96 protein-coding genes (2 of these 96 running past the window's edge) are annotated in these 115343 nt (G+C 59.6%); 34 read left to right on the top strand and 62 right to left on the bottom strand.

The window, feature by feature from the left end:
* A protein-coding gene (locus ACIOTL_RS07255; RefSeq protein ID WP_400342232.1) for a benzoate/H(+) symporter BenE family transporter crosses the window boundary here: on the top strand, nt 1–175 show its final stretch. 1013 nt of this gene lie to the left of the window's left edge; 175 of the gene's 1188 nt are visible here — the last part of the coding sequence; its start codon lies off the left edge, out of view; its stop codon occupies nt 173–175.
* 24 nt (nt 176–199) lie between these two features.
* Here ACIOTL_RS07255 and zapE read toward each other — a convergent pair whose 3' ends face one another.
* Nucleotides 200–1240 (bottom strand): cell division protein ZapE, encoded by a 1041-nt coding sequence (gene zapE / locus ACIOTL_RS07250; RefSeq protein WP_400342231.1) that lies wholly within the window; start codon nt 1238–1240, stop codon nt 200–202.
* Between the two features lie 214 nt (nt 1241–1454).
* On the opposite strand from zapE, the gene ACIOTL_RS07245 reads away from it, so the two are divergent.
* Genes ACIOTL_RS07245 through ybaK form a run of 3 tightly spaced genes read left to right on the top strand, consistent with a single transcriptional unit; the run spans nt 1455 to nt 3367 of the window.
* On the top strand, nt 1455–2369 hold the full coding sequence (locus tag ACIOTL_RS07245) for a sulfurtransferase (RefSeq protein WP_400342230.1): 915 nt from the start codon (nt 1455–1457) through the stop codon (nt 2367–2369).
* Complete coding sequence (locus tag ACIOTL_RS07240) at nt 2366–2806, top strand: SufE family protein (RefSeq protein WP_400342229.1); 441 nt, start codon at nt 2366–2368, stop codon at nt 2804–2806. The genes ACIOTL_RS07245 and ACIOTL_RS07240 overlap by 4 nt, the downstream gene beginning before the upstream one ends.
* 57 nt (nt 2807–2863) lie before the next feature.
* A complete protein-coding gene (gene ybaK / locus ACIOTL_RS07235) occupies nt 2864–3367 on the top strand; it encodes a Cys-tRNA(Pro) deacylase (protein WP_105656730.1) in 504 nt (167 codons plus the stop codon).
* An 85-nt stretch (nt 3368–3452) separates the two neighbouring features.
* Here the strand turns inward: ybaK and ACIOTL_RS07230 are convergent, their stop codons facing one another.
* Nucleotides 3453–4676 carry an alpha/beta hydrolase family protein gene (locus tag ACIOTL_RS07230; protein ID WP_400342228.1) on the bottom strand — a complete coding sequence of 408 codons (1224 nt, stop codon included), beginning with the start codon at nt 4674–4676 and terminating at the stop codon, nt 3453–3455.
* A gap of 62 nt (nt 4677–4738) precedes the next feature.
* Here ACIOTL_RS07230 and msrB point away from each other — a divergent pair, with 62 nt between their 5' ends.
* The 8 genes from msrB (at nt 4739) to ACIOTL_RS07190 (ending at nt 14128) form a co-directional block, all read left to right on the top strand.
* Complete coding sequence (gene msrB, locus ACIOTL_RS07225; RefSeq protein ID WP_332498793.1) at nt 4739–5182, top strand: peptide-methionine (R)-S-oxide reductase MsrB; 444 nt, start codon at nt 4739–4741, stop codon at nt 5180–5182.
* A gap of 149 nt (nt 5183–5331) precedes the next feature.
* Nucleotides 5332–6717 (top strand): DUF6421 family protein, encoded by a 1386-nt coding sequence (locus ACIOTL_RS07220; RefSeq protein ID WP_332486054.1) that lies wholly within the window; start codon nt 5332–5334, stop codon nt 6715–6717.
* Between the two features lie 22 nt (nt 6718–6739).
* A complete protein-coding gene (locus ACIOTL_RS07215) occupies nt 6740–7444 on the top strand; it encodes an SDR family oxidoreductase (RefSeq protein ID WP_286134570.1) in 705 nt (234 codons plus the stop codon).
* An 82-nt stretch (nt 7445–7526) separates the two neighbouring features.
* Nucleotides 7527–8588, top strand: coding sequence for a threonine aldolase family protein (locus ACIOTL_RS07210; protein ID WP_400342226.1), 1062 nt, complete (start codon nt 7527–7529; stop codon nt 8586–8588).
* Between the two features lie 61 nt (nt 8589–8649).
* Nucleotides 8650–9288 (top strand): DUF3000 domain-containing protein, encoded by a 639-nt coding sequence (locus ACIOTL_RS07205; RefSeq protein WP_105656736.1) that lies wholly within the window; start codon nt 8650–8652, stop codon nt 9286–9288.
* A gap of 46 nt (nt 9289–9334) precedes the next feature.
* Nucleotides 9335–10585, top strand: coding sequence for an HRDC domain-containing protein (locus ACIOTL_RS07200; protein ID WP_105656737.1), 1251 nt, complete (start codon nt 9335–9337; stop codon nt 10583–10585).
* Nucleotides 10586–10743: 158 nt separating this feature from the next.
* Nucleotides 10744–11994: an acetyl-CoA C-acyltransferase gene (locus tag ACIOTL_RS07195; protein ID WP_181148799.1), complete on the top strand. Its 1251-nt coding sequence runs from the start codon at nt 10744–10746 to the stop codon at nt 11992–11994.
* A gap of 10 nt (nt 11995–12004) precedes the next feature.
* Entirely contained in the window at nt 12005–14128 is a 2124-nt protein-coding gene (locus ACIOTL_RS07190) for a 3-hydroxyacyl-CoA dehydrogenase NAD-binding domain-containing protein (RefSeq protein WP_332486044.1), read from the top strand.
* Nucleotides 14129–14328: 200 nt separating this feature from the next.
* Here the strand turns inward: ACIOTL_RS07190 and ACIOTL_RS07185 are convergent, their stop codons facing one another.
* Together ACIOTL_RS07185 and ACIOTL_RS07180 are read right to left on the bottom strand one after the other, a co-directional pair.
* On the bottom strand, nt 14329–14460 hold the full coding sequence (locus ACIOTL_RS07185) for a putative transporter small subunit (protein ID WP_219844114.1): 132 nt from the start codon (nt 14458–14460) through the stop codon (nt 14329–14331).
* The gene (locus ACIOTL_RS07180; RefSeq protein WP_400288210.1) at nt 14460–16151 is read right to left on the bottom strand and encodes a sodium:solute symporter family protein; all 1692 of its coding nucleotides are present in this window, start codon (nt 16149–16151) and stop codon (nt 14460–14462) included. Before ACIOTL_RS07180 ends, ACIOTL_RS07185 begins: the two co-directional genes overlap by 1 nt.
* Before the next feature lie 998 nt (nt 16152–17149).
* Here ACIOTL_RS07180 and ACIOTL_RS07175 point away from each other — a divergent pair.
* On the top strand, nt 17150–17623 hold the full coding sequence (locus tag ACIOTL_RS07175) for a Rieske (2Fe-2S) protein (RefSeq protein ID WP_133834257.1): 474 nt from the start codon (nt 17150–17152) through the stop codon (nt 17621–17623).
* A 74-nt stretch (nt 17624–17697) separates the two neighbouring features.
* On the opposite strand, the gene ACIOTL_RS07170 is transcribed toward ACIOTL_RS07175, so the two are convergent.
* Complete coding sequence (locus ACIOTL_RS07170; RefSeq protein WP_400342265.1) at nt 17698–18672, bottom strand: aldo/keto reductase; 975 nt, start codon at nt 18670–18672, stop codon at nt 17698–17700.
* Between the two features lie 135 nt (nt 18673–18807).
* Here ACIOTL_RS07170 and argG point away from each other — a divergent pair, with 135 nt between their 5' ends.
* Entirely contained in the window at nt 18808–20235 is a 1428-nt protein-coding gene (argG, locus tag ACIOTL_RS07165; RefSeq protein ID WP_105661468.1) for an argininosuccinate synthase, read from the top strand.
* 145 nt (nt 20236–20380) lie between these two features.
* On the opposite strand, the gene ACIOTL_RS07160 is transcribed toward argG, so the two are convergent.
* From ACIOTL_RS07160 to ACIOTL_RS07135, 6 genes are all read right to left on the bottom strand, one after another.
* A complete protein-coding gene (locus ACIOTL_RS07160; RefSeq protein ID WP_105656743.1) occupies nt 20381–20716 on the bottom strand; it encodes a hypothetical protein in 336 nt (111 codons plus the stop codon).
* Between the two features lie 21 nt (nt 20717–20737).
* Nucleotides 20738–21199, bottom strand: coding sequence for a GNAT family N-acetyltransferase (locus tag ACIOTL_RS07155; RefSeq protein ID WP_400342224.1), 462 nt, complete (start codon nt 21197–21199; stop codon nt 20738–20740).
* Nucleotides 21200–21235: 36 nt separating this feature from the next.
* A complete protein-coding gene (locus ACIOTL_RS07150) occupies nt 21236–21805 on the bottom strand; it encodes a hypothetical protein (RefSeq protein WP_133834259.1) in 570 nt (189 codons plus the stop codon).
* Nucleotides 21806–21833: 28 nt separating this feature from the next.
* Nucleotides 21834–22385, bottom strand: a complete 552-nt coding sequence (locus ACIOTL_RS07145) for a DUF402 domain-containing protein (protein WP_286134572.1) — start codon at nt 22383–22385, stop codon at nt 21834–21836.
* A gap of 65 nt (nt 22386–22450) precedes the next feature.
* The gene (dxs, locus tag ACIOTL_RS07140; RefSeq protein ID WP_105656856.1) at nt 22451–24418 is read right to left on the bottom strand and encodes a 1-deoxy-D-xylulose-5-phosphate synthase; all 1968 of its coding nucleotides are present in this window, start codon (nt 24416–24418) and stop codon (nt 22451–22453) included.
* 168 nt (nt 24419–24586) lie between these two features.
* Nucleotides 24587–25441: a phosphotransferase gene (locus tag ACIOTL_RS07135; protein ID WP_400342223.1), complete on the bottom strand. Its 855-nt coding sequence runs from the start codon at nt 25439–25441 to the stop codon at nt 24587–24589.
* A gap of 94 nt (nt 25442–25535) precedes the next feature.
* Here ACIOTL_RS07135 and ACIOTL_RS07130 point away from each other — a divergent pair, with 94 nt between their 5' ends.
* Nucleotides 25536–26150, top strand: a complete 615-nt coding sequence (locus tag ACIOTL_RS07130; RefSeq protein WP_400342222.1) for a class I SAM-dependent methyltransferase — start codon at nt 25536–25538, stop codon at nt 26148–26150.
* 351 nt (nt 26151–26501) lie between these two features.
* Here ACIOTL_RS07130 and ACIOTL_RS07125 read toward each other — a convergent pair whose 3' ends face one another.
* The 3 genes from ACIOTL_RS07125 to ACIOTL_RS07115 form a co-directional block, all read right to left on the bottom strand.
* Nucleotides 26502–27566 carry a UvrD-helicase domain-containing protein gene (locus ACIOTL_RS07125; protein ID WP_400342220.1) on the bottom strand — a complete coding sequence of 355 codons (1065 nt, stop codon included), beginning with the start codon at nt 27564–27566 and terminating at the stop codon, nt 26502–26504.
* The gene (locus tag ACIOTL_RS07120; RefSeq protein ID WP_400342219.1) at nt 27563–29161 is read right to left on the bottom strand and encodes an ATP-dependent nuclease; all 1599 of its coding nucleotides are present in this window, start codon (nt 29159–29161) and stop codon (nt 27563–27565) included. The genes ACIOTL_RS07125 and ACIOTL_RS07120 overlap by 4 nt, the downstream gene beginning before the upstream one ends.
* Nucleotides 29162–29551: 390 nt before the next feature.
* Complete coding sequence (locus tag ACIOTL_RS07115) at nt 29552–30040, bottom strand: toll/interleukin-1 receptor domain-containing protein (protein ID WP_400342218.1); 489 nt, start codon at nt 30038–30040, stop codon at nt 29552–29554.
* A 604-nt stretch (nt 30041–30644) separates the two neighbouring features.
* On the opposite strand from ACIOTL_RS07115, the gene ACIOTL_RS07110 reads away from it, so the two are divergent.
* The gene (locus ACIOTL_RS07110; RefSeq protein ID WP_400342217.1) at nt 30645–31001 is read left to right on the top strand and encodes a 4-fold beta flower protein; all 357 of its coding nucleotides are present in this window, start codon (nt 30645–30647) and stop codon (nt 30999–31001) included.
* A gap of 234 nt (nt 31002–31235) precedes the next feature.
* Here the strand turns inward: ACIOTL_RS07110 and ACIOTL_RS07105 are convergent, their stop codons facing one another.
* From ACIOTL_RS07105 to ACIOTL_RS07075, 7 genes are all read right to left on the bottom strand, one after another.
* The gene (locus ACIOTL_RS07105; RefSeq protein ID WP_400342216.1) at nt 31236–33413 is read right to left on the bottom strand and encodes a hypothetical protein; all 2178 of its coding nucleotides are present in this window, start codon (nt 33411–33413) and stop codon (nt 31236–31238) included.
* A 69-nt stretch (nt 33414–33482) separates the two neighbouring features.
* Nucleotides 33483–36557, bottom strand: a complete 3075-nt coding sequence (locus ACIOTL_RS07100) for a type I restriction endonuclease subunit R (protein ID WP_400342215.1) — start codon at nt 36555–36557, stop codon at nt 33483–33485.
* 1 nt (nt 36558) lies between these two features.
* Nucleotides 36559–37734, bottom strand: a complete 1176-nt coding sequence (locus tag ACIOTL_RS07095; protein WP_400342213.1) for a hypothetical protein — start codon at nt 37732–37734, stop codon at nt 36559–36561.
* On the bottom strand, nt 37727–39241 hold the full coding sequence (locus ACIOTL_RS07090; protein WP_400342212.1) for an N-6 DNA methylase: 1515 nt from the start codon (nt 39239–39241) through the stop codon (nt 37727–37729). The genes ACIOTL_RS07095 and ACIOTL_RS07090 overlap by 8 nt, the downstream gene beginning before the upstream one ends.
* Before the next feature lie 224 nt (nt 39242–39465).
* Entirely contained in the window at nt 39466–42201 is a 2736-nt protein-coding gene (gene acnA, locus ACIOTL_RS07085; RefSeq protein WP_400342211.1) for an aconitate hydratase AcnA, read from the bottom strand.
* Nucleotides 42202–42365: 164 nt separating this feature from the next.
* Nucleotides 42366–43688: a class I SAM-dependent RNA methyltransferase gene (locus ACIOTL_RS07080; RefSeq protein ID WP_388022412.1), complete on the bottom strand. Its 1323-nt coding sequence runs from the start codon at nt 43686–43688 to the stop codon at nt 42366–42368.
* A gap of 30 nt (nt 43689–43718) precedes the next feature.
* Nucleotides 43719–45713, bottom strand: coding sequence for an APC family permease (locus tag ACIOTL_RS07075; protein WP_400342210.1), 1995 nt, complete (start codon nt 45711–45713; stop codon nt 43719–43721).
* Between the two features lie 145 nt (nt 45714–45858).
* Between ACIOTL_RS07075 and ACIOTL_RS07070 the strand changes: the two genes are divergently transcribed.
* Nucleotides 45859–46536, top strand: coding sequence for a TrkA family potassium uptake protein (locus ACIOTL_RS07070; RefSeq protein ID WP_133834263.1), 678 nt, complete (start codon nt 45859–45861; stop codon nt 46534–46536).
* Between the two features lie 16 nt (nt 46537–46552).
* Complete coding sequence (locus tag ACIOTL_RS07065; protein WP_105656752.1) at nt 46553–47218, top strand: TrkA family potassium uptake protein; 666 nt, start codon at nt 46553–46555, stop codon at nt 47216–47218.
* Here the strand turns inward: ACIOTL_RS07065 and ACIOTL_RS07060 are convergent.
* The 4 genes from ACIOTL_RS07060 to dut all read right to left on the bottom strand — a co-directional run bounded on the left by ACIOTL_RS07060 (nt 47215) and on the right by dut (nt 49584).
* The gene (locus ACIOTL_RS07060) at nt 47215–47946 is read right to left on the bottom strand and encodes a DUF3159 domain-containing protein (RefSeq protein WP_400342209.1); all 732 of its coding nucleotides are present in this window, start codon (nt 47944–47946) and stop codon (nt 47215–47217) included. The two genes, ACIOTL_RS07065 and ACIOTL_RS07060, sit on opposite strands and share 4 nt — an antisense overlap.
* Before the next feature lie 61 nt (nt 47947–48007).
* Nucleotides 48008–48382 carry a hypothetical protein gene (locus ACIOTL_RS07055; RefSeq protein ID WP_105656753.1) on the bottom strand — a complete coding sequence of 125 codons (375 nt, stop codon included), beginning with the start codon at nt 48380–48382 and terminating at the stop codon, nt 48008–48010.
* 3 nt (nt 48383–48385) lie between these two features.
* A complete protein-coding gene (locus ACIOTL_RS07050) occupies nt 48386–49087 on the bottom strand; it encodes a DUF3710 domain-containing protein (protein WP_105656754.1) in 702 nt (233 codons plus the stop codon).
* Between the two features lie 38 nt (nt 49088–49125).
* Nucleotides 49126–49584, bottom strand: a complete 459-nt coding sequence (gene dut, locus ACIOTL_RS07045; RefSeq protein WP_400342208.1) for a dUTP diphosphatase — start codon at nt 49582–49584, stop codon at nt 49126–49128.
* 140 nt (nt 49585–49724) lie between these two features.
* On the opposite strand from dut, the gene ACIOTL_RS07040 reads away from it, so the two are divergent.
* Entirely contained in the window at nt 49725–50258 is a 534-nt protein-coding gene (locus ACIOTL_RS07040; protein WP_133834266.1) for a DUF3093 domain-containing protein, read from the top strand.
* A gap of 87 nt (nt 50259–50345) precedes the next feature.
* On the opposite strand, the gene ACIOTL_RS07035 is transcribed toward ACIOTL_RS07040, so the two are convergent.
* The gene (locus tag ACIOTL_RS07035) at nt 50346–50645 is read right to left on the bottom strand and encodes a DUF4193 family protein (RefSeq protein ID WP_105656757.1); all 300 of its coding nucleotides are present in this window, start codon (nt 50643–50645) and stop codon (nt 50346–50348) included.
* A 260-nt stretch (nt 50646–50905) separates the two neighbouring features.
* On the opposite strand from ACIOTL_RS07035, the gene sepH reads away from it, so the two are divergent.
* Complete coding sequence (gene sepH, locus ACIOTL_RS07030) at nt 50906–51973, top strand: septation protein SepH (protein WP_400342207.1); 1068 nt, start codon at nt 50906–50908, stop codon at nt 51971–51973.
* Between the two features lie 89 nt (nt 51974–52062).
* Here the strand turns inward: sepH and ACIOTL_RS07025 are convergent, their stop codons facing one another.
* Genes ACIOTL_RS07025 through ACIOTL_RS07015 form a run of 3 tightly spaced genes read right to left on the bottom strand, consistent with a single transcriptional unit; the run spans nt 52063 to nt 56549 of the window.
* On the bottom strand, nt 52063–53247 hold the full coding sequence (locus tag ACIOTL_RS07025; protein WP_400342206.1) for an alkaline phosphatase family protein: 1185 nt from the start codon (nt 53245–53247) through the stop codon (nt 52063–52065).
* Between the two features lie 2 nt (nt 53248–53249).
* Nucleotides 53250–53837, bottom strand: a complete 588-nt coding sequence (locus tag ACIOTL_RS07020; protein WP_105656760.1) for a DUF5998 family protein — start codon at nt 53835–53837, stop codon at nt 53250–53252.
* Nucleotides 53838–53888: 51 nt separating this feature from the next.
* Nucleotides 53889–56549, bottom strand: a complete 2661-nt coding sequence (locus ACIOTL_RS07015) for a GNAT family N-acetyltransferase (protein ID WP_332486008.1) — start codon at nt 56547–56549, stop codon at nt 53889–53891.
* A 98-nt stretch (nt 56550–56647) separates the two neighbouring features.
* Between ACIOTL_RS07015 and ACIOTL_RS07010 the strand changes: the two genes are divergently transcribed.
* A complete protein-coding gene (locus tag ACIOTL_RS07010; RefSeq protein ID WP_105656762.1) occupies nt 56648–59281 on the top strand; it encodes a DNA topoisomerase (ATP-hydrolyzing) subunit A in 2634 nt (877 codons plus the stop codon).
* A gap of 71 nt (nt 59282–59352) precedes the next feature.
* Here the strand turns inward: ACIOTL_RS07010 and cydC are convergent, their stop codons facing one another.
* The 3 genes from cydC to ACIOTL_RS06995 are packed head-to-tail and all read right to left on the bottom strand — an operon-like array spanning nt 59353 to nt 65358.
* Nucleotides 59353–62682, bottom strand: a complete 3330-nt coding sequence (cydC, locus tag ACIOTL_RS07005) for a thiol reductant ABC exporter subunit CydC (RefSeq protein WP_400342205.1) — start codon at nt 62680–62682, stop codon at nt 59353–59355.
* Between the two features lie 27 nt (nt 62683–62709).
* Nucleotides 62710–63735, bottom strand: a complete 1026-nt coding sequence (gene cydB / locus ACIOTL_RS07000) for a cytochrome d ubiquinol oxidase subunit II (protein WP_400342203.1) — start codon at nt 63733–63735, stop codon at nt 62710–62712.
* Nucleotides 63736–63759: 24 nt separating this feature from the next.
* The gene (locus ACIOTL_RS06995; protein ID WP_105656765.1) at nt 63760–65358 is read right to left on the bottom strand and encodes a cytochrome ubiquinol oxidase subunit I; all 1599 of its coding nucleotides are present in this window, start codon (nt 65356–65358) and stop codon (nt 63760–63762) included.
* Nucleotides 65359–65755: 397 nt separating this feature from the next.
* Between ACIOTL_RS06995 and ACIOTL_RS06990 the strand changes: the two genes are divergently transcribed.
* Complete coding sequence (locus ACIOTL_RS06990; protein WP_066144398.1) at nt 65756–66127, top strand: BlaI/MecI/CopY family transcriptional regulator; 372 nt, start codon at nt 65756–65758, stop codon at nt 66125–66127.
* A gap of 23 nt (nt 66128–66150) precedes the next feature.
* Nucleotides 66151–67113, top strand: coding sequence for a M56 family metallopeptidase (locus tag ACIOTL_RS06985; protein WP_105656766.1), 963 nt, complete (start codon nt 66151–66153; stop codon nt 67111–67113).
* Between the two features lie 70 nt (nt 67114–67183).
* Here the strand turns inward: ACIOTL_RS06985 and ACIOTL_RS06980 are convergent, their stop codons facing one another.
* A complete protein-coding gene (locus ACIOTL_RS06980; protein ID WP_105656859.1) occupies nt 67184–69292 on the bottom strand; it encodes a type IIA DNA topoisomerase subunit B in 2109 nt (702 codons plus the stop codon).
* 221 nt (nt 69293–69513) lie between these two features.
* Between ACIOTL_RS06980 and ACIOTL_RS06975 the strand changes: the two genes are divergently transcribed.
* On the top strand, nt 69514–69738 hold the full coding sequence (locus tag ACIOTL_RS06975; RefSeq protein ID WP_105656767.1) for a hypothetical protein: 225 nt from the start codon (nt 69514–69516) through the stop codon (nt 69736–69738).
* Between the two features lie 126 nt (nt 69739–69864).
* Here the strand turns inward: ACIOTL_RS06975 and ACIOTL_RS06970 are convergent, their stop codons facing one another.
* The 4 genes from ACIOTL_RS06970 to ACIOTL_RS06955 form a co-directional block, all read right to left on the bottom strand.
* On the bottom strand, nt 69865–71076 hold the full coding sequence (locus ACIOTL_RS06970; protein WP_332485997.1) for an RNA polymerase sigma factor: 1212 nt from the start codon (nt 71074–71076) through the stop codon (nt 69865–69867).
* 254 nt (nt 71077–71330) lie between these two features.
* A complete protein-coding gene (locus ACIOTL_RS06965; protein ID WP_388022434.1) occupies nt 71331–72434 on the bottom strand; it encodes a DUF4192 family protein in 1104 nt (367 codons plus the stop codon).
* A gap of 85 nt (nt 72435–72519) precedes the next feature.
* Entirely contained in the window at nt 72520–73782 is a 1263-nt protein-coding gene (locus tag ACIOTL_RS06960; RefSeq protein ID WP_105656770.1) for a nitrate/nitrite transporter, read from the bottom strand.
* The gene (locus tag ACIOTL_RS06955; protein WP_332485992.1) at nt 73779–74741 is read right to left on the bottom strand and encodes a PAC2 family protein; all 963 of its coding nucleotides are present in this window, start codon (nt 74739–74741) and stop codon (nt 73779–73781) included. Before ACIOTL_RS06955 ends, ACIOTL_RS06960 begins: the two co-directional genes overlap by 4 nt.
* A 254-nt stretch (nt 74742–74995) precedes the next feature.
* Between ACIOTL_RS06955 and ACIOTL_RS06950 the strand changes: the two genes are divergently transcribed.
* The 4 genes from ACIOTL_RS06950 to ACIOTL_RS06935 all read left to right on the top strand — a co-directional run bounded on the left by ACIOTL_RS06950 (nt 74996) and on the right by ACIOTL_RS06935 (nt 80459).
* Nucleotides 74996–76510 carry a leucyl aminopeptidase gene (locus ACIOTL_RS06950; RefSeq protein ID WP_105661473.1) on the top strand — a complete coding sequence of 505 codons (1515 nt, stop codon included), beginning with the start codon at nt 74996–74998 and terminating at the stop codon, nt 76508–76510.
* 283 nt (nt 76511–76793) lie between these two features.
* On the top strand, nt 76794–78173 hold the full coding sequence (gene lpdA, locus ACIOTL_RS06945) for a dihydrolipoyl dehydrogenase (protein WP_105656773.1): 1380 nt from the start codon (nt 76794–76796) through the stop codon (nt 78171–78173).
* A 117-nt stretch (nt 78174–78290) separates the two neighbouring features.
* Nucleotides 78291–79997 (top strand): 2-oxoglutarate dehydrogenase, E2 component, dihydrolipoamide succinyltransferase, encoded by a 1707-nt coding sequence (gene sucB, locus ACIOTL_RS06940; protein WP_400342202.1) that lies wholly within the window; start codon nt 78291–78293, stop codon nt 79995–79997.
* Nucleotides 79998–80108: 111 nt separating this feature from the next.
* Nucleotides 80109–80459 (top strand): hypothetical protein, encoded by a 351-nt coding sequence (locus ACIOTL_RS06935; RefSeq protein WP_105656775.1) that lies wholly within the window; start codon nt 80109–80111, stop codon nt 80457–80459.
* A gap of 79 nt (nt 80460–80538) precedes the next feature.
* On the opposite strand, the gene ACIOTL_RS06930 is transcribed toward ACIOTL_RS06935, so the two are convergent.
* Nucleotides 80539–82137 carry a serine/threonine-protein kinase gene (locus tag ACIOTL_RS06930; RefSeq protein WP_388022442.1) on the bottom strand — a complete coding sequence of 533 codons (1599 nt, stop codon included), beginning with the start codon at nt 82135–82137 and terminating at the stop codon, nt 80539–80541.
* Here ACIOTL_RS06930 and lipB point away from each other — a divergent pair.
* The 3 genes from lipB to ACIOTL_RS06915 all read left to right on the top strand — a co-directional run bounded on the left by lipB (nt 82129) and on the right by ACIOTL_RS06915 (nt 84752).
* Nucleotides 82129–82803 (top strand): lipoyl(octanoyl) transferase LipB, encoded by a 675-nt coding sequence (gene lipB, locus ACIOTL_RS06925; RefSeq protein ID WP_400342264.1) that lies wholly within the window; start codon nt 82129–82131, stop codon nt 82801–82803. The two genes, ACIOTL_RS06930 and lipB, sit on opposite strands and share 9 nt — an antisense overlap.
* A 34-nt stretch (nt 82804–82837) precedes the next feature.
* Entirely contained in the window at nt 82838–83836 is a 999-nt protein-coding gene (gene lipA, locus ACIOTL_RS06920; protein ID WP_105656778.1) for a lipoyl synthase, read from the top strand.
* A gap of 166 nt (nt 83837–84002) precedes the next feature.
* Nucleotides 84003–84752: a DUF4191 domain-containing protein gene (locus ACIOTL_RS06915; protein WP_105656779.1), complete on the top strand. Its 750-nt coding sequence runs from the start codon at nt 84003–84005 to the stop codon at nt 84750–84752.
* 70 nt (nt 84753–84822) lie between these two features.
* Here the strand turns inward: ACIOTL_RS06915 and ACIOTL_RS06910 are convergent, their stop codons facing one another.
* Nucleotides 84823–85260 carry an RDD family protein gene (locus ACIOTL_RS06910; RefSeq protein ID WP_105656860.1) on the bottom strand — a complete coding sequence of 146 codons (438 nt, stop codon included), beginning with the start codon at nt 85258–85260 and terminating at the stop codon, nt 84823–84825.
* Between the two features lie 274 nt (nt 85261–85534).
* On the opposite strand from ACIOTL_RS06910, the gene glnA (ACIOTL_RS06905) reads away from it, so the two are divergent.
* Nucleotides 85535–86959, top strand: coding sequence for a type I glutamate--ammonia ligase (glnA, locus tag ACIOTL_RS06905; protein ID WP_105656780.1), 1425 nt, complete (start codon nt 85535–85537; stop codon nt 86957–86959).
* Between the two features lie 162 nt (nt 86960–87121).
* Here glnA (ACIOTL_RS06905) and ACIOTL_RS06900 read toward each other — a convergent pair whose 3' ends face one another.
* From ACIOTL_RS06900 to glnA (ACIOTL_RS06885), 4 genes are all read right to left on the bottom strand, one after another.
* A complete protein-coding gene (locus ACIOTL_RS06900; protein ID WP_105656781.1) occupies nt 87122–87592 on the bottom strand; it encodes a nucleoside deaminase in 471 nt (156 codons plus the stop codon).
* Between the two features lie 105 nt (nt 87593–87697).
* The gene (locus tag ACIOTL_RS06895; protein ID WP_388022446.1) at nt 87698–88180 is read right to left on the bottom strand and encodes a DUF1990 family protein; all 483 of its coding nucleotides are present in this window, start codon (nt 88178–88180) and stop codon (nt 87698–87700) included.
* Nucleotides 88181–88188: 8 nt separating this feature from the next.
* Nucleotides 88189–91215, bottom strand: a complete 3027-nt coding sequence (locus tag ACIOTL_RS06890; protein ID WP_400342201.1) for a bifunctional [glutamine synthetase] adenylyltransferase/[glutamine synthetase]-adenylyl-L-tyrosine phosphorylase — start codon at nt 91213–91215, stop codon at nt 88189–88191.
* A gap of 52 nt (nt 91216–91267) precedes the next feature.
* Nucleotides 91268–92608: a type I glutamate--ammonia ligase gene (glnA, locus tag ACIOTL_RS06885; RefSeq protein WP_105656784.1), complete on the bottom strand. Its 1341-nt coding sequence runs from the start codon at nt 92606–92608 to the stop codon at nt 91268–91270.
* Nucleotides 92609–92744: 136 nt separating this feature from the next.
* Between glnA (ACIOTL_RS06885) and panB the strand changes: the two genes are divergently transcribed.
* Nucleotides 92745–93581 (top strand): 3-methyl-2-oxobutanoate hydroxymethyltransferase, encoded by an 837-nt coding sequence (gene panB, locus ACIOTL_RS06880; RefSeq protein WP_133834276.1) that lies wholly within the window; start codon nt 92745–92747, stop codon nt 93579–93581.
* A 110-nt stretch (nt 93582–93691) separates the two neighbouring features.
* On the opposite strand, the gene ACIOTL_RS06875 is transcribed toward panB, so the two are convergent.
* Entirely contained in the window at nt 93692–93886 is a 195-nt protein-coding gene (locus tag ACIOTL_RS06875; protein WP_105656786.1) for a hypothetical protein, read from the bottom strand.
* A gap of 133 nt (nt 93887–94019) precedes the next feature.
* Here ACIOTL_RS06875 and map point away from each other — a divergent pair, with 133 nt between their 5' ends.
* Entirely contained in the window at nt 94020–94895 is an 876-nt protein-coding gene (map, locus tag ACIOTL_RS06870; protein WP_105656787.1) for a type I methionyl aminopeptidase, read from the top strand.
* An 82-nt stretch (nt 94896–94977) separates the two neighbouring features.
* Here the strand turns inward: map and nrdR are convergent, their stop codons facing one another.
* From nrdR to ACIOTL_RS06780, 18 genes are all read right to left on the bottom strand, one after another.
* Nucleotides 94978–95466 (bottom strand): transcriptional regulator NrdR, encoded by a 489-nt coding sequence (nrdR, locus tag ACIOTL_RS06865; protein WP_105656788.1) that lies wholly within the window; start codon nt 95464–95466, stop codon nt 94978–94980.
* Nucleotides 95467–95550: 84 nt separating this feature from the next.
* Nucleotides 95551–96903: a histidinol dehydrogenase gene (gene hisD, locus ACIOTL_RS06860; RefSeq protein WP_105656789.1), complete on the bottom strand. Its 1353-nt coding sequence runs from the start codon at nt 96901–96903 to the stop codon at nt 95551–95553.
* A 77-nt stretch (nt 96904–96980) separates the two neighbouring features.
* Nucleotides 96981–100544, bottom strand: a complete 3564-nt coding sequence (dnaE, locus tag ACIOTL_RS06855) for a DNA polymerase III subunit alpha (RefSeq protein ID WP_105656790.1) — start codon at nt 100542–100544, stop codon at nt 96981–96983.
* A gap of 106 nt (nt 100545–100650) precedes the next feature.
* Nucleotides 100651–101595, bottom strand: coding sequence for an RluA family pseudouridine synthase (locus ACIOTL_RS06850; protein ID WP_400342200.1), 945 nt, complete (start codon nt 101593–101595; stop codon nt 100651–100653).
* The gene (gene lspA / locus ACIOTL_RS06845; protein ID WP_332485981.1) at nt 101592–102173 is read right to left on the bottom strand and encodes a signal peptidase II; all 582 of its coding nucleotides are present in this window, start codon (nt 102171–102173) and stop codon (nt 101592–101594) included. The genes ACIOTL_RS06850 and lspA overlap by 4 nt, the downstream gene beginning before the upstream one ends.
* 97 nt (nt 102174–102270) lie before the next feature.
* Nucleotides 102271–103020, bottom strand: a complete 750-nt coding sequence (locus ACIOTL_RS06840) for a DivIVA domain-containing protein (protein ID WP_105656793.1) — start codon at nt 103018–103020, stop codon at nt 102271–102273.
* Between the two features lie 230 nt (nt 103021–103250).
* Nucleotides 103251–103547, bottom strand: coding sequence for a YggT family protein (locus ACIOTL_RS06835; RefSeq protein ID WP_105656794.1), 297 nt, complete (start codon nt 103545–103547; stop codon nt 103251–103253).
* 23 nt (nt 103548–103570) lie between these two features.
* Nucleotides 103571–104122 carry a cell division protein SepF gene (locus ACIOTL_RS06830; RefSeq protein WP_105656795.1) on the bottom strand — a complete coding sequence of 184 codons (552 nt, stop codon included), beginning with the start codon at nt 104120–104122 and terminating at the stop codon, nt 103571–103573.
* Between the two features lie 125 nt (nt 104123–104247).
* Nucleotides 104248–104970: a polyphenol oxidase family protein gene (locus ACIOTL_RS06825; protein WP_400342199.1), complete on the bottom strand. Its 723-nt coding sequence runs from the start codon at nt 104968–104970 to the stop codon at nt 104248–104250.
* Between the two features lie 20 nt (nt 104971–104990).
* Nucleotides 104991–106190 (bottom strand): cell division protein FtsZ, encoded by a 1200-nt coding sequence (gene ftsZ / locus ACIOTL_RS06820; RefSeq protein WP_105656797.1) that lies wholly within the window; start codon nt 106188–106190, stop codon nt 104991–104993.
* A gap of 219 nt (nt 106191–106409) precedes the next feature.
* On the bottom strand, nt 106410–107144 hold the full coding sequence (locus ACIOTL_RS06815) for a cell division protein FtsQ/DivIB (protein ID WP_133834280.1): 735 nt from the start codon (nt 107142–107144) through the stop codon (nt 106410–106412).
* A gap of 62 nt (nt 107145–107206) precedes the next feature.
* On the bottom strand, nt 107207–108604 hold the full coding sequence (gene murC / locus ACIOTL_RS06810; protein WP_400342198.1) for a UDP-N-acetylmuramate--L-alanine ligase: 1398 nt from the start codon (nt 108602–108604) through the stop codon (nt 107207–107209).
* Between the two features lie 4 nt (nt 108605–108608).
* The gene (murG, locus tag ACIOTL_RS06805) at nt 108609–109730 is read right to left on the bottom strand and encodes an undecaprenyldiphospho-muramoylpentapeptide beta-N-acetylglucosaminyltransferase (RefSeq protein WP_400342197.1); all 1122 of its coding nucleotides are present in this window, start codon (nt 109728–109730) and stop codon (nt 108609–108611) included.
* Between the two features lie 99 nt (nt 109731–109829).
* Nucleotides 109830–111083, bottom strand: a complete 1254-nt coding sequence (ftsW, locus tag ACIOTL_RS06800; protein WP_332485979.1) for a putative lipid II flippase FtsW — start codon at nt 111081–111083, stop codon at nt 109830–109832.
* 43 nt (nt 111084–111126) lie between these two features.
* Nucleotides 111127–112671, bottom strand: a complete 1545-nt coding sequence (gene murD / locus ACIOTL_RS06795) for a UDP-N-acetylmuramoyl-L-alanine--D-glutamate ligase (protein WP_400342196.1) — start codon at nt 112669–112671, stop codon at nt 111127–111129.
* Nucleotides 112653–113756 (bottom strand): phospho-N-acetylmuramoyl-pentapeptide-transferase, encoded by a 1104-nt coding sequence (gene mraY, locus ACIOTL_RS06790; protein ID WP_105656803.1) that lies wholly within the window; start codon nt 113754–113756, stop codon nt 112653–112655. The genes murD and mraY overlap by 19 nt, the downstream gene beginning before the upstream one ends.
* Nucleotides 113753–115210, bottom strand: coding sequence for a UDP-N-acetylmuramoyl-tripeptide--D-alanyl-D-alanine ligase (gene murF, locus ACIOTL_RS06785; RefSeq protein ID WP_400342195.1), 1458 nt, complete (start codon nt 115208–115210; stop codon nt 113753–113755). The genes mraY and murF overlap by 4 nt, the downstream gene beginning before the upstream one ends.
* Before the next feature lie 50 nt (nt 115211–115260).
* Nucleotides 115261–115343, bottom strand: partial view of a UDP-N-acetylmuramoyl-L-alanyl-D-glutamate--2,6-diaminopimelate ligase gene (locus tag ACIOTL_RS06780; RefSeq protein WP_400342193.1) — the 3' end only. It continues 1510 nt past the right edge of the window; 83 of the gene's 1593 nt are visible here — the last part of the coding sequence; the start codon falls outside the window, past its right edge; the stop codon is at nt 115261–115263.

The following is a 115343-nucleotide window of genomic DNA, read 5'->3' as shown; positions in this document are numbered from 1 at the left end:
ACTCGCCAATGCGCTGCTCGGAGCGATGGCCGATTCCTCCTGGCGGTTGAGCGCATTGGCCACGGTCCTGGTCGCTGCCGGCAATCTCACGCTCTTCGGGATCGGCGGTGCCTTCTGGGCCTTGGTGGCAGGGCTCTTAACGCACTTCATCGTCGAGCGCAGGGCTCGACGATGAAGTGGCGGGACCGGTGTTTCCGGCTTAGAGCGCTGGTTCTCCAACTTGGCCTTCACGAGCCAAAGCGGTCAGGCGCGAGACGGCACGGAAGTACTTTTTCTGGTAGCCGCCGGACATCATTTCCGGGGTGAACAGTTCGCTGAATGGCTTGCCTGAGGCAACGATTGGCACGTCCTTGTCGTACAGGCGGTCAGCAAGAACCACGAAACGCAGGGCGATGGCCTGATCGGTGATGGTATCCACGTTGTGCAGAACCAGCACATCAGTCTCGGAAAGCAACTGGCGGTAACGCGACGGGTGAACCTTCGAAAGGTGAGCCACCAGATCCTCGAAGTTGTCATCGGCCAAGGTCTTGTCCGGGTAGCGATCCAGGGCGAATGCCTTGATGCCCGCATCGTCCAAGGGCTCGGGGGCATCGGGCAGGCCACGGTGGCGGAAGTCTTCGCCTTCGACGCGGTGCACGTCGAACTGCTCGGACAGGGTCTTGATTTCACGCTGGAAATCCACTGCCGCGAAGCGCCCCTCGCCCAGCGCACCAGGCAGGGTGTTGGAGGTTGCCGCCAGCTTCACGCCAGCATCGGACAGCTCGCGCATCAACCGGGACATCAGCACGGTGTCCCCCGGATCATCCAGTTCGAACTCGTCGATGCAGACCAGCGAGTATTGGCTGAGCACTTCTACGGTCTGGCGGAAAGACAGCGCGCCAACCAGGTTGGTGTACTCAACGAAGGTGCCGAAGGCCTTGCGGCCCGGGGCTGCATGCCATAGGGAGGCGAGCAGGTGGGTCTTGCCTACGCCGAAGCCGCCATCGAGGTAGATGCCGTTCTTGGTTTCCTTCTTCTTGCCGAAAAGCTTGGAGAAGAACGAACCGGAGTTGTTCTTGCCCACGGTTTCTGCGAAAGCCTTGAGCTTATTGACGGCTTCGGTCTGCGAAGGCTGGTTAGGATCCGGGCGATAGGTATTGAAGGACACTTCACCAAAGCGGTAGGACGGGTGGAATCCGGCCAGCAGTTCTTCGATTGAAAGATTCGGCTTGGTCTCGCTCAGGTGGGTGATCGTCGCCATTGGCTGTGGGAGTCCTTCAGTTGATTGCTCAGGAAATGGTCGGGAAGCCGTGGCTTTCCCATCGGCCAGTTTACCTTGAACGCGGCGAATCATTGCCGAAAATGTCGTAGAGCACACTAGGTTCGCAATGGATGAGCACTAGGCTAGAAGTAATGCCCGTGCCCGCTGTTTCCAGCGTGGCAAAAACTGACACCCGCAAGGATCGTGATTAGGAATGTCGTTGCCCGTCGAGTCCAACGAGAAATATGCAGCCTACGCTCACCCAGAACGACTGGTTTCCACCCAGTGGGTGGCAGACAACCTCGGAGCCGAGAATCTCGTAGTACTGGAATCGAATGAGGACATCTTGCTGTATTCCACTGGCCACGTGCCAGGCGCACTGAAGATTGACTGGCACACGGAGCTGAACGACGAAGTCACGCGCGACTACGTTGACGGCGAAGGCTTCGCACAGCTGATGGCCGCCAAGGGCATCACCCGCGAGTCGACCGTGGTCATCTACGGCGACAAGTCCAACTGGTGGGCCGCCTACGCGCTGTGGGTCTTCACACTTTTCGGCCACGAAGATGTACGCCTGATGGACGGCGGCCGCGACAAGTGGATCGCTGAAGGCCGCGAGCTGAGCACCGAGAAGCCGGCCGTGACCGCCACCGAATACCCGGTGATCGAGCGCGTCGACTCCGAGATCCGCGCTTTCCTTCCGGAGGTCCTGAAGCACCTGGGCAACCCGCTGATCGACGTGCGTTCGGCCGAGGAATACACCGGCGAACGTACCCACATGCCGAATTACCCGGAAGAAGGCGCCCTGCGCGGCGGGCACATTCCAACCGCCGCATCGGTGCCATGGGCCAAGGCTGCGGCCGAGGACGGCACCTTCCGCTCGCGCGGAGAATTGGAAGCCATCTATCTCGACGGCGCCGGCCTGAAGCCGGGCGACGATGTGGTGGCCTACTGCCGCATCGGTGAACGTTCGAGCCATACGTGGTTCGTGCTCAAGCACCTGCTGGGCTTCGAAACCGTGCGCAACTACGACGGTTCATGGACCGAGTGGGGCAACGCGGTTGGCGTGCCCATCGTTCGCGGCGAAGCCGCCGGCGAGATGCCTGCACAGCGCGGAGCCCGCGCATGAGCCAGCTCCCCGATGCACTGAACGAAATCGTCGAGGAGTTCACCGAGGTGCCCGAGGCCGACCGCTTGGAACTGCTGCTGGAGTACTCGCGCGAGCTGCCCGAGCTTCCAGCACGCCTGGCTGATCGTCCTGAACTATTCGAGCAGGTTGTCGAATGCCAGTCGCCGCTGTTCTTGGCCGTAGAAGTCTCGGCCGAAGCGAATAACCCGGTGGGACTGTTCTTCTCCGCTCCCCCGGAGGCTCCAACCACCCGCGGCTTCGCCTCGGTGCTGGCTGCCGGCCTGGACGGCGCGGAGGCCGCAGCGATTCTCGCCGTTCCCGATGACATGCCCCAGCAGCTGGGTCTGACCCGTGCGCTGTCGCCGTTGCGCATGCGCGGCATGACCGCCATGCTCGGCCGCATTAAGCGCCAGATCTCAGAGCAGCTGCCTGCGTAGGTTTTGCATCGAACGCAGCTAGAAGCCAATAAGCAGTAGTTAAGGATCCCCAAGCACGTGGGCAAGAAGAAACAGGCCGCCTCCACCCCGGCGACCGCCGCACTGGATGCGGCAGGTATCAGCTATGTAGCGCACAGCTATGCGCATAGCGACTTGGCCGAAAGCTACGGCGCCGAAGCAGCCGAGCAATTGGGTGCCAGTGGCGACCGGGTCTTCAAGACCCTGATGGTCTCCACCGGGGCCAACGCCGCCCAGGATCTGGCCGTCGCAGTGGTGCCAGTGAATGCGAAGCTGGATCTGAAGGCGATTGGCACCGCGTTGGGCAAGAAGAAGGCGCAGATGGCTGACAAGGCTGCCGCCCAGCGACGCAGCGGCTATGTCCTGGGCGGGATTTCCCCGTTCGGGCAGCGCCAGAAAACCGCTACCGTCATTGACTCCAGTGCGCAGCAGTTCGAGACGGTATTCATTTCTGGCGGGCGCCGCGGTTTCAGCCTGGAGATCGCTCCGCGAGATGCCGCGAAGGCGACCGGAGCCATTTGGGCGCCGATCGCCTCCGGCTAGACAGCGCTTGGCCAAAAAAGGGCCCTGCCTGCGGGATCGAGATCTGTTGATCGTTCTCGCGGGCAGGGCCCTTTGCCGCCTTGGGCTATTGGACTTGAGGCAGCGGCATGCGCTTGCTCAAGAAGTCGGTGATCGCCCGGGCAAAACCCTGTGGATCCACATTCGGCTCACGCGTGTGCCCTGCCTTGGCAAAGGTCTTGAGCGTGACCAAATCCGGGCGCAGCGCCGCCAGTTTCAAGCTCGGGCCATTAGGGACGAACTCGTCATCACGGCTGTGCATTATCAGCGTCGGGAATTTCAATTCGTCCGCGCGGTCCACCCAATTCAACCGGCGCAGATTGACCGGGGCCGCTTGGCCGGTGACCCAGCGCCCTGCCTTATTGGACAGCAGCCACTGGCCGAACAGGCCCACCGATTGCGGGATCTTATTGGCCCGGGCCTGGTGCGAAAGCACATCTACCCAATTGATTACCGGGCCGACCAGCATGAGCGAGTCAATATGGTGGGCCAGCTTGCTCCGATCGGCGGCCTGCAGGCTGATGGCACCTCCCATGGACCAGCCCAGCAAGATGATCTGCTTCGCTCCGCGGTCCAGTGCGAATTGGATACCCGATTCCACGTCATGCCATTCGGTATCGCCCAGACCGTAGCGGCCATCCGGGGCGCTCGGAGCCAAACCGTCATTGCGGTAGCTCATCAGCAAGGTCGTAACCCCGAGTTCGCTCAAGGCAGGCAGCGCCCGAATGGTCTCATTACGTCGGGCGCCTCGGCCGTGCACGCCAATCACCCAGACATCTTCGTTCGTGGAGCCACGCACCAGCCAGGCTGGACCGTCGCCGCCATCCAGGGGCACGACTACGTCTTCTGCGTCAAAGCCCAGGTCCGCGGGGTGCTCGTAAATTGCCCCGGATAGGTTGCCGCGGCGTACTCCCTGGAGGGTGCCGCGATAGATCTTCTCGATTTTGCGCGCAACCAGGCGGGATTTGCCCGGAACGGCTTCCGGCGCGGAAAGCCGCAGCGCGCAGGAGTCGAATTCGGTGAGGAAGCTGCACGGACCAGGTTCGCTGGTATCGGCGTCCTTGTTGAAATGCAACCAGAGTTTGCCCTCGGCATCGGTGACGACCTCCCGGATGATGCTGTTGCCGGTGCGGCGTTCTTCCGGGGTCACTACACGTCGGGCGAAGTAACCGGCGAGCGCTGATACGCTGGCGGCCACCAGGGAACCGGCGCCCAGTCCCAGCCCAACCCCAATCAGGGTTGCAGGCACTGCGCTGCGGGGTTGCATGGTATCTACGATGTTCCGAGCCATGTTTTCATCTTTCCATGACCTGGCCCGGGAATCATCTAGCCTGCTCAAGCGTTTTATATTGCATGAATGATGAATCGGTAAACCAATCAGCACAGCCAGCAGACGAAGCAGCCGCGCGCAGCGATGTGCAGTGGCAGCAGATCCTCTCTTCCGAGGAATTCCGAGTATTGCGCCAAGCAGGGACCGAGCGTCCATTTACCGGCGAATACTGGGATACCACTACCGAGGGCGTGTACTCCTGCCGAGCCTGCGGTTCGGAACTGTTCGCCAGCACTACGAAGTTCGATGCCGGTTGCGGCTGGCCTTCCTTCTTCGCGCCGTTGGCCGAAGATCGGGTGCGCTATATCAGCGACGAGTCCATGGGCATGAAGCGTGTTGAGGTGCGTTGCGCCAATTGCGATTCGCATATGGGCCACGTTTTCGAGGGTGAAGGTTTCCAAACCCCAACCGATCTGCGTTACTGCATGAACTCTTTGAGCTTGACCCTGCGTCCTGCTCAGGGCTAATGCCTTTGTCGGTGGCAAGGCATGGATCACATTTAGAGCAAGAGTTGCTTATTCACTGAAGACTTAGCATCACCTTTTCTGTTGTTTGAGCGTAGCGTTCAAGGTAAGCACTTGAGCGCTGCCCCAAACATGAAAAGAAGGTGTATGAAATGACTCAGATTTCCTCCAAGCCAGTACCGGCCACCGACGCAGAAGTACTGCAGATCGCAAACTCGGAAGCTTGGCTGACGCTGAAGTCTGCCGCCACCGAGTTCCAGGGCCTCCAGGCACAGGACGGTTCCTTGGCCGACAGCGCATCTGCACCACAGGCTGCCAAGCTCGTTGATTCCATCATCGAGTCGGTGCAGTCCTTGCGCGTGCACTTCGAGCACGACGCAGAGTATCTTGAGCAGCTGGTCACGGACCTGCGCCAGTGGGCAGATGCAGGCTTCGGCGTTCCCGACTTCCTCGATTCGCTGATGCAGTTCCAGCCCCAGGCCCAGCGCATTGACGGCCTGCTGCATCTGGTGCTTTTCCCGATGTACACCCAGAACGGTTCAACCAACCGCCACCTCGAAGCCGTGCTGGTGCAGGTCATGTGGCCTGAGTTCATTGCCGACCTGGAGAGCAAGGACTACGCCAACGCCCTGTTCGTGCCGCTGCGCTTCATCGACTTCACCGAAGGCTACAACACCAATTCCGCGGTGCTCTTCCCGGAGTCGGTCGCCATTCGGCAGACTCCGTCATTCACTTGGGGCGCGATCTTCCAGGATCGTGAGGCTGTACGCTTCCGCAAGGTCCTGCAGGAAGCTACACGCATCACCAACCTCGAACTGCCCGATGACGCCGCAGAGCTGCTCAAGGACCAGCACCTGACCGAAGAAACCTTCATCATGTGGGACCTGATTCACGACCGCACCCACATGCGTGGCGATCTGCCATTCGACCCGTTCATGATCAAGCAGCGCATGCCGTTCTTCCTTTACTCGCTCGAAGAACTGCGTTGCGATTTGACCGCGTTCCGCGAATGCATGAAGATCGCCGCCAACCCGGCTTCGGATCAGAAGAGCGCCAAGATGGCCAAGCTGGTGCAATACGCGGTGATCTTCGACCGCATCTTCCGCTTCGCCATCACCGGCTCGCGCGTACGCAACTACGACGGTCTCGGTGGCCAGTTGCTGTTCGCATGGATGCACCAGCACCATGTACTGCACTGGACCGACACCAAGTTGAGCATCGATTGGGATCAGGTACCCGAGGTGGTTGCAGCCTTGGGGGATGCGATCGACGAACTGTATTGGAAGTCCATCGACCGTCCGAAGCTGGCTCACTGGCTTGCTGCCTACGAACTGGTTTCGGCCACCGTCACCCCGAACCCCGCGTCGGTCTGGGCCAAGGGTCCGGATGCCCTGCCGCTGACCGCACCACTACGTGAAATCACCGACCAGGTCATGGACGATGAATTCCCGCTGTCGATGTTCTACGAAGCTCTGAATAAGAAAATGGCCACCGTCATCGAATCGACCAAGGGCATGACCGGGGCAACGAAAATCTAGCCTTTCCTCTAGGCTAGAAAATGTGAGCAAAGAAAGAATCTCCTTGAACGAGACATCCAGACTAGTGCTCCTTGCCGGTGCTACTTCCGCCTCCGGCATTGCCAGCGCCACCGCGCTGGTTGATGCCGGAGCGCGTGTGCTTGCAGTGGGAAGCAACCAAGAGCGCCTCGACGAACGCCTCCCGTTCGTTCATGCCCGCTATGAATGCGATCTGGGCGACTTCGCAGCGGTCAAGCAATTGGCGCTGCGGATTCATGAAGAGCACGGCAGCATCGATGCGCTGATCCACCTGGTAGGTGGCTGGCGTGGCGGTAAGTCGATCACCGGCCAAACCGACGAGGACTGGGATTTCTTGCACAGCAGCGTGCTGACCACCCTGCGCAACACCTCCCGCGCCTTCGTCGATGATCTGGTCGCCTCCCCCGCAGGCCGCTTGGCGATAGTCAGTGCCGAGGCAGTGCTGAATCCGACCCCGTCCAATGCCAACTACGGTGCGGTCAAGGCCGCAGCGGAACACTGGGTCAATGCCATCGCCCGCCTGTTCGCCAAGCAGGCAGAAAATGCCGCCGCGGTGAGTTGGGTCGTCAAGGCATTGAGCGACAAGTCTCCCGAAGAAACGCCTTCCGGGCAGACCCCGGTGCAGTTTCTTGCCCAGGCCGCAGTGGCTTTGCTTGGCCAGGATGCCCGCGAGCTCAACGGCACCCGGGTTGCATTGCCCAAGGCCTGATTACTGGCCGGTGCACACCTCTGGGCGCTGCACTGGCATAGCTTTCGACTTCACCCCTTGAACTACTAAGGACCTCCACAGCATGACTTTTACCCACGACGCTTCGATTCGCGGATTCGCTTCGGATAACTATTCTGGCGTGCACCCGCGCATCATGGATGCGATTGCCCGCGCCAACGGCGGCCACCAGATCTCCTACGGTGAGGACCAGTACACCGAGGAACTAGGCAACGTCGCCCGCCATGCCTTTGGCCCGGAAGCCCAGATCTTCCCGGTTTTCAACGGCACCGGCGCCAACGTCATCGCCTTGCAGTCCTTGCTTCCACGCTGGGGCGCTGTCATCTGCGCATCTTCTGCACATATCAATGTGGATGAGAACGGTGCTCCGGAGCGTATCGGCGGCTTCAAGCTGCTGCAGGTTGACACTCCCGACGGCAAACTGACTCCAGAGCTAATCGACCAGGAAGCATGGGGCTGGGGCGACGAGCACCGCGCGCAGCCGCTGGCCGTGTCGATCACCCAGGCCACCGAGCTGGGCACCCTGTACACCCCTGGGGAAATCAAGGCCATCACCGACCACGCGCACAAGCTGGGCATGAAAGTGCATCTGGATGGCTCGCGCCTGTCCAACGCCGCGGCCTCCCTGGGCGTGCCGTTGCGCGCGCTGACCACTGACGTCGGCGTGGACATTGTTTCCCTCGGCGGTACCAAGAACGGCATCCTGCTCGGTGAGGGCATTTTGACCCTGCGCAGCGAACTGGCCCAGGACCTGAAGTACCTGCGCAAGATGAACATGCAGCTGGGTTCGAAAATGCGCTTCATCTCCGCACAGCTGATCGAGCTCTACGGCACCGATCTGTGGCGCGAATTGGCAAGCCACTCCAACGCCATGGCCGCCAAGCTCTCGCAGGCAGTTGAGGAAATTGACGGAGTCCAGCTGGTCTACCCGACTCAGGCCAACGGCGTCTTCGCCCAGCTGCCTACCGAGGTCAGCGACCAGCTGCGCGAGCACTTCCGCTTCTACGACTGGGATCGTGCGGCCGGCCAAGTGCGCTGGATGTGCTCGTTCGACACCACCGAGGAAGATGTTGCAGCGTTCATTGCCAAGCTGCACGAGCTGCTTGGCGCCTACGCCGCCGCTTAGCATGAACCCGCGGTCGGCGCGCCGTACCCATGCTCGGGTACGGCGCGCTTAGACTCAAATTGTGACCAATGATCGCCCTGCTTCCGCCATTCCGAAGGCCTTTGCCACGGCCCTTGAAGAGTTGTCGCATGCCAAGGTGCGCAAGGAACTGAAATTCACCGAAATTCCGGCCCCTGGTAGGCTGGCGCCGTTCGCGCTGGCACTCAGTGGCGACGTGATGGATGTGGTTGCTCCCGGACACGGCCCCCAGGGCCAGGAGATTGGCCGCACCCCGTTCCTCCAACCAGCCGAGCAGCTGGCCACCGGACGCTTCATCCTCCTTTTCGACCCCGCAGGCCAAGAACTGTGGAATGGCCAGTTCCGCATCGTCACCTACATTCGGGCCCGTCTGGATCATGAAATGGGCCAGGATTCCATGCTGGCTTCCGTCGCGTGGTCATGGCTCGAAGAAGCCCTGCGCGATCGCGACGCCGCATACCATTCCGCTGGCGGTACTGCGACTCGGGTAATTTCCGAATCCTTCGGCAATCTCGCCGGGGAACAAGACCATATCGATATCGAGCTGCGTGCTTCCTGGTCCCCGGACTCTGACCATCTGGGAACGCATCTGAGCGCGTGGGCCGATATGGTTTGCACTTTCGCCGGCCTGCCTCCCCTGCCCGAAGGCGTGCAGCAGCTGCCTCATCGCCGCCTGAGCTAGCGATTATCAATGCGATGGAGCCGAATAGTCCTAGAATGGAAGCACCATGCCGAATTCTGACTCTTCCGCTCCCGCATCATCCACCACTGCCAACGAGGCCGCCGCACCCGTTCTGACGCCACTAAGTGCGCCACGCGACGGGATCCCCGAAGTCATCGACACCGCACCTGCCTTGCGCCGTGCAGTGCGGGCGCTGGAAGCCGGCATCGGCGATCTGGCCGTGGATACCGAAAGAGCCAGCGGGTTCCGCTACGGCCAGCGCGCCTTCTTGCTGCAGATTCGCCGAGAAGGTGCGGGTACTTGGCTGATCGACCCTGAAACCCTGGACGATCTGTCCCCGCTGCGCGAGTTCGTCAACGAGCAGCCCTGGATCCTGCATGCGGCCACCCAGGATTTGCCGTGCCTGCACGAATTGGGCATGTCCCCTACCTCGCTGTTCGATACCGAGATGGCTGGCCGTCTTGCGGGATTCCCCCGCGTCTCGCTGGGTACCATGGTGGGCGAATTGCTCGAGCTGCAGTTGGCCAAAGAACATTCGGCAGTGGACTGGTCCACCCGCCCGTTGCCTGAATCATGGCTGAACTACGCCGCACTGGATGTGGAAGTTCTCGAAGAGCTGCGCCAGGCCATCACCGCGGTGCTGGAAGAGCAGGGCAAGCTGGATTTCGCCTTCCAGGAATTCGAGTACGAACGCAATCTGCCTGACCCTTCCCCGGCACAGGTGCCGTGGCGCAAATTGTCCGGCATCCATAAGCTCAAGAGCCGACGCAATCTGGCGGTAGCTCGCGAACTGTGGCTTTCCCGCGAAGCCCTGGCGCAGAGCCGCGACGTTGCCCCGGGTCGGCTCATTCCCGACCGCGCCATCATGGCCGCCGTGGATCAGCGCGCCACCAGCGTTCCAGCGCTCTTGCAGATCCCCGGGTTCCACACGCGCAATGCCAAACGCGATGCCGCACGCTGGGTCGACGCGATCAAGCGCGGCAATAGCACCAGGGACCTGCCCGACCTGCGCGCCCCCAAGCCGGACTTGCCGCACCCCCGCTCATGGGCCGAAAAGAACCCGGCCGCGGCGAACCGGCTGGACGCGGCCAAGCTGGTCGTCAATGAGGTGAGCGAGCACTGGAATATTCCCGGCGAGAATCTCTTGACCCCGAAGTACCTGCGTGAATTGTGCTGGAATGCGCCGGCTCGCATCAGCGAGGCAAGCGTAGCGGACATGCTGGAAAATCTCGGTGCCCGCCAGTGGCAGCGTGGGCTTCTTGCGGACAAGCTGGCCATCGCGTTGAAGCAGGCCTAGGCGGTTTCCAAGAAGGATTCACCGCGGGTTCCCGGATTTGCGAGGTGCTGCACTTGCACTTCAAGTTACTACTGAGTAACGTATGGTTCAGGTCACAGTGATGCTGGCCACTGCCCGGTCTTCACGGGCAGCATGAACTAACCCCAAGGAGCCCGACGGTGAGTGCCAACGCTTCGACCGTGCGCAACAATGCGCGCCCTTCGCTCGACGACCGCGATGTCGTCTTCATCGACGGGGTACGCACCCCATTTGGCAAAGCCGGCGAGAAGGGGATCTACCACGGTACCCGCGCCGATGACCTTGCCGTCAAAGCCGTACGCGGCCTGCTGGAACGCAACCCGGAAGTTCCTGCCGAGAAGATCGACGAGATCTCCATTGCCGCAACTACGCAGTCCGGCGACCAGGGCTTGACCTTGGGCCGCACCGTGGGCCTGCTCTCCGGTATCCCCAAGTCCGTTCCGGGCTTCGCCATCGACCGCATGTGCGCCGGAGCGATGACCGCCGTCACCGCGACCGCCGGCGGCATCGCTTTCGGCGCCTACGATGTAGTGGTCGCCGGCGGCGTGGAGCACATGGGCAACCACCCCATGGGCGCCGGAGCGGACCCGAACCCGCGCTTCCTCTCCGAGCGCATCGTCGACCCGCAAGCATTGAACATGGGCAATACCGCGGAGAACCTGCACGACCGCTTCCCTGCGATCACCAAGGAACGCGCCGACCGCTATGCTGTCGCATCGCAGGCCAAGCTGGCCAAGGCCTACGAGAACCAGCAGATCCAGGCCGATCTGATCCCCGTGGCAGCCAAGCGGCCGGGCGAAGGCTGGGCCGTGAACTCGGTTGACGAGCCGCCACGGCCAGGCACCACCATGGAATCGCTGGCCGAACTGCGCACCCCCTTCCGCGCCCACGGACGCGTGACCGCAGGCAACGCAGCAGGCTTGAACGACGGAGCCACCGCCGCCCTGCTGGCCAGCGGCGAGGCAGTGCGCGAACTGGGCCTGGAACCGAAGATGCGCATGGTCTCCTTCGCCTTCGCCGGCGTGGACCCGGACGTGATGGGCTACGGGCCGGTGCCGGCCACCGAAAAGGCCCTGGCCAAGGCCGGCCTTGGCATCAACGACATCGGCCTGTTCGAAATCAACGAGGCTTTCGCCGTGCAAGTGCTGTCCTTCCTCGACTACTACGGAATCGACCAGGACGATGAGCGCGTGAACCGGTACGGCGGTGCCATCGCCGTGGGCCACCCGCTGGCCTCTTCCGGCGTGCGCCTGATGTCCCAGCTGGCCCGCCAGTTCTCCGAAGACCATTCGGTGCGCTATGGCATCACCACCATGTGCATCGGCTTGGGCATGGGCGGCACAGTGATCTGGGAGAACCCAAACCACGCGGACTTCGGCAGCAAGGCATAAGGAAGAGACAATGACTGCAATGAGCAAAGATTTCCAGGCTGTCGCGCAGCTGATGCACGATGAGACCGTCACCCACACCTTCGTGAAGGACGTGGCCTTGCCAAGCGGCAAGACACTGGCACTGCTGACCCTGGATAACGGCCTGGACCACAAGAAGCCGACCACCCTCGGGCCCAATGGCCTGCTGGAACTGCGCGCCGCGCTGGAAGTCCAAGCAGAACGCGCCAAGAATGGCGAGATCGATGCCCTGGCGATCACCGGCAAGCCGTACTTCCTGATTGCCGGTGCCGACCTGTCGGCCGTCACCCGCCTGAGCGCACCGGATCAAGCAACCGCCATGGCTTCGCTGGGCCACTACACCTATGAGCTGCTTGCCGATTTGGGCGTTCCGACCTTCGCTTTCATCAACGGCCTGGCGCTCGGCGGCGGCTTGGAAATCGCGCTGGCTTGCAACTACCGCACGGTCAGCACCGCCGCGGGCGCTTTGGGCCTGCCAGAAGGTTTCCTCGGCCTGATCCCGGGTTGGGCCGGCGTATACCGCCTGCCCCGCCTAGTCGGCCCCGAGAACGCGCTGAAGGTCATGATCGAGAACCCGCTGAACAGCAACCGCACCCTCTCCGGTCCGGCAGCTGCCAAGATGGGGGTGGCCGACGCCCTGTTCGAACCAGCTGACTTCATCGAGCACTCCATTGCCTTCGCTGACGGTGTCATCTCCGGAACCACAGAGGTCAAGCGCCCCAATGCGGTCGATCCAACCGATCCCGAGGTTGCTCGCCGCTGGCTGGATGCGGCCGACGCTGCCGAAAAGTTCGTCGATGCGAAGCTGTCCGGCGCGGCCCCGGCACCGTACAAGGTGCTTGAGGTCTTCCGCAAGGGCCTGGCCATCTCGCAGCAGGAATCAGCAGTCCTTGAAGTCGAAGCGCTGACTGGCCTGATGAGCACCCCGCAGTTCCAGAACACCGTGTACGCCTTCCTGGACCTGGTCCAGAAGCGCGGCAAGCGCCCCGCCGGCGCACCGGATCCAAAGCTCGCGCGCCCCGTCACCAAAGTGGGTGTCGTTGGCGCAGGGTTGATGGCTGGCCAGCTGGCCCTGCTGTTCGCCCGCCGCCTGAACGTTCCGGTGGTTATCACCGATCTGGATCAATCGCGCGTGGACAAGGGCCTTGCCTACATCCATGGCGAGATCGACAAGCTGCACGCCAAGGGCCGCATGAGCCAGGATGCGGTCAACCGCACCAAGGCTCTGGTTACCGGATCGGTCACCAAGAAGGCGTTCGCGGATGCCGACTTCGTCATCGAGGCCGTCTTCGAAGAGCTGAATGTGAAGAAGCAGGTTTTCGCAGAGGTTGAAGCGGTGGTCTCCCCCGAGTGCATCCTGGCCACCAACACTTCCTCGCTCTCTGTCACCGAGATGGGCCGCGACTTGTCGTATCCAGAGCGCCTGGTCGGTTTCCACTTCTTCAACCCGGTAGCCGTGATGCCGCTGCTGGAAATTGCTGCTACGGAGTGGACCAACGATTCCTCGCTGTCCACTGCATTCGTGCTGGGCAAGAAGCTGAAGAAGACCACGGTGAAAACCAAGGATTCTGCCGCATTCGTGGTCAACCGCGTACTGCTTCGCCTGATGAGTGAAGTCCAGGCCGCTTTCGACGAGGGCACCGACGCGAAGACAGCTGACTCGGCACTGACCCCCATGGGCCTGCCAATGAGCCCGTTGACCTTGTTGGCGATGGTAGGTCTGCCGGTCGCGCAGCATGTCAACGAGTCGCTGAACGCCGCTTTCGGCGAACGATTTGCCGTCTCGGAGAATCTGCAGAAACTGATCGATGCCAAGATCACTGCCCTCTGGGTCAAGGATGAGGCAGGCAACCAGGTGCTGAATCCCGAGGCTGAAAAGCTGATGGCCTTCGGCGATCAGCACTCGAGCAAGGAACAGATCCTGGCTCGTGTTCAAGATGCTCTGGCCGAGGAAATCGGGCTGCTGCTGGATGAGGGCGTCGTTGCCGAAGCAGCCGACGTCGATCTATGCATGATCACCGGTGCCGGCTGGCCAATGCACCTCGGTGGCATCACCCCGTACCTGGACCAGGTTGGCGCCTCCGAACGTGTCAACGGGAAGAGGTTCAACGGCTAGTACCTTCCGGGCCGTTCTTGGTTCCGGTGCTTCTCCCTGAGTGCTGGAACCATGCGAAATGCCGGGACCGCTTCCCTCATGAGGAAAGCTGGTCCCGGCTTCTTGCTGCCCCGTTAAGATGCAGGAACCCCGTACAGCTGGTAAATGCTGCTGTACGGGGTTCCTGCGCTCCATGGAGCGCCGCTTCGCGTGCCCGGTTACTAGATGATGTCTTCACCATTGCGGCGGGCTTCCAGCCATTCCTGGATAAAGCCCCTGCTGATGAAGAACAGTACTCCGGCCACTATAACTGGCCATACCAGTACGTACAGGCTCAAGAAAAACGTCGTCATTATTTGCCTCCCAGGCTCTTGGCATCGTGTCCGGCATCTGCAGCGTCAGGCTTTCCAGGTACTGCGTCGAAGTCGCCGGTGCGTACAGCGATGACATCGAAGTCGAATTCCATCTTGGATCTGAACGACAGCAGGTAGCAGACGATGGTACTGACCGAGTAGGCAACCAGCGAGGCGCTCAAGGTCGTGTAGTCGCGCAGGAAACCGAAGACGAACGGCGCGCTGGCCAGCATCGCGACGACACCGACAATCTTGGCAACGCGCAGGCCGAAGAACCCGAAGCTCATCAACGCCACGACCACGCCGATGCCAATCACCGACAGCAGCTCGATCAGCAAGCCGGTGACGCCATTGACTGGGATCAGTTCGAAGCGAACAGGGATGAAGATCGCCAGTGCAACGAGTACCGAAACGGTGAAGGCCTTGTTGGTGACCTTTTTCCAGTAGAAGCTGGCCAGAACCGGGAAGACCAGAGCACCCCAAAGAGCTCCGACGAAGACCAGCAGGTCCAGGATGTTCAGCTGCATGCTCGCGAAAGCGACTGCCAATGCGGTGGCAACGACCATGGTCGCACGGCCAATGAGCAGCATCTTCTTCGGATCGGCCTTGTCCTTGCCGGCAACGTTCTGGCCGTACACGTCAGCCATCACAATCGAAGACAGGGCCGCCAAGTCCGAGTCAGCAGTTGACGACAGCGCACCAATGATCATGATGAAGAACAATGCCAGCAGAACACCTGGCAGGTAGCTGGCAGCCATCTCGGGGATGAGGTTGTTCATGTCTCCACCCGACGGCTCGAACCCAAGGTACAGGGCGAGCACGCCGAGCATGCCCACGCCGATGACCATCGCTCCGTAGCCGATGGTTGCAGTGATGAAGGTTGGCTTGATCAAGTCCTCGCGTACTGCGAAGAGTCGCTGGGCAATAGTCTGGTTGCCAATTGCGTAGGCCAGAACGGCTGCAATGTAGGGTGCCCCCTGGCCCAGGAATGCTTCAGAGGAGAAGAAATTGGACTGTTGCGGGGTCAAGTTGCTCGCACCGGTTTCGAATGCGGCCGGGAACCCTGCGGCAAAGAAGATCGCCGGGACAATGATTGCTACAGCGCCCAGCATGCCTACGACCTGGACAAAGTCGGTCAGTACCGAGGCACGGAACCCGGACCACAGGGTGTAGAGCAGAACGCCACCGGCAACGGCCAGCACGCCCTGGATGAAGTTGAAGGGCGAGAGCATCGAGATCAATACGCCACCGGCGATGAAGTTGGACATCAAGGAGATGACCGAACCGACAATATTCGACCCGGCCAGCATCAGCTGGCTGGAGCGGCCGTGGCGTGCATGCATGACCTCGGCGAGGGTGTGCGCGCGGGGCGCGACCTTGCGAATCCGCTTGCCGAATGGGTAGATGAACAGAATCATCAACGCGCCCCAGAGCCCATAGTGGATCGGACCGGAGATTCCATAGGTGTACCCGGAGGTGGCTGAGGCGTACATCGACGAAGCCCAGATCCAGGTAGCCGTCATACTTGCAGCGGAAATGCCGAATCCAATTTTATTTCCCGCCGTCATGTAGTCGTCGGCGTTCTCTTTTTTCTTTCCGATTCGGGTGGAAATAAAGAAGGTGCCTCCGTAGAAGAGCACCAATAGCAAGACAACAGTTAGGGCGCTGAACTGCACTATTTCGTTATTCACGCGCCACCTCCCTCTAATAGACAGTGATGAGATTCGCGCCGGGAGCTAAATGCTCAACCGGCGACTTATCCTGCACGTCTTCCTGCGAGATTTCATCGCAAGGGGTAAATTTCAGCCGACGCGCACAAGCCCCTGGGCCCATGAACCACTTCCCTACACTCAAGTTTCGTTCGTTTCTCATTCGTATCGTTCATCCCTAGTCACGGGGAGCACCAGCTCGTGGATTCGTTCCAGACCTAGCGCTTTTGGCTTCACAACGTGAATCCGGACCCATGGTTTGCCTGCATCGCACTTGCGGCTATCCATATTGGCGCGCAATGGCGCTTCGGGTCAGTTCAGGCGCGGTACTCGCGTTGGCGAATACCGCCGGTTTTCCATCGGAGGGCTGCTACCCGGAACTCAACACGCGATTACTGCGCGGAGTAACTCAGTCGGCGATAAAACGCCGGACAGGAAAACAGCGAAAGCTCTCTCCGAAATTAGTAGCTTCAACTAACTACATACAAATATTAGCATGAATGCAAAGATATTCGAATCTTCCGCCGCAAGGCAGCGGGGCAACCCACTCACCGATCGGCCGGCAGGGACACGATGTTGAATCAGCCCATCGCCTGTATCAATCACGGGACTACCTTGCAGATGCGTGTAACGGTGCGCACATAAGTGCGGAAAACCGGGAAAAAAATATCTAGTTCTGGCCGTTCTATTCCCCACTGGGAGACGGGCGGGCATGCCCCAATTACACCACCCGAAATGCCCCACCTGGATTACTAACCTCTCCAAAGTGCGGGATTCAGAGCCATGCCGAGGGAGCACCCGGCGCTATGGATACTCTCGGGACTTCGAAAACACTGCATAAATATTCATAGTATTCGATACCGCCTGGCGAACGCATGCAGACCGCTCCCCCGCCGATCAAACTCACCGCATGCCGCATCCTCCTGACGCGGACGCTTTGCTCTTAGCGCCGGCACAGAGATCTCTGCCAGAATGGGTGCATGACTGACATCGCCCGACCAGCCCGTCGTACGTTCATGTGCGCCTCGGCAGCACTTGGTTCCGCCGCACTGCTCACCGCCTGCGGTGATGGACATTCTGAAGCCGACACCCCCGAGGCATTGCCGATCCCTGAACCAACCGGAGAAGGACAGGCGCTCATGAAGGCCAAGGACCTTGCCATCGGATCGCGTGCACTCGCTCCAGCCAAGGATCCTTCCGGAAAAGAAGTAGGCGTTTTGCTCTTCCGCAAGGATGAGAAGACAGTTTTGGCCTACTCGAACGTCTGCACCCACCAGGGTTGTGCCGTGAGCCCGAAGTCCAGCAAGGAAGATTTCTACTGCGCCTGCCATGGCTCACGATTCGCACCCGCTGACGGTACCGTGGACGAAGGTCCAGCTATCGCGGCTCTGCCACGCTACGCGGCGGCAATTGAAGGTGACGACATCGTCGCCTATATCACCGCCGCAGAGTAGTTTCCCAGCTCTTTTAAAGCACGAAAGGCTGAACCCGGATGGGTTCAGCCTTTCGTGCTTTCTAATTGGTTCGTTTAGAACAATGCAACCTTCTGCGGGGGCGGGAAGAGCTCATCCATCTGGACCCGTTCCGCAGCGCTCGGAACCCAACGCACCGCTGCAGCGTTGGCTCGAATCTGCTCGGGACGGGTGGCACCGGCAATCACTGAGGCCACCGGCGACTGCGCTGCCAGCCACGAAAACGCCAATTCGATCGGCGTCAGATCCCGTTCGGCGGCAAACGCATCGAATTGATCCAACTGCTCGAAATCGCTGGTTTCCACGAGATGCTGACGAGCGTGAGTCAGGCGACTGCCTTCTGGGGCATGCCCCTTGGAGTATTTCCCGGTCAGCAGGCCGTTTGCCAGCGGGAAGTAGGGCAAGACGCCCAGATCGAATTCACGAGCCGCTGGAAGCACTTCCAGTTCTGCACGCCGGTCAATCAGGTTGTAGTGATTCTGTGCCGAGACGAATCGCTCGGTTCCCAATTCACGGGCCACGTACTCCGCCTGGGCGATTTGCCAGCCGGCCCGGTTGGAATGACCGATGTAGCGAACCTTGCCGCTGGTGACTAGCTCATCCATAGCCCGCAAGGTTTCTTCGATGGGAGTGTTCGCATCTGGGGTATGGAACTGATACAGGTCGATGTAGTCGGTACCGAGCCGCTTGAGCGACGCTTCGACGGCTTTGACGATATAACGGCGCGAACCACGTGCATTGAAGTCCGGACCATTTGCGCCCTGCATATCCATGCCGAATTTGGTGGCCAGCACGATGTCATTGCGTGCTTGCCCTAGCGCTTTGCCCAGACGGATTTCGGAAAGCCCTGGTTCCTTTCCATAGACATCCGCGACATCGAAGAGCGTAATACCCGCATCAAGCGCCGCATGGATAACCGCGTCGGTTCCTTCTTGGGATTCGGTCGCAGTACCTGCGCGGCCAAGATTGTTGCAGCCTAGCCCGACGACGGAAACACTCAGGCCGCTGCGGCCTAGCTGACGGAATTCCATGGACACCTCATCTGTTGGTTTGTTCATCCGCTTCACTGAGCGACGTTATACCCATAGGCTATCCGGTAGGTAGTTGTGCTCAACATTTCACAGCACAATTCACTGCATTGCATATTTATCCATTAGGATGGAAACATGTCTAAAGTTCTTACCAATCTCCCTGTAGGCGAGCGCGTAGGTATCGCGTTCTCCGGTGGCCTCGACACCTCGGTGGCAGTAGCCTGGATGCGCGACAAGGGCGCCATCCCTTACACCTACACTGGCGACCTCGGCCAGTACGACGAGCCAGATATCGACGCTGTACCTGGCCGTGCACTGGAGTACGGTGCAGAGAACTCCCGCCTGGTTGATTGCAAGCCTGCTCTGGTTGAAGAAGGCTTCGCAGCACTCGCCTGCGGCGCTTTCCACATCCGCACTGGCGGCAAGACCTACTTCAACACCACCCCGCTGGGCCGCGCCGTCACCGGCACCCTGCTGGTCCGCGCAATGCGCGAAGATGGCGTGGATGTCTGGGGCGACGGTTCGACCTACAAGGGCAACGACATCGAGCGCTTCTACCGCTACGGCTTGATGGCCAACCCTAAGCTGCGCATCTACAAGCCATGGCTCGACCCCAACTTCGTTGCAGAGCTTGGTGGCCGCCAGGAAATGTCCGAATGGCTGCAGGAGCACGGTTTCCCTTACCGCGATTCGGCCGAAAAGGCCTACTCAACCGATGCCAACATCTGGGGCGCAACCCACGAGGCGAAGACCCTGGAACTGCTGAACAGCTCCATCGAGTCTGTTGAGCCGATCATGGGCGTGAAGTACTGGGACGAGAACGTAGAGATCAAGACCGAAGATGTCTCGGTTTCCTTCGTCGCTGGCCGCCCGGTAGCCATCAATGGCAAGGAGTTCACCGATCCGGTGGCTCTGGTCAACGAAGCTAATATCATCGGCGGACGCCATGGTCTGGGCATGAGCGACCAGATCGAGAACCGCATCATCGAGGCCAAGTCCCGTGGCATCTACGAAGCACCAGCAATGGCGCTGCTGTACATCGCCTACGAACGCCTCGTGAACGCGATCCACAACGAAGACACCGTGGCCAGCTACCACAACGAAGGCCGCCGCTTGGGCCGTCTGATGTACGAAGGCCGCTGGCTGGACCCGCAGGCCCTGATGCTGCGCGAATCGCTGCAGCGCTGGGTCGGCTCGGCCATCACCGGTACCGTCACCATCCGCTTGCGCCGTGGCGACGACTACACGATCGTGAACACCGAGGGCGAGAACCTGAGCTACCACCCGGACAAGCTTTCGATGGAGCGCGTAGGCGACGCCGCTTTCGGCCCAGTGGACCGCATCGGCCAGCTGACCATGCGCAACCTGGATATCGCGGACTCCCGCGGCCGCCTGGAGCAGTACGCCAACATGGGCCTGGTCGGCGGCACCACCGCTGAACTCGTCGGCTCGCTGGAAGCTGGCGGAGCTGATGACATCGTGAACGCAACCCAGGTTGATAGCGATGACCTGGCGACCGACCGCGCTATCGAGTCTGCTGCATTCGACGCAGGCACCGACTAGACGCCAAGGCACAGCTAGAGGATCGGCCAGGTTCTCCCTTCACGGGGAGAACCTGGCCGATCTTTTATTCTGCCCGGAAACCGGTCAGCGCAAAAAAATAGTCCCAGACGTGTGAACGTCCGGGACTAGCCTGGGTTGCAGGCTGTCAGCCCTCGATCAAGGACAGCAGCGGGCTCACCGCGATGGTGAAACCAATCAAGGAAATCAGTCGAAGTACCATGCGGACACGTGCTCCCTGCTTGGTATTCGGTTCTGGCAGGCGGAAGCCCTGTTCAACGATCCACACCAATATGGCAATGACAACTCCGGTCAAGGCAACCTGCGCTGGGGCGAGGCCAGAAAGCAGGGACACCACTCCAATGCCGATGATGACACCGACGCAAGCCTGGAAAACCAGGTGCAACGGCGTGCGGGTTGCTCCCATCCGCGGGACTTTACGCTGGGCACCGGGGGTCTCGTCCCGGTCTTCTTGTGGAATCATTTCTCCTTGTTTCCTGCTCGTTTAAACCTGTGCTTTCGCGGGGCCGCACGAAGACACCACTTCCTTGGACAACAGCAGGCCACTGCCGCCGTTAAAAACCACAGTACCGAACCGTGGAGCCCGGGCTACTTCTTCGAATCCCAGGGCACGATGAAGCGCCAAAGACGCAGTATTCTGCGCGTTGACCACGCACCATGCGGTCGAAGCGCGCTGCGCAATCCATGACAGCCTGGCCTCGGTTAGGCTTCGTGCCACGCCCCGTTGCCGGTATCCGCAGGCAACCTCGATCCCGGCAAGGTAATAGCCAGCTGGCGCCAACGGATCAGCAGGCTCCCACCAATGGGCTCGAGCCCAGCCAAGCAGCTCTCCGGCCGGGTTCTTGACGACTACCTGGCATTCACCAGCGCCCCAATTTCCAGGTTCAGCCTGACGCCCCAAACTCTCCGACAGCCGACGGATGGCCGGGTGGTCCGCTGCCTGCATTGGCTGCGTCGCAACTATGGGGCTTATCATTCGTGATCAGTCGATGGACATCGGCTTTGGTGGCATCGGGTGCGCCATCTTCAGCTTGTTCAATTCCGCATAGGGCGCAACACCGATACTCATCTTGGTGAAGTCCAGCTTGGCTTCGCGGATGCACGTCTTGATCGCAGCGACTGCAAGCTTTGGAGCTGGTGATAGGACTCGGATGTTCAGCTTTCGGTTACCGAAATCGCTGGACTCCACCGTGCCAAGTCCGCGCCATGCCAAGTGGCCGGTCAGCGCTTCCTTGGCCTTCTTGTCCAGGTACTGGTCGCGCTCGGTGCCATTTGCGGATTTCAGCGCGTACTGCACGATAACCCACGACTGATCTTCTTCCTTGATCTCTGCATAGCCTTCGGCAGCACAGGCTTCAGCGAAACCAGCGAACAATTCGTCGGCGCGGTCGGTGTTTACGTCCTGGACTTCATTGGTCTTGGACATATGTCCCACGGTGCCGTGATTGATCACGAACTGACCCAATTCATCGTCCTCGAACTGCTGGAACCATGCTTCGCGGAATTCCAGTTCGTTCTTTTCGTTCATCCGGTAGGTGCGAATGATCGCCATGTGATTACCCCTTGGGTCTACGGTGTGCTTAGTTATCTAAATTTTTGGAGGCTTCGGCAAGCTGTGCGGCTAGGCGCTCAGCCTTGGATTGCCAGGTGGCGCGGTGTTCGGCATTGAACGGTGCATCGTTGTTGATCACGGTGCCGAGCAACAGTCCAGCTTCTCTTCCAATACTACGAACTAGGGAAGCTGGATAGTTCATGCCTATTTCATGTTCGGCGAATTCATCTTCATCATCAAGGAACACGCCTTGGCTACGTGAACGAATCACGTCCAAATCCATGTCAATGGAGTTGACTTCCCAAGCGCCACGCTTCATCCGTCGCCATCCGATGTTGCTGGACAGGTCGATGTAGACATCAAAATCTTCCAGTGCATCCGCATAGAGGGTGGCAATCCACTGGCCCGAGTGTGGAATCAGGCAGAGCGCATTACTCGCTGCCAAGTGTGCGGTGCCCGGACGGGCTACCAGTGCGCCGGCCGGCTGGTGAAGCCAATGTCCGTATTTGTCCTGTCCGAGATAAAATCCGGGCACCACCCAGTGCGGGCTGGAATCATACTTCCAGGCGCGCGCTACCACCAAGGAACCCTCGGCGATAGTTTCTGGGCTACGGGGCAGGTCTACCGGGCAGCCGGACGGTGAGCTCACAGCTTCGGAATCTGACCGGTAGGCAGGTCTTGTCCAGGGAGGGGCCGGGCGAATGGAACCTTGGTTCCCAGAACCTGCGCCAGGGTATCGCGGGCTACCTGCTGTGCAGTCAGTCCAACGCGGTCCAAGACCTCAGCACGAGTTCCGTGCGCCAAGAATTCGGTAGGCAAACCTACTTCGTTCAGAGCCGTATCGACACCCGCTGCACGCATTTCGGTGCGCAAGCGCGAACCCACACCGCCGGCTCGGACGCCATCTTCGATGCAGACCACAATGCGGTGACGGGCTGCCAGTGAAATCACCGAGGTTGGCATTGGTAGAACCCAACGAGGATCCACCACGGTCACCGATACGCCCTGGCTGTTCAGTCGTTCTGCGACATCCAGCGAAAGCTCGCTCATGGCGCCCACGGAAACGATGAGAACATCCGGTGCGGAACGGTCCCCCAAGCGTGCCAGAACATCCACGCCATCTGGCAGGCGGTCCACAGCTTCGATGGGTTCACCCACCGAGCCCTTGGAGAATCGCACGACACTTGGCGCATCATTGATGTCAAGGGCTTCACGCAGTTCCTCCCGCAGGCGGTCGGCATCGCGCGGCGCAGCCAGATGCAGGTTAGGCACGATCTGGGTCAGCGCCATATCCCACATGCCGTGGTGGCTGGCGCCGTCCGGGCCGGTGACTCCAGCGCGGTCCAGCACGATGGTGACACCTGCCTTATGCAGGGCCACGTCCATCAGCAATTGGTCAAAGGCACGGTTGAGGAAGGTCGCGTAGACGCAGACCACCGGGTGCAGTCCGCCAAAGGCAAGGCCGGCGGCAGTAGTCATGGCGTGCTGTTCGGCGATGCCCACGTCAATGACGCGTTCAGGGTGTTCCTGGGACATTTTCTTCAGGCCCACTGGCTGCAGCATGGCACCGGTGATCGCCACAATGTCCTCGCGCTCGTTGGCCACCGCCGCGATCTCTTCGCCGAAGACGCTGGTCCAGCTCTGCGCGCTGGACTTGGAAACCGGCAGACCGGTGATTGGGTCGATAACGCCAACGGCGTGGAACTGGTCAGCTTCATCGGCGCGGGCCGGAGCGTAGCCGTGGCCCTTCTCAGTCAGGGCATGCACGAGCACTGGGCCCGCGTACTGCTTGGCCTGCTGCAGCGCTTCTTCTACTGCGCGCTGGTTGTGGCCATCGATCGGGCCGATGTACTTCAGGCCCAGGTCCTCGAACAGGCCTTGCGGTGCCCACCAGTCCTTGATGCCCTTCTTGGTGGCGTGAAGGGACTTGTAAGTGAAATCGCCTACTGGCCCGGATCCCTTGAGCTTGACCTTGAGCTTGTCCATGGCGTTCTCGTAGGCCGGGTGGGTACGGAACTTGTCCAGCTGCTGGCGCAGTCCCGAAAGCTGGTTGGCCAGGCCGCCGATGGTCGGGGCGTAGGAGCGGCCGTTGTCGTTGACCACGATGACTGCTTTGCGGTCCTTGTCGGCAGCGATGTTGTTGACTGCTTCCCAGGCCATGCCGCCGGTCAAGGCGCCATCGCCCACCAGGGCTACGGCGTAGCGGTCATTGTTATTCATCAGCTTGTTGGCGCGGGAAATTCCATCAACCCACGACAGCGAGGAGGAAGCATGGGAGGACTCAACCACATCGTGTTCTGATTCACCACGGTCAGGGTAGCCCGACAGGCCTCCCTGCTGGCGCAAGGTCTCGAAATTCTGGCGTCCGGTAACCAGCTTGTGCACATACGACTGGTGTCCCGTATCGAAGACTATGGAGTCAGTTGGGGAATCGAAGACACGATGGATGCCCAGGGTCAGCTCGATAACACCGAGATTGGGGCCCAAATGGCCGCCAGTACGAGCAACATTGTCGATGAGGAAGCCGCGGATTTCCTCCGCCAAGTCGTCGAGCTGCTCGAGGGTAAGCGCCCGCAGGTCACTTGGTTTCTTGATGGTCTTCAATAAAGACACGTTCATCCCCTTCACAAATTCGCCGACAATAGGCTGGAAAGCCCATGCGAAATACCTAGTTTACCGCGTTCAAGGCTTCTTTCATTATCCGTCAACGTCCGTGCTGGTGCTAATTTCCTAGCAATGACGTTCACTACCCCGAACGCAGGTGCCGGTTCGCGTGCGAGCCTAGTTGCGGTCCAGGGTATCGGCCAGCATTTGCAGCCCTTGCGCTTCGAAGGATTCATCTCCAACTTCATAAGACCAGACGGCCGTCCCCAGGCCTTCACGTAGTTGCATCATTTTCCATGATAATTCTTCGCGCGGATCATAGCCGTAGCCCTGCAAGAAGGCCTGTTCCAGCTCCGGATGCTCCACCCACTGCTGAACTGAGAGTCGCGCGAAGTCGCTGGAAGCTGGACGGAATTCAAAACGTCCGAAATCAATGACTTTCAGTTTTCCATGGTCTACGAGCCAATTACGGGGCTGCCAGTCGCCATGCGTCGGGACGACAGCCACGGATCTAGGCTCGTAGCTGGTGAACAGGTCCCTGATCTGCCGGCACCGTGAAGCACCGATACGGTGCTTGCGCTCGAGCAGCTGAAGGAATTTTGCCGTCAGCCGGGCTTCGTAGTCATGAGCAACACGCTGCTCTTGATCGTGCAGCAACCTGAGCGCGTGTCCGGCCTGTCGATGCGAATCCGGCGCGTATTCATGTTCTGTCCCTACGCACAGTTCTCCGGGCTGGTAGTCCAGCACTGCCAGGCGGTGCACATCGCTTGAAAAACGCAGCCGCGCGGCCAGCCCAGCTTCGGCAAGTACACTCGTGTACCGGCGATGTGCTTCCAGCTCCCGGATGATGTGATGGTTTCTTTCGCCCGCGGTCTTGAGCACGAAGTGCTTTCCGGCTGCGTCCAAATGGAGGACTTTAATGTCTGTCAGCCCCCAAGACATGTCCGAAACGACTGTTGCCTCTCCGAGCCAGGAACGCACTTGGTGCACTTGGCCCGCATTCAGCAGATCTTCAAGGGCAGGTGACGTCATCGGAAGTTCCTCTCCGCCAACAGTTTTCTGGAAGTGATTCCCGAGTCTAGCAATTGATCTCCAGGCTCCCTGCGGGCGGCGCTAAGCTGAGCGTATGCCACCTTCCTTCGATCCTCATCACGTCTCAGCGAGTTATTCGAGTCTCGCCAGCGCCTATATCGATCTGTTCGCTTCGCCCGAGCAGGCGGAGCTTGAAGACCGGGAGCTGATTGCGGCGTGGGCGGGGCAGCTGGAGGGGCCGGTCCTGGACGCTGGCTGCGGGCCTGGGCATTGGACACAGTTCATCGCCGATGCCCATCGGCCGGCTACAGGCGTTGACCTCGTTCCGGAGTTTCTGGACTTCGCACGGCGCAACTTCCAGAAGCCCGATTTCCTGCGTGCAGACCTGGCGCAGCTGCCGTTCGAAGACCACCATTTTTCCGGGGTGCTCGCCTGGTACTCGGTAATCCATGCTCCTCCAGCCGACCTTCCGCAGCTGTTGGGCGAGTTTGCCCGGGTGCTCAAGCCACGCGGCAAGCTGCTGCTCGGATTCTTTGCTGGGGATCAGCTAGAAGCCTTTGGCCACCAGGTCGCCCCGGCCTGGTATTGGCCGCCCGGGGAATTGGAGCTGCTGTTGGAAATGTCAGGCTTCAGCGTACTGGAGGTTGGCACCCGCACCCGGTCCACGGCCCGCACCCATGGTCAGCTGAGTGCGCAAAAGGATGGTTAAAAACCTGAGACCCAAGGCAATTGCCTTGGGTCTCAGGTGTTCCCGCGATGCGGAACTACTTAGAGATTCGCTTCGACCGGAGCCGAGGTGGATCTGCTAGTTGGCAGCGGCGATCTGGCGCAGTACGTACTGCAACATACTCCCACTACATGGTTGTTTTGGCTGTTCAACAAGAGCAAAGACGATTTGAGCGCCCAAGCTCGACCTGGAGCAACATAACGCCCAAGTTTTTCGAACATGAAGCCCATAGTGCTCGCGAGTAACTACCGTTAAGGCAAAATGTAAACCTACGAATCGGAGTCCCCACCCGCACGGTTGGAGTCCATGAACCATCAATCACCACAATGATCACTACTTCGTCCAAACCGTGAAGTTAGGGAAATGCGAGTCAGTAATAAAGGCAACACTGTGCTTAGCACGTGTAACACCGACGTAGAGAGAGCATGCGGCACTTCCCTCCAGCCAAGGTCCGTCAGCTAAAAATTTTAAGACTTTGGTAGTCGGATAGATCAATACATGGTCCACCGTACGACCCTTGGCTACCCCAAAAGTGAGAAAGGGAAGCTCCAGGTTCTTGGCCACTGATTTGCTATGGCGTAGGCACAACGCCTCGAAACTCTTGGCATACTCGGCAGCATCTGTTTCTCGGACAGTGAAGAGACCTGTATGCGAATGCGACTCAGTTGAGGCAGAAACCGTTCGTTCGTAGCCAAGGTCTGGGTCAAAAATGGAGTCCGAGAATCCCGAAATGACCTGATTTGAACGGTACGTCGTTGGCTTTTGCACGATGTGCAGAAGCTGTTTCCTCTCCATAGCTTGGAACCAATCGAAAATCCTCTCTCTGCGGTATTTCTTGTTCTTTGGATCGCGCACATTGGTTGACAGCAACGCCTGGCGCATGTCACCCACCATCGTGATCTTGGGGCTCGATCGCAATAATGATTCAAGTAGATCCAAATCCCAGCCGCCAAGGTCCTGCACTTCATCGATGTAAATTTCGTCGTAGATGTGCTCCATACGATCAATTACTCGACCTCTACTCGCCGTCATTACATCGTAGGCGAGCTTGGCAAGATGTAATTTATATGCTCGATTATCCTCGTCTAAGAAGCGGGTTACCCCATTGGCAAACCGGCCAGGGTCACCATCGAAATTCAGGCCGGTCAGCCGACGCCCCTCATATAGGAGAGGAAGATAAGGACGAACAAAGTGATTCAGAAGAAAGGAGAACCAACCCATTACCTCTACGCGATTGCTGCGTATGCCCGCCGCTCGAAGCCGAGCGGTCAGCTCTTCTTGACTTGCAGTGGTGTACCCGAGTACGAGGATACGGCGATGTTCCGGACATGACACACAGTCATCGACAATCGACTGAGTCTTGCGGCCGCCAGCTACTGCCAAAAAGGTCCGATTCACGCGAAGTGCTCAATCGCCTGCTGGATATAGAGAGGCATAACCACGTCCTGCGTTGCCTCCAATATTCGCAGCGCTCCTTCGGTCTTATGGTTGCGCATCCAAGTCTCCAAGTTATCTCGTGGCCGCAGCCCCAGAATCGTTCGCATACCTTCGACTCCATTGGCTTGAACGAGTTGTGGTTCAAGAGTCTTGCCGCACTTTGGGTCGCCGACATACATCTGTCGGCTCTCCGCTAGATACTCGCCAAGCCCTTCAAGGATTTCAGAAGGCGGGGTCCCGTCGTTGTCCTGAAGTGCTACAACTTCACGGTCAAGGATCATACAAAGCTCAAGTGCCCGCTTAAACGTAATTCCGTTCATGGAAATGACGTCAATACCGTCAGCCTCGGGATATTTCTGAAACTTATCAAAATAGCCTCGCTTGAAGATCATTTCGTCAGACGGACCTTCGACGAGTACGAGCTTCGTAGCCAGAACGAGACGCAGGGTGTCATATCCGGATAGATGTTTGAAGTACGAAACTGTTTCTTTTTCAAGATCAGTAAGGCGGCTGGTCGTGTCACCTCGCAAGAAGACCAATCTATTAAGACCCAGGCGGTTAAGGACGAAAGAACTATGCGTTGTGATGAACAGCTGCTGGTTCCCACCAGCGAGAGTCTCGATCCGCTGGATCAGCCGCTGGAGACGACTGTGCGCGAGATGGGTTTCAGGCTCCTCGATCAGCACTGATTGAGCAGACTCTGCCCGCCGTTTCATCGCCAATGCCACTTTAATTGACGCCTGTTGTCCTTGCCCTGACATGGCAAATGGAATTTCGTTGACCTGCGGTATGACGCCAGCTTCCCACGAAGCATTCGCAGATTGGTCCATCGTCAATCCCAACGGAGCCTCGTGAAGTACTTCGGACCCTTCCCGCACCTTATTGTTAAGACTGTGTAGCGTCGAAGTTGTCATCTGATGCCGCGATTTTCGGTGGGCCACTGAAATCGCTGCCCGTTCCTTTGATTCGAGGAACGAAGCTAGAATCTCTCGAGTATGGAAGTCAATACCCGCCCGGGAGCGGATTGTACGTGAATCGATCATTGACAGTCCCAAACCAGCCGGTCGGCGACGAAGGGGCATGTCATTGAAATCCGTCCAAGTTGCCTCGAAGTACTCAGTTGGCAGAACATTTGGTCGTCCCGGATCCGCCATGTAGGAATCGAACTCGTCCTCAAATTCAGAGTTGAGGGCCACCTCGAGCTTGACGCCGGGCGAGTCGACTCGCAAGAAATTATGGATTCCGCGCATTCTTTGAATGTCGGGATCGTCGGAATCGAGATAGACTTCGACGGCAATCGATGGCACTACTGCCCTTGGATTAGCGTCGTAGGCGCTGAAATACTCACTCACTAATTGAGTATTGAACCAGTAAGGATTGAGATCCTCGTTCGCCCAACGACCGTCGATCCGCCCGCTAAGGGCCATAGCAATCGCCTCTAACAAGGTCGACTTACCTGCCTCGTTATCACCGATAATGATGTTCATCTTGGGATCTGGTTCAAAGACCAACTGGCGAAATTTGCGGTATCCCTGAACAATGACCTTGCTAATCATGATCTTCCTACGGCTCCAATTGTTTCCGGACCAGTAATGTTCATTGACTCGAGGCCACTCATCTTTCATCTCCTCAGAAAACGCGACGATTTCGCTCGATTCAACCAATAAGCTTCCCTCACGACTGAAAATAAATATCGCTCAAGGCAAAACAGCATATATAAATACTCAGAATTGGAGGCGAAGCGAGATTCAGTCTCCTAATGTCCACACGGCAGTGCTCCTTGGTTCACCTGAGACCTAATAGTTCTCCCACACGTACGCGTAGGTTCGGGCGAACAGCGCCCCCTTGATTGGTAAACTGTAATTCTCCAACGCAGAACGCAGCTCGCGACGCACTTGCTCGTCCCCTGCATCATTTGATGTCCAGCCTGTATAATCCCAGTCGCGTCAGATATCGATAATCGTTTCAGCGATCTTGATGGCAACTTCTTCGAGAGTAGACCCTTCGGTGCTGAGGCCAGATCGAGCCGCAAGCAGTGGGCTTACATCGCGTAGTTCCTCGAAGTTAGTTTGATGAGTGACCGGGATGACTCGATCCGTGGCGAGCAACGCGGAGAGCTCTTTATCGGCAACACCAGCCGAATCCAAACTCTTGAACATTGCGGGAGTTACAAGCACGATGCCGATGCGTGAGTTTCGAAGACCCTCGTCGATCTTCCGGATCAGTGAGGTCCCGAGTACAACGTCTTTCTCGCTGAACCATACGGTCGCGCCCTGAGCTTCCAACAAATCGTGAAGTTCTTTCGCTGCGTCCTTACGGTCGTCCCATGCATGGCACAGAAACAGATCCCGACGGTCTGGAAATTTCTCGGCCTGTCGGATGACCTGTTCGCGAACTGGTGCAAGCGTTCGCTGCTCCGAAATAGTGTAAGACACGGTATGACCAGCAGTCGTGCGTCGCTTACTACTCTTGGTTGATTTCCGTGATATGGGTTGGCCAGTCATGCGTGGGGGCGGCGAATAGTACGACGGCGAATAGTACGACGGCGAACGGTACGAGGATTGGTAGCGGCAGGCGGGGCAGTTTGCGGCCGCGCTAGCTGTTCGGTGGCCCTGGACGGGAGCGGTACATTGCATGAAAGTAATGCTACCTATAGCAACCGACACTTTGACTTTGGATGCTTTTCCTCATGCCCCGCCCTTAAGTAGAATCTACGACTCTGCCGGCTTCGGCGAACTTTCGTTGCGGACTCGGCCCGCAACGGGCATTGTCAGCGTCATGCAATCCCTACTTGAGCAGGTTTGACAGCTCTATCTGTAAGCCCGGACAACATATCAACGCGCCCAAACGCTCCAACGGTGATGCGGCCGCGGTGGGTGCAGATCGTACGCTTCCGAAGTGCCGCCTAGACAGCGTCTCTCCTATTCATAATTTCCGGGGCTTCAGGGATACTTAGTCTGTGACCGACCGGCCGGGAATCTATTTGTTCCCGACCTGTCGCTCCGGCAATGATTCAGGAAATGTAAAGGGCTAATCAATATGACTCTCCTACCCGTATACGACAGCAGAGGATCAGTATCAGGCTGGTACGAGGAAGACCGCCTCTATTCACTCCAAGGAAACGTGATCGGGTGGCTGCGAACTGACGGGGTTTATTCGATTGGCGGCAACCACGTCGGTTGGCTCGAGCGCGGGCATTTCTGGGACTCTCACGGTTGCGTAGTCGCGTGGACACCGGAAGCAAGCGGGGGCCCGGCCAAGCCAGGTCGCGCCGGACTTCCAGGTCGACCAGGCAAGGGTGGGACACCGGGACGTCCTGGTTTTAGCGGACGCATGGGTCGACCAGGACTCTCGAGCGCTTGGAGCAACAAGAACTGGTCTACCTACCTCAGGTAGCCGGTCGCCGTGGGCTGGCAAACCTCGTGGTTCGCCAGCCCACGTTCGCGTGATTCGTGACGGCGCGATTTGAGCATACTCATGGTCCGGGGCAGCGTTAAGGGACCCACAACCAGACGCCAATAAATATCGACGGCTACGTCGCTATGGTATGGAACGTATCCCGTGATCATTGCACACGCTGCCACTCGCATCAATCTCCACTCTTTGAAACCGTTGCAAGCGCTAGCGAACCTAAAGGCTCTTCGCACGAGTGTAAAGATCGCGCAGGGCAGTGTCGGAAAGGTCGATGATTGGCTCATACATGAACGAGTTCACGTGGATGTTCTCCGGCGTCATGAGCACGACGTCATCGAGCGTCCGGAGTGACTCGTCGGTCCCGTGGCCCCGGTTCTTATACGCTTGGAAGAGCGCCTGGGTCTGGTTGCCCGTAATCCCTTCCGTGAACGTCGGGTCGGCAAGGACGACTACCATATGTTGCTCCGCGACGATCCGAGTAGCAATCGACAGCACGATCTTGTTCTCGAAGTTGATGCCTTCGTCTGCAATCAGCGCAACTTCTGCCTGATCGAGCAGCAGGTCGATAACCGGCTTAGTGCCAGCACTCCACGACTTCTTCTTATTACCTGGACGAAATGTCTCGTTAAAGATCCGGTCGAGCTCGGCATTGTCGATACTCGCTGAGTCGGCCTTCCAATGCAACAACGAGGTCAGCTTCAAGTAGTCGGGGTCGTCCTCGCCCTTAGTGTACTCAAGGATGTTACGCACGAACGGCACCGAGGCAATGCGCTGCATGCCGTCGCCAAAGAAGTTCTTCTTGAAGCCATAGATGAACGGGTTCCTCACATGGCTGGCCTGAGTCAAAGCGACCTTCGCCTCGCCCTTCTGGGCCATGAAGCACTTGTTATAGCCAACGACATTCCGGCTAAGAAGCGTGCGGAAGAAATCGAAGTTATGAGTGAGGAGGATGAGTTTGAAGTTTGCGTGATCAGCCATTTCCTTGAGGTACTGGATGATGGCGTACTTGTTCTTGTAATCGAACGAATCGGCAAGGTCATCGATGACGAAGATCGTCTCCCGACCCGTGGCCTTGCGCGTCTCCATCTCGAAGAGGACATTGAGGATGTAAAGCGCCTTCTTCTCGCCGTTGCTAAGCACTGATAACAGATCATCCCGTTCGACACTTGCAGACTCCTGGCCGTCATTAAACTCGAAGACAAGCTTGAGCATGGAGTCCTGGCCGAGGGCCACCTGATACTTGTTCTCTGCACGGAGAGTGAACGGCACGAAGAAGCGCTCGTTGAAGATTTTGATGACCTTGTCCCACTGGGTGCTCTCGGTGGCCGCTTGCTGCTCGATAGCCTTGCGACGCTTCTCCGTATCTTTGTAGCACGTCACGACGCGCAAGAATGCCTCCTCGTGAGCCTTGAAGTACGACTTCCAGACGTCCTGTTGGAATATCTGGATATTGGAGAATTCTGGGAGGAGATCTTCCCGATTTGCAATGAACTCGAAGAACTTTCGTGTGTCTTGATTGCGCTGGACCGCACGTTCGACACCATCCATCTTCTTTCGCAGTGCATCGTCATCACCGATACGCTTCTTTTCTTCAGTGATCAGTGCCTGGAGGTCGGCATTGCTCGTAATCTGGCGGGGCTCATCCTCGCCGTGAAGTAATAGCGAATGCTTCGCGGTGAAGAAGCCGTTGTCACCAAGGCTCTTCGTAATGTTCGTGGCGTTGTAATAGGTAAACGAACTCCGGTTGAAGAACGTGGACTCGTCGAGAAGCTGGTTAAGTCGAGTTACGTACGCAGCCAGCTGTGCCTGAACGTCAGCGCCTTTGAGCGCGGTGGCCACCTTGTCGTTGAAAAGTAGGTCGTGTGGTAGGTCTGCAAACCGAGCGTCCTCGAGCTGTTCAACTTCGTAGGCAACGCGGACAAGTGCGTCGTAAAACTTGTCGTCGCTCTGGGTGAAGACCTTCGAGATCGTCGTGATCACGTCCTGGTTGGTGCCCGCCTGTGCAGTCAATTCCTTGACCAAGGCGTCGCGGGCATCCAGGAGCTCCACCTGGAGCGCTTCGTACTCCTTTCGGAGCTTAGGGTTGACGAGCAGGGTCGAGGTCGACTCCGTCGGGCCGAGCTCTTCGTCGTAAGACAGGACAACTGCGATGTCGCAGGGATCTGGCGACTGGCCGCTCTCGTCAGTGATCGAGCGAGTAGACTCGCGGTCAGGGAAGACTCGGTCGGTGGTCTCCTTGTCCGTGGCGAGGTCTTTGAATGTCCGTGCGAATGACGTCTTCATCGTGCCGTTGGGCGCGTAAATTGCCACTGCATTTCGGTCACCGAATTCGAGTGTCGCATCAAGCGATCGAATGCCGTGACAATTGGTCAACTCGACCTTAAGCTTCTTCATGCCAAAAGTCTATAGTGTCCACACGCTCATTGTTGGCCGTCACTTTATCAGCGTTGGCGCAGAGCACGCCTAATAGTTCTCCCGCACGTAGTCATACGTTCGGTCGAACAACTCTCCCTTGATCGGTAGACTGTAGTCCTTCAAAGCAGAACGCAGTTCGCGACGGACGTGCTTGTCCCCTGCATCGCTGGATGTCCAACCGGTATACGCAACCTGAACAACGATCGAATCGATCCGTAGAGCGATGTCTGGAACGATTTTGTGCAGTCCAGGAGGAGTGTTTTCCTCCACAATTTGTGTGAGCGCTCCTCGTCTCGGATCCGAAATTCGTTCCAGTTCCTCTTCATCGCCCAGCTCCGCGGCGCGATCAGCTGCAACGACATCCTGTGCGATCTTCAGCGCTGCTTCCAGGAACGCCAGCGAGTCTTCGACGTTCTCGATAGCTTTGGCACGCAACTTCTCGATCCGCTCCGCCAATGATTTGTATACAGGGCTATCGCTGTCAGCGAGTCGGCGCTTCAGGCGCGTCTCGATCGAGTCAAGCACTTCCTGGTAGACGTCATCTGATTGAGTATCAGCAGAGCCGTCATCTGGTAGCCTCAGCTGCTCGGCGATCTTCTTCACCAGTGCAAGGCCAGCAGCGTCCAGGGTGACAGTCTTAGAGTGCATTGTCTTCACTGCGACGTCGCTCATATGGCCATGGATCAACGATGTGGTCTTTGCACCGAGGCGCGCCCACAGGAACGCTTTGGAGACTTCCTTGGGTCGGATCGACTCATACACCTTCGCCAGCCAGAAGTACTGGGGCTTGAATGGTTGCAGCATAGGATGCGGTTCTAGGAACTCCCACACCGTCTGCAACGCCACGTAGGTCTCGATGAACACCGTGCGCTGCGAACTACCTTCAGTGATCCTCTCGTGTGCTTCAGCAAGCGACTCGAACGATGAATCGGCGGTGTCGATACCGCTGAATATGTGTAGCAGACGCGTCAGATCAGCAACAAACTTTCCAGCCAGCTTCGAAGCGTCGATAACGTTGACCTCCTCATCCTCACCGCCCTTGACCTGCGGGCCGGCAATGGCATTGCCAATGGCCTTCGCAAGCCCGATGTAGTCAACGACGCGTCCGTAATCTTTGCGCTGGCCGGTAACCGGGTTCTTCCACGGTCGGTTCGGCCGGGTGATCGTCTGGAAGAGGTTCGCGTCCTTGGCTGGCTTATCAAGATACAGCACGCCCTCGATGGGTGCGTTGAATCCAGTCATCCATTTAGCTGTGACGACAATGAACGACATTGGATCGTCGGTCTTCTTGAAACGGCGTTTCAGCGCTTCTTCCTGCTCCGGAGAAAGCATGTACTTTTTGAACGCCTTCGGAGTCTCTTTGGAATCTTTGACGTGCATGACTACGCCGACCTCGCGCAACTGACCATCGGACATAAGAGCGCTGCGGCGCTCCAGCTCCGCTTCGATCGCACGGGCGTAAGCGATGACAAGTTTTTGGTTGTAGGCGACGACCTGCGCCTTCTGCCCCAGCGGCGCAACGAACGTCAGGAAGTGATCAACGATATCGGCACAGACGGCGGCGACGCGCTCCGGATTGGAAAGTATAGTCTCAATGTGCGATGCCTTGCCGGACAGGAAGACTTTTTGATCTTCGTCGAGGTTCTCGTCTGCAGCAAGCTCGTCAAAGGCTTCGTCCAGGGCTTCCTTATCTAGACTGAAGCCGACGGATCGACCTTCAATGATGACTGGCTTGGTAAATCCGTCGGCAATCGACTGTTCGGGCGTGTACCTGGACATGATGAAATCCGGATCGCTTGGATCGCCGAAGAGCTTGAAGGTCGAACGGTCCTTATCCTGAATTGCAGTTCCGGTCGCCCCGAAGAACTTCGCGTTGGGGACGGCCCTACGCCATGCTTTCCCCAGATCACCGTCTTGGGAACGGTGAGCCTCGTCAACGAGGACAACAATATTAGATCGATCGTTCAGGTGCCCGGCCTCGGCGAACTTGTGCACCGTAGTGATGACGACCCCGGGTTCACCGCTACGAAGCAGCGCGAACAATTCCTGACGGCCCGTGGGAACATTCATGCGCGGCATACCGGCGGTCTCGAACATCTCTGCGGTCTGTCGAACTAGATCTTTCCGGTCGGCGATCACGATCACTGTTGGTGACCCGTTGAATCTCTTCGTCACCGCAGGGTCTCGCAGCAGTCGCGCCGCGGCGAATGCCATCAGCTCGGTCTTGCCTGATCCTTGATGGTGCCAGATCAGCCCACCAGGGCGGTCATCGAGGACCTTCTGGTGAATCCCCAGCGCAGCTTCGAACTGTGGATAGCGCGGCAGGAACTTGATGTCGATCTCTGAGGCGTCCCGCGCATGTCGGTACATCACCAGGTCTTTGAGGATCGGAAGAATCGTCTCCGGCCGCAGCAGCAGCCGGGCCGCGCGTTCGACGCGCGCCGGCCCAGTGACGATCTTTGGGTCGTCCTCGGTCGATCCCCACGGTGCCCAGATCTCCGACTCCGGATCCGGGACAGCACGGATCGGGGCCATGCGGAGCTCGAGGCCCTCGGTGGCGACGTTGAAAACGTTCGTCGCGAAGAAGTTCGGGTACTCCTCCTCGTAGACGTCGTGGATGTCCTTCGCGGCGTTTACCCACGAGACTTGCTGCTTCACTGGCGTCTTCGTCTCGGCGACGACAAGCGGGAACCCGTTGACGTAGTACACGATGTCGAACCGACGAGGCTTCACCGCGCCTGCGATGGTAACTTCGTCGGCGACAGTGAGTCGGTTGTTCTCGAGGCATTCGAAATCGATCAACCGGCGGGGTACGTGCTTGCCGTTGATGGTCGGGAACGAATGATCGCCTCGCAACATTACAGTCACCAGCTCATTGGCTGCCACCAGACCGTTATGCGCATCAAGTACGGCCTGGTTAAGCTCGTGGAGCACCAGCTCCGCTGACTCGGGATCGTCGACAAGCTCGGGATTCAGCGCAAGCAGCGCCTCTCGGGCCCAGTCTTCAATGATGACATCGTGCTCATCACGCGGAAGCGCGTTACCGAGGAAGTGCTCCCAGCCAGCTTCTTCGGCCCATTCGAGCAGAGACCGCTGGATCGTGGACGATTCTGTCCATGCCATATCAAGAGATTCCTTCCAGGAGAGCGTTGTACGACTCGGGGATTTCGATCTCGTGGTTGAGGAGAGACGCCAGGAGAGTTGAGCGGAACGTGCGCAGGTGGGCCAATTCGGCTTCGAGGACCTCAGCCTCGGCACGAAGCGCGAGAAGCACCGAGTCAATTTTGGAGCGAGCCTCAACTTCCGGAATGGGAACATTAACGGAGAATAACTCTTTGCGATTGACCTTAGGCATCTTAGTCCGCCCTGACATTTTCACCACCTGCTCAACTACGGGTTCAAAGAGCAATGATTCGCGGAGAAGTGATGCGGACAGGCTACCTTTTGGACGGAGCGGGTAAGCGTCTGCGGAGCACAGTCCGCGAAAGTCTGGTGCACTCACTTTACGGAGCACAGGTCGAATCTTTGAATAGATGACGTCGCCGGGCTCAAAAAGGTACTTGCCACTTATCAGGCCATCTTCTCGCGCACTCCGTGCACCGATGATGCGCCCTGTGTTCTTCTCCATCGAGTCCACACCAACGTGAAGTAGCGACGCGTATTCTTCCAATCGTGGATCTACGAGGCCAGCGCGTATGTCACAAACCTCGTTCAGCGGGACGCGTGGCGCTGAAGACAAGAAGTCATTGCGTATGGCTGAGAGCAGGCCCCAAGTCTGTGCAGTTTCTTCCTCCAGCGCCTCGATCTGCGCGTCTGCTGCGGCCATGACATCGATGATGCGACGCTGTTCAGCTAGAGTCGGGAGGGTCACTTCGATCTGAGCAAATGCCTTGAACGGAAGGCTCCGACGCCGGTTGATGGAACCTTGGGCTCGGCGTGAGTATTCAGTCAGCATACCGGGCTGACGAACTAGGAGTTCTGCGTATTCCGGCACGCAGTCAGTCGCGACGAACCGCATCGTGGTGTACATCGGGCTGATGACACCCCGCTCGCCAAGGTTGTTTCGCGCTATCGACCCTTCATCAATGTGAATGGTTGAGAAGGCCCACTCCCCTGGCTCCACGACCTTATAGCCGTCCAACTTCGATGATGCAATTCGCTTGTCAAAGTATTCGTCGGCACGGACGAAGCCATCGTACTTCGAAAGGCTCATCACCGTGGGTTCATCAACGTGAACGCCCAGTTTGGCGTTGTCCACAGCAAAAAGCGCTCCCAGCGTAGTCTGCTCCCATTCACTCACTGGGCACCTCAAACATGCTCAAGTCGATGCCTGCCGCAGCGAGGCGCTCGAACATTACCGCTTCGGTGTCGATGCGGTGCTGGCGTGCGTCGGCGTAGGCGACGAGCACAGTACCCAGGTCTGCGATCTCCTCGGCAGCGACTTTGATGTATCGACCAATGTTGAGGTCGAAGCCGTTCGCCTCGATTTCGGCTAATGGGACGAGTCGTACGTTCGCGCCTGCCTCGCCATCAGGATCGTTGCCAGTCCGGTATGCCTCAACGAGCGTATTAACGTCGTCCGACGACATGACATTCTGGTTCTTGCCCTTAACGAAGCGGGCCGAGCCGTCGACGAAGAGGACATGGCTCTTCCGCTCCGCGGGCTTCTGGTCACGGAAGATCAGCAGGCACGCCGGGATCGAGGTCGAGTAAAACAGGTTTGGCGGCAGTCCGACCACAGCCTCCAGTAGGTCCTTCTCTATGAGCCGCTGCCGAATCTTCGCCTCGGCCCCGCCGCGGAACAGCACACCGTGCGGCATGACGACACCCACTCGGCCGGTGCCGGGGCTCATTGACGAGACCATGTGCTGCACGAACGCGAAGTCACCGTTCTGGGCCGGCGGTACTCCGAACCTGGCCCGCGGGTCCGTGGCCCATAAATCGGCTCCCCAATTCGTCAGCGAGAACGGTGGATTGGCGATCACCGCGTCAAATGTACGGACTGCGCCCGCTGTGTCCTTGAACGCCGGCTTACGAAGGGTGTCTCCCCGCTTGATATCGAAGTCTTCGATCTCATGCAGGAACAAGTTCATCCGCGCAATCGACGCGGTGGTCAGGTTGATCTCCTGGCCGTAGACCCTCAGAGTGCGGTGGTCCTTGCCGGACTCCCGCAGTTGATTAATCGTGGCGACGAGCATGCCTCCCGAACCGCAGGTCGGGTCGTACACGGATTCGCCGGGCTCCGGCTGGAGGATCCCGACAAGAAGATTGACCACCTCGCGGGGCGTGAAGAACTCCCCCGCCTTCTTGCCGGACTCGTCAGCAAAGTTCTTCAGAAGGTACTCGTACCCAGCACCGAGCAAATCGTGAGAAACAGTCGAAGGATCGAGCTTGATCCGATTAAATGCCTTGATCAGCGCGAGCAAGGCCGAGACCGGGATACGCTCCTCGTTACCCCAAACCGCGTCGCCGAACACCCCAGCCAGAGTCCTCGGGTTCGCCTTCTGGATCCGTTGGAAGTTCTTCGCGATCTCAGAGCCGAGGTTCACGACCGTTCCGGTGACTTCGCTCCACAGGGTGCCAGTGGGCATCTCGAAGCGGTGGAAGTCGGCCTCGATCTCGTCGTCGAGGTCGTCGCCGTACTCGTCGAGTGCCTCATTATGCTCGTAGACCCAGGTGTCGCTGATCCACTTCCAAAACAGCATCGGGAATACGTAAGTCTTGAAGTCGGCCGGGTCGACTGGGCCGCGGAGTGCGTTAGCCGCGTCCCATAGCCGGGATTCGAGCTCTTGCTGGGTGATCGTCACAGTGTGGAGGTCTTTCGCTAGATTTAGTACTTCTAATTATGGACGAAAGCGCCGACATTACATGGAAATTCAGCGGCCCAAAACATCGTTATCGCCCTCGGCCTAGAACCATGCACACAGAAGCGGCCCGCCAGGACAATGCCTGACGGGCCGCATCTGTGAGACTCTAGAGCGATAACCGCAGATACTTTATCAACGGTCGAATCAATTCATGTTCGAGCCGATTAGTTACTACCGGCAATTTGCCGAAGTACGTACTGCAGGATGCCACCGTTGCGGTAGTAGTCAGCTTCACCTGGGGTGTCGATGCGCAGAACTGCGTCGAACTCGGTAACCTTGCCGTCTTGTGCGGTTGCGGTAACCTTCAGGGTCTTCGGGGTGGTGCCGTTGTTCAGCTCGGTCACGCCGGAGACAGCGAAGGTCTCGGTACCGGTCAGACCCAGCGAATCAGCGGATTCGCCCTCTGGGAACTGCAGCGGCAGAACGCCCATGCCGATCAGGTTCGAGCGGTGGATACGCTCGAATGATTCGGTGATGACGGCCTTGACGCCCAGCAATGCGGTGCCCTTGGCAGCCCAGTCACGCGAGGAGCCCGAGCCGTATTCCTTGCCGCCAAGAACGACCAGCGGGGTGCCGGCAGCCTTGTAGTTCTCTGCAGCGTCGTAGACGTAAGCCTGCGGAGCATCAGCCTGGGTGAAGTCGCGGGTGAAGCCACCCTCGACGCCGTCCAGCAGCTGGTTCTTGATGCGGATGTTGGCGAAGGTACCGCGGATCATGACTTCGTGGTTGCCACGGCGCGAGCCGTAGGAGTTGAAGTCCTTGCGATCCACGCCGTTCTCGATCAGGTAGCGGCCAGCCGGGGTTTCCGACTTGAACGAACCTGCAGGCGAGATGTGGTCGGTGGTCACCGAGTCGCCCAGCTTCAGCAGCACGCGAGCGCCGCTGATGTCCTGGACTGGCTGCGGCTCGGCGGTCATGCCGTCGAAGTACGGTGCCTTGCGTGCGTAGGTCGACTTCTCGTCCCATGCGAAGGTCGAACCCTCCGGGGTGTCCAGCGCCTTCCAGCGAGCGTCCCCTTCGAAGACTCCGTCGTAGCCCTTGGCGAACATTTCCTTGTCGATCGACGAGTCAATGATTTCCTGGACCTCGACAGGCGATGGCCAGATGTCCTTCAGGAAGACATCGTTGCCCTCGGCGTCCTGGCCCAGTGCGTCGGTCTCGAAGTCGAAGTCCATGGTGCCAGCCAGTGCGTAGGCGATGACCAGTGGCGGGGAAGCCAGGTAGTTCATCTTCACGTCTGGGTTGATGCGGCCTTCGAAGTTGCGGTTACCCGAAAGAACTGCGGTAGCTGCGAGGTCGTTGGCGTTGATGGCCTCGGAGATCTCGGCATCCAGTGGACCGGAGTTGCCGATGCACGTTGCGCAACCGTAGCCCACAACGAAGAAGCCGAGCTTCTCCAGGTATGGCAGCAGGCCGGACTTCTCGTAGTACTCGGTAACGACCTTCGAGCCTGGCGCGACCGAAGTCTTGACCCATGGCTTGGAGGTCAGGCCCTTGTCAGCTGCGTTGCGAGCCAGTACGGCTGCGGCCAGCATGACCGAAGGGTTGGAGGTGTTGGTGCACGAGGTGATCGAAGCGATCGAAACCAGGCCGTGGTCCAGGGTGAACTGGGTGCCATCTTCCTTGGTGACATCGACGGCTACCGACGGGCGGCCAGCGCCCTGGGTGTCGTCGGCGTTCGATACGTAGTTGTGCAGGTCCTTGCGGAACTGTTCCTTCGAGGAAGACAGCTCGATGCGGTCCTGTGGACGCTTCGGGCCGGCGATCGATGGAACCACGGTCGACAGATCCAGCTCGAGGTATTCCGAGAAACGGATCTCGCGGCTTGGATCGTGCCACATGCCCTGTTCCTTGGCGTAAGCCTCGACCAGTGCCACGTTCTCGTCGCTGCGGCCGGTCAGGCGCAGGTAGTCGAGGGTGACATCGTCGATCGGGAACATCGCGGCAGTGGAGCCGAATTCTGGGGACATGTTGCCGATGGTTGCACGGTTGGCCAGTGGCACTGCTGCCACGCCTTCGCCGTAGAACTCAACGAACTTGCCAACAACGCCGTGCTTGCGCAGCATTTCGGTGATGGTCAGCACCACGTCGGTTGCGGTGGCGCCAGCTGGGATCGAGCCAGCCAGCTTGAAGCCGACAACGCGTGGGATCAGCATGGAGACAGGCTGGCCGAGCATTGCTGCCTCGGCTTCGATGCCGCCAACGCCCCAACCCAGCACGCCCAGGCCGTTGACCATGGTGGTGTGGGAGTCGGTGCCTACGCAGCTATCCGGGTAAGCGCGCAGTACGCCGTTGACCTCGCGGGTCATGACGGTGCGTGCCAGGTACTCGATGTTGACCTGGTGCACGATACCGGTGCCCGGTGGGACGACCTTGAAGTCATCGAATGCAGTCTGGCCCCAGCGCAGGAACTGGTAACGCTCGCCGTTGCGCTGGTACTCGATCTCCATGTTGCGCTCGACAGCGCCTTCGAAACCGAAGGTGTCGATCTGCACGGAGTGGTCGATGACCATTTCGGCTGGTGCCAGCGGGTTAACGCGGGTTGGGTCACCGCCGAGGTCCTTGACGGCCTCGCGCATGGTTGCCAAGTCAACGACACAAGGCACGCCGGTGAAGTCCTGCATCAGCACACGTGCAGGGGTGAACTGGATTTCGGTGTTCGGCTGAGCCGAAGCATCCCACTGACCCAGTGCATTGATGTGCTCGTTGGTTACGTTCGCGCCGTCTTCGGTGCGAAGCAGGTTCTCAAGAAGAACCTTAAGGCTGTAAGGAAGGCTGTCCGAGCCTTCAACCGTATTTAGTCGGTAAATTTCGTATTCGGTTCCATTGACGTCAAGTACGCCCTTGGCACCGAAGCTGTCCACATTGCTCACGTGGGACTCCTCTCGCCAGACACTCATTCTGTTGCACACGCACACTGTAATTCCAGTTAGGAGTTCCTAACTGAGATAGTCAGGCTCCTAGCGTGGCAGAGCTAAAAACAGTCTATCGCCTAAGCTCATAAAAAGACTCCTCGGAATAAATTTTCATCCGAATTCGTGTCTAATCGGACAATTTCAGGTGTTTAACGGCGCACGAAGAGCCCGATGGACTCCATATGGTGGGTATGCGGGTACAAATCGTGAATCTCCATATGCTCTAATTCGTAGCCGCGTCCCATCAAACGCGCGGTATCACGGGCGAAAGCCGCAGGGTCGCAGGACACGTAACAAATCCGGGATGCAGCAATGGAAGCCAGCTCCGCAGCCACCTGCTTATCGATCCCGGTGCGGGGCGGGTCAAGTACCACGGCGTCCAGGGAGGCATCCCCGGCGACCTGCCGTAACACTCGCTCAACACGGCCTCGGATCACCGTGGCCTGCGAATAGGAGCGCAGATTCTTCTTCGCATCGGCATGCGTGCCCGGAGCGCCTTCAATTGAGAAGACCCGGCCCTGGGAGCCAACTGCCTTAGCCAACGGGACGGAGAACAAGCCAGCACCCGCATAGAGGTCGGCGATTTGCTCGCCAGCGGCTGGCTCGGTCAGTTCAACTACGCGCTGGGAAAGCAGGCTGGCCGCCTCTCGATGCACCTGCCAGAATCCTTCACCGGTAATCCGGAACTTCTCCCCCAGTACCTTTTCGGTCAGGAACGCCGAACCGGCCAACGTCTGCAAGCTGCCTTTGCCGTCAGCCGCCGAGCCGCCCCGCTGGCTGAAAGCGGCGACATTGACACCCTCCGGGAACTGCTTTGCCACCTTTGCCGCGGCGCCGGCATTTGCTTCGGCCAGCAGGATCAGCACGGTCTGGTCATCCTGGCTGGATACCGCGGCCTCGACACGCTCGATTCCGCTGTAGTCCACAGAGTACAAGCCGGTGGCCTCGATAGCCGGATGGGCCAAGGGCATCTGCGCGATGCCGGTCAACTGGTTGCTGCGGAATGCGCTCATCGCGAGCTTGCCCTGGGCGTCCACCGAATAGGACATCCGGGTACGCCAGCCCAGGCCGTCGGCCGCGCCCTTGACCGCTTGCACCGCAGGGAAGTTGTAGTCCTCAGCCTTCAGGCCGCCCAGACGGGTCATCTGTTCGGCAGCAACCTGCGACTTCAGCTCACGCTGGTGTTCAAGGGTGATGTGGCCGAACTCTGCGCCACCCACCGGGTCACGATGCTTCAGGGCATCAGCGGCATCCCAGAAGTGGGGCACGCGGTGCTCGCTGGCTTCGAGCACCTCGGCGACGTCGGCACGCCAGAATTTGGCCTCCGGCGCACTGTCCGTCAGGCGCACATTCACCAGCTCTCCGGGAATGCCGTGGCGCACGAAGATCACGCGGCCCTCATGGCGGGCGACGGTGTGGCCGCCATGGGCAATCTTGCCCAGGAGGACGGTGAGCATTGGTATTTCAGTCATCGATCTTGTCTTTCATCAGAAGCATTGAATTCAGCGGTGTGCCGAAGATTCTTCGGTCGGCCCGCCGCCCAGGGCATGCGAAGCACTGAGCAAGCGCCATGGAACCGAGGCGATCAAGACGCCCGGTTCATAGTGCAGCCGGTTTTTCACTCGTAAAGCGGTTTGGTTGTGCACCAGCTGTTCCCACCAGTGGCCCACTACGTATTCAGGGATGTACACGACGATCAGTTCCCGCGGGGATTCACGCTTGATGGAACGAATATGCTCAATCAGCGCCCCGGGGATATCGCGGTACGGAGAAGCCAGGGCGGTGATCGGCACCGGAATCTGCAGGCGTTCCCAGTCCCGGAGGGTCTTTTCGGTTTTGCTTCGTTCCACATCCACGATGATTGCTTCGAGCTTCGAGGGACGCGAAGCTCGTGCGAAGGCCAAGGCCCGCAGCACCGGCTTGCGCACGGTGGAGACCAGCACCAGTGCATGCACCCGGGAGGGCAGAGCCGTAGCGGCAACGTCCTCATCCACCGCCAGCTCGTCGTCAACTTTCTGGTAGTGGCGCTGCAGCGAATCCATGATCACCATCAAGACCGCAATGCCCAGCACGGCCAACCACGCGCCGTGGACCAAGCGGGTGGCCAAGACGACCACCAGCACCAGTGCCGATAGGACCAGGCCCACCAGGTTCAGCAGGCGCTTGCGCTGCTTGGCCGCACGGATCCTGCGGTCGGCAATGGGAACCAGCACGCGTTTCCAGTGCTTGAGCATGGCCAGCTGGCTGAGCGTAAAGGAAACGAACACGCCCACCACGTAGAGCTGGACCAGCAAGGTGACATCGCCTTGGAACAGCAGCACCAGCGCAATCGCGGCAACGCCCAGGGACAATATGCCGTTGGAGAAGCCTAGCCGATCACCGCGGGTACGCAGCTGGCGTGGCAGGAAGCCGTCGGTAGCCAGATGGCTGGCCAGCAGGGGGAAGGAGTTGAAGGCCTGGTTTCCGGCCAGCAGCAGCACGGCAATGGTCAGCACCGAAACAATGACCAGGCCGAAGGTGAAATTGCCGAACACGGCTTGCGCCAGCTGGCCAAGGACCGGGACCTGCACAAACCCTTCAGGGATCGGCGCACCGTCGAGCAAGAATGAGGCCTGCGGGTCGGCGACGACCTTGATGCCGGTGGCACGGGCAAGCATCAGCGTGCCAAGTGTCAGCACCCCGGAGAGCAGGCCCAGCACCAGCAGGATCCGCGCCGCGTTCTTGGCCCGCGGTTTGGCCAGGGTCTGCACGTTCGAGATCGGGACCTCGATACCGGTCAGCGCCGCCGAACCCGTACTGAAAGCACGCAGGATCAGCAATGCACCGACGACACCGTGCAGCCCATTGGCAAACTCTTCTTCCGGCACAATCGTGAAATCCGCGCTCGGGGCAAGCCCGAGGGTACCGGTCAGCGCCATCACCCCGCCGATAGCGACCAGCAGCAGCATGCCGATCACGAAGAGGTAGACCGGAATGGCCAGGGTCCAGCGCCCTTGTCCCCTGCCGCGCAGATTACCGACCACGAGGAATGCGACAAGGCCAGCAGCCACCCAAGCCTTGTACTCGGCCACTGCCGGGAAAATGGCGGCGAGGTACAGGGCAGCTGATGAGCTGGACACAGCAACGGTGAGCACGAAGTCGACCAGCAGCGCAGCGGCGACCGCTGTTCCCGGGCGCGCACCCAGGTTCTTCTTCACGATCTCGTAGTCGCCACCGCCAGAGGGGTACTCCATGACCGATTGCCGGTAGGACAGCACCAGCACCACCAGCACGGCAAGGACAGCAAGTCCGACCATCGGCGAAAGCGCAGTGGCCGCGATGCCCGCAATGGCCAGCGTCAGCAAGATTTCGTCTGGCGCGTACGCCAAGGACGACAGGGCGCTGGACGAGAAAATCGGCAACGCGACGTTAGGTGGCAACGGCTTCTTTTTCAGCTGTTCAGTTCTGAAAGGCCGGCCCACCAAGATCCGCTTCAGACCGTCAAATAATGCAGGCACGACACAACGTTATCGCAGGGTGCAAGGCACATGGGTGCTGCACCACCGATAAACTGGGTGCGATCAGCGCTATTGTTGCATTCGGAGCACACAGCTTGTGTGCGCCACTGGACATGCAGCAAGCAGTAGACCCAAGGAGTTCTCGGTGGCACATTTCGTGATCATGGGGTGCGGACGCGTCGGTGTCTCGCTCGCCCACACGCTGGATTCAGCGGGGCATTCCGTGGCAGTCATTGACCAGGACCCGCATGCCTTCCGCCGGCTGAGCAAAGGCTTCTCAGGTTCCACGGTGACCGGCATGGGGTTCGACAAGGACACCCTGGAAGCTGCCAAAATCGATGAGGCCTATGCCTTCGCCGCCGTATCCAGCGGTGATAATTCCAACATTCTCGCCACTCGCGTATCGCGCGAAACCTATAACGTCCCCCATGTCGTGGCCCGCATCTACGATCCAGGGCGCGCCGAGATCTACCAGCGCCTGGGTATCCCCACCGTGGCCGCGGTCCGTTGGAGCACCGATCAGGTGCTGCGCCGGATCCTGCCCGACTATTCGATGCGCGGGGACTTCCGGGAGCCATCGGGGCGCCTGGTGCTTTCCGAAGTTGCCCTGCACCGCGACTGGTATGGACGGCTGGTCAAGGAGCTGGAAGCGGCCGCCGGGGTACGAGTGGCCTATCTGACCCGCTTCGGCGAAGGCACCATCCCCGAGAGCCGCACCCGATTGCAGGGCGGCGACCTGGTGCACGTGATGATGCGGCTCGATGAGTCGAAGGACATCGAAAAAATCCTTGCCAGCCCGCCGGCTGCGCAGGCCAACGAATAATCTGAGAGGCACCCCCATGAAGGTCATGATTGCCGGGGCCGGCTCGGTCGGTTCCTCCATTGCCCGCGAACTTGTGATCAACCATCACGAAGTCCTGCTTATCGACCTGCAGCCGGAAATGGCCGAGCGCGCCGACCTGGAAGCGGTGAAGTGGCTGATTGGCGATGCCTGCGAATTAGCTGTCTTGCAGCAGGCACAGCTGGAAGAGTACGACGTGGTCGTTTCGGCAACCGGCGATGACAAGGTGAACCTTGTGGTCTCGTTGCTGGCCAAGAGCGAATTCGGCATCCGGCGCACCGTAGGCCGCGTGAACAATCCGAAGAATGAGTGGATGTTCGATGACGCCTGGGGCGTAGATGTAGCGGTCAGCACCCCGCGGCTGATGACCGCGCTGGTGGAAGAAGCCGTGGAGGTGGGCGACCTGGTGCGGCTGCTGACGCTGAAGACCGGCGAGGTCTACATGGTCGAGTTCACCGTCCCGCACGATTCGGCGTTGATTGGCCGCAGCATCGGGCGCATCTCCTGGCCCGAAGACACCACCATGATGGCAGTGGTTCGCGATAAGACGCCGTTCCCGCCCAGTGCCGATGATGTGATTGAGGGTGGCGATGAAATCTTCTTCATCACCACCCCGCAAGCCGAAGCCTTGTTGCGCCGCACGCTGCGCGACGCCACCCGCTAGACGGCTTGTGCTGGAGGGCTGGTCCCGTTGCTGGCTTCTGCTGCAGGCTTCGAGACCAGCCAGGCAAACCAGAGCCCCGCTGCATACAGCGGCACCCCCATCAAGGCGCGGGCCAAGCCCAAGGCCACGACGTCATCTGCGATGTACATCGGGATCTGCACTGCAAGGCGCAGCGCGAAAACAGCAATGATGATCCAGGTGGCCACCTGGTAGCGGCGCAAACGCCCGGGTTTCTTGCGCCACTCGGTGCCTTCGTTGCGGATGAACGCGAAGAGCAGACCGATCAGCGGCCAGCGGGCCATCACCGAAATCAGCAATCCCGCCAAGTAGGCGGCCGATACGTAGAACCCTGGAATGTAGTAGTCCTTGGCATTGCCTGAATTGCGTGCGGCGAAGGCGCAGATCAGGATGCCGATCAGCCCGGAGCCGGCCTGGATCAGCGTCGAGCGCTTGGCTAGGCGGATGATCATGAACACCACGCCAAGACTGATCGAAGCGATCAGCCCCCAGCCCAGATTGGAGGTCAGCGCGAAGACCATGATGAACACGAAACCGGGAAGCACCGTTTCCAGGATTCCGCGCACGCCACCGACGGTGGAGAGCAGATCTATCCCGCCGTCGGCATTTTGCGCGATGTTGGCGTTCGAGCCAATCATTTCCGCGAAGCTTGGATGCTTTGCTTCCGGCGTGGATCCATCTTCCGGACGCGATTCGTCGTTGTTCATCATGTTTTCTTCCAGTTAGACGCCAGCATGCTCTCGTTCTCAAGACCTTGAGGGAACGCGCGGATCACCCGCGGGCCTCCGGCACGATTACGTAGCGCGGATTAAAGATCGTCGGAACTTGATCCACGGGAGCGACCATTCCCGAGTATTCCACCTTCACGCCCGGCTTGATTCCCGGAACGGATTTCTGGCCCATGAACGCCAAACGCACATGCGGTACAGTCCCGCGACGAGCAGACACCGCACCGAGCCGGTCGACCACCACCGCGGTCAGCGTGGGTGCGACGTGTGGCGCGGAATAGCTAACCGATTGGATGTAGCCCGTGTGCTCCACCCTGCCCTTGACAGGCAGCTGTTCCAAGCTGTCCAGTCGCTGGTAGCTGAGCTTTTGGCCCGAGGGGCCAAGCAGCGCAGTGACGGGTTTGTCCTTCAGCGACATGCATTAGCCGATCTGGGTGATCTCTGGTCCGCGTTCTGGACGCTTCAGCTCAGAGTTCTGCTCAGGGTTCTGCTCAGTGCCTGCCGGGCGGGCCTGCGCATTGGCCGGAACACTCAGGGGCAGGAGTTCGGCCGGTGGCAGTGGCTTGTCGCCGCGGTTGACCACGACAGTGCGCAGGATCCCGTCAACGATGCCAGCCGCTTCTTCGTCTCCAATGGCAGCGCCGCCAATGACCGCACGCAGGAACCAGCGGTGGCCGTCGATGCCGACAAAGCGCAGGGCGACATGCCCGGCGCGACCATCAGGCAGCTGCTGCGGCACCTTGGCGAGCAGCTCCTGGCCGTAATCGCCGTCGCGGGTGAAAATTTCGCCGTTCTGGGCACTGATATCGCTCTTGATCTTGTCGCTGATGCCAGGCCACAGCGATTCGGACTTCGAGGAAGAGAAAGCCATCAGCTGGATACGCGACTCGGCGATCTCCAGCGACACCGCGATGACACGCTTGTTGGACTCTTCAACGTCCATGCGGACCTTCAAGCCTGCTACTGGCTTGATCAGGATCGAGCCGAAGTCAAGGTATTCCTGCGTATTCTCGACCTCGCTGTAGTCGAACGGGCCGTCCTTCGGCTCGGCCTCACCCTGGCCTGCCTCAGCAGCTGGTGCGTCGACTGGCTGGTCTTGGGCTTTCTTGCGCTTGAAAATCATGGTGTCCTTAGAAAATCTCGTCTTGCACTCAAGGGTACTTACTTGGAACTGAATCCGCCGGTCGAACCGAACCCGCCAGCGCCGCGAGCACTGTCGTCCAGCGAATCGACTTGGATGAACGCTGCCTGCTCGACTTTCTGGATTACCAGCTGGGCGATTCGGTCGCCTCGGCTGACTTCGAAAGACTCAGACGTGTCGGTATTCAGCAAGGTGACCATGATCTCACCACGGTACCCCGCGTCAACAGTGCCCGGTGCATTCACAACGGTAATGCCGTGCTTAGCAGCCAAGCCGCTGCGCGGATGCACGAGACCGACATAGCCATGCGGGAGGGCCAGCGCAATGCCTGTTGGAATGAGCGCGCGGGCGCCAGGCTCCAGCACCAGCGACTCGCGAGCATGCAAGTCAGCACCGGCATCTGACGGATGCGCGTAGCTGGGAACCGGCAGTTCGGTGTCAAGCATCTTGATGGCAATGGAAATTGATGGCTCACTCATCGGTGTAGGTCTTCCCCCGGAGTTATGTGAAATAGTCACTCGATAGTTTCTCGTGGCTAACTCTATCGCGCGCGCAGGGCAATCCCCTGCCGCCAGCCCCGAGGTCATGGAACCAGGAAATATTGCCTAAACTTGGAACCATGAGTAATTCCAGCCCCGAGGGTTCGAACGTCCTGTACAGCGAAAAGCTCTGGCCATCGGCCAGCACCTGGATTTGGCCGATCATCATTTCCATCACCGCAGGTATCGCAGTAGCACCGATTAACAGCATCCTTGGATGGGTTGCCGGTGGCGTAGTTCTGATTTCACTGGTCGCGGTGTTCCTGCTGCGCGTGCCAGCCATCGAAGTCACCGATGATCTGGTCACCGTTGGCCGGGCCAGCATTGAACGCAAGTACATCGGCAACGTCGTCGGCTACCGTGGCGACGAAGCTTTCAAGCAGCGTGGACAGAAGCTTCACGGCTTGGCCTACATGCTGTTGCGTGGCTGGATCGACGGTGCCGTGCGCATGGAAGTGACCGACGAGCGAGACACCACGCCGTACTGGCTGACTTCCACCCGCCGTCCCGAAGAGCTGGCTGCCGCACTCTCGGGCGTGATGTACGAATTCACCGAGGAAGGCAAGGCCGAAGCAGCCAAGCAGGAACAGGCAGAAGACGCTTCAGGCGAATAGCATTCACGGCTCCATGGAATAAAGCGATGGCGTCCTGGACCTTCCGGTCCAGGACGCCATCGCTGTCAGAACTGTTGCGTAAGCTTCCTACCCTTCGCACTCGCTGCAGAATTTCTGCCCGTTGTCTTCACGGGCCAGCTGCGTGCGGTGACGCACCATGAAGCAAGATGCGCAGGTGAACTCGTCTGCCTGCTCCGGCAGGATCTCGATGCTCGCTTCTTCCTGCGATGCTTCGCCGCCGGGCAAAACATATTCCTCAGCCAAGGGTGTTTCGGCCTCATCGACCAGGTTGGCCATGGCTGCGGTCTTGCCTGCCTTGAGCTGAGCGATTTCCTTGGCTCGTTCCGCTTCTGACATTGCCACGGGTGCAGCAGATTCATTTGCCATAATCGTTTTTCGCTCTTTTCTGCAGGTCTTCGTCCTAGCCGGCTGCTTCACAAGGTGAAAACTTATACCGGCATAGAAGTATAGCGTTATTCCGGGTCATCCATTCCCGTTCTTGCCACGCTATGCCATGGGCGGAAGGTTCAAGGAATTACTGCGTGAGGTTGATGACTAATCTTGCGCCACACCCTGCGCGGTGGTAGGAATTCAGGCCTCGAGGTGGCAGAGTTTTACACAGGAAATAGAGCGTGTGGAGGGTAGGAATGCGTCAGCTGAGACTGGTAGGAATTCATGAAAATGGTTCCAGCCTGCAGGTCAGCAGCGACGACGGGATGAGCTTCGAGCTACCTGTTGACGATGCACTGCGCAGTGCAATGGCCGAAATTGCCCGTTCGCGGGCTCCAAGGAACCGTGAGGAGTCCTCGGTCCATTCGCCGCGCGAAATTCAAGCGCGAGTGCGCGCTGGTGCTTCCGCCTACGATCTGTCTCTCGAGTGGGATATCCCAGTCGAGGACATCGTCAAGTACGAAGGTCCGGTACTGGCTGAGCGCGAGCACATCGCCGAGCTAGCACGTCGTGTCGAGGTTTCAGGACCACAAACCGATGCCGAATACCGCGAAGTATTCGGCGAAGAGCCTGCGGATCTTGGTTCCATGGTGGTCCACCGCCTGCACCAGCTGCACATCGACGCCGACTCGGCTCGCTGGAACGCCTGGAAAGATCCAGAAGGCCAATGGATCGTTACCGTGCAGTTCGATTCCCCGCTGCCGACCGAGAATGTCGAGTCCCTGGGCTCGGATTCCACTGAGACTTCCTCGAACAGTGCGCGGTGGGCATTCACCCCGGCACGCAAGTCGTTGAAAAATCTGAACCGCTGGGCACAAACCTTGAGCGAACAGGTGGCCCCTGAGTACTTTCGCCCGGTCTCTGCGCTGAACCAGCCAGAGCCTGAGCCGGCTCCTGCAGCCAGCACCCCGGAACCGGATGAGACCGAAGAACTGGTCACGTTGCTGAACGCTCGTCGTGGGCAGCGCACGAAGGACCAGGATCCGGAGCGCGAGTCACGCTACAACGAGATCATCGAACGCAGCATGAGCAAGTACGACGCCGACAATGAGGACTCGCTGCCGCACCTTCCGCAAGGAATTTCGGCACGCACTTCGCAGCTGGTGGTCGTCACCGATCAGGATGCCGGCGGTGCGAACAGCACTGAGGACAAGCCGTCCGAGCAGAATGCCGAGGAGTCCGCTCCGCGCAAGGCCAAGCGGTCTTCGGTCCCCAGCTGGGATGACATCATGTTCGGCAAGCGCAAGAAGGACACCGATTCCTGACGCGCCGCCGAGCTAGAGCGCATACGGGTGCGGGAGCAGCATTGATTCAATGCTGCTCCCGCACCCGTATGCGCTTGTTCCGTTGAGAACTAGGTGGTGCGGTGCACCAGCAGCGGGATGAAGCGCTCCCCCGCAGTGAGCGATCCGTGCTGCCCTACCATGTCAAACGCCATCGGCGTAACGCGTCGGCCGTCGTAGAAAGCGATAGCTTCCGCTGCCAGAATCATCAGATCACCCAGCCGGGCTGCATGCTCTTCGGTAATGGCGCCGAAGTAGCCCAGTTCAATGGCTTCCTCGCGCGTCATCACCCAGGCTTTGGTGCCGTAGGCCTGCTGCCAGGCCTCGCGTACGCGTAACCGGCTAGCCGCGTCGGTCTGCGTGTCGAAGGTCAATTGGACTCCACGAGGTTCGCCGCTGGTCAGCTCCACGCCTTCGATAAGCTCCGGCTGCTGGCTGTAGTCGATGCGTTGGGATGCGGGGATGTCCACCATTCCATGGTCACCGGTAATCAGCACCGTGGTTTCTTCTGGCAGCTTGGAGACCAGGTTCTTAATGACGTAATCCAACTCTTCGAGCGTGTCCCGCCATTGGCTGGAGTCCACGCCGAATTTGTGTCCGGCCTTGTCCAATTCATTGAAGTACGTGTAGACCAGCGAATTGCGGTTCGACTCGAAAATGGTTCGGGTAGCACGCGCACGGGCCGCAGGCTGGTTCGCCGGCACGAATTTGGGGCCGCGCAACGACGCGCGAGTCAGGGCCGACTTGGCGAACATCGGAATAGACACGGTAGCCACGTGGATGCCGTGCTCGGCGACTTTCTGGAATACGGTCGGGCGAGTCTGCCACGCTTCGGGGTCCAAGTCCCGTGGCCATCCTCCGAGCTGGTTAACTACACGGCGCTTGGCCGGATCGATGACGTCATAGCCAACCATTCCATGTTCGCCGGGAGCCAGGCCCGTGGCCAGGCTGCTCAGGGAAGTCGCGGTGGTGGAAGGGAATCCCGTTCCCAGCTTCTGCCCCTTTTCGAACAGGCCGCGCAGGAAGGGTGCATGCCCGAGATGGCTTTTGAGCTGGTTCCAGCCCAGTCCGTCAACCATAATCAGTGCCACACGTTTTGTCGGGGCAAAGCCCAAAGCGTTCTCGTAGCCCGGAACGCCCATTGCAGCGGCTGCCGAAGGAAGGATCTCCGACAGCGTAGCTTGGCCGTATTTGGGCGCGTCCGGGATTTTCTGTGCCGGGACAGGCAGGTTGCTGCGTTTCTGTTCCTCGATCATGCTCAGGCGATCGTGGCCAGGCGCAGGCGGACAGCGAATTCCCGGGCCTTGTTCACGGCCTGCTGGCCGTCGGCCTCGGCGCTGACGCGGATAACCAAGTCCTCAGGCTGCGAGGTGCCGTTCAGCCCATGGTCGGCATCGCACTGCGGGTCGGCGCAGGCGGCAGGGGCCAAATCGATCCGCTTGGTTCCGTTCCAGGACAGGCCGAAGGTCAATTCCTTGACCGGGTCAGCGGCCGAGTAATGCTGCGGCTGGTGGTAGACGTAACTGGTGGCAACCGAGGCGATGCGGGCCAGGGAAATCATTTCGACGGAGACCTGCGCCATGACGTCCTTGCCGTGGTCGTCAAGCTGCTGGTCATCGACGTGCACAATGAAAAGCACCTTTTCACTCATCACCATAACGGTGATATGGCGGTGCACTTCGGTATGGTCGAAGTGAGTTTCCAGATGTACATAGTGGTCAAGCACTGGTTGGCCCATCATGGCTTCAGCCAGTACATCCTGGACCATCTGCGGATAAAAACCCGCACGGACCAGATCATGCTGAAGCTCAGCGCCAGGAGTGGTCGAATACGTTGGAGAACTCATGCCCCAATTCTACTCAGTCGCCACAGGCAATTCACGTTTCGGCGATTGCACTCAATTACGCAATGCCCGGCGGACGCTATCTGTGCGTTGCTCAGCGTTGCTGATCTGGATGTTCACCGCCAGCACGCTCAACGAATCGGTGGCAACGGTGATCGGCGCGAATTTGGCAACGGTCACTTCAGGATGGTTGTCCTTGAAGAGCGAGACGCGGGTGATGAAGTCCTTCAGGGCATCAAGATCCACCGCCGGCAATCCCTGGTAGCCGAAGAGCCGCACGCTGCTGCGCGGACGGCGGATGAGCTGTTCCAGATCATGGGTGGAGAACGGCGCCACGCCGTGGGCCCAATCATCGAGCAGGTTTACCGGATCGCCGCTGAGCCCGAAGGAAATGACTGGACCAAGCAACGGGTCTTCCACGGCCTTGACCACGCAAGCCTGGCCAGCAGGAGCCATGCTCTGCACTTCCAGGGAGTCCACGCCGTAAACCGCCATCAGCGACTTCATATGCGTGAAGTTCGCTTCCAGGCTCTGCTTGTCCGGGATGCTCAAGCGCACGCCGCCCAAGTCCAGGCGTTGGCGCAGATCAGGGTCGTTGGCTTTCAGTGCCACCGGCCAGCCGAATTCTTCGGCCGCCGCAACAGCTTCTTCTGCGGTGTGCACCACCCGATGGGACAGGAACTTGATCCCGTAGAAGTCCAGCAGCTTCTGCACCTGCGCGTCGTCCAATTCCAGCAGGTTGGTCCCCGAGATGGTCTGCACCAATTCATCAAGGTACTCCGCGGCACCGTCCACGTCGATTCCAGCTGGATCCTTCATCGGCTCGTAGGGAACGTCAACCCACTGCTGGTATCCATAGGCCTTGGCCAGGGCGCCGATGACGGTGGTTGGCGAGGTGTATACCGGAATCCCCTGCTTCAGGCCGCCAGTAATTTTCGTATCCGCCAGGCCCGGAACCAATGCCACCACTGGTTTTGGCTGGCCAATGAACTCCTTGGCGACCTTCAGAACTGCGCTGGTATCCAGCTCCGAGTAGGGCAGGTGCGCCAGCAGAATGGTGTGGATCTGCGGGTCTTCCACCAGTTCCTTGATCCGGGCGCGCAGCACCGGAATGGCCTTGGACTGGCCCATGCTGTAGTCCAGCTCTTCGCTCTGCACGACGGTGTTCAGGTTCCTGTCCTCGGCGACATCGCACACCACCTCTGCGATGGTCGAGGAGTTGGACAGGATCGCAACGTTCGGGCCCTTCGGCGCAGGGAAGACCGAAAGCAGGGCCGTGACATCCAGCAGCTCTTCTGATGAACGCACGCGAATCACGCCAGACTGGCGAAGAATTGCGTTCATTGCACCTGGTGGCGCTTGGCCTACGCGCACCGAGTGGCCCGGAGGAAGGCGGCGGCCCATCACATCGGATTTAGCCACGATCACAGGCTTGCTGCGGGCCAGGCGCCGGGCGATGCGTGCGAACTTGCGTGGGTTGCCAAAGGATTCCAGGTACAACGCGACAACATGGGTACGCGGGTCGTCCTCAAAGAACTGCATCGCGTCGTTGCCGGATACGTCAGCGCGCAGGCCTGCGGAAATGGCGCTGCTGGGGCCAACACCTTGCTGCAAGGCCACACCCTGGATGATTGTGCCCATGGCGGCCGATTGGGTGAAGAATCCGACGTTTCCGGATGGCGGAACGTGGTGGCTTCCGGTGGCATACAGCTTCACCTGCGGGTCGGTATTCATCAGCCCGGCAGAACCCGGCCCTACCACCCGCATGCCGTTGGCACGAGCCAGCGACACAAGTTCACGCTGGGCACTCAACCCTTCCGGAGTTTCGTAGCCGGTGGTCATGATGACCAGGGATTTGACCCCGTGGGTGGCGCAGTCCCCGATGGCTTCCATGACCCCTTCGCGCGGAATGCACAGGAAGGCGACATCCACCGGTCCCGGGATTTCGGTGATCTTCCCATAGGCCACCATGCCGCCCACTTCCAAGGCCGCATCGTTCACCGCATACACGGCACCGGTGTACCCGGATTCCACAATTTGTTCCAGCACGTCGTGCCCCAGCTTGCCCCAGGTGCGGCTGGCTCCGATGACGGCAACGGACCTAGGCGCCAGAAGAGCAGCAACACTGCTCGCCTCGGCGCGGTGTTCTCGCGCCTCGGTCACTTCGCGGGATTTCTCGGTGGGACTGATGGAAAATTCGAGCATGACTACGCCGTCTTCAAAATGCCGTGCGACCGCGTACCCGGCATCGGAGAAGACGGTGAGCATCTTCCGGTTCTCTGGAAGAACCTCGGCCGAGAACTTCTCGATGTCGTTTTCACGGGCCGCCGCGGCCAGATGCTCCAAGAGGATCGAGCCGATACCAGTGCCCTGGTATTCGTCCGAGACGTTGAAGGCGACTTCCGCCTCCCTCGGGTCATCCAAGCGGTCGTAGCGGCCGACGCCGATGATCCTTGCGCCACGAACCACGGTGAAGGCGACGCGATTCACATGGTCGACATTGGTGAACCGTTCGAGCTCTTTAGGGGTCAGTGACGACTTATACGTAAAATAGCGTAAGTAGACTGACGTCTCAGACTGCTGCTTGTGCATCTCCTGGAGCGCTTGGGCATCCTGCGGAGTAATCGGCCGCAGGTGTGCAGTTGTCCCATCGCGAAGCACAACATCTGCTTCCCAATGCGCCGGATATGCCGCCGAAAGTTTACGATCCACCATAGGCTTAGGATAGTCGGCAGTTCGGCGTTGCGCCCAGATGCAACACGAAGATTCGGCAGTTCCGGCCCTAAGACAGTAGATGAAGGACGAACAGAGTAATGGCTCGTAAGAAGTCTGAAGAGATTCCAGCGGATTTCGTTGAAAATATCGTCGATATAGACGTCACCAATGAAATGGAATCATCCTTCTTGGAGTATGCCTACTCGGTGATCTACTCCCGCGCGCTTCCCGATGCCCGTGATGGGCTGAAGCCAGTTCAGCGCCGCATCCTCTTCCAGATGGCGCAAATGGGCTTGCGCCCGGAGAAGGGCCATGTCAAGTCCGCCCGCGTGGTCGGCGAAGTGATGGGCAAGCTGCACCCCCATGGCGACACCGCGATCTACGACGCCATGGTCCGCCTGGCCCAAGACTTCTCCCTTCGGCTGCCATTGATCGATGGCCACGGAAACTTCGGATCGCTCGATGACGGCCCGGCAGCCCCGCGTTACACCGAGGCCCGTCTGGCAGCCTCCGCTGTTGCCATGACCGCTAATCTGGACGAAGAGGTCGTGAACTTCGTCCCGAACTACGACAACCAGTTCATGCAGCCCGAAGTGCTGCCGGCAGCATTCCCCAATCTGCTGGTCAATGGCACCACCGGCATTGCCGTGGGCATGGCCACCAACATGGCTCCCCACAATCTGGGCGAAGTTGTCGCTGCTGCGCAACACCTGCTCAAGGAACCTGACGCCACCGTCGAAGAACTCATGAAGTTCATTCCGGGCCCGGATTTGCCCTCGGGCGGCAGCATTACCGGTTTGGACGGCATCAAGGATGCCTACCGCACCGGTCGTGGCTTGTTCCGCACCCGAGCTACCGTGGCCCTGGAGAAGATCTCCGCACGCAAGTCGGGCCTGGTAGTCACCGAACTGCCTTATGGCGTGGGCCCTGAAAAGGTCATCGAGAAGATCAAGGATGGCGTCAACAGCAAGAAGATCTCCGGCATCTCCGATGTTGTCGACCTGACCGACCGGCATCACGGCCTGAAGCTGGTTATCGAGCTGAAGAACGGTTTCAACCCGAACGCTGTCCTGGCCAGCCTGTACAAGTACACCCCGATGGAAGACTCCTTCGGCATCAATAACGTTGCCCTGGTCGACGGCCAGCCACGCACCATGGGGCTGGGCGAACTGCTCACCGTGTATGTGGACCACCGACTGGATGTTGTACGCCGTCGCACCGCGCATCGCCTGGCCAAGCGTGAAGACCGTTTGCATCTGGTGGAGGGCCTGCTGATTGCCATCGTTGATATTGACGATGTCATTGCCATTATCCGTTCCTCCGAGCAGACCGCAGAAGCACGCGAACGCCTGATGACGGTCTTCGACCTGAGCGAGCCGCAGGCCAGCCACATCCTGGAACTGCGGTTGCGCCAGCTGACCAAGTACTCCACGCTGGAGCTGGAGACCGAAGCCGAGCAGCTGCGCAACGAAATCGAGGAACTGCGCGCCATTTTGGAGTCCGATGAGCTGCTGCGCACCCTGGTTTCCGATGAGCTCGGGGAAATGGCCGACACTTTCGGCACCCCGCGCCGGACCAAGCTGCTGAAGTCTGCTCAGCTGGCACCGCTGAAGGGCACCGCGTTGCCTGAAGAAGTCGGGACAGGCAAGAAGGCCAAGTTGGCCATGGAAGTCTCCGACAGCCCGTGCTGGGTATTGCTCTCGGCCACGGGGCAGCTCGCCCGGACTCCTGATCGGGACGTCGTGGACTACTCCGCGGCGCGCATCAAGCACGACGTGCTCACCTCGCAGGTTGCTTCCAGCGCCCGTGGTGAGATCGGAGCGCTGACGAGTGTCGGACGGATTATTCGCATCTCGCTGATCGATGTTCCGGTGCTTCCCGAATCCCATGGCTTCCCGCAGCTGGCCCACGGCGTGCCGATCTCCGAGTTCCTCAAGCTGGGCAAGGGCGAAAGCGCGGTGGCACTGGTTCCGCTGAACCAGGTGATTGCCGTGGGCACCAAGAACGGTGTGGTCAAGCGGGTCACCCCGGACTACCCGCTGAACCGTGACGAGTTCGAGGCGATCACGCTCAAGGACACCGACGTCGTGATTGCCGCGGCGCCGGCCGAGGATGCCGATGAGCTGGTGTTCCTGACCAGGCAGGCTCAGCTGCTGCGTTTCAGCGCTTCGGCGGTGCGTGCCCAGGGCCGCACCGGACAAGGCATGGCCGGCATCAAGCTCGCCGCCGATGACCAGGTGATCTTCTTCGGTGTGGTTCCTGCCGGTGCTGGCGACGCGGTGGTAGCCACGATCGCTGCCGGTTCGCAGACCCTTCCTGGCACCTCGGGCCAGTCGGTGAAGCTCACCGACTTCTCCGAGTTCCCGGCGAAGGGCCGCGCCACCGCGGGCGTGCGCGCTCACCGTTTCGTCAAGGGTGAGGACTACCTGCAGCTGGGCTATGCCGGCCAGGGTCCTGCGCGTGCCAGCTCCACGGCAGGCGTAGTGCGTGCTTTGCCTACCGAATATGGCAAGCGCGATGGTTCGGGCGCGCCTTTGGCCCAGTCAGTGAACATCATTGGCGGAACCATTGCCGGCGGGCACGATGCTTCTGCAGCACCTGCTGCCCAGGACCTCCAGGCAACCGCGCGGCAAGAAGCGTTGATTCCCGAGACAACCAAGGCAAAAGCGGCCCCGGCCATCACGCCGGGCGAAGACGCACTGCCTTTCGACGACGGTGGAGTAATCCTCTAATCCAGCAGCGCCAGAACTGAACGCGGCGTCGTTTCCACCTCCTATCCGTGGGTGGAAGCGACGCCGCAGTCCTATGCGCTGACCCTGGGCTTCTGGCTTCCCAGTTCAATGCGGTGGGTGCACTGCCCGGCAAGCATCTGGTCATGGGTGATCAAGACGACGGTTCGTCCGGCAAGGGCGAGATGCAAGGTGGAAAGCAGGTCCTGGGCTTCATCCACCCCCAGATGGGCAGTCGGTTCATCAAGCAAGATGATCTGGTGGCCGCCCACCATGGCACGGGCCACGGCGAGCTTGCACCGCTGACCGCCGGAGAGCTGGTGCCCGCCGGAACCGATGCGTGCCTCGAGGCCTTCTGGCTGTGTTGCCAACCAGTCCGACAGCCCGACTTGCTCCAGCACTTCTTCCAGCTGCGCATCGCTGCGCAGCTGGCCTTCAGTGACGCCCAGCATCAGGTTCCGGCGAATCGAGGAGTCGAAGAGGTGCGCCTCTTGCGGGCACCAGGCAACCGATGACAGGTCTGCCTGCTCTAGATCCAGCCGGTTCCCGCGGGCATCGATGCCCTTCAACTTGCCCGATTGCGCTGGCAACGCGCCCAGCAACGCGGTGAGCAACGTCGATTTGCCAGAACCCGATGGACCGGTAATGGCCGTCCATTGCCCTGCCGGGATGCGGGCGTTCAGATTCTCCAGAACTGGCGTTCCCTGCTCGTACCCGAGGCTCAGCGCTTGCGCATCGAAGCCGGCGATCCTGCTTTGCTTCACCGGCGGGTTGTGCTGCGCTGCTCGTGCGCCGTGGCTTTGCATGCCGCGTTCTTCCAGCTTCGATGACAGTACCTTCAGCGCCCGCCCCTGCTGCACCGCCAGCAGGGCATTGCCAGCGCTCTCCCCCAAGGCCAGGCCCAGGAGCACGGCCAGTGCCGTAAACGATGCGCTGCTGTGCGATAGCGCGGTGATGGCAATGGCAAGCAATACGCTGGTCAACGCGGCCAGGGCCGTGGCGCTGCCTTGGCCCAGGGCATGCCGGCGAGCGCGCTGCGTATTGCGTGCTTCGGCGTCCTGGAACCGGCCAATGGTCCGTTCCATGGCCTGATTGCTGCGCAGTGCGGACTTGTGCCGCAAGATGCCCAGCACGCTCTGGTTCATCTGCATCCGGTGGCTGAGCTGATGCACGAGGTGTTCGCCTTCAATGCGCTGCACAAGCCAACGCACCGGGAAGACCAGCACCAGCAGCGCACCGAGGGCCAGATATCCGAATTCGGGCTGGATGAAGTACAAGGCCGTTGCTGCTGCAACCCACACTACGATTGCCTGCAGCGGCGGGAACAGCACCCGGGCCAATAGGTCGCGCAGTTCATCGACCTCGGCCAGCAAGAATCGCAGGATGACCGAGGAACGGGTCAGCAAGCCCCACTGTGCGGGGTTGGCCACCATCGCGTTCCACATCTTCTCGCGCAAATCCGAGGCATAGGCCAGCACCGCGTCGTGAATCGCGAGCTGTTCCAGGTAGCGGAAGGCAGCTCGTCCGATTCCCAGGCCTCGGACCATCGCGAAGGCTACGGTCAGGTGCAAGATGGGAGGCTGGTAGCTGGCTTCAACGATCAGCCAACCGCTCAGGGCCGCGAGCGCCACGGCGCATAGCACGCTGACTGTCCCCCAGAGCACGCCCTTGGGGGCAGCTTTGTACCCGGCAAGCAAGTCGCGCATCGGGGTGAACTTGGACTTCACCGGCCGTTGGCCAGTGGCGCCAGGCTGCGTTGCCGCGGTGGCTCGCGACCGGTTGCCTGCGGATTCTTCACGGTGGGCAGGGCCAGCACCATGCGCTATGCTGCCCGCACGTTCGTCCTGCCCGAAGGCGGGGTCGTGGCTGGCGACCAGCATCGCGCAGCGGGCTGGAAGTTCACTCAGCAGTTCGCGTACTTGCTGGGCGTTGCGCTCATCGAGGTGCGCGGTAGGCTCATCGGCCAGCAGCACGGTGCAGTGGTCGTCGCTGTGAACCCGCAGCAACGCGCGCAGCACTTCCAGGCGGCGCAGCTCGCCGGGTGAATATTCACCGATCGGGCGCTCGAGCATGGACTCCATCGATAGCCGGGAGCTGAGCTCTCGGCGCAGTTCAGCCGATGCCGCGGGGGCGTCCTGGTCCAGTTGCCCGTTGCCGGTTGCTGCGTTGAATTGCGGATGCTGGCTAATCACTGCAAGCTGGCCGGCTATGAAGACCCGCCCGGTGGCCAAGGCCGGATCGAAGGTGTTGTCGCTGCTGTGCGCCTCGGCGATCAGCTTGAGCAGCGTGCTCTTGCCCGAACCGCTGGCAGTGGACAATACCAGGCGCTCCCCCGCGCGCAACTGAATATTCACGGCTTGGTGGATTGGATGCATGCCATCGTAGCTGATCCGCAGGTCCGCGACGTCCAGGACGCTATCTGCATTCCTGGCAGTGCTGGCACGAAGCTGATGGACCGGGGTGGCAGCGGTGATGGCTGTGTACTTCTGGTAGGCAGCCAGCCCGTCATCGGCCGCATGGTAGGCAGAGCCCACTTCGCGCAGTGCCGAGAACAGCTCGGGTGCCAGGATGAGGATTATCAGCCCGGCGGCGAGATCCATATTCCCGCTGACCAGTCTCACGCCGATCATCACCGCGAGTACCGCCACCGAAAGGGTTGCGATCAGTTCCAGCCAGAAGCTGGACATGAATACGGTTTTCAGGTTGGCCATGGTGGCCGCCCGGTATTTGCTGCTGACGGCGGCGATGGCGCTGCCGTGGGCCCGTGCCCGGCCCAAGCCCAGCAGTGCGGGCAAGCCCTGGGCGAGTTCGTAGAGCTGGTGGGCAAGCCGATCCAAGGTGGCTTGGGATTCGTTGAGGGTGTCCTGGGTGTGCATGCCGATCAATGCCATGAACACCGGCACCAGCGGGATCGTCAGGAGCAGCACCACTGCGCTGATCCAGTCCAGCTGCAGAATGTAGAGGCCAAGCAGCAGCGGGACGGCCAGGGCGCCGATGAGCGCAGGAATGAATTTGGTGAAGTAGTCATCGAGCTTCTCAAGGCCATGGCTGGCCAAGGTGGCGGTGACCGGTATGGAATGCTGTTCCGCCGCGGGGACGATGGCCGGTTGCGCGGCTTGCCTGCGCACCAGGTTCAGCCGTAGCCGTTCCTTCGCGCCCAGGCCCATGCGGCGGGCGCCGGCGTTCAATCCCCATGCGCTGAGCGCTCGAAGCGCGGCGCCGGCCAGCGCCAGGATCAGCAGGTGCGATTTATTGGCCCCTCCATCGGCCATGGTGGCGATCCATTGGCCCAGCGCGTAGGCGACGAATACCAGCCCGACGACTTTGAGCGCGGAGAACAGCGCCAAAACCAGGAATTGTCGTGGCGTGATCAGTTCACGCGGCAGGAATCGCGGGGCTGGCATTACTACTTCTTTCCCTCGGAAATGCGGTTACTTGATGATGGAGACGACTCGATGAGTTTCTGGAATGTGCTCTTCGCGCAAGCGCTTGCGGAAGACCCAGTAGCTCCAGGCCTGGTACGCCAGGACCATTGGCACGCCGAAGGCGGCCACGACGCTCATGAGCTTCAGAGTGTAGGCAGTGCTCGACGCGTTAGCCACGGTCAGGTCGAAGGCCGGGTCGATGGTCGATGGCAGCACTACCGGGTAAGCGGCGGTGAAGATCGCTGCGACCCCGGCGAGCAAGGTGGCGCCCAGGGCGATGAAGGAGATCCCCTCGCGCCCAGCGCGGCCGCTGGCTATCGAAATGGCCAGGCAGACCGCTGCCAGGCCCAACACCGCCCAGGCGATGGTGGAATCGTTGTCCAGCAACACCAGCAGGACCCACACGACTAAGGGCAGGATTGCTAGCGGCATCCAGCGGCCTACGAGCTTTCCTGCTTCATGGCGGACCTTTCCGTCGGTTTTCAACCGCAGGAATGCCAACGCATGGATCCAGCAGAACGCCACCACTGCTGCGCCGCCGAGGACGGCATGCCAGTTCAGCCACGCGAAGGCCCCGCCGATTCGGTCGCCGTTCTCGTTCAAAGGCAGACCCAAGGTGGTCAATGCCAGCATGGCACCGACGCCGAAGGCGGCCACCAGCGATCCGATCCCCAAGGCCAGGTCCCAGGCTTTCCGGGTTGCTGCGGTAATCGCCTTGCCTCGGTACTCAATGGCAACGGCACGGAAAATCAACGCCAGCAGGACAAAGGTCAGCGGAATGTAGAGGGCCGAGAACAACGAGGCGTACCAGTGCGGAAACGCTGCGAAGGTCGCACCGCCGGCGGTCAGCAGCCATACCTCGTTGCCATCCCAGACCGGGCCGATGGTATTGAGCAAGAGCCGTTTGCGCTTCTCGGTGGAACGGCCGAGACCGATGAGCATGCCCACCCCGAGGTCAAAGCCTTCGAGGAAGAGATAGCCGCACCAGAGCAGCGCGATCACAATGAACCAAAGTGTTGGAAGCCAATCCATTGATGTTCTCCTTAGTCCGTGCCGCTAGTAGGCGAAGGCCAGTACGTCGTCGTCATCGTTGTCCGGGTCCGAGGGGCCGTCCGCTGGTGAATGATCTGACGGTTCAAGCTCCGGCATTGCCGATGCCACGCCGCCACGAATGTAGCGGCTGAGCAGCACCAGTTCCACGACCAGCAGCACACCGTAGATTGTCGTGAGCGCGATCAGCGAGAAGAGCAGTTCTCCTGCGCTCACTGTCGGAGAGACCGATGCTGCGGTGTACATGAACACCTGGTCCACGCCACCCATCTGCGGGTTGGGGACTACAGTGAATGGCTGCCGGCCCATTTCGGTGAAAATCCAGCCAGTGGCGTTTGCGCCGAAGGGTGCGGCAATGCCTAGCAGGGCAAGGCGCGAGAGCCATTTGTTTTCTGGGACGGTGCCCTTGCGAGTGATCCATAGCGCAACGCCAGCAGCCAATGCCGAGAGCCCGCCGAGGGTGATCATCAAGCGGAAGCCCCAGTAGGTCACTTCCATCACTGGCAAGTAGTTGATTTCCTGGCCTGCGTACTTGCCGAAGGATTCATCGTTCGGATAGTACTTGCCGTATTTTTCCTGGTATTCCGGAATCAGCGTGTTCACGCCCTTGATTTCGGTGGTGAAATCCCCATTGGCCAGATACGAGAGAATGCCCGGGATTTCGAAGACCGCTACGACGTTGTCGCAGTTGGTTGAACCCTTGGCGGTGATATCTCCCAAGGACAGCACCGAGAAGCCTGTTCCATCGTGGCAAGCTGCCTCCGCAGCAGCCATTTTCATCGGCTGCTGCTCGAACATGAGCTTTGCTTGTTCGTGCCCGCTCAGTGCCACACCGAGGAACGCGACCATTGCTACCGCGGCGCCGATGCGCAGGGACTTGATCCAGACTTGGTAGTCCACCTTGTCACGGCTTTTACCGCGGCTGGGATCTTCGCCCACGACAACATATCCGTTGGCATCCACCGAGTCGATGCCTTCTTTGCGTCGGCGGTAGAGATGGAACCATGAGATGCCCAGCAGGAAGCCGCCGGCAACGGCGAAGGCACCGAAAATAGTGTGCGGGAACGTCACTAGCGCCGTGTTGTTGGTGAACACCGCCCATGCGTCGGTCATCACGGCTCGGCCGTCAACTATTTTCGTTCCAACCGGGTGCTGCATCCATGAGTTCGCAACAAGGATGAAGTAGGCGGAAAAGATCGTTGCCAGGGATGCGCACCAGATGGTTGCCAGGTGCACGCGTTTGGGAAGCTTCTTCCAGCCGAAGATCCAGAGCCCCAGGAATGTAGATTCTACGAAAAAGGCCAGCAGTGCTTCCATGGCCAACGGCGCTCCGAATACGTCCCCTACATAGCGGCTGTATTCGCTCCAAGCCATGCCGAACTGGAACTCTTGGACAATGCCCGTGGCGATGCCCATGATGAAGTTGATCAGGAAAAGCTTGCCCCAGAATTTTGTCATTCGCAGCCAGTGCTCGTTGCCGGTGCGATGCCACATGGTTTGCAGCGTGGCCACGGTCAGGCCTAGTCCAATGGTCAGGGGCACCATCAGGAAGTGGTAGACCGTCGTAATGCCGAATTGCCAGCGGGCAATCTCTAGAGCATCCATGGATTCCTCAACTATCGTGGGATCGAAGTTCAATCACTTTTCTACGTTCCGTAGAAAAGTTCTCCAAGGCCACCATAGACGATTTCGACAGCGTGTAGAAATCGAGACGATGAGCAATTTCAGAAACTGGAAACTTCGCCAGTGCGCACGTGGGCGCAAATACTAAGCCTATTGACAGGGTTGTGTCTACGGTTCTTAAAAAACCCAAGTCAACAAGTTTCACCCGCGACATTCTCGCACCTCATTGCGAAACGGGTAAAGCATGTACTCACCCCTCTCTTTTACATGCCGTAGAAATATTGTGGAAAGATGGCTACAATTAAGAACCCAAGCAGTGTGCTTGCACTCCATGAGTCAAGCAACCGCGTCAAAACTAATGCAAGTGAGGTACGACCTAGTGGCCAGCCTTGGCGATCTGGAACGCTCCGTCATGGATCTTCTGTGGGATTCTGCAGAACCACTCACCGCGAATGACCTTCGTGATGATTTGGCGGCGCTTGGCACCGACGCGAAAGAACTCGCAGTCACTACGGTGCTGACTGTGCTAGCCCGTCTCGAAAAGAAGGGTTTGGTAGAGCGCGAGCGCACTACCCGCCCTCACCGGTACGCAGCTTCATCCTCCCGTGAGGATCACACCGTTGGACTGCTCAACGACGCCCTGGGCACCGCCCAGGACCGTGAAGCAGTCCTGGCACGATTCATCGGAGGCATCTCCCCCGACGAGGCAGCATCCCTGCGTGCTATCTTGGACTCAGTAAAGTCCGCATAATTTAGAAGAACTTCGGGGACTGAGTGCTTCTCACCTCATATTTCCTAGCGGCGTTGGCTATCGCATTGGCGTGGCCGACGCCGTTGGCTTTATCCAAGGCTAAATGGACCGCCCGCTCACCAGTGCAAGCGGTACTCCTTTGGCAAGCCATCGCATTAGGCGGTGGACTTTCCATGATCGGCTCGATGCTTGTTTGGGGCTTGGCCCCATTGGGCGATGACCTCATCTCCGCGCTTCATGGCGGCTGGCTCCTGATAATGGGAGATCCCAGTGTGCCCGACCCCGGCGAAGTGCACCTGTTCGCCTTGAGCGCAGCACTGCTCTTCGGATTTCACCTGGTATTAACCCTCATACGAGCGGCTTGGCGCATCTCTCGCCAACGAGCCAAGCACCGGCATCTGCTGCGCCTCTTGAGCAACCCGTCCCAGACGCGGCCAAATACCCTAGTGATTGATCACGACATGCCTGTTGCATATTGCGTGCCGGGGATTTCGCAATCGGTGACCGTGCTATCGCGCGGATTGCTCACCCAGCTCTCTGCCGAAGAGCAACAGGCGGTTATTGCCCATGAACGCTCCCATTTGGATCAACGGCATGATCTGCTGATCCTGGCATTCACGGCGTGGCACGAAGCGTTGCCTTGGCTACCGACTTCACGCCTTGCCCTCGACGCAGTGCGCCAACTGATAGAAATGCTCGCCGACGACAAAGCACTGGAAAAGGTCAATAGGCACACTTTGCTCAAAGCCATTGTCACTGTCGCCACCGCCGCAGCAATGGATGATTCGTCGTCAAAGAATCATTCGTCCAGTGCCGGCCTAGTTGGCATGCCAGATGGTGAAGTCTCCTCCCGCCGGCTGCAACGCTTGCTCTCCCCGCAGGATCCGCTGGGCCGCCCGCAGCGCGCACTAGTGCTCCTGAGCACCATCATGTTGCTGATCTGCCCGACAGTCCTGCTCATCGCACCGCGGTTGCTGGACTGGTAGCACTCTCTTGGCGCAAACAGCGAAGTCCCTGGACCCCGTTAGGGCCAGGGACTTCGGCGTTTGCATTGCTCTAGACGTCGATACGATCTCGTTCAAGATCGTCGGCGCCGTCGATAATGAACTTCTTGCGAGGCGCTACGTCGGAGCCCATCAGCAGATCAAAGACCTCCTCGGCTGCCTGCGCATGCTCGATGCCGACACGGCGCAGCATACGATGACGCAGGTCCATGGTGGTTTCAGCCAGCTGGTCCGCGTCCATTTCGCCTAGGCCCTTATAGCGCTGGATCGGCTCCTTGTAGCGTCGGCCTTCCTTCTCCAAGTTGGCCAGCAGCTTGGTCATTTCCGCCTCAGAGTAGGTGTAGATAACCTCATTCTGCTTCGACCCCGGATTGATCACCTCAATGCGGTGCAGCGGCGGAACCGCTGCATAGACGCGACCGTGCTCGATCATGGGACGCATGTAGCGATAGAACAACGTCAACAGCAATGTCCGAATGTGCGCACCGTCAACATCAGCATCAGTCATCAAGATGATCTTGCCGTATCGGGCTTGCTCAATGTCGAAGCTGCGCCCCGAACCGGCCCCAATCACCTGGATCATCGCTGCGCACTCCGCGTTCGAGAGCATGTCCGAAATCGAGGCTTTTTGCACGTTGAGGATCTTGCCTCGAATTGGCAGCAGCGCCTGGTACTCGCTGGAGCGCGCGAGACGGGCAGTGCCCAATGCGCTGTCGCCCTCGACGATGAACAGTTCAGACTTTCCAACTTCCTTGCTGCGGCAATCGAGCAGTTTGGTTGGCAGCGAAGAAGACTCCAAAGCGGTCTTGCGACGCTGGGTTTCCTTGTGCATACGTGCCGACACGCGAGATTTCATCTCGTTGACGACCTTCTCCAGCAGCGTGGACGCTTCAGCCTTCTCGTTGCGCTTATTGGATCCCAGTCGGTCGTTGAGTGCCTTCTCCAGCACCTTGGAAACAATCTGGCGCACCTGCGGTGTACCCAAAATTTCCTTGGTCTGCCCTTCGAACTGCGGCTCTGCCAGTCGGACGGTCAGCACGGCAGTCATGCCCGCCAGCACGTCGTCCTTCTCCAGCTTGTCCTTCTGGCCGAACTTGAGCTTCCGCGCATTGGCCTCCACATTCTTGCGGAAGGACTTGAGCATGGCCTGTTCGAAGCCGGCAGTATGCGTACCGCCCTTGGGGGTCGCAATGATATTCACGAAGCTGCGCAGCGAGGTTTCGTAGCCGATTCCCCAACGCACCGCGACGTCAACTTCGCAGACACGCTGCACATCTTCAATATGGCTGCGACCACTGCCATCGATGACCGGAACCTTTTCATGGAACGATCCGCTGCCATGGAAACGCCAGATGTCCGTGACCGGCGAGTCGCTGCTCAGATAGTCGACGAACTCGCTGATGCCGCCATCATGCTGGAACACTTCCTCATGAGGCCCGTCCGCACCCGGGGTATCCGGTAATCCACGTTCATCGCGCAGGGTGATGCGCAACCCAGGAACCAAGAAGGAGGTCTGGCGCGCTCGATCCTGCAAATCCTTATAGGAGAACTTCGCATCCGGGGTGAAGATATGGTTATCCGCCCAGTAGCGAATGCGCGTTCCAGTCACGCCCCGCTTGGCTTTGCCGATAACGCCCGGAGCCGTCGCAGTCTCATGAGCCTTGAAAGAAGCGTCCGCTTTCTTGCGGCCCTTATCGGTAAATTTGCCTGGCTCTCCACGACGGAACTGCAGGCCGTAGGTCTTGCCGCCGCGGTCAACTTCGACGTCCAAACGGGCCGACAAGGCGTTGACGACCGAGGCGCCCACGCCGTGCAGACCGCCCGAAGCACTGTAGGAGCCGCCACCGAACTTGCCGCCGGCGTGCAGCTTGGTGAAGACAACTTCCAAACCGCTCAAGCCTGTCTTGGGTTCAACATCGACAGGAATGCCGCGGCCGTCATCCTGGACTTCAACGGAGCCGTCAGAGTGCAAGATGACGTCAATTGCCTGGCCGAAACCGCCCAGCGCTTCGTCAACTGAGTTATCGATGATCTCCCAGAGGCAATGCATCAAGCCACGGGAGTCGGTGGAGCCGATGTACATGCCTGGGCGCTTACGAACCGCTTCCAGGCCTTCCAAGACCGAAAGGTGCCGGGCGCTGTAATTGTCGGATGAAGCCACTGAGCTGTTGTCTCCTACTTGCATGAGAAAGTACGTCTTATTCCATATTCTAATCGTTAATGTGTTCGAATACCCGCTATTTTCCGGTGCTGCCCAGCACGCCGGTCTCCTATGACCTTATCCACATGCGCTACGCGGTGAGCGAAAGAACAGGCAAATCGGGATAAAGTCGGAGCCCAAGCTGGTTGTATAGAGTAACCATCAACTTTAGGAGGCTGGCAATGACTACTACGACCGCTAGTCGTGAACTGAACGCCCTCGACCGGTGCGACCGCTGCGGCGCACAGGCCTACGTGCGAGCCGTGCTGGCTTCGACAGGCGGTGAGTTGCTCTTCTGCGCTCACCATGCCCGCGATGTAGAACCGAAACTGCGTCCGCAGACTTCGGTCTGGCAGGATGAGTCCTCGCGACTCTATGAAAAGCCCAAGGTGGACGCCAACGACTAAACTCGTTGCCAGCCACTAATTCGAGAAGGTGACCCAATTCTGGGTCACCTTCTTCTTGCATTAACGGCAAATAAAAAATGTGGCCAGCAGTTCAATGAATGAACTACTGGCCACATCCTCAGATTCTTAGTCTAGGTAATCGCGCAGTACCTGGGAACGCGATGGGTGACGAAGCTTGGACATCGTCTTGGACTCGATCTGGCGAATGCGTTCACGAGTCACACCGTAGACCTTGCCGATTTCATCCAAGGTCTTAGGCTGGCCATCGGTCAGGCCGAAGCGCATGGCCACCACGCCTGCTTCACGCTCTGAGAGCGTGTCGAGCACCGAGTGGAGCTGCTCCTGCAACAAGGTGAACGAAACTGCATCGGCTGGGACTACTGCTTCCGAGTCTTCAATGAGGTCACCGAATTCGGAGTCGCCGTCTTCACCCAATGGGGTGTGCAAGGAAATTGGTTCGCGACCATACTTCTGGACTTCGACAACCTTTTCAGGGGTCATGTCCAATTCCTTGGCCAGCTCTTCTGGGGTTGGTTCGCGGCCCAGGTCCTGGAGCATCTGGCGCTGGACACGTGCCAGCTTGTTGATGACTTCAACCATGTGCACTGGAATACGAATGGTACGTGCCTGGTCAGCCATGGCACGGGTAATTGCCTGGCGGATCCACCAGGTGGCGTAGGTCGAGAACTTGAAGCCCTTGGTGTAGTCGAATTTCTCCACTGCACGGATCAGGCCAAGGTTGCCTTCCTGGATCAGGTCCAGGAACAGCATGCCGCGGCCGGTGTAGCGCTTGGCCAGCGAAACTACGAGGCGAAGGTTGGCTTCCAGCAAGTGGTTCTTGGCGATCTTGCCGTCGTGGATGATCTGCTCATAGTCCCAGCGCAAGCGCTGGTCCATCGAGCCGTCGTCCTTTTCCAACTTGTCAGTTGCGAACAGGCCCGCTTCGATGCGCAGAGCCAAGTCAACTTCCTGCTCAGCGTTCAGCAGCGCGACCTTGCCGATCTGCTTCAGGTAATCCTTGACTGGGTCAGCGGTCGCTCCAGCGACCATGACCTGCTGCTGTGGAGCATCATCGTCACCGGTTGAAAGGGTGAAGCCCTTCGAATCATCGTCAGACTTCGAGTCCTTCGAATCGGTGCCTTGCTCAACATCGTCATCGGCGTCAGCCGACGCTCCGGTTGATTCGTCTTGCGCTGCAGTTTCAGCAGCGACCTTTTTAGTCCGAGGCTTGGCCTTGGTAGCGCGCTTCTTCGCTGCAGGGGCGGCTGCCTCGACCTCGGCCGCTTCAACCTCGGCCTCAGTTGCTTTGCGATTAGCGTTCGTCTCAGAAGATGACACGAATAACCTTTCTAACGATGCGTTCCGGATGCACCTGCCGGTAACACCACTATGACCCTGTCAAGTCCGATGGCGTTTAATCATTGACTAAACACCGAGGGCTGGCACATTGATATCAACGCATCAAGCCCGCCTAATGTTCCCGAAATCCGGAGATTTCAAGACATAGGCAATTCGAACCTAACCGGGTCTGTTGTCCCATTATCCATGAATTGCCACCAGGACACCACTTGAGACACTCCGGTTGTTGCTGCTCAGCTGAAACTAGCACGCCATGCCCGCAATTGGTCGGTCGCCCATTCTGGCATGATTCCATGGGACATCAGCTTTTGCAGCAGCCTGGCCAGCTCGTAATTCGGGTTTTCCTCGACCGCTCGCCCCAACAGGCACAACGCCATGGTTCCCCTGCCTCGCGCCCACTCGATCCACGCAAGAATGCACAGCAGGGCCTGCCGCGCGTTGCCTTCAGCAACGCCGAGCAGGTCTCTGGCGACCAGCCACAACCGGTCAATCCGCTGCCAGTCCGGAGCATGCCAACCACGTCCCAGCAAATAGTTGGTCAACGGCGCGGCGGCAGCTTCGCGATCCCCGCGCATCACGCCGAACAGCACATCCAGTGATGCTTCGAGTCCTTGACCAGCCAGGTACGGAAGAAGGTCACGCACGATTTTCACTTCCAAGGAACCCAGTAGCAATGCGGCGTGCTCATGCTCATCGTGAATCCAGGCCCGGGCTTCCGGCTCAGCCAGATCCATGGTCTGCAGCCACGCTTCCAAGCAGTTGACGACGTTGTGCTGCTGATTCGAGATGATCTTCAGGATCTCAGCAGCCTGCGGCCATTGCGGGATTCCGCTACCGTCCCATGGAATGTCCAACGGAGCCGACCCGGCGAAGGCCAACGACAAATGCGTTTCGTTCGTTTCCACCGGGCGCACGGGGGTCGGCTCTGCGTAATCATCGGTCGCGTAGTTCCAGACCACACGATCCTGCCGGCACCAGCTGTGACGCAGCAAGACCTTTTTGCTTGTCAGCCCCTGCTCTAGCTGCGCGACCAGATCCGCGTAGGGAATACCGGAGCCGTCCGACGTTCCTTCGGGCGCATAGACCACCAGAACCACCCCTTGGATATGGGGCATTCGTTCTAGCAGGCTCAGCAGCTGCGCGGTCCACGTCCCGCGCTCCGCCGCGGTGTTTTCCTCGGGCAGATCAACTCGCAAGGTCGCTTCCAGATGGTCCTCGTCTATCAGCATCAGCACGGCCGAATTCTGAGGATAGAAACCTAGGGCATGGGGCACATACGCCAAGATGTCCTCGCAACTGGACAGCGAGAGAGGGTGGCGTTCCGGTGTAGTTGTCATGGCTCCACGGTGCAACGCTGCGCTAGGCGCATGAGGTCAGAGGCTGCGAGCTGTGGAGAACCTTTCGGATCGCCCCGGTGCGGGCTTACTGCTCGGCGAGGAAGCGGCGCGCCTTGCGGCGTTCAACGACCATGAACACCATACCGAGCAATGCCATGGCGAACTGGACTGACAGGGCCACGCGGAAGGCCTGAAGATTGTAGAGCTCGCCCACCGAGCCGTTGGCCTTATACAGCATGTCCATGATGAATCCGATGACGTAGATCGTGACAAAGGCACCTATGAACCCGCCGGTGTTCACCAGGCCGGTGGCCGTTCCCAGCACCTGCGGCGGGTTGAACGTTCGGGCGAAGTCGAAGCCGATTACGGAGGCCGGGCCACCGGCGGCAATGGCGATCATCAATAGCACCAGAATCCATAGCGGGGCCTGCCCTGGCCAGAATAGGACGACTGCCCACATCACCAGGATTGAGCCGACAATGCCCAGGGCAAAGTTGGAACGCTGGCTGGCATGGCGCGAGGTCAGGGCGCCGAGGATCGGTCCCACCACGATGGAAACGACAACGAACACCGCCATCAAGCCCGATGCCAGCGCACCGTCTATGCCTTGGCCTTCGACAAGGAAAGGATAGCCCCAGGTCATCATGAAGGTGTTGATCATGAATGCCGTGGAGAAGTGGGTCCAGAACCCCAAACGGGTTCCTGGCTGTTTCCAGGCCCGGGCGATCCGCGAGCCGGTCTCCTGCTCCCCCTGGCCGGACCCTTCCCAGGTCCTGCCATTGCGCACGAAAGCGATCGTGGTGATGAAGGTGGCAAAAGCGAAACCGGACATGACCGAGAACGCCGCGGACCAGCCGACGCCCAGCAAGATCATATGGAAAGGAAAGAGGCTGATGAGCTGGCCGAGCTGGCCGAAGGTACCGGTGAGCTGGGTCAGCACCGGGATTCGCGAGCCGGAGAACCATAGGGGCAACAGCTTGAGCACCGATACGAAGACCATCGCATCGCCCATGCCAACCATGACGCGCCCGGCCAACCCCATGGGGACGTTGACTGAAATCGCAAGAAACGCTTGACCTGCGGCCATCAGCAGGGCGCCGCAGGTAATCAGGATGCGCGGACCGAATTTATCCAGCAGCAGCCCTACGGGCACCTGCGCGCCGGCATAGACAACCAGCTGCACGACGGAGAAGGTCGCCAAAATCTGCGCGCTGGCATCAAATCGTTCGGTGGCTTGGATGCCAGCGACGCCGAAGCTGGTGCGCTGCGAAATTGCAGAAATGTAGGCAAGAATTGCGAAGCCGAAGACAACCCACGACTTGGGTGAATTCAGATGGGCCTGGCTCACTGGTCGTGATCACCTGGCAACGGTTCGATGTGACCGTTTTTCAACCAATCTTCAGTGTTCTCAATGGCCGCAAGGAAATGCTCGGCGCTGGCGCCCAATTCCTCGGCATCCGCCATCTGCTCGTCTTCATCCAGCAACAGCGAGCGCGGTTCATGCTCTTTGGCATGCGCATCGAACCGTTCTTCGAATCCGTCGACCATTTGGCGAACATCGCTATTGGTTTCAAGCTGTTCGGCTAGCTGCTGGTCGACCAGTCGACCTGCCTCACGCAGCTTGTCCGTTGGCAAAGCCAGCTTCAGTGCCGCTCCTACGTATTCCAGCGTCGCAACGGCAACGGCCGGGTACTCGGATTCGGCGAGGTAGTGCGGGGTGTGCAGGGAGTATCCCACGACATCACGGCCAGCTTCGCTCAGGCGAATTTCGAGCAGCGAGGCCAGACCTGCTGGCGATTCCACCGTAGGGCTCCACGTCGAGATGTTCTCGATCAGATCCTTGCGGTTTCCATGTGCGGTAACGCCTACCGGGCGGGTATGCGGCACCGGCATCGGCAACGATGCGGTCCCCACAACCAGCGATACGTTGAAGGCTTCAATGAAGGAATGCAGTTCCGCGATCACGCGTTCCCACTTCAAGTCGGGTTCTACACCGGTGAGGAACCAGAACTTGCGGTCCATCTCATCGGTCATCAGGTAGATCTCCATGCGTGGAGCCTGGTATCCAGCGAAGTGGTCACCCAGGAAAGAGACCCGCGGGCGCTGGGAGGTGTAGGCGATCAGCTCATCGGCGTCGAAAGTGGCGAAGAGCTCCGAGTCGAGGCGTCCGAAAAGCTCGTTGGAGACCTGCGAATGGTTATGCCCGGCATCGCTGATGCTCTTCAGCGAGACGAACATGCCAAGACCTTGAAGGCGCGAGTCATCCAAGTCGTCTGCGACCAGCGTCATCAACGATTCCTTGGACATTTTCTCCTCATTCAGGGTCGGCATCCGGCAAAGCGGGAGCGGCAACCATCGGCTGGGACTGCACTTCAAGTACAGATCAATGGTCCATCTTATCGCTACTTGGCTTTCGCTCGCTGTGAAGTAACGCACGATGACGCGGAACCTCGGATAACCTTGGGGTAGGAGACGCACAGCCCGCCGGCATGACCTGTTCCGGAAAACCACAGGGGCTGTCGCGACCTTAGACCCTACAAAGGCATAGAAGGAATGATTTTGTGATCAACTCCAGTGATCTCACTTTGAGCGCCATTGGCGCCGACATCAAGCGCAAGAGCGCTGACACCCTCATCCTGGGTGTACTCAAGAACGGCGAAAAGGTGTCCATCGCGGCATCCCCATTCACCGCCGAAACCACCACTTCCCTGGAGCATTCGCTTTCAGCTTTGGGCGTTGCCGGGAAGGCCGACGAAATCACCGCGCTGCCAGGCGTAGACGGTGCCAAGACCAAGACCTTGCAGTTCATCGGCCTGGGCGTTGACGAGCTAGCTGATCTGACCGAGGAGAAGCTGCGCCGGGCCGCCGGTTCGGCTGCCCGCCAGCTGAGCAACGCCAAGAGCGCCATTTTCGCCCTGCCTGCTGACAGCGTGGAGCGCGTGGCCGCCATCGCAGAAGGCATCGCGCTGGGCAGCTACCGCTACGAGAACCACCGTTCGAAGAAGAGCGAGAAGCCGGTACTGGCCGAAGCCCAGATCGTCACCTCGGTAGCGACATCCAAGGACCTGCCAGCAGTACTCAAGCGCGCTGCCATCCTGGGCCGCGCAGTACGCGGCACCCGCGATCTGATCAACGCCCCAGCCAACGTGCTGTACCCGGAGTCCTTCGCCGCAGCAGTGAAGGACCACTCCAAGTCCCTGCCGCTGAAGGTCACCATTTTCGACGAGAAGCGCCTTGCCAAGGACGGCTTCGGCGGCCTGATCGGTGTTGGCGGCGGTTCGGTTCGCCAGCCGCGCATGGTCAAGATCGAATACGCGCCGTCGAAGGCCGCCAAGCACATCGCCTTGATCGGCAAGGGCATTACCTTCGACACCGGTGGCACCTCGCTGAAGCCTGCTGCCGGCATGCACGCCATGAAGTCCGACATGTCCGGTGCCGCCGCGGTTTTCCAGACCGTTGCCGCAGTCGCCGAGCTTGGCCTGAATGTCAAGGTCACTGCCTGGCTGTGCCTGGCAGAAAACATGCCTGGCGGCGCCTCGACCCGTCCGGGCGATGTGCTGACCATGTTCGGCGGCAAGACCGTTGAAGTGCTCAATACCGACGCCGAAGGCCGCTTGGTCATGGCCGATGGCCTGGCAGCTGCCAGCTTGGAGAAGCCGGATGTCATGATCGACATCGCTACGCTGACCGGCGCCCAGATGCTGGCCCTGGGCCTGCGCACCGCAGGTGTCATGGGCGACAAGCAGGTCGCCAGCGACTTGGTTGCCGTCTCGGACAAGGTGGGCGAATTGGCTTGGGCCATGCCGCTTCCGGAGGAGCTGCGCCCGTCCATCGAGTCGCAGGTTGCCGATCTGGCGAACATCGGTGAGCGCATGGGCGGCATGATGACTGCCGCCGTGTTCCTCGAAGAGTTTGTCGGTGAAGTGGACGGCAAGAAGATCCCTTGGGCCCACATCGACTTCGCTGGTCCTGCGTTCAACGAAGGCAGCGCCTGGGGCTACACTCCGAAGAACGGCACCGGCTCCCAGGTACGCACCCTGGTTGCCTACGCAGAGCAGCTCGCTGCAGCAAACTAGCCGCAGCAACGCAGGACTAATGGCAGTTCCTGTGTCCTGGAACTCATCCCGGTATCGCCAGAACTATCTGCACGATGCCGGGATGAGTTTAAAAATAAGAGACATACCTGACTTTTAATGCCCCGAAGGTGACTGCAACCATTGGACGGTACTAAGGTAAGTTTTGAAACATCACCGTGGATTAATGGTGCGCGCCCGCATGTGTCACGCTCCAGGAAGTCCACACCCGATCCCCTGGTCGGCCTAAGCCGGCCTCACTAAGCGAATACGAGGGAGCGTTCACGTGGCCGATTCGGCAGCAACGCAAGAATTTGATGTCCTCATCCTCGGCGGCGGATCCGCTGGATACTCGGCAGCATTGCGCGCCATCCAGCTGGGCTACACCGTTGGATTGATCGAGAAGGAAAAGCTGGGCGGCACCTGCCTGCACACCGGCTGCATCCCAACCAAGGCTTACCTGCACGCAGCAGAGCTGGCCGAGAACGCTCGCGAGGGTGCCAAGTTCGGCATCAACTCCTCGCTGGAGTCGATCGACCTGGCTGGCGTGCGCAAGTACAAGGAAGACATTGTTGCTGGAAAGCACAAGGGTCTCCAGGGCTTGCTGAAGATGAAGAAGGTCAACGTTATCACCGGTAACGGCCGACTGGTCTCCCAGGATTCCATCGATGTTGATGGCACCGTCTACAAGGGCAAGTACATCATCCTGGCTACCGGCTCCACCTCCAAGACCATGGGTCTGGAAATCGGCGGCCGCGTACTGACCAGCACCGAAGCACTGAACATGGAAGACCTGCCAAAGAGCGCCATCGTGCTCGGCGGCGGCGTCATCGGTGTCGAGTTCGCTTCCGTATGGAAGTCTTTCGGCGTCGACGTCACCATCGTCGAGGGCCTGCCTTCGCTGGTTCCGAACGAGGACCCAGCCATCATCAAGAACCTGGAGCGCGCTTTCAAGAAGCGCGGCATCAAGTTCAACACCGGCGTCTTCTTCGAGAAGGTCGAGCAGGATGCTAACGGTGCCAAGGTCTCCCTGGCTGACGGCAAGGTCCTGGAAGCAGAGATCGTTCTGGTTGCAGTGGGTCGCGGTCCGGTAACCGAGGGCCTCGGCTTCGAAGAGCAGGGCATCACCATTGACCGCGGCTTCGTGATCACCGATGAGCGCCTGCACACCGGCGTTGGCAACATCTACGCAATCGGCGACATCGTTCCAGGCGTACAGCTTGCACACCGCGGTTACCAGCATGGCCGCTTCGTAGCCGAGGAAATCCACGGCATGAAGCCAACCATCGTCGAGGACATCAACATCCCGAAGGTGACTTTCTGCGAGCCAGAGATCGCTTCCGTGGGCTACTCCGAGCCGAAGGCCAAGGAGAAGTTCGGTGCCGACCAGATTGAAACCACCGAGTACAACTTGGCTGGCAATGGCAAGTCCTCGATCCTGGGCACCAGCGGCATCATCAAGATGGTTCGCGTCAAGAACGGCCCAATCGTTGGCGTTCACGGCATCGGCGGCCGCATTGGCGAGCAGATCGGTGAAGCCCAGCTGATCGTGAACTGGGAAGCTTACCCAGAGGACGTATCGCAGCTGATCCACGCACACCCAACCCAGAACGAGTCCCTGGGCGAAGCCGCAATGGCTTTGGCCGGCGCCCCGCTGCACGGTTAATCACGCTTTGGTCATACAGGCAGCGCGTTAGTTCAACGCGCTGCCTGTATGCACTAGGCTCGGAGGCAACGCCTCCCACCACTTTTCAAGCTTTATAAAACAAGGAGATACGGGACGATGTCTGAAACCGTAAACCTACCCGCACTGGGTGAAAGCGTTACCGAAGGTACGGTAACCCGCTGGCTGAAGCAGGTCGGCGACCGTGTAGAGGTAGACGAGCCGTTGGTGGAAGTTTCCACCGACAAGGTTGACACTGAAGTTCCTTCGCCGGTTGCCGGCATCATCGAGGAAATCTTCGTAGCCGAAGACGAGGACGCTGAAGTTGGCGCCCCACTGGTTCGCATTGGCGATGGCTCCGGCGCTGGCGAAGCTGCACCAGCAGCTCCGGCCGCTGAAGAAGCACCTGCCGAACCAGCCGCTGAAGAAGCACCAGCAGCACCTGCAGCCGAAGAAGCTCCAGCAGCTGCACCAGCCGCCGGCGCTGCTTCAGGCACCGAAGTGACCCTTCCAGCTCTGGGCGAGTCGGTTACCGAAGGTACCGTCACCCGCTGGCTGAAGGAAGTTGGCGAGGAAGTCTCCGTCGACGAGCCACTGCTTGAGGTTTCCACCGACAAGGTTGACACCGAAGTTCCTTCCCCCGTTGCAGGTACCCTGCTGGAAATTCGCGTTCCAGAAGATGAGACCGCTGAAGTTGGCGCTGTTCTGGCTGTTATCGGTGCAGCTGGCGCTGCTCCAGCTGCCGCCCCAGCCAAGGAAGAAGCACCAGCTGCTGCTCCGGCTCCTGCAAAGGAAGAGGCTCCGGCCGCTCCGGCTCCCGCTAAGGAAGAGGCACCTGCCGCTCCGGCCGCTCCCGCTCCTGCAAAGGAAGAGGCACCGGCTGCTGAGGCAACCAATGAGTCCGGCTACGTCACCCCACTGGTCCGCCGCTTGGCTAACCAGCACAGCATCGACATTGCTTCGGTGAAGGGTACCGGCGTTGGCGGTCGCATCCGCAAGCAGGATGTCTTGGACGCTGTTGCCGCCCAGGCAGCTGCTGCACCAGCTGCCGCCCCTGCTCCTGCCGCCGCGAAGCCAGCTGCTCCTGCAGTTGAGGTTTCCTCGCTGCGCGGCACCGAGGAGAAGGCTCCACGTATCCGCCAGGTCATCGCTCGCCGCATGCGCGAATCCCTGGACGTATCGACTCAGCTGACCCAGGTCCACGAGATCGATATGACCCGCATCGTGAAGCTGCGTGCTTCGGCAAAGGCCAACTTCAAGGCCACCAACGGCGTGAACCTCACTTACTTGCCATTCATCGCCAAGGCTGTTGCCGAGGGCCTGAAGGCACACCCTAAGTTGAACGCCGAGTACAACGAAGAGACCCAGAAGATCACCTACCACAATGCCGAGCACTTGGCATTCGCAGTCGACACCGACAAGGGCCTGCTGGTTCCTGTTGTATCGAACGCTGGCGATCTGAACCTGGCTGGCATGGCTTCGCGTATCGCTGATGTTGCTGCACGCACCCGCAGCAACAAGATCGGTCCGGATGAGCTCTCCGGTGGCACCTTCTCGATCACCAACATCGGTTCGGTTGGCGCACTGTTCGACACCCCGATCATCAACCAGCCACAGGTAGCCATCCTGGGCACCGGTGCGATCGTGAAGCGTCCAATGGTCGTTACCGACGCAGAGGGCAACGATTCGATTGCCATCCGCCACATGATGTACCTGTGCCTGACCTACGATCACCGTCTGGTAGACGGTGCCGATGCAGGCCGCTTCCTGCAGACCGTCAAGGCTCGCCTTGAAGGCGGCGCTTTCGAAGGCGAACTGGGACTGTAAAGATCCAGCTTTCGCTTTCGCAGCCTAGGTAGATAATCGCCCCTGTCGTTGATTCGACAGGGGCGATTCTGCGTTTTCTACGATCAGTCGAAAATAGATTAGGCTAGTATCATGACTATTCTTCTTTCAATCCTGATTTTCGTGCATATCTTGGGTGCAGCAGCTATCTTCGGCGGCTGGCTTGCTAATTTCAAGACTCCAACCGTCTCCGTATGGCAGTGGTATGGCGCTATCGTTCAGGTCGTTACGGGTCTGGCCATGGTCGGTATTCTCGAGGCTGGCGACGGTTCGCCAAACCACATGAAGATTGGAATCAAGTCGCTGATTGCAATCATTATCTTGGTGGCAGCGTTCCTTGGCCGGAAGAAGATGAAGAACGGCGAGGAAGTTCCTACGGGGATCGCTCACGCCGTGGGTGGCATGGCCTTGATCAACATCGCCATCGCGGTACTCTGGAACTAATCAGCATTAGCATTGACGGCGGGAGCCGCAACCATCAGCTTGGAGCAAGCTGATGGTTGCACCTCCCGCCGTTTCGCTTTTAACGGCGCAATACCTTGCCAATTTTCCAGCGCTCGTCTTCCAGCACTAGTTCCACTTCGATGCGTTGCGGCTGCGCGGCCTGGACGGCGTGAACCGTGGCTCCGCGGGCATCCACGTAGCGGTATTCCTCTTGGGTAGAAGTGGCAGCAAGAATGACAGAGTCCCCCTGCCCACGCGCCGATACCGTGACGTCCGTGAGTCTCGTGCGCAATCCCGCAAATTCCAAACCCAATTTCCGAAGCTGATCGATTGTTTCGAGATCTCGTTGCAGCTGCTCCGCTCCTGAAGTGTAGAGCCCCTTGAGCTTCTCCCCCGCCAGCTGCCCCATCGCTTCATCGCGCTCTCTTGAAAGCGCGAGGAATGCAGAGATCACGGTGTCCCGATTCAAGGCACAAGCTGGAACGTGCGCCCCGTCTTCAATTCTGCAGCTTTGCTCTGCTGACGGTACTGCCGTAGCCGCAGTCGTTTCGGTGGCCACAGCCGCACGGAAATGATTGACGCCCACGAGGCTCCCGATAATAACCAACGAGCTCAGTGCTGCGGCACCGGCCAATTTCACGGCCCCGGGGGTCCGGCGCAATCGATGGCTATGCCAGGAGTCATCGCGGCTGGGGCTTCGCTGCCTGCTTGCGGTATCGGCCTGGCGCTTGAAGCGCTTGTGCGCAGCATTCTGTTCCGCGGATGGATGGATGGTCTCCATCAGATGAGTAGCTTCTGGAGCTACATGCCCTTCCCAGCTGATGGGCTCTGCCGGACAGCTTGCGAACAACGTTCGAGCAAACTGATCTGCGGTCGGTCGTGCTTGCGGATCTGGATTCAGCGAATCGATCAACAGTTCATGAATGATCGAAGGGATTCCGGGGAACATCACGCTTGCCGGTGGACGCATCAGTTCCTCTTCGGGAATCCGTCCGGATAGGAGAAACCACAAGCAGGCGCCCAGCGAAAACACGTCCTGCTCTCCAACTTGGCTTTCCCGTACCCCGGCCTGCATTTCAGGGGCCATGAATCCTGGCGTACCGGAGCCGGTAAGCGCCTGCCGTGCTGAAGCTGATTCCTGGAAGTCAATGATCTTCGGCATTCCCTTGGCAGTGAGCAAGATATTGGCCGGCGATAAGTCTCCATGGCGTTGGCCCTGCGCATGCATCACCGAAAGCGTCTGGGCGATGGGTGCCAGCGCGGTCACGCACTCCCCCAGGCCAAAGGCGCTTCGACTTGCCACAAGATCAGCCACGCTGCCACCGGGGCAATATTCCATAACCAGCCCCTCGCCCAATTGTGTCGACAGGGTTCCGTAGAAATCAACGACATATTTCCTTGACTGCGTTACCTGCTCTTGGCGAAGCGAAGTGATGTTTTCCATAGTCAGGCTAAGTTTTAGCGTGAGGTACAACTGGTCGCTTTCCCTCCGGATCAGCCAAACTTTACACGGTGACTTGGAACTTAGCGGCCTTACCGTGACATGCCCGGGGCTTGTCGGCCACGCTAGAACATTCGTAGAATCATCCATGACTCCGTTGTAACCCAGAATCGTAAATTGCAAGCTGGATATCCACAGATGGGTTCGACGGCTCTGAATTAGCGACCGATCGTTCAAGAGCGTAGGCTAGCCGTCATGGCGATCGAATTCGAACGAGTCGGACTAGGCTCAAAATTTGTGCCCTACATGGAAGCTTGGGATTACCAAATCCAACTGCATGATGCGGTAGCCGCGGACACGCAAACCCCAAAAGTCCTGTTCCTGGAGCACGAAGCGGTTTACACCGCAGGCAAGCGAACTGAACCTGAAGATCTCCCGATGGACGGGACCCCCGTGGTGGATGTGGACCGCGGTGGAAAGTTGACCTGGCATGGCCCGGGACAGCTCATTGGCTACCCCATCGTCAAGCTACGCAAGATCAGCGCAATCCGACTTTACGTGGAGACCTTGGAAGAAGCCCTGATTAACGTGGTCAGCGAGCTAGGCATTCCGACGGCCCAGATCAAGGGCCGCTCCGGGGTCTGGGTACCGGGCAAAAATGGCGCTCAGGACCGCAAAATCGCAGCCATTGGAATCCGCATCAACCACGGTGTCACCATGCACGGTTTCGCATTGAACTGCTCGAACGCGCTTTCCGCCTACGAACAGATCATCCCCTGCGGCATCTCCGATGCAGGTGTCACCACCATTTCCGAAGAACTCGGCCGTACCGTCACCCCCGAAGACGTCGTTGACCGCGTACAAACCGAAATAGAGCGTCTGCTCACCCCTCAAGTCGTCTAGACAGTCACGCCCTCACCAAAGAAAGAGCTGTTTAATGAGCGTCGAACCAGAAGGCCGCCGTATGCTGCGCGTAGAAAAGCGCAACGCTGCCGTACCTGTGGAGCGTAAGCCAGAATGGATCAAGGCCAAGTTGAGCATTGGCCCTGAATACGTTGGCCTGAAAAATCTCGTACAGAGCGAAGGCTTGCATACGGTCTGCGAAGAAGCAGGCTGCCCGAACATCTTCGAGTGCTGGGAAGACCGCGAGGCTTCCTTCCTGATCGGCGGTTCAGAGTGCACCCGCCGTTGCGACTTCTGCCAGATCGCCACCGGCAAGCCCTTGGCAATTGACCGCTCAGAGCCATTCAAGGTCGCCATGAGCGTGAAGAAGATGGATCTGCGCTACGCCACCGTAACCGGCGTCGCCCGTGATGACCTCGAAGACGAGGGCACCTGGCTGTATGCCGAGACTGTGCGGCAGATCCACAAGATGAATCCAAGCACCGGCGTAGAGCTGCTGATCCCCGATTTCAGCGGCAAGCCGGAGAACCTGGATACCATCTGCGATTCGGAGCCAGAAGTCTACGCCCACAACGTAGAGACTGTGCCTCGCCTGTTCAAGCGCATCCGCCCGGCTTTCCGTTACGAGCGTTCCATGGATGTGATCACCCATGGCCGCAAGCGTGGCTTGATCACCAAGTCCAACCTGATTCTGGGTATGGGCGAAACTCGAGAAGAAATTTCCGAGGCCATGCGTGATCTCCATGAGGCAGGCTGCGATCTGCTGACTTTGACCCAGTACCTGCGCCCAACCGACCTGCATCTGCCAGTCGACCGCTGGGTCACCCCGCAGGAGTTCCTGGAGCTTCAGCAAGAAGCCGAAGAACTCGGCTTTGCCGGAGTCATGGCGGGGCCACTGGTCCGTTCTTCCTACCGCGCTGGCCGCCTGTGGGCCGGCGCCATGCGCAAGAAGGGCCGCGAAATCCCAGAGGCATTGGCACATATCGAGTCCTCGGGCAACACGCGCCAGGAAGCAGCTTCGCTGATCAAGTAGCTCGGTCCAGTGGACCCCACGGCTAAGGCCCCGGAACTCCTGATGGAATCCATCGAGGGTTCCGGGGCTTTCCCACTGCCCGTCCATGGGCAATTCAGCTGAAAATGCCGTGTTCGATCCGGCTCGGCTTAGAACTATCAACTTCATCGCGTAGAATTAAGGCACTATGGCCAAAAACTCCGACAACGACGCAGCCGCGCCTAAGCGTGGCTTGTTTTCGCGTAAACCAAAAGCTGAGAAGAAGAACAAAGAACCGGGCCGCCTGAAGCAAATTGGCCAGGTCTTCCAGATGACTCGCCGCAATGACCCGATGGTCGTGTGGTGGATGGCATTGGCAGCCTTGGCCGTCATTGCTGTCTGCTTGGTCATCGGCTTCTTGATCAAAAACTGGATCACGATGTTGATCATCGCAATCCCGCTGGCGCTCCTTGCTGCAATGTTCGTGATGTCCCGCCGCGCAGAGAAAGCTGCGTTCTCGCAGCTTGAGGGCCGCCCCGGCGCTGCCGGCGCCGCCATGAGTGTGCTGCGTCGCGGCTGGATCCTGAAGCAGGAACCAGTTGCCTACAACCGCCACCAGGATCTGGTGTTCCTCGGTATCGGTCGCCCGGGCATCGTCCTGGTCACTGAGGGACCAAAGAGCCGGGTTCGTGAGCTTGCCTCTTCCGAGCGCAAGCGCATCGCCCGCGTTCTGCCGAACGTTCCCGTGCACATCATCAACGCTGGTTCCGAAGAAGGCCAGACTCCGTTGGCTGAAGTCGGCAAGGCAATGAAGAAGCTTCCAAAGTCGATTACGAAGCTGGAAGTCAGCGCAATCGACAAGCGCTTGAGCACGTTGACCGCGAATCGTCTGCCTATCCCCAAGGGCGTAGACCCGAACCGCGTCCGTCCAAACCGCCGCGCTACGCGCGGACGCTAAAGACAACTACTAAAGAAGCCGCAACTGGAATTTCTAGTTGCGGCTTCTTTCTTGCTGTCCGGATCTATTGCTAGGAGATATTCACCAGGATGGTCTTGGGCAAACGATCATGCAGTCCACGCTGGTCCTTGTCGGTGACGAAGGCCGGAATAGCCAGGCAAAGCAGCAAGGAACGAATCAGGCCTTGGAACGGCTTGATTGCGGTTCCATCCAGCGACTGCACCTGCATTCCAAAGGTACGGTGCCCGATCGTGTGCCCGGTGAACCCGACACCGATGATCTGCCCGGCGCAGAACAGGCTCAATGTTGCCAGATCGTGGCTGTCAAACAGCCACCAGCTCAGCAGCATCGAGAGCCCCCAGTCCAAGAGCAGTGCACCGACCCGTCGCGGGAATCTGGCAATGGAGCCGGGGCCCTTCTCGGGGCGCCCCATATCCTGCCCGGGCCATTGTTGCGTATTATGCTGCGGCGGCCCTTCAAGCCACGAGCTGAAGTCTTTTCTTTCCACCAATACAGTCTATCCAGCGATTCTGTGCGCCAGTTAGAACGCGATAACCAGGTAGCAAGTATCCAAGTCAGATTGTTACAGCAGGCAATCAGCGCAGATCAGCGCGATACGACACGCCCGGATTCACCGCTTGTAACAGGTTGGAAACAATAGAGACACCATTCAGAAATGGATTATAGGTAAGCTTGATACGTAAGCAAGAGGACCAGCCGGATCATTCCGGCTACCGGTTCCGTTTACCAAACCTTATATCTCACCAGGGAGTCACCTGCACATGTTTACCAGTCCAGAAGAAGTCTTGGCATATATTGCCGAAGAGGACATCAAGTTCGTCGATATCCGTTTCACCGACCTACCAGGTGTACAGCAGCACTTCAACGTGCCTGCCAAGTCCGTGGATGCCGACTTCTTCGTCAACGGCCAGCTCTTCGATGGTTCTTCCATCCGCGGCTTCGCCGGCATCTCTGATTCCGACATGCAGCTGATCCCGGACGTCACCACCGGCTTCATCGATCCCTTCCGCCTGGAAAAGACCCTGGCCTTCAACTTCTCGATCATCAACCCACGCACCGGTGAGCCGTACCACCGCGACCCACGTGGCGTTGCGGAACGTGCCGAGGCATACCTGGAATCGACCGGTATCGCTGACACCGCGTTCTTCGCCCCAGAAGCAGAATTCTTCATCTTCGAAGACGTTCGCTACGAATCCAAGCCACAGGGCGCGTTCTACTCGATCGATTCCGACGAGGCACCTTGGAACACCGGCCGCAAGGAAGAAGGCGGCAACCAGGGTTACAAGACCCCGTACAAGGGCGGCTACTTCCCAGTTGCACCGACTGACAAGCAGGCTGACCTGCGCGACGCGATCTGCGTCGAGCTGGACAAGGCTGGCCTTGAGGTTGAACGCAGCCACCACGAGGTGGGCGCTGCCGGCCAGGCAGAAATCAACTACAAGTTCAACACCATGGTTCACTCCGCTGATGAACTGATGCTCTTCAAGTACATCGTGAAGAACGTCGCTGACGCGTGGGGCAAGTCCGCAACCTTCATGCCAAAGCCAGTCTTCGGCGACAACGGCTCGGGCATGCACGTGCACCAGTCGCTGTGGGCCAACGGCGAACCGCTGTTCTACGATGAAAAGGGCTACGCTGGCCTGTCCGATACCGCACGCTGGTACATCGGCGGCCTGCTGAAGCACGCAGACGCCGTGCTCGCGTTCACCAACCCAACCGTGAACTCCTACCGCCGCCTGGTCAAGGGCTACGAAGCTCCAGTGAACATGGTTTACTCGCAGGGCAACCGCTCTGCCGGTATCCGTATCCCGATCACCGGTTCGAACCCTAAGGCGAAGCGCATCGAGTTCCGCGCTCCGGATGCTTCCTCGAACCCATACCTGGCGTTCGCAGCCCAGCTGATGGCTGGCCTGGACGGCATCAAGAACCGCATTGAACCTGCAGAGCCAATCGACAAGGACCTCTACGAGCTTCCTGCCGAAGAGGCCAAGGAAATCCAGCGCGCACCTGAAAGCCTCGAAGAGGCGCTCAAGGCCCTGGAAGCTGATCACGAGTTCCTGCTCGAAGGCGGCGTCTTCACCGAGGACCTGATCCAGACTTGGGTCGAGTACAAGCGTGAAAACGAAATCAAGCCATTGAGCCTGCGCCCGAACCCATACGAGTTCGAGCTCTACTACGGTTGCTAATCAGCTGACGGGGCATCGCCCCGTGTAGTTTGCAGAGGAGTCTGCACAAAGCGCAAGAACTATGTTCTGGCACTTGTGCAGACTCCTCTGTTTAAGCATCAGTGCGGGCCCGCACATGGGCGGCCATCGCGCTCAGGGCAAGTGCCGCCCCGATAACAAGTACTAGTATTCCTGCTTGTCGCTCTTTGCTTCCCAAAGCTCAAATGCCCTGAGCGCACCGGAATCTTCAACCTTGGTAAACGGAATTTTCCGCTCGCTCATGGGAAGCTCAAGCTCCTTGTAAATGAAATCATCATCGAAGCCGATCTTCGCGGCTTCGTCGCGCGTATTCGCGTAGTAGACATGCTCGAAGCGGGACCAATAGATGGCACCCAGGCACATGGGACATGGCTCGCAGCTGGTGTAGAGCTCGCATTGCGACAGATCGAAGGTTCCCAGTGCTTGTCCCGCTGCGCGGATGGCATTGATTTCGGCGTGCGCCGTTGGATCCTGGCTACCCACCACCGAGTTGTAGCCAGCGGAAACGACTTTTCCGTCAAGGACTACCACCGCGCCAAATGGTCCGCTGTCATTGGATTCCAGGGCCAGCAAGGACTGATCAATGGCAGCCTGCAGCATCTTTGGGTCCAGCATTTTCGAAGCTCCCCTGCACTCATTATTCGCGTAGAGATTACAATCCCCACCCTAGTCCCCCGCATCCTGTTCCGGCGGGAAGCGCAGGAAATTGCCGGTTGCGGACTAAGGTTTCAGCGCACGAAGGTAACGCTGACGTGTCACCCACTGCGCCAGGAGCAGCGCCTTGAAGACTCGACGCCAAGCAGGCACATCAGAAGGTGCCGTGACCGACCTGATCAGCAGGAAAACTTGCTCGTCCGTGCGTTCAAGAATGAAAGCTTCCACACCCTGAACCGGATGCCCCGGCAGCGTCCGGTAGGAAAACCCTACCCAATCACTTTCCGCAACGACGTCAACGACCTCCACAGGTTCATGGATGCGCAACGGTCCGACACCGATGGTGATCAAGGGTTGCTGGCCCACGGCGACCGGCAACTGCGGCTGAAGCCTGAACCCGCTGCGTGTCTTGACTTCCCAACGGAGCAAGGCAGCGCACGCAACGTTCCACAGGGCTACTCCCCTACCTAGCAGCACGCGGCGTTGCCACGGCCTGGATGAAGCAGCCAGCGGGCTCCAGGTACGTTCCAGCAGCGTTTCAACGGCCACCGCGGTTCCTAGTTCTCAAAGCCGTAGAACAGCAGTTCAAAGATGCCACGCGCGTGCCGGGTTGCACGCAAGTAGTCCTCTTCGAGTTCCACGCCAAAGTGCGGCTCATAGCCGCACCACCGAGCCACGGCTTCCATATCGCGCGCCGAACTCGGCAAGACATCGCTGGAACGTCCGGACGTGATGATTTCAGCACTGCGAATCTGCGTAGCCAGCCGCCAAGCAATCGCCAGCAGTTCGCTATCGTCTTGCGCAATGAGCTCCAATTTCGCCAGCTCTTCCAACGCCCGGAGCGTCGAGGTGGTGCGCAGGGATTCGTGCTTCCAGGCGTATTGCAACTGGTAGAACTGCACCAGCCATTCAATGTCCGAGAGCGAGCCTCGTCCCAGTTTCAGGTGGCGGTTGGGGTCGGCACCTCGTGGGAGCCGTTCGGACTCAACGCGGGCCTTGATCTTGCGGATATCCCGGATCTCCGACTCGTCCAGTCCCTTGCCGTAGCGCACCGGCCTAATCAATTCCATGAAATCTTCAGCCAACTGGTCATCGCCGGCAAACGGGCGTGCACGCTGCAACGCCTGGCGTTCCCAGATTTCCACCCATCGCTGGTAATAGGTGGCGTAGGCGTCGAGAGAACGGACCAGCATTCCCTGGCGGCCCTCGGGGCGCAGATCCGAGTCCACTTTCAATTTCACTTCAGCTGGAATGGCTGGTTTCAACGGTTTGGCGGTCCACGACACCAGGTCGGTAACTACCCGAAGCGCTTGTTCTTGAGCAGCTTGGGCCGTGGCGCCAGGAACCGGGCGCTGCACGAACAGGACGTCCGCATCAGAGCCGTAGCCGATTTCCCGACCGCCTTGGCGGCCCATGGCAATGACCGAAACGACAGCATGTTCCCCGTGCTTGGCCTGGTCAGCAGCCAAGAGGACCTTCAGCACCCCGTCAACCATGGCGGCGTCGATGTTAGAGAGTGCTACGCCAACTTCGTCAACGGTCAGCAGGCCGGCGCCGTCGGCAAGCGCGACACGCAAGAACTCGCGGCGGCGCACCATGCGGATCATGCGGATGGCAGCTTCTGGCTGCTTCGTGCGATGGATGATCGAGGTGTTCTGCTGCAGCAGGTTCTCGAATGTCTGCGGCGTCAAGGACGCGTCGGAGCCCAGCCAAGCGGCCGCCGCCGGCTCATTGGCCAGCAGGTCGGTCAGGAAGCGCGTATTGGAGAGCAAGTGGCTCAGCCGTTCGGCGGCAGCGTTGGTATCGCGCAGCATGCCGAGGAACCAATGGGACTTGCCCAGCGCTTCGCTGAGCCGGCGGAAGCCCAGCAATCCAGCATCCGGGTCCACCCCGCGGGCAAACCAGTCCAGGAGTACCGGCAGCAATTGCCGTTGCAATGACGCACTGCGCGAGACCCCACCGGTCAGGGCTTCAATGTGCCGCATCGCCGCCTTCGGGTCGAGATAGCCCAGGGCGCGCAGGCGGGCTTGCGCCGATTCGGCGGTGAGCTTGACATCATCGGCCGAGAGGTTGGAACTACTGACCAGGAGCGGACGGTAGAAAATACGCTCGTGCAGCGAACGCACCATGCGCTTGGTTTCATTCCAGCGGCGCATCAGCTTCTCCGGGCTGCTGAGCTGCAGGTCTCCGGCACCACGGATCGATCGTGCAAGCACGCGCTGGGCGCTTTCTGCCCGGGGCATCAAGTGGGTACGGCGCAATTGGCTGAGCTGTATCCGGTGCTCCAGCAAGCGCAGGAAACGGTATGAGTCATCGAAATTCGTCGCATCATCACGGCCGATGTAGCCGATATCGCTCATCGCTTGGATGGCCAGGGTGGTGGTTGGCACCTGGATGGCGGGGTCGACTCGACCATGGACGAGTTGGAGCAGCTGGACGGTGAATTCGACATCGCGCAGTCCACCGGGGCCCAGCTTGATTTGCCACGCAACATCTTGCTTGTCGATGTTGTCGCTGACGCGTCGGCGCATGGCCTGGACGGATTCAACGAAGCCCTCACGCTCGGAACTGGACCAAACCATTGGCGAAACCATCCGCTCATAAGAGCGTCCCAGTTCCTTGTCGCCGGCAATCGCGCGGGCCTTGAGCAGGGCTTGGAATTCCCATGAATGGGCCCACCGGCGGTAATACGCTTCATGGGATGAGAGCGTACGGGTCAAGGCCCCGTCCTTGCCCTCGGGGCGAAGATTCGCATCCACTTCCCAGAGCATCGGCTCAGGGCCAGGGACCATCAGTGCACGTGCCGTGTTCCCGCAGATCACCGTCGCGATCGCGGCGGCCAGGTCGTCATCGATTCCCGGCGTGGAATCGTGGACGTAAATGACATCGACGTCCGAAATATAGTTCAGTTCACGTGCACCGCACTTGCCCATGCCAATGATGGTGATCTTAACCCGATCAACGTCGCCAGCATCATATTGTTCGGCGGCTTCGGCCCGGGCAATGGCCAATGCCCCCTCCAACGCGGCACCAGCCATGTCGGCCAGTTCGGCGGCGACCAGGGGCAGAATGCGCTGCGGCTGGGTGGAACCCAAGTCCCGATGGGCCAGCGAGAGCAAGGCCTTGCGGTAGGCGGTGCGCAAGCGCTGTCGCGCTTCAGCACCGGTATGGGAAGAGACCCAGTGCCCGCCGTCTGATTGCTTGGCCTCGATCGATGCCAGCAAGTCCTCGACCAGCTGTTCCGCGGGCACGGGGACGAATTCACCGGGTGGGGCGTGGCGGACGATCTCCAGCGCCTCGGGACAACGCATGAGGAACTCCCCGAGCGCAGAAGAGCTGCCCAGAAGCCTGATGAGCCCTTGGCAGCTATCGGGCTCCAGGAAGATATCGATGACTTCCGGGTGCCGATCTACCAACCGCAGGGCCAGCAGCAGTGCCTGGTCCGGATCTGGCGCATGCGCCATCTTGCTCACGATCAGGCTGGGATCAATCCGGGACAGTTCCTCGGCCTGAAGGAATTTCTTGGCCCTTTCGATGTCGCTGAAGCCAGCGTTGAGCAATGCTCGCGAGGGTACTTCCGGCATGGTGTCTCGTGTTCTCCCGCATTTCGCCGCGCAGCTTCACGCGGCGAAGTCTCTAGAGGATTCCCAAATACTTGTTCAGTTCGTAGGGGGTAATGACCTGGCGGTACTCTTCCCATTCGGTGCGCTTGTTCGACAGGAACGAGTTGAATACCTGCTCGCCGAGGATCTCGGCCATCAGTTCCGACTCTTCCATGGCGCGCAATGCGTCGTGCAGGCTGCCAGGCAGCGGAACGTGGCCCGAGGCGCGGCGTTCTGCCGTGGACAGGCTCCAGACATCATCCTCGGTTGGCTCTTCCAGCTCGTAGCCTTCGCGGATGCCCTTCAGCCCAGCGCCCAGCAATACTGCGTAGGCCAGGTACGGATTGGCTGCCGAGTCGATACCGCGGTATTCCACGCGGGCGGACTGTCCCTTGCCTGGCTTGTACAGCGGCACGCGGACCAGTGCCGAGCGGTTGTTGTGCCCCCACGAACGGTGGCTCGGCGCCTCGCCTCCACCCCACAACCGCTTGTACGAGTTCACGTACTGGTTGGTGATGGCGGTCATTTCCGGCGCATGGTGCAAGATGCCGGCGATGAAGGACCGGGCCACATCGGAGAGCTGGTATTCGCGGCCAGCTTCGAAGAACGCGTTAGCGTCACCTTCGAACAAGGAGAAGTGGGTATGCATGCCGCTGCCCGGATGGTCGGCAAATGGCTTGGGCATGAAGGTTGCGTGGATGCCTTTCTGCATCGCCATCTCCTTGATGACGGTACGGAAGGTCATGATGTTATCGGCGGTCTGCAAGGCATCTGCGTAGCGCAGATCGATTTCGTTCTGGCCTGGACCTGTTTCGTGGTGGGAGAACTCCACCGAAATGCCCAGCGCTTCCAGCGTGGTCACGGAAGCACGGCGGAAGTCCTGCCCCACGCCATCTGGCACGTGGTCGAAGTAGCCACCGTTGTCGATCGGCTGGGGACGGCCATTGGCATCCAGTTGATCGTTCTCCAGCAAATAGAATTCGATCTCCGGGTGAGTGTAGCAAGTGAAACCCATATTCGATGCTTCGGCCAGCTGGCGCTTGAGCACCTGGCGCGGATCTGCATTGGACGGCTGGCCCTCAGGGGTCAGGATGTCGCAGAACATGCGGGAGGTCGGTTCGACTTCGCCGCGCCACGGCAGGATCTGGAAGGTGGCAGGATCTGGCTGAAGCAACATGTCAGACTCGGAGATCCGGGACAGTCCATCAATGGAGGAACCATCGAATCCCAGACCTTCTTCGAAAGCATCTTCAACTTCAGCAGGAGCCAACGCCACCGACTTGAGCGAACCAACGACGTCAGTAAACCACATTCGCACAAATCGAACGTCGCGTTCTTCAATGGTGCGCAGTACAAATTCCTGCTGACGATCCATTTTCCACCACCTTTGGGATTCTGATATCCGGCGCTGATCACAACCGGTAAGAAAATTGACCTGTGGCAACACTATATCGGTTCAGAACCGTCCCAACGATCAGCATCGCCCTGTCCAAGTGCGATAAAGTCGATTCATGCCACAACCATACCTAGGGAACCCTGAAAAAGGCCCGTCCCGTATCCGACTTCATCATTTGCAGCAGGCCAAGGACAATGGCGAAAAATTCGCGATGTTAACTGCTTATGACGTAATGATGGCAGAGATTTTCGATTCGGCCGGGATCGAGATGCTGCTGGTTGGCGACTCCGCTGCCAATACCGTACTCGGCTACGAGTCCACGCTGCCGATTACCCTCGACGAAATGATCATGTTCACCAAAGCTGTCGCCAACGGGGCCAAACGCGCCATGGTCGTTGCCGACCTCCCGTTTGGCAGCTACGAGCAGTCCCCTGCCCAGGCCGTTGCCACTGCGGTGCGCCTGATGAAGGAGGGCCATGCCCACGCGGTCAAGATGGAGGGCACCGCGCAATACGCCGAGCATGTCCGCGCCATGGTCCTTGCCGGAGTTCCCGTTATCGGGCACATCGGATTCACTCCGCAGTCCGAGCATGCATTGGGCGGGTACCGTGTGCAGGGCCGTGGCGACGCAGTAGAGCAGATGAAGCACGACGCTGTGCAATTGCAGGATGCAGGCGCCTTCTGCATCCTGATGGAAATGGTGCCAAGCCCGGTCGCTGCCAAAATCGATGCCGCGCTGAAGGTGCCGACCATCGGCATCGGCGCTGGCAATTCCACCACCGGACAGGTCCTGGTTTGGCAGGACATGCTGGGTCTTGGCGGGGGCCGCACCCCGCGCTTCGTGAAGAAGTACGCTGATCTGCGTGAGGTTGTCGGCAACGCGGTGCGCGAGTACCACCAGGACGTGGTTTCCGGCACCTTCCCCTCGGCAGAGTACGAGTTCAAGGAATAGAAGCCGGCTCACGCCATATCGCAAAGCGGTGCGCTGCCTCGATGTCATCCATCGTGGCAGCGCACCGCTTTGCCATTCGCCGCACCGGCCTGGCTCGGTGCCCTTGACTTCTACTCGTCGTCTTCCTCTGCGTCGTCCCACGCCTCATTGCGTGCCTGGACCTTCGCCATTGCCGCTTCGGCTTCAGCAACCGTGTCATATGGGCCAAGCAACTGCGACCAATCAGACTGCGGGCCATTCTCCACGGTCTTGGTCGAGACGTTGTACCAGTACTGCCCCTCGCCCGGGGTGCCAACTGAGCTCATGGAAAACTCCTCTATTCTCGATTCTTGCTGCTTCTTCCACGGTATCCCAACCGGCGGAAAATAGGTGCAACACCACCTGTTCTATCGGCTATCTCCTAGCGAAGCGGCAGATACGTGAAGCTAGAATAAAAGCATGGCTATTGCTTCAACTGCACCCCTTGGAAATCTCACCGCCGGCACGGTCTCCCCGGAACTTCCGGTACCGAAACACATTGAACGCCCCGAATACGTTGGCAAGAAGGAACCTGCCAGCAACACGGCTTCGGAAATCAAAAGCCCAGAAGTCATCGAACGCATTCGCATAGCTTCAAGGATTGCCGCTCAGGCACTGCAGGAAGTTGGCAAGGCTTGCCAGCCGGGAGCCACCACCGACCAGCTCGATCGGCTTGGCCACGAATTCCTCATGGATCACAACGCCTACCCGTCAACCTTGGGCTACCGCGGATTCCCCAAGTCGCTGTGCTCCTCGTTGAACGAGGTCATCTGCCACGGCATCCCGGACACCACCGTGTTGCAAGATGGCGACATCATCAATATCGATATCACCGCCTTCATCGGTGGCGTTCACGGAGATAACAACGCCACCTTCCTGGTCGGTGACGTGGATGAAGAATCGCGCCTGCTGGTCGAGCGCACCGAAAACTCGCTGAAGCGCGCCATCAAGGCCGTGATGCCAGGGCGTGAGATCAATGTGATCGGCCGAAGCATTGAAACCTACGCCAAGCGGTTCGGCTACGGCGTGGTCCGCGACTTCACCGGCCACGGCGTCGGCGAGGCCTTCCATTCCGGCTTGATCATCCCGCATTACGATGCGGCGCCGGCCTACAACACTCCCATCGAGCCGGGCATGGTTTTCACCATCGAGCCGATGCTCACCTTGGGCACCGTCGAATGGGACATGTGGGAAGACGACTGGACCGTGACCACCAAGGACAAGAAGCGCACCGCGCAGTTCGAGCACACCCTGCTGGTCACCGACGATGGCGCGGAAATTCTCACCCTGCCATAGCCGCTGCGACGCCTACGCCAAACGCCAGTGCCCGCGACCTCGAAAGGTCTGGGGCACTGGCGTTTGCTCTATGCGAAAACTGCTAGTCGGCCGAGAGCGGACGCTGGTTTCCCTGCGGAACCTTGCCACGGCGATCGCGCAGCCGGGCAATGGCGGTCTCGAAATCAGTCAGCGACTGGAAGTTGTGGTAGACACTGGCAAAGCGCAAGTAAGCGACCTCGTCGAGGCGCGACAATGGCTCCAAGATGGCCAAGCCCACCTGGTGGGCCGGGATTTCAGCAGCCCCGGAGGTCCGGACTGCCTCTTCGACTTCCTGGGCCAGGACGGCAAGGTCGTGATCGGTGACCGGGCGGCCCTGGCAGGCCTTGCGAACACCGTTAATGACCTTGTTGCGCGAGAACGGTTCTACGGCACCGGACTGCTTGAGCACGTTGAGGCTGGCAGTTTCGGTGGTGGTGAAACGGCGCGAACAAGCCGTGCACTGGCGTCGGCGGCGGATCGAGACGCCGTCGTCGGCAACTCGACTATCGACCACTCGGGAATCCGCATTGCGGCAATACGGGCAGTTCACGGCACCTCCATCTGTAGCCTAAGAAGCATTCTCGGTTCACCCATGGTGGCAAGAATCAACTCATGTCACCTAACAGTTTAGCGTCTATTGCGCGTTTCGCACCGCGACCGCGTCTCCATGGGCTGGCAGGTCCTCGGCATTGGCAAGATTAATCACGTGAGCGGCCACTTCGCCCAGCGCGGCCTTGTCGTAGTTGATCACCTGGATGGCTTTCAAGAAGGTATTCACGTTCAGCCCCGAGGCGTGCAGCGCGGTGCCACTGGTCGGCAGCACGTGGTTGGATCCTGCGCAGTAGTCGCCCAGCGAAACCGGGGCATAGGCGCCGACAAACACGGCGCCAGCAGCGGTGATGCGGGCCGCGGTGGATTCCGCCTCGGCCACCATGATTTCCAGGTGCTCGGCGGCGTAGGCGTTGCACACCTCGATCCCCTGCTCCAGGTCCTTGACCAAGATGACGGCCGATTGGGATCCTGACAGTGCCTCTGTCACACGGGCGGAGTGCTTGGTGGCGGCAACCTGCACCATGAGTTCCTTGCGCACGCCAGCAGCTAGTTCAGGTGAATCGGTAATCAGCACGGCCGCGGCGTTGGCATCGTGTTCTGCCTGCGAAATCATATCGGCAGCGACGAAGCCCGGGTTAGCTCCCTTGTCGGCAAGAATCGCGATTTCCGTAGGACCAGCTTCAGCGTCAATGCCTACCACGCCCTTGACCAAGCGCTTGGCGGTTGCCACGAACACGTTGCCTGGACCGGAGATCACGTCAACCGGTTCGATCCCGCCACGCTCATCGTTCGGCATGTCCACCCCGTAGGCGAACGCGGCAACAGCCTGGGCACCGCCCATGGCGTGCACCTCGTCGATGCCCAGCAGCTTGGCGGCAGCCAAGATGGTGGGGTGCGGCAGTCCGGCGAATTCCTTCTGCGGCGGGCTGGCCAGGGCTAGCGAGCTGACGCCGGCTGCCTGGGCAGGTACGGCGTTCATGATGACCGAGGACGGGTAGACGGCCAGGCCACCTGGCACGTACAGGCCGACGCGGCGCACCGGGACCCAGCGCTGGGTGACAGTTGCCCCGGTAGCGTAGCGGACTTCGGCGTCGTCCGGGCGCTGGGCCTTGGCGAATACGCGGGCGCGGTCAATGGATTCTTCCAGCGCCAGGCGAACCTGCGGGTCCAGTTCTTCCAGGGCGCGGTCCAGCTCATGCTGCGGCACACGGGTATGCTCCAGCTCAACGTGGTCAAAGCGCTGGGCCAGGTCCTTGAGTGTTTCCATGCCATGGGCGCGGACATCATCGATGATCTGCTGCACGGTTTCGGCAGCGGTCTGGGAGTTCATCTCCGGGCGCGGCAGCTTGGCTTTCAGCTGTGCGTAGCCCAGGGATTCGTTGCGCCAATCAAGGGTGGCGAGTGCTGAGAATTCGGTTTCTGGAATAGTGCTCACCTACCTAGTTTAACGCCGATGACCGGGGAAGGTTCATTAGTTACCTTCCCCGGTCATCCAAGCCGTGATCCGATTACCTATACGTCCAGGCAGTGCGGGCCCAGCAGCACCTTCAAATCGCCGAACAAGGCAGGATTGGGGTTTACCCTGAAGTTCATGCCCAGGCGCAGCAGCGAGGTGCCGCGGCTGCCGGTGAGCTTCACCCGCACCTCGGTGTTGCCACTGTGCGTGCGCAGCACATCACCCAGCTTCTGCACCAGGGTCTCGGTGGCCTTGTGTGTCGGAATGCCGATGACTACCGGTCCCCCGTTGGCATCCTCGGAAATTTCCGGGATCATCATTTCCTGCGCGTTCAGGGTGATGGAGCCGTCATCGCGGCGCTGCACGCGCCCCTTGATGACCACGATCAGGTCATCGGCCAGGATCTCGGCGATCGGCTGGTAGGCCTGGCCGAAGAACATGACCTCCATCGAACCGGAGAGGTCTTCGATCTCGCAGCGCGCATACGGGTTGCCGCTCTTCTTGGCGATGCGCCGCTGCAGACCGGAAATCATGCCGGCGATGGAAATGATGTGGCCATCCTGCGGGCCGTCATCCGAGAGCACGTGCGTGACCGGCATGTCAGCGTACTGGTCCAGGGCCGAGCCCAGTCCCTGCAGCGGGTGGTCGGAAACGTACAGGCCGAGCATGTCGCGCTCGTAGGCCAGTTTTTCCTTCTTGTCCCAATCGGGCATGTCGGGGATCGCCACGTGCATCGACTCCGAGGACTCATCCGCGCCCAGGGCGCTGAACAGGTCGAACTGGTTGGCCGCCTCGTTGCGCTTGACCTGGATCACCGAATCCACGGCCTCTTCGTGGATGGCCACCAGCGCCCGGCGTGGATGCTTCATGGAGTCGAAGGCACCGGCCTTGATCAGCGATTCAATGGTTCGCTTGTTGCAGACCACGGCCGGGACCTTGCCCAGGAAATCGTTGAAGTCGTTGTAGTTGCCCTTCTCCGTGCGGGCCTCGACCATGCCGGCCACCGCATTGGTGCCGACGTTGCGGATGGCGCCCATGCCGAAGCGGATATCCTTGCCCACTGGGGTGAAGTTCAACGCCGATTCGTTGACATCCGGCGGCAGCACGGTGATGCCGATGTGGCGGCATTCGTTCAGGTACAGTGCCAGCTTGTCCTTGTCATCGCCCACTGAGGTCAGCAGCGCGGCCATGTATTCGGCCGGGTAGTGCGCCTTGAGGTAGGCGGTCCAGTAGGAGACCACGCCGTACGCGGCCGAGTGGGCCTTGTTGAACGCGTAGTCGGAGAATGGCAGCAAGATGTCCCACAGGGTCTGCACGGCGGCGTCCGAGTAGCCGTTGTCGTTCATGCCCTGCTTGAAGCCGGCGAACTGCTTATCCAGTTCCGACTTCTTCTTCTTGCCCATGGCACGGCGCAAGATATCGGCCTGGCCCAGCGAGTAGCCGGCCAGCTTCTGCGCAATAGCCATAACCTGCTCCTGATACACGATCAGGCCGTAGGTGCCGCCGAGGATCTCTGCCAGCGGTTCAGCGAGCTCCGGGTGGATTGGGGTGACTTCCTGCAACCCGGTCTTGCGCAGGGCGTAGTTGGTGTGTGAGTTGGCGCCCATCGGGCCCGGACGGTACAGCGCGATCACTGCGGAGATGTCTTCGAAGTTATCGGGGCGCATCATCTTCAGCAGCGAGCGCATGGGACCGCCATCGAGCTGGAACACGCCCAGGGTGTCGCCGCGGGCCAGCAGGTTGTAGGCCTCGGGGTCCTCGATACTCAGGGTCTCGAGGTCGATTTTGGTGCCGGTGTTGTACTCGATGTTCTCCAGGGCATCGGAAATGATGGTGAGGTTGCGCAACCCCAGGAAGTCCATCTTGATCAGCCCCAGGCCTTCACAGGTCGGGTAGTCGAACTGGGTAATGACCTGTCCATCCTGGATGCGCCGCATGATGGGGATGACGTCGATGATCGGGTCCGAGCTCATGATCACGCCGGCGGCGTGCACGCCCCACTGGCGCTTCAGGCCTTCCAGGCCCTTGGCCGTCTCGAAGACGCGGGCCGCCTCCGGGTCATTGGCCACCAGGTTGCGGAAGTCCCCCGCCTCCGAATAGCGCTTGGATTGCGGGTTCTCGATGTCGTTCAGCGGGATGTCCTTGGCCATCACCGCCGGCGGCAGCGCCTTGGTCAGGGTCTCGCCCATGCTGAACGGGTAGCCGAGCACGCGCGATGAGTCCTTCAGCGCCTGCTTGGTCTTGATTGAACCGTAGGTCACGATCATCGATACGCGCTCATCACCGTACTTCTCAGTCACGTACTTGATGACCTCGGAACGGCGGCGATCATCGAAGTCGACATCGAAGTCGGGCATGGAAACACGTTCCGGGTTCAGGAAACGCTCGAAGATCAGGCCGTGCACCAGCGGATCGAGGTCGGTGATGCGCATGGCGTAGGCGACCATGGAGCCTGCACCCGAACCACGCCCCGGGCCAACACGGATGCCGTGGTCCTTGGACCAGTTGATGAAGTCGGCCACCACCAGGAAGTATCCCGGGAAGCCCATCTTGATGATGACGTCCAGCTCGTAGTCTGCCTGCTTGCGCGAAGCTTCTGGGATGCCGTTCGGGTAGCGGTAGTGCAGTCCCTTGTCGACTTCCTTGATCAGCCAGCTGGTTTCGTCCTCCCCCGGCGGGCAAGGGAATTTCGGCATGTAGTTGGCGTTCGTGTCGAAGGAGACCTCGACCCGGTCGGCGATCGCCAGGGTGTTGTCGCAGGCTTCGGGAAATTCCTTGAACAAATCGCGCATTTCGCGCGCCGATTTCAGGTAGTAGCCGGTGCCGGAAAAAGCGAAGCGGCTGCCGCCCTGGTCATAGGTGGGCTCGTCGAGCGTGGAGCCGGAGTTGATGGCCAGCAGCGCCTCGTGGGCCTTGGCATCGGATTCATGGGTGTAGTGCAGGTCGTTGGTAGCCACCAGCGGAATGCCCAGTTCCTTGGCCAGGCGCAGCAGGTCCTTGGTGATGCGGCGTTCGATCTCCAGACCGTGGTCCATGATCTCGCAGAAGTAGTTTTCCTTGCCGAATAAATCCTGCAGTTCAGCCGCGGCCGCCTTCGCCGCATCGTACTGGCCCAGGCGAAGCTTGGTCTGGACTTCACCCGAAGGGCAGCCGGTCGTGGCAATGAGGCCTTCGTGGTGCTCGTTGAGCAGCTCGCGGTCCCAGCGCGGGTATTTGCCGAACACGGAGTCCAGCGAGGCGCGGGACGAACCCTTGAAAAGGTTGTCCATGCCCTTGTTGTTGTACGAGAGCAGGGTCATGTGGTTGTAGAGGCCGCCACCGGAAACGTCATCGCCCTTTTGCGATTCGTCGGTACGCCATTTCACGCGGGTCTTGTCGTCGCGCGCGGTGCCCGGGGTGACATAGGCTTCTACGCCGATGATCGGCTTAACGCCAGCTCCGGTGGCTTGGCGCCAGAAATCGAAGGCACCGAACAGGTAGCCATGGTCGGTAATCGCCATGGCTTCCATGCCCTGCCGGTTAGCTTCGGCGAAGAGTTCGCCTAGGCGCGCCGCACCGTCCAGCATGGAGTATTCGGTGTGGGTATGAAGATGGACAAATCCGTCACGTGTAGCACTCACCCAACCAGTCTAGCGATCAAACCCGGACTTGGGCCCACCCCGGCGCGGTGCTGTGGCTAGCACGACACAAGGTGCTGCCGGCCAGTGGCCAACAGCACCTTGGAACTCAGTATCCGCCTTCGCGCAGCAGCTCGACGGCGCCTGCCAGATCCGCAGGATATTCGCTTTCGTATTCCATCCACTGGCCGGAGACCGGATGGGAGAATCCAAGACGTTTTGCATGCAGCCACTGCCGGGTCAGGCCCAGAGCGGCACCCAGCTTGGGATCCGCTCCGTAGGTCTGGTCTCCGGCACAAGGGTGCCCGAAGGCTGAGAAGTGGACGCGGATCTGGTGGGTGCGCCCGGTTTCCAGTTGCACCTCGACCAGCGAGGCGGGGCCGAAGGCCTCGATCACCTTGTAGTGGGTGACCGAGTCCCGCCCGCCATCCAGGACAGCGAACTTCCAGTCGTGGCCCGGGTGGCGCCCGATCGGCGCGTCGATGGTGCCTTCCAGCGGGTCAGGCAGGCCCTGCACCACCGCATGGTAGATCTTCTTGGGGGTGCGTTCCTTGAAGGCGCGCTTCAATTCCGTGTAGGCGCGTTCGGTTTTCGCCACGACCATCAGGCCGCTGGTGCCCACGTCCAAGCGGTGCACTATGCCTTGGCGTTCGGCGGCACCGGAAGTGGTGATGTTGTAGCCCTCGGCCATGAGTGCGCCGACAACTGTCGGGCCCACCCACCCCGGGGATGGATGGGCTGCGACACCCACGGGCTTGTCGATGACCACATAGTCATCGTCGTCCGCGATAATCTTCAGCTCTTCCACTTTCTCAACCTTAATTTCTAATGGGTCTGCCTGCGGCGGGATGGTGACTACCAGCTGGTCCCCCGCCTTGATCTTCAGAGATTTGGCAATGGTTCGTCCGTTGACCTGGATCTGCGAATCCTTGCAAAGGCTCGAAGCCAAGGTGCGCGGAATCTGCAGGGACCGGGAGATATAGGCGTCAAGGCGTGCACCGGCATCGGCTGGGTCAACCAGCAGTTCGTGAATGGTGGTTTCGTTCGAGATCATGCGTTTGGTTCTGCTTCGTCCTTGTTGGACTTGTCTTTCTTTGGAGGATCGCCAATGCTGCCATCGAGGTTGCGCCCGCGGATGAGCATGTACGCCACCGCGATCATGGAACAGACGATGAACGAGTCGGCGACGTTGAAGATAGCGAAGTGGGTGACGGAAAACATGTCTACCACATGGCCGAATCCGAAGCCCGGTTCACGAAACAGCCGGTCCACGACATTGCCCAGGACACCGCCGAGCAGGCAGCCCAGGGCTATGGCCCAGCTTCTGGACAGCACCTTGCGGAAAAACAGGTAAATGACGTAGACCGCGACTGCCGATTGCAGGATCGCGAAGACTATGGTGAAGTCTTCGCCGATGGAGAAGGCGGCACCAGGGTTCAGGATGTAGTGGATGTTGAAGAATCCGGGAATCACTTCAATCGATTGGCCAAGCCGCATGTTCTGTTCAACGGCAATTTTGACGGTTTGGTCCAGTACCAGCGCGATCAGAGCGATCACGAGGCCAAGGCCAACGTATTTCTTCGCCTTCGCGCCCGCGTTTCCGGATTGAACTGCGTCCACAGTGGTACCCATTATTTCCTCTTAAACGTCAACGGTGGTGATCGGAATGTATCCGTTCACCACCGTTGATCTTACTTGATAGCTAGATCAAGTTATGAACTGTCAGCGACTAGCTGGTCTTGCCTGCCGCACCAGCATCGATCGAACCCTGGGACTCAAGGTCACGCAGCTGTCCTTCGATGTATGTCTTCAGGCGAGCACGGTAATCGCGTTCGAAGCCACGCAACTGCTCGAGCTTGCGCTCAAGAACCGACTTCTGCTGCTCCAAGGCCGACAAGGTCTTGCGGCTCTTCTCTTCAGCGGTGGTGACCAAGGTGTTAGCTTCGGTCTTCGCTTCGGAGATGATCTTGTCGCGCTGCTCGACACCGGCAGCGACGTACTCGTCGTGCAGACGCTGAGCCATGGACAGCACGTTGGCTGCCGACTCTGCGGATTCGGAGCGAGGAGTTGCAGCTGGCGCTGCTGCTGCGGCCGGAGCTGCAGGTGCCTTCTCAGCGGCAGCTGGCTTAGCTTCTGCCTTCTTTTCCTCAGCTGGCTTTGCAGCTGGGGTTTCTGCCTTCGCTGGCTCTGCAGGCTTAGCTTCTGCCTTCTTCTCTTCAGCTGGCTTAGCAGCTGGAGCAGCAGGAGTAACTGGAGCGGCCGAAACAGGTGCAGGAACAGCCTGCTCCTTCGATACCGAACCCGCATCTTCGCCAAGTTCGGCAAGGCGGCTGCGTAGAGCCTCGTTCTCACCGGTTAGGCGACGCAGCTCCACAACGATTTCGTCGAGGAAGTCATCTACCTCGTCTTGGTCGTAGCCTTCACGGAACTTGGTCGGCTGAAACCGCTTATTGACTACGTCTTCTGGCGTCAGAGCCATTGGGTCACCTCAATACTGGGATCATTTCCGCACGACCATTGTCTTGCCTTGCGAAACACTTACCGTTTTTGTCAGTGTCGCGACCGGTGAAGTCGGAGCACCATTTCCTAAAGGATATAACGATTTGGACAATTATTACGAAATCGAGCTTACGCGCGAGTCTCTTATTCTTTGAATCTACAGCTTTTGACTGCTCAGGACAATCCCCGTGAAGCACGGAAATGCCCTAATCAGATCCCTGTCCTGAGGCCCAGGTTGGCTACCACCGCTTTAAGAATGATTACGACGATGAACAACACAAGAAAGGACAGGTCAAGACGGATTCCGCCGAGATCCAGGGGTTTGATCTTCCGGCGCAACCAGCGCAGCGGAGGATCGGTAATCGACACGATTGCACTTGCGACAATCAATGCGATGCCTTTGGGTCGCCAGTGGCGAGCAAAGCTTTCCGTTACATCCAACACAATTCTCATTAAGAGCAGAATCTGGAGGATGGCTAAGGCGAGATAGATGATCCCGAACACCATTTTGTGCTTGTGCTCCTGGTGTCTTAGCTCTGATTAAAGAAGGTTGCTTGCGCTTCGGACTGCTTGCGATCTTCACCGAGGACCTCAACGGTCGCTGGTGAGAGCAAGAAGACCTTGTTCGTGACTCGCTCAATGGAGCCGTGCAGGGCGAAAACAAGACCGGCCGAGAAGTCGACGAGGCGCTTGGCATCGGTTTCACCCATGTCGGTGACATTCATAATCACCGGGATGCCGTCACGGAAGTTCTCACCGATGATCTTGGCATCGTTATAAGAACGAGGGTGGACGGTAGTAATCTGACGCAATTCGGAATCCTCATCCCGTACTGAAGGGGCACGCTTAATAGGGGTGACCGGAGCACGGTATTCCGTCTCTGGTTCTCTAGCTTGAGTTTGCGGCGCAGCCTGCCTTGCAACAGGCTGTGGGCGTGGGGCTTCGGCAGGTCGCTTTGGAGCTGTGTCCTCAACTACCCGAACCTGGGTTTTGGGCTCAGCGTGTTGTGTCTGGGTCTCTTCCTGCTCGACGGCGTCCGCCAAGCCGAGATATACCATTGCCTTACGCAGTCCGTCAGCCACGATGTTTCTCCTCGTTTATCCCATGCATGCAACCCCATTGCACGCTTCCGCTACTCCGACGCTACCGCACAAAATAATGCAGGCATCGTTCATTCGATCAATTCTTGGCGGTGTGTCGCGCACGCCTACGCGGCGGTCCAGATGAGTCCGGCAAGTCGTCCTGCACGGCTTGAACGCCGGTAGGAATAGTAGCTTTCCTCTTCCAAGGTGCAGACACCGGATTGCCGCACGTCCACCCCGAGGCCGCGCAGTTCTTGTTCGGCTGAGGCCGGAAGGTCCAGCCCATGGGTCCCCCAGCGAGTCGTGGTGCGAATCCCGGTGCGCAACTCTTCGGATTCCTGGGCCATGCTTTCTGGAACTTCATAGCATCGGCCGCAGATCGAAGGGCCGATCACGGCTTCCACTGTGTCGGCACCATGAGCCTTCAGGCCCTCGACCGTTTTTGCCAGGATCCCGTCGAGCAGCCCGCGCCTGCCGGCGTGGGTTGCGGCACTCAGGGTTTGCCCATTGCGCGTGTTTCTTCCGACAAAGAGCACCGGAAGGCAGTCGGCGACCATCACTGCCAGGGGCTGGGTGCCAGTTGGGTCCAGCAATCCATCGCAGGTTGGCGCTGCCGGCTCTAGCCACGAGGTGCGCCGCACCGGCGTGACCTCATATACATCGGCGGAGTGCACCTGGTTCATGAAGTTAAGCGAGAAGCGTCGAACCCCGATCAAGTCCTCCAATTTGGCTCGATTCTCCGCCACAAGGCGGGGATCGTCATTCACGTGCAGGGCGAGGTTTCCCTCAGCCTGCGATGTGAATGCCAGTTGGATGCTCGGATCGAGGTTCGACGCGAAATGTAGCACTGCTCAGCTTCTTGCTGTTTTTACTTCAGGAAGTCCGGGACATCCAGGTCGTCGTTCGAACCGTTCAGGTCCGAGTCGACAACATCTGGAAGGTCCTGGAAGGAGCTAGCCTGCTCTGCGGCAGCTGGCTTCTCATGAGCAACCTGGGCTGGCTTCGCAGCTTCGGTTGCAGCAGGTGCTGGTGTCTCTGGAATGCTCGCTGGCACTTGCTCAGCCGGGCGCGCGGAGACAGCTGGCTTTGCTGCGACCGGTGCCATTGGCTTGCTGGTGACATCTGGCTCGTCGAAGCCGGCTGCAATCACGGTGACACGTGCTTCGTCGCCCAAGGCGTCGTCAATGACGGCACCGAAGATGATGTTGGCTTCCGGGTGGGCAACTTCCTGCACGAGGCGTGCAGCTTCGTTGATTTCGAACAAGCCGAGGTCGGAGCCGCCCTGGATGGAGAGCAGGACGCCGTGGGCGCCATCGATAGAAGCTTCGAGCAGTGGCGAGGCAATAGCCAGCTCCGCTGCCTTCACTGCACGGTCTTCGCCCCGCGCCGAACCGATGCCCATCAATGCCGAGCCTGCGCCCTGCATAACGGACTTCACGTCGGCGAAGTCGAGGTTGATCAGGCCCGAGGTGGTGATCAGGTCGGTAATGCCCTGCACGCCGGAGAGCAGAACCTGGTCTGCCTGGCGGAATGCATCGAGCACCGATACGTTGCGATCCGAGATCGACAGCAGTCGATCGTTCGGGATCACAATGAGGGTATCCACTTCGTCGCGCAGGGCTTCGATGCCCGACTCGGCGGAGTTAGCGCGGCGGCGACCCTCGAAGGTGAATGGACGGGTGACCACGCCGATGGTCAGCGCGCCAAGCGAGCGGGCAATGCGGGCCACGACCGGCGCGCCGCCGGTACCAGTACCGCCGCCTTCGCCAGCGGTCACGAAGACCATGTCCGCGCCGCGCAGGACGTCTTCGATTTCTTCTACATGATCTTCCGCTGCCTGGCGTCCCACATCAGGGTTGGCGCCAGCGCCCAGGCCACGAGTCAGTTCGCGTCCTACGTCGAGTTTGACGTCGGCATCACTCATAAGCAGAGCCTGGGCATCGGTGTTAATGGCGATGAACTCTACGCCCTTGAGACCGACTTCGATCATTCGATTGACTGCGTTTACACCGCCACCGCCGATTCCGACGACTTTAATGACCGCGAGGTAATTCTGTGGAGCTGCCACGTCCCGCTTCCCTTGTTAGATGTGCTACATATTTCACGACTCCAGCTAAAGACCTTCACCTTTAGCCTTAAGGTTAAGATTCTGTCAAGCTGTCGTTATTAGAAACGCTATGAGTCGTGTGGTCTTTCTGCAACGACCGCCTAGGCGTGTCGCTTACTCAAAACTATCTTTCCAGAATTTCTTGGCTTATTGGTCTTCCCGCGCCCAGAGCACCGCGACTTAATAGACCACGGGATTTTCTGGGTTGGTGACGTCGATGGTCGTCTTGGCCGCGTGCTTTTTCTCAAGCTCTTTCAAGAAGATCGTCGCCACTTCATTTTTCAGGGCCGCTTTCTTGGCGTCTCCCCAAATCAAAGTACGGTTCTTCGGCAACGCCAGTTCGGCGAACCCTGCCTTGGACAAGGATGCCGTTGAGACTTCCTTGAGCACTTTCTTGTCAACGGTGCTCAAGATTCCGGTCAGCAGCTTGAACTGCTCCGGATCAGCAGTGACGTCGGTGGCCTTGATCTTGGGCAACTTGTCCTTGTCATTCTTGCCGACGGTGCGAAGCTTCTTGCCGGTCTCGGAGACCAGGTACTGCTTCTTGCCCTCCAGCAAGATGGCCACCGGCACAGCTTCGATTACCTCAACGACCAAGGTGTTGGGCATCTGGGCCTTGACCACGATTTCGTCGATGGCCGGCTGCTCGCCGATCAGCTCCTGGACCCTCGATTCAGAGATCCGCGGCAGCGGAACGCCCTTCAATGGTTCCAGGGACTTCCCCAGCTTCTCGGAATTGACCAGCTTGGTGCCGGTTACTTCGATCTTCTTGGCAGCGATCACCGGTGAGAAGCTCAAGATCAAAACCGCAGCGAGGCTGAGCACGACGATGCATGCCGCGAGAATAATCAGGATCTTGCGCCGTTTTTTCTCCGGGCTCTCCGGAAGTTCTACGACTTTTGCTGCTTCACCCATGGATCACCTTGGTAGACGGAAGTGGACCAACTGCGATGGCCTCGGACTCGGGACGGAATTCGTCAGCTCAGCGACTTGACGATGTCTGGACCTAGCGCTGTGACATCGCCGGCGCCAATGGTCATGATGACATCGCCCGGCTCGGACTGCTCAACCACGTGCGCTACAGCGGCTGCCGGCGAAAGTACCTGGGCAGGAACCTCGATGCGCGATGCGATCAGTTCGCTGTCCACGCCATCGATAGGTTCTTCACGTGCCGGGTAGATATCCAGCACGGCCACCGAATCGGCCAGGGACAAGGCCTGGGCGAATTCGCGGAAGAACTCTTGGGTACGGCTGAACAGGTGCGGCTGGAAGACAATGTGCAGCCGGCCGGTGCCGGCAACCGTACGGCCGGCGGTCAGCGCTGCCTGCACCTCTGTCGGGTGGTGCGCGTAGTCGTCGTAGACACGGACCTCTGCGGCTTCACCCTTGAATTCGAATCGGCGAGCTGCCCCGGAGAAACTGGAGAGCGCCTGCAGCGCTTCGTCAACGTCCACACCTGCATCAATGCCGACAGACAATGCGGCGGCAGCATTAAGCAGGTTGTGCTGGCCGGGCACTGCCAGATCCAGGATGCGGCTTTGTCCGCTGCCCCATTCGATGGTTGCGGTGAAGCGGCCGTCTTCGGTGGCGCGGGCATCGGAAAGGCGGCGGTCGGCGTGATCGCTGAAGCCGTAGGTCTGCACGCGGATTTCCGGACGCTCTGCGCGCATCTTGTGCGCCAGATCGTTGGAACCCTCATCATCTGCACAGCAGATCAGCAAGCCGTCTGCCGGCAATAGCCTGGCGAAGTCCACGAAGGCCTGGTGCACTGCTTCAGCGGTACCGTAGTGATCCAGGTGGTCGGCTTCGACGTTGGTCACGATGATGGCATCCGGCCGGTAGTTGAGGAAGGAAGCGTCGGATTCGTCCGCTTCGGCCACGAAGTAGGATCCGGATCCGAGCTCGGCGTTGGTGCCCAGGCTTGGAATATTCGCTCCCACGGCGAAGCTCGGACGCGCGCCAATGGTCTTGAGCATATGGGCGGTCAGCGAAGTAGTGGTGGTCTTGCCGTGAGTACCGGCGATGGCCACGATCTTCTCGTGGCCGCGCATGGTAGCTTCCAGGCCTTCGGAGCGGTGCAAGATTCGCAGTCCGCGGCGCAGGGCTTCGTCGTATTCCGGGTTTCCGGCCTTGATGATCGAGGAGATCACCACGGTGTCGGCGTCGCCGAGGTTCGCTGGGTCGTAGCCTACGTGGATTCGCGCGCCGCGCTCACGCAAGCCATCGAGCACCGGGAGATCCTTGGCATCGGTTCCGGAGACAGCCAGGCCGTAGTCGAGCAGCAGCCGTGCAACCGCTGATACGCCAACCCCGCCTACACCCATCAGGTGTACCTTGCCCAGATCGGCGTTCAGTTCGTCGGCTCGCAGTGCCATGGTTCTAGCCTTCCTGACCCGCACGGCGGCGGGTTGAAACTTCATCAATAATCCGTCGCGCCATGATCTGCGCGGCGTCGCGCTGCCCCAATGAGGCAGCGACTTGAGACATCTTTTCAATTTTATGCTGATCGGTCAGCAGATTGATGACATTTTCGCTGATATAGGACTTTGTGAACTCCGCGTCGGAAACCAGGACGGCTCCCCCAGCAGCGACCAGTTCACGGGCGTTGAGCTTTTGCTCGCCGTTGCCGATGGGCAGCGGAACCAGTACCGAGGCCGTGCCAGCTACGGCCAGTTCGCAGACGGTGCCCGCGCCGGAGCGGCAGATCATCAAATCCGCGACGGCGTAGGCGTAGTCCATGCGGTCCACGTATTCGGTCTGGCTGTAGCCTTCATGGGACAGCAGATTGCCCGAGGCGTCCAGAATCTGCTTTCCGCGTCCGGTGATGTGGATAGTGTGGATGCCAGCTGCGTTCAGCTCGTCCAGGGACTGCTCGATGGCGGTATTGATGCTCTGCGCTCCGGAGGATCCACCGGTGACCAGAAGTACCGGCTTCTGCCCGGTGATACCGAAGTACCCGCGTGCTTCGCCTCGCAGCGCGGCTTTGTCCATGGTGGCAACGTTGGAGCGCATCGGCATGCCCACCTGCATCTCACCGGGCAGCCCGGTGTTGGCGAAAGTGGTTCCGACGAATGCCGCGTTCTTTGCCCCGAGCTTGTTGGCCATGCCGGCAACGGAGTTGGCCTCATGCACGAAGATCGGCAGCTTCAGCTGCTTCGCGGCAAGATATGCCGGGGTGCAGACATAACCGCCGACGCCCAGGACGGCCTCGGCCTTGGTGGTGCGCAGAACGTTCTTGGCGTTGTTAATGGCCTTGATGAAACGGAAAGGGAACTTGAGCAGATCCATGTTGATGCTGCGTGGCATCGGGGCCTTGGGGATGAGTTCGAGCGGGTAGCCAGCTTCCGGCACCAGCTTGGTTTCCAGGCCACCAGGAGAACCCAGTGCTGTGACCATTGCTTCGGGATGCTCGGCCTTCACGGCATCAGCTATGGCCAGCATGGGCGAGATATGGCCGGCAGTTCCGCCGCCGGCGACGACTAGACGAAGTGCTTCGCTCATCTGTTGCTGTACTCCTTCGTCCTGCCAATGGGCAGGATCAACGTCCACCGCAGATTCAGCGATGGGCCTCTGCTTCTGATAGCGGCCGCTAGCGGCGCACTATTTGGTTTTCTTGCTCTTTGCCGGTTTCTTTTCCAGCGTTGCTTCGAATTCAAGTTTTTGTGCCCGGGCCGAGGAGAGGACATAGCCCATTGCCAGCATGATGGCGAGCATCGCCGAGCCGCCGGAGGAAATGAACGGCAGCGGAACACCGATCACGGGAAGTACGCCGGTGACGGTACCCAGATTCACGAAGGTCTGGCCGATGACCCAGGACATCAGGCAACCCATGAGCACCTTGGTGTACAAGTCCTTGGCGCGTGCTGCAATGCGATACATCGCCAAGGCCAGCAGCATGAACATGACCAGGACGAACAGCACGCCGATCAGGCCGAACTCTTCACCCAGGATGGAGAAGATGAAGTCGTTCTGCGCCTCAGGCACATAGGACCACTTCATGCGGGACTGGCCTGCGCCCACACCGAACCAGCCGCCGGAGGCGAAGGCGTGAAGGCCCATGCTGGCCTGGTAGCAAAGATCGCTGCTCGGGCCGCAATCGGTATCAAGCCAAGCGAGGATGCGCTGGCGGCGGTTGGAGGAAGCGAAGATCGCCACGGACAGGCCCAGGACACCGACCACCGAAAACGCCGCCAGCCACTTCATCCGGATGCCGCCCAAGAACATCGCCGAGGCAATGATCATCAACAAGACCAGCGCTGTACCTACGTCCTTGCCGACCACGATGAGGCCAACAATGAAGACCCCCACCGGGGCAACCACTGGGACGACCAAATGCTTGATGTCGTGCAGCAGATGCTGCTTCTTTTCCAGCATGAACGCGGCAAAAACAGACAACGCCAGTTTGGCGAACTCGCTGGGCTGCAGGCCGAAGCCGCCGATGCGGATCCAGTTTCGGTTGCCGAGCACCGTATGGCCCAATGGCGTGAACGCCACGAGGAACAACAGGACCACTGCCGCAATAACGGAAGGCCAGGCCAGCCGCTTCAACGTTTCCGGCTTGATCCGCTGCATGACCAGCATGCAGAGAATACCCAAGGCGGCAAAGCCACCCTGGGACAGCGCCACGGTGAAACCGTCCCTGCCCTTCGCGATCGCTTCAACCGACGCCGATGACTGGACCATGACCACACCGAAAACGGCCAGCACGATGGAGCCCACGAGCACCAGCCAGTAGTCCGTGGAGGCCATGCGGCCGCTGGAGTTCTCGACGGTTCCGAGCATCCTGCCGAATCTCACGTACCAAGGGAATTCGGCTTTGGAACCTGCTGGCTTCTTGTTCATTTTCATCGCCATCGGTGCCTCCTGCCTCGGTGTCGTTTATTCGGTCAGCTTTCGATTACTGGTCTTCGCCAGTTTTATCCATCAGATCACTGACGGCAGCGATAAATGCGTTGCCACGCTGGGCGTAGGAACTGAATTGGTCCATCGAGGCCGCGGCGGGAGCCATGAGCACGGTATCCCCTGCTTCGGCTACTTCGGCAGCCTTGGAGACCGCACGCGTCATGACCTGGGCGCCGCTTGGAACCGAACCGTCACCGCCCTGCGCTGCCCCGGTGATGTCGATGACTTCAACCTCTGGCGCGTGGGCAGCGAGTGCTTGGCGCAAACTTGCGGTGTCGGTGCCGATGAGCAAGACCTTGGCCAGGCGCTGCGCGTGCTTGGCGATCAAGTCGCCGTATTCCACGCCCTTGGACAAGCCACCGGCAATCCAGACCACACGGGTGAATGCGGCCAACGAAGCATCGGCCGCATGCGGATTAGTGGCCTTGGAATCATTGATCCACAGGATGTCGTTCTTGCGGGCGACGGCCTGGATCCGGTGATCGCCGGAGTCGAAGTTCGCCAAACCCGCAGCGACAGCTTCTGCATTCACTCCGTACGCGCGGGTCAGCGCCGCCGCGGCAGCCGCGTTCGCGGCGGTGTGGCGCGGAACAATCTCGCCGATGTCCTTCAGGGCGATCAGTTCCACGGCACTGGTCTTGCGCTCTTCGATGAAGGCGCGGTCCACCAGCAGGCCTTCGACAACACCCACCATCGATACTGCTGGGGTATCGGTGGTGAAGCCGATAGCACGGCAGCCTTCGATGACTTCAGCGTTTTCCACCATGGTGATGGTGCGCTCATCGGCGGCGTTGAAGATCGCTGCTACCTGGGTGCGTTCGTAGATCTTGGCCTTGGCGGCCTTGTAGTTGCCGAAGCCGCCATGCCAGTCCACGTGGTCTTCGGCCAGGTTCAAGACCACCGAGGCAAGCGGAGAAATGCTATGCGTGTAGTGCAGCTGGAAGCTGGAGAGCTCGACGGCGAATACGTCATAGTCCACCGGTTCGCGTACGGCATCCAGGATCGGTGTGCCGACGTTGCCGACGGCGATGGCCTTCAGCCCATCGGCGCGCAGGATCGCCTCGGTCATGCCCACAGTGGTGGTCTTGCCGTTGGTGCCGGTAATCGCCAGCCACTGTGGTGCTGTGTGGCCGGCACGGTTCTGCACGCGCCAAGCCAGCTCGATATCGCTCCAGATCTCGATGCCCTTGGACTCGGCCTCTGCGATGACCGGATTACGGGGATTCCAGCCTGGGGAAACCATGACCAGCTGGGCCGGCTTGCCATTGACCAACGGCAGGGCCTGGACGTTCCCGTCGCCCAGCAGCACCTCATGGGCCCCGACGATCTTCAGCGTCTCGGCGCGTTGCTGGTTCAGCTGGTCATCGCGGCCGTCGATGACGGTGACGATGGCACCCAGCTCGATGAGGGTGTCGGCCGCAGAGAATCCGGAGAGTCCCAATCCGGCGACGACTACGCGCAGGCCTTTCCAATCAGCATCCCAGCTGGTTAGCGAGTCAAGAGATTTGCCAGCGTCTACGCTCACAGTGCGACAACCCATTCAGAGTAGAAGAGACCCAGGCCCGCGGCCACGAACAGGCCGGCAAGGATCCAGAATCGGATAACAACGTTTTCTTCGGACCAGCCCGAAAGCTCGAAGTGGTGCTGCAGCGGCGCCATCTTGAACACGCGCTTGCCGCCCGAGAGCTTGAAGTAGCCCACCTGGATGATCACCGACAGGGAGATGATCACGAACAGGCCGGCAATTACCACCAGCAGCAGCTGGGTGCGCGAGAGGATCGCGAAGGCAGCCACGGCGCCGCCGATGGCCAGCGATCCGGTGTCGCCCATGAAGATCTTCGCCGGCTTGGCGTTGAACCAGAGGAAGGCGATCAGCGCACCGGAGAGGGTGGCCCCCAGCAGGGCCAGGTCCTGCGGGTCGCGTACCGAGTAGCAGACGTCCAGCGAGTCCATGTTGCTGCAGGCCTGGTTCTGCTGCCAGATTCCCATCAGGGTGTAGGCGCCGAAGACCATGATCGAGGCACCGGTAGCCAGTCCGTCCAGGCCATCGGTCAAGTTCACGCCGTTGGTAGCACCGGTAACGATGAAGTTCGCCCAGAGCACGAACAGGATCATGCCCAGCATCGGGCCTGCGAAGGCCAGGTCGATGTTGGTGTCGCGCAGGAAGGAGATCGCGGTAGAGCCCGGAGTCAGGCCCTGGTCATTGGGGAACTGCAAGGCCAGCACGGCGAAGCTGATGCCGAAGAATGCCTGCAGGACAATCTTCTGCCAGGCGCGCAAGCCCAATGAGCGCTTCTTGAAGATCTTGATGAAGTCATCGAGGAAGCCGACCAGTCCCATGCCGCCGAAGAGCATCAGGACCAGCATTCCGCTGGCGGTAATTCCCGAAGAAGTGCGTCCCATGAGCGAAAGGATGCCATGGGTGGCGAAGTACGCCACGAACACGGCCAGGACGAAGACCACTCCGCCCATGGTCGGGGTGCCGGACTTGATGGCGTGCGAGTTCGGCCCGTCGTCGCGCACGACCTGCCCGTATTGCTTCTTGGTGAGCAGGCGGATGTACAGCGGCATGGCCACCATGGTCAGCACGAGGGCAATGCCGGCCCCCAGAATCAATGCGATCATGCGTTGTCGCCTTCCTTCGCGAATGCTGCAATGTCGTCGCCGAGGAAGCGTAGACCGGCCCCGTTAGAGGACTTGAACAAGGCGATGTCGCCTGGCTGAAGCTGCTCTTGCAGCAGCGCGCGAGCCTCATCTACGTCTTCAACGTAGAAGGCCTCGTCGCCCCAGCTGCCTTCGAGCACAGCGGAGTTGTAGGCGGGCTTTGCGCCACGGCCTACCACTACAAGTTTCTTGATGTTCATGCGAACTGCCATGCGGCCCAGCAGGTCGTGCTGGTGGATGCTGTCATCGCCCAGTTCCAGCATTTCGCCCAGGACTGCCCAGGTGCGTCGGCCCGGTGCGCCGTCGGCGCCCAGGCCCAATTCGGCCAGGGTCACCAGCGCAGCGCGCATTGATTCAGGGTTCGCGTTGTACGCGTCGTTGATGATGCTCACGCCGTCAGCGCGCTCGATGCGCTCCATGCGCCAGCGGCTGCCGGCAGCGCGGCCTTCCAGGCCTGCGGCGATCACTTCCGGGGCGATATCCAGGGCCAGTGCAGCGTTGGCCGCGGCGAGGATATTCGAGACGTGATGGCGTCCCAGGAGGCCCGAGGTGATGCGCTTGCTGTAGCCGCCAGGGAATTCAAGAGTGAGTTCTGGCTGCCCGTGGGAAGTCACAACAACGTCGGTGGCCCAGACCCCAGCGTTTTCCGGCTTGTTCTTTCCGGTGCCGAAGAAGCGCACGGCTCCCCCGGAACGCAAGTCCATGCGTGCCACGCGGGGGTCTTCAGCATTCAAGATGGCCGTGCCATCGGCTGGCAAGGCTTCAACGAGTTCGCCCTTGGCCTTCTCGATGTTCTCCACCCCGCCGAATTCGCCGGCATGGGCGGTACCGACGCACAACACGACACCGACCTGCGGGTGCACCATATCTGTCAGGTACGTCAGGTGGCCAAGGCCGGTGGCCCCCATCTCGATGACAAAGTACTTGGTCTCTTCGGTGGCGCTGAATACCGTCAGCGGGACGCCGACTTCGCCATTGTATGAGCCGATTGGCGACACGGTCGGCGCCACTTGCGACAGAATACCGGCGAGCAGGTCCTTGGTGGTGGTCTTGCCGGCCGAACCGGTGATTCCCACGACCTTGGCGTCGTTCTTTTCCTTGAGAAGGGCAACGATGTGCGCGGCAATTTTGCCCATCGCTTCTACCGCGTCTTCAATGATGATCGCCGGGTGTTCCCTGCGGTCTTCATCGTGGGTAATGCGTTCGGCTAGGGCCAGCACTGCGCCGGCGGCGCGTGCACGGTCGATAAAGGCGTGCCCGTCGGAGAATTCTCCGGGCTTGGCGACGAATAAGGCACCCGGGACGACTTCGCGCGAGTCAGTGGTCACGGAAGTGATCACCGTGTCGGAGGCGGCTGTAGCAGTCGCTTTTCCGCCGGTGATTTCCAGCAGGTCGGTCAGAGACAGTTCAATCATGGCAATAAGGACTTTACACTTGAGCGGTGGCGATAATGGACTTGTACGTTCTAGGAATTGGTCACAAATCCATGAAGATTCAGTGCTTTCGCTAGTTCCACTCGATCATCCAGTTCCACGTCAATTCCCGCGA

It is taken from the genome of Glutamicibacter sp. NPDC087673 (genome assembly GCF_044743255.1).
Taxonomy (GTDB): domain Bacteria; phylum Actinomycetota; class Actinomycetes; order Actinomycetales; family Micrococcaceae; genus Glutamicibacter.
Note: the sequence above shows the minus strand (reverse complement) of the source record. Positions and strands in the feature narration are given on the sequence as shown.

What these genes read in the sequence shown, in the direction of transcription:
- cydC (WP_400342205.1), bottom strand. Translation starts at nt 62,682, where the DNA reads ATGCCAGCCCCGCGATTCCTGCCGCGTGAACTGATCACGCCACGACAA.
- sucB (WP_400342202.1), top strand. Translation starts at nt 78,291, where the DNA reads ATGTCTGAAACCGTAAACCTACCCGCACTGGGTGAAAGCGTTACCGAA.
- ACIOTL_RS06955 (WP_332485992.1), bottom strand. Translation starts at nt 74,741, where the DNA reads ATGTCCAAGGAATCGTTGATGACGCTGGTCGCAGACGACTTGGATGAC.
- murD (WP_400342196.1), bottom strand. Translation starts at nt 112,671, where the DNA reads ATGGGTTGTCGCACTGTGAGCGTAGACGCTGGCAAATCTCTTGACTCG.
- acnA (WP_400342211.1), bottom strand. Translation starts at nt 42,201, where the DNA reads ATGAGTGTCTGGCGAGAGGAGTCCCACGTGAGCAATGTGGACAGCTTC.
- ACIOTL_RS07190 (WP_332486044.1), top strand. Translation starts at nt 12,005, where the DNA reads ATGACTGCAATGAGCAAAGATTTCCAGGCTGTCGCGCAGCTGATGCAC.
- ACIOTL_RS07210 (WP_400342226.1), top strand. Translation starts at nt 7,527, where the DNA reads ATGACTTTTACCCACGACGCTTCGATTCGCGGATTCGCTTCGGATAAC.
- lipA (WP_105656778.1), top strand. Translation starts at nt 82,838, where the DNA reads ATGAGCGTCGAACCAGAAGGCCGCCGTATGCTGCGCGTAGAAAAGCGC.
- panB (WP_133834276.1), top strand. Translation starts at nt 92,745, where the DNA reads ATGCCACAACCATACCTAGGGAACCCTGAAAAAGGCCCGTCCCGTATC.
- ACIOTL_RS06915 (WP_105656779.1), top strand. Translation starts at nt 84,003, where the DNA reads ATGGCCAAAAACTCCGACAACGACGCAGCCGCGCCTAAGCGTGGCTTG.
- murC (WP_400342198.1), bottom strand. Translation starts at nt 108,604, where the DNA reads ATGGCACTGCGAGCCGACGAACTGAACGCCGATCTGGGCAAGGTACAC.
- ACIOTL_RS06900 (WP_105656781.1), bottom strand. Translation starts at nt 87,592, where the DNA reads ATGCTGGACCCAAAGATGCTGCAGGCTGCCATTGATCAGTCCTTGCTG.
- map (WP_105656787.1), top strand. Translation starts at nt 94,020, where the DNA reads ATGGCTATTGCTTCAACTGCACCCCTTGGAAATCTCACCGCCGGCACG.
- lspA (WP_332485981.1), bottom strand. Translation starts at nt 102,173, where the DNA reads ATGGGTACCACTGTGGACGCAGTTCAATCCGGAAACGCGGGCGCGAAG.
- ACIOTL_RS07170 (WP_400342265.1), bottom strand. Translation starts at nt 18,672, where the DNA reads ATGGAATTCCGTCAGCTAGGCCGCAGCGGCCTGAGTGTTTCCGTCGTC.
- ACIOTL_RS07110 (WP_400342217.1), top strand. Translation starts at nt 30,645, where the DNA reads ATGACTCTCCTACCCGTATACGACAGCAGAGGATCAGTATCAGGCTGG.
- ACIOTL_RS07160 (WP_105656743.1), bottom strand. Translation starts at nt 20,716, where the DNA reads ATGATTCCACAAGAAGACCGGGACGAGACCCCCGGTGCCCAGCGTAAA.
- ACIOTL_RS07155 (WP_400342224.1), bottom strand. Translation starts at nt 21,199, where the DNA reads ATGCAGGCAGCGGACCACCCGGCCATCCGTCGGCTGTCGGAGAGTTTG.
- msrB (WP_332498793.1), top strand. Translation starts at nt 4,739, where the DNA reads ATGAATGATGAATCGGTAAACCAATCAGCACAGCCAGCAGACGAAGCA.
- sepH (WP_400342207.1), top strand. Translation starts at nt 50,906, where the DNA reads ATGCGTCAGCTGAGACTGGTAGGAATTCATGAAAATGGTTCCAGCCTG.
- ACIOTL_RS07240 (WP_400342229.1), top strand. Translation starts at nt 2,366, where the DNA reads ATGAGCCAGCTCCCCGATGCACTGAACGAAATCGTCGAGGAGTTCACC.
- mraY (WP_105656803.1), bottom strand. Translation starts at nt 113,756, where the DNA reads ATGATCGCATTGATTCTGGGGGCCGGCATTGCCCTCGTGCTGACCATG.
- ACIOTL_RS07020 (WP_105656760.1), bottom strand. Translation starts at nt 53,837, where the DNA reads ATGAGTTCTCCAACGTATTCGACCACTCCTGGCGCTGAGCTTCAGCAT.
- argG (WP_105661468.1), top strand. Translation starts at nt 18,808, where the DNA reads ATGTCTAAAGTTCTTACCAATCTCCCTGTAGGCGAGCGCGTAGGTATC.
- ACIOTL_RS06890 (WP_400342201.1), bottom strand. Translation starts at nt 91,215, where the DNA reads ATGCCGGAAGTACCCTCGCGAGCATTGCTCAACGCTGGCTTCAGCGAC.
- ACIOTL_RS06975 (WP_105656767.1), top strand. Translation starts at nt 69,514, where the DNA reads ATGACTACTACGACCGCTAGTCGTGAACTGAACGCCCTCGACCGGTGC.
- ACIOTL_RS07185 (WP_219844114.1), bottom strand. Translation starts at nt 14,460, where the DNA reads ATGACGACGTTTTTCTTGAGCCTGTACGTACTGGTATGGCCAGTTATA.
- ACIOTL_RS06875 (WP_105656786.1), bottom strand. Translation starts at nt 93,886, where the DNA reads ATGAGCTCAGTTGGCACCCCGGGCGAGGGGCAGTACTGGTACAACGTC.
- cydB (WP_400342203.1), bottom strand. Translation starts at nt 63,735, where the DNA reads ATGGATTGGCTTCCAACACTTTGGTTCATTGTGATCGCGCTGCTCTGG.
- ACIOTL_RS07245 (WP_400342230.1), top strand. Translation starts at nt 1,455, where the DNA reads ATGTCGTTGCCCGTCGAGTCCAACGAGAAATATGCAGCCTACGCTCAC.
- ACIOTL_RS06995 (WP_105656765.1), bottom strand. Translation starts at nt 65,358, where the DNA reads ATGGATGCTCTAGAGATTGCCCGCTGGCAATTCGGCATTACGACGGTC.
- ACIOTL_RS07130 (WP_400342222.1), top strand. Translation starts at nt 25,536, where the DNA reads ATGCCACCTTCCTTCGATCCTCATCACGTCTCAGCGAGTTATTCGAGT.
- glnA (WP_105656784.1), bottom strand. Translation starts at nt 92,608, where the DNA reads ATGGATCGTCAGCAGGAATTTGTACTGCGCACCATTGAAGAACGCGAC.
- ACIOTL_RS07230 (WP_400342228.1), bottom strand. Translation starts at nt 4,676, where the DNA reads ATGGCTCGGAACATCGTAGATACCATGCAACCCCGCAGCGCAGTGCCT.
- ACIOTL_RS07065 (WP_105656752.1), top strand. Translation starts at nt 46,553, where the DNA reads ATGAAGGTCATGATTGCCGGGGCCGGCTCGGTCGGTTCCTCCATTGCC.
- ACIOTL_RS07175 (WP_133834257.1), top strand. Translation starts at nt 17,150, where the DNA reads ATGACTGACATCGCCCGACCAGCCCGTCGTACGTTCATGTGCGCCTCG.
- ACIOTL_RS06835 (WP_105656794.1), bottom strand. Translation starts at nt 103,547, where the DNA reads ATGGTGTTCGGGATCATCTATCTCGCCTTAGCCATCCTCCAGATTCTG.
- ACIOTL_RS07050 (WP_105656754.1), bottom strand. Translation starts at nt 49,087, where the DNA reads ATGATTTTCAAGCGCAAGAAAGCCCAAGACCAGCCAGTCGACGCACCA.
- ACIOTL_RS07025 (WP_400342206.1), bottom strand. Translation starts at nt 53,247, where the DNA reads ATGATCGAGGAACAGAAACGCAGCAACCTGCCTGTCCCGGCACAGAAA.
- ACIOTL_RS07120 (WP_400342219.1), bottom strand. Translation starts at nt 29,161, where the DNA reads ATGATTAGCAAGGTCATTGTTCAGGGATACCGCAAATTTCGCCAGTTG.
- ACIOTL_RS07100 (WP_400342215.1), bottom strand. Translation starts at nt 36,557, where the DNA reads ATGGCATGGACAGAATCGTCCACGATCCAGCGGTCTCTGCTCGAATGG.
- dut (WP_400342208.1), bottom strand. Translation starts at nt 49,584, where the DNA reads ATGAGTGAGCCATCAATTTCCATTGCCATCAAGATGCTTGACACCGAA.
- ACIOTL_RS07015 (WP_332486008.1), bottom strand. Translation starts at nt 56,549, where the DNA reads ATGGTGGATCGTAAACTTTCGGCGGCATATCCGGCGCATTGGGAAGCA.
- ACIOTL_RS06815 (WP_133834280.1), bottom strand. Translation starts at nt 107,144, where the DNA reads ATGGGTGAAGCAGCAAAAGTCGTAGAACTTCCGGAGAGCCCGGAGAAA.
- murF (WP_400342195.1), bottom strand. Translation starts at nt 115,210, where the DNA reads ATGATTGAACTGTCTCTGACCGACCTGCTGGAAATCACCGGCGGAAAA.
- ACIOTL_RS07200 (WP_105656737.1), top strand. Translation starts at nt 9,335, where the DNA reads ATGCCGAATTCTGACTCTTCCGCTCCCGCATCATCCACCACTGCCAAC.
- glnA (WP_105656780.1), top strand. Translation starts at nt 85,535, where the DNA reads ATGTTTACCAGTCCAGAAGAAGTCTTGGCATATATTGCCGAAGAGGAC.
- ACIOTL_RS07135 (WP_400342223.1), bottom strand. Translation starts at nt 25,441, where the DNA reads ATGACGTCACCTGCCCTTGAAGATCTGCTGAATGCGGGCCAAGTGCAC.
- zapE (WP_400342231.1), bottom strand. Translation starts at nt 1,240, where the DNA reads ATGGCGACGATCACCCACCTGAGCGAGACCAAGCCGAATCTTTCAATC.
- ACIOTL_RS07220 (WP_332486054.1), top strand. Translation starts at nt 5,332, where the DNA reads ATGACTCAGATTTCCTCCAAGCCAGTACCGGCCACCGACGCAGAAGTA.
- ACIOTL_RS07055 (WP_105656753.1), bottom strand. Translation starts at nt 48,382, where the DNA reads ATGTCGCTGAAGGACAAACCCGTCACTGCGCTGCTTGGCCCCTCGGGC.
- ACIOTL_RS06965 (WP_388022434.1), bottom strand. Translation starts at nt 72,434, where the DNA reads ATGACAACTACACCGGAACGCCACCCTCTCTCGCTGTCCAGTTGCGAG.
- ACIOTL_RS06935 (WP_105656775.1), top strand. Translation starts at nt 80,109, where the DNA reads ATGACTATTCTTCTTTCAATCCTGATTTTCGTGCATATCTTGGGTGCA.
- ACIOTL_RS07150 (WP_133834259.1), bottom strand. Translation starts at nt 21,805, where the DNA reads ATGGCGATCATTCGCACCTACCGGATGAACGAAAAGAACGAACTGGAA.
- ftsW (WP_332485979.1), bottom strand. Translation starts at nt 111,083, where the DNA reads ATGGCGATGAAAATGAACAAGAAGCCAGCAGGTTCCAAAGCCGAATTC.
- ACIOTL_RS07040 (WP_133834266.1), top strand. Translation starts at nt 49,725, where the DNA reads ATGAGTAATTCCAGCCCCGAGGGTTCGAACGTCCTGTACAGCGAAAAG.
- ACIOTL_RS07060 (WP_400342209.1), bottom strand. Translation starts at nt 47,946, where the DNA reads ATGATGAACAACGACGAATCGCGTCCGGAAGATGGATCCACGCCGGAA.
- ACIOTL_RS07105 (WP_400342216.1), bottom strand. Translation starts at nt 33,413, where the DNA reads ATGAAGAAGCTTAAGGTCGAGTTGACCAATTGTCACGGCATTCGATCG.
- ACIOTL_RS07035 (WP_105656757.1), bottom strand. Translation starts at nt 50,645, where the DNA reads ATGGCAAATGAATCTGCTGCACCCGTGGCAATGTCAGAAGCGGAACGA.
- ACIOTL_RS07010 (WP_105656762.1), top strand. Translation starts at nt 56,648, where the DNA reads ATGGCTCGTAAGAAGTCTGAAGAGATTCCAGCGGATTTCGTTGAAAAT.
- ACIOTL_RS06840 (WP_105656793.1), bottom strand. Translation starts at nt 103,020, where the DNA reads ATGGCTCTGACGCCAGAAGACGTAGTCAATAAGCGGTTTCAGCCGACC.
- ACIOTL_RS07080 (WP_388022412.1), bottom strand. Translation starts at nt 43,688, where the DNA reads ATGACTGAAATACCAATGCTCACCGTCCTCCTGGGCAAGATTGCCCAT.
- ACIOTL_RS06850 (WP_400342200.1), bottom strand. Translation starts at nt 101,595, where the DNA reads ATGATCTCGAACGAAACCACCATTCACGAACTGCTGGTTGACCCAGCC.
- murG (WP_400342197.1), bottom strand. Translation starts at nt 109,730, where the DNA reads ATGAGCGAAGCACTTCGTCTAGTCGTCGCCGGCGGCGGAACTGCCGGC.